Origin of the sequence: Paenibacillus marchantiae (assembly GCF_028771845.1) — a bacterium.
Classification (GTDB): Bacteria; Bacillota; Bacilli; order Paenibacillales; family Paenibacillaceae; genus Paenibacillus; species Paenibacillus marchantiae.
This window is the reverse complement of record NZ_CP118270.1, coordinates 5708469-5823811: the sequence shown is the minus strand read 5'-3', so window position 1 is coordinate 5823811 and position 115343 is coordinate 5708469. Positions and strand designations below refer to the sequence as shown.

Below are 115343 nucleotides of genomic sequence, written 5' to 3'. Positions count from 1 at the left end.
TATCCGGTTACGCGGTTAACTTCATCAAACTGACACGTGAGCAACAACTTGATGTCATTAACCGGACCTTCCACGGTTCGATGTAACTTGGGCTTAACTCAACGGTTCAAAGGAGTAGAACCTCTATATTAAACGCACAGCGGATGCGATAAAGAAAGGAAGAGGCAGCATGGTTAATGGACATATTCATTCACTCGAAACTTTCGGGACGGTTGACGGCCCAGGCATCCGCTTCGTGCTTTTTATGCAGGGATGTCTGCTCAAATGCCAGTATTGTCACAATCCGGATACATGGGCACTGGATGGTGGCAGGGAAATGAGCGTGGAGGAGGTATTGGCTGAAATCGAGCCATACCTGTCCTACTATCGCAGTTCCGGCGGAGGGCTTACGGTATCCGGCGGAGAGCCAACATTACAGGCTCATTTTGTAGCCGAAGTTTTCAAAGAAGCAAAACGCCGCTGGGGATTGCATACTACGCTGGACAGCAACGGTTTCAATGAACCGGATCGAATTCATGATTTGTTAGATAACACGGACCTGGTTCTGTTGGATCTGAAGCACATCAATGATGAGAAACATATCAAGCTGACAGGCAAATCCAACGAGAGAACATTGCGCACCGCACAATGGTTATCGGACAATGGACGAAAAATGTGGATTCGCCACGTGTATGTGCCAGGGATTCACAATGAGGAAGAAGACTTGCTCAATCTGGGGCGGTTTATTGGAACGCTAAATGGAGTCGAGAAGTTCGAAATTCTGCCTTATCATCAGATGGGTATTTACAAATGGCAGGCGCTGGGGAAAGCCTATCCGCTCGATGGAGTTCCTTCTCCAAGTGATGAGGAAGTAGAGCATGCGTATCGTTTGATTGAACAAGGTCGTACGGAAACAGCGGGCATGACTTGCTCCAATAAGTAAACATTTATATACAGATCTTCCAACCAAGCAGTCTTTGCGAACATGTTTCGCAGGGGCTGTTTTTTTGCTGTTATCAATTGTAAATGCAAGATTATTTGTCCAGTGAAGGATTTTATCCCTCCATTGATGAATTGTCATCCTTACGATGTAAGCTACAACTTTTTATAATCAGAGTGTAAAGCCAAATGCTCAATATCTTGAGGGGGGTCATACGAATGAAAAAAGGAATGACATTACTGCTTTCATTATTGCTTATCACATCATGGACATTGGCAGGTTGTTCGAGCTCAACTAACGAACCACAACAGGGAGCAGGCAATACACCTGCGGAGCCAAGCAAGGAACCAGTTGAGATGCTTCTCCGTCACACTCAGGTGGGTGCCGACAAACAAAAAAGGCTGGCCATTCTGCAGGACGTTGTGGCCAAAGTGGAGAGCGAAGTACCCAACCTGACCTTTACACTGGACGGAGTTGAATCCGATGTAAACCGTAAGGAGAAACTTCGTGGTGAGATGGCAGCAGGCAATCCGCCGGATATCTTCGAATTGTTCGGTAGTCCAGACTCCAAAGTATATGCTAAAGAAGGCATGTTGTTGGATCTCACGCCGATCTTGCAAGAGCTGGGCATTCAGGACCAATTTTCATCGCTTGAACCATTCACCTATGAAGGCAAAGTGTATGGACTGCCTATTGGGGGATCGGGTGAAGGATTCTTCTACAATAAAGAGTATTTTACGCAAAAAGGTTGGAAAGCGCCTTCAACAATGGCTGAGCTGGATAATATGCTCGCTGAGATCAAGGCTGATGGCAAGGTGCCACTTGCTTCTGCTTCCAAAGCAGGCTGGGTTCCACTCATGTTAACGAACCATCTGTGGTCCCGTTACGCTGGACCTGATATTACGGCGAAGTTTGCTACAGGCGAAGCCAAGTGGACTGATCCAGGCGTTGTCGCAGGATTCGCGAAGCATAAGGAATGGGTGGATAAAGGTTACTTCAAAAAAGGCGAGCTTGGTTATGAATATGCTGAATATACAACTCAATTTACGAGCGGTGAAGCGATTCTGATGTATGACGGAACGTGGAAATCGTCTGTATTCAAGGAAGGACAGAGCGGGGAGTCGCTCATTGGCAAAGTTGGTTTCTTCAATATGCCTCCGGTAGAGAACGGTGTAGGAGATCAGACAGCCCTGATGCGTGATGTCAATAATGGATACGGTTTCTCTGCAGCGGCTGCGGATGACCCGCAGAAGTTGGCGGCTGTTAAAGCCTTTATCAAAAACTTCTACAACGAAGATATGCAAGTACGTGGGCTCGTAGAAGACGGTGTGTTACCAGCGATGAAACTGGATGAAAAAGTGCTGACTGACAGCATCACCGACGATTTAATGAAAGAAATCGTAGCTGTTCTGAATGCATCGCAGACTTCTTTCCCGGCGTTTGATGCACTCGTTCAAGCTGATGTTACGACAGAGATCGGCAACCTGCAAATTCAGAAGCTGGTTGGTGGACAGACTACGCCAGAGAAAATGGCCGAAGAATTGCAAAAGGTTCAGGAAGAGGCTAATGCTTCAGTAGAATAAGCGATCTATCAAGCAAAGAAACGTACCTGCTAACACCATGCTGGTTTACCCCGGTTGGAACACTGCCGGGGTAAAACCCTTGGTCCTATCTAAAGAATTACACTGCTGAGGAATCTGCTCTATATATGAGCATAAGAAGTTGAAGTCACTGAAGGAGGTAGATCATGAATACTTCACTCCGCAGCCCGCTGATCTATACGTTGTTTGTGTTGCCGGCACTGATCTTGTTTATCATGTTTTTCCTGTATCCTATCGGCAGTTCACTCTATTACAGTCTGACCAGTTGGAACGGTGTATCCGCAGAGCCGCGTTTTGTGGGACTGTCCAACTATGCAAAAGCATTGACAGATGAACGTTTTTGGATTTCAACTCGCAATAACGGTTTCTTTATCGCATTTTCTGTTTTGATCCAGGTGCCTCTCATTGTTCTGTTTTCCCTGCTCATTGCGAATGTAAAGAAATTGAAGGGATTGTACAAAACAGCCGTCTTTTTGCCGTCCATTATGTCAACGGCAGTCATCGGTATTCTGTGGGGATTCATCTATGAGCCTAACATCGGCCTGTTGAATCAGTTACTTGAAACCGTAGGTATTTCGCCGGTCTATTGGCTATCCGATAATCGGTTCGCAATGATATCCATTCTCGTAACCAATGCTTGGCAGTGGACGGGATTCTATATTGTCATGGTTTTGGCGGCCATTCTGGCTATTCCCAAGGATCTGGATGAAGCGGCAGCCATCGATGGAGCAACAGCCGTACAAAGAGCATTCAAAATTACATTGCCACTTATCAGACCTATCATTTCCGTCGTCATCATGTTATCCATTGCCGGGGCGATGAAAGCAGCTGACATTGTTCTGGTTATGACCAAAGGTGGACCTGCAGGCTCTACCGAAGTGCTTGCCACGTATATGATCAAATACGCGATTACCAATTTTAAATACGGTTATGGCAATACGATTGCGGTTCTGATCTTTGCTCTGACGCTTGTGCTCACCGCGGTATATCAGTTGCTGGTGGCGAGACGCAACGAAAGGGTGGAATATTGATGGTAAAGAACATAAAAGGCAGTATACCTCATGTTTTGTTGATGTTGTATCTACTTGCGATTCTGTTTCCCTTTTTATTCGTAATCTTTTCTTCATTCAAGCAGGATAACAACGAAATTGCACTGAATCCGTTCGGTCTGCCCTCCACTTGGGTGTTTAATAACTACGTAGAGGCTTGGGTAAATGCCAAGATTGGTACGTATTTCTGGAACAGTATGTACATTTCGGTCTTGTCCTCAGTCGGAACGATTGTGCTTGGTGCCATGTTTGCTTTTGCTATAACGCGGATGAGACACCGCAAATGGAGCATGTTACTGTACAGTCTCATTCTGGCGGGCATGCTGATTCCAAACAATGCGCTCATGCTGCCGATTTATTTGCTTGTCCGCAAGCTCGGCATTTTGGATACTCATTTGGCGCTGATCATTCCTTATGTTGCGAATGCAATTCCGTTCACGATTATTATTTTGGCTGCTTTTATGCGGTCGCTCCCTGGAGAAATTGAGGAAGCCGCGGTTATGGATGGGTTGAGGGCTCCGGGTATCTTTGCTAGAATAGTGATACCCCTTACAGTTCCAGCCATTGTTACGGTGTTTATCGTGAATTTCCTCGGCAACTGGAACGAATTTTTACTCGCCAACTATTTCTTATCCACCGATAAACTGCGTACACTGCCTGTCGGCATGGTCCAGTTTCGTGATCAGTATCAAATGAACTATGCCCAGATGTCAGCAGGCATTGTATACAGTGTTGTACCGGTTGTTGTAATCTACGCCATATTGCAGGAGAAAATCATTGAAGGCGTAACAGCAGGTAGTGTTAAAGGTTAATTAACGATGCGTTATATAGGGAGAACGGGAAATGAACTTGCGGATGAAGCTGGCCATGGCATTTCTGTTGCTCATCATTGTACCGATGTGCACGCTTGGAATCGGCATGTTCTTGGTCACATCACATACGATTGAGAAAAAATACAATCAGCAGTCTGAATATGCACTCCAGGCGATTAGCTATAATATCGAGAATGTTTTTCAGCAGATCAACAATGTCACGGACAATGGCATTGCCACTTCGGTATTCCAGATGGCTTTGAACGCCAAAGATCCGAGCAAACAGGATCTTGGAATCGGTAATCAATTGTCGCTGAATGCCAGCCAGCGTAATTTCCGTTCCCTTTTATACAACTACCCGTTCATTAGTTATGCCTTCTTGTATGATTTGCGTTCGCGTTCGTCTCAGGATAACCAGATAGTTTCTATATTTACGAAAGAAAATTTTCAAGCTCTTCCTTTTCAACAATTTAAAGTTCATCCAATATTCAAAGAAATCCAGGAACTCAACGGCGTGCCCAAATGGCTGGCCCCTCTGGAATATCCTGAACTGACGGGCGTAGAGCCTGTCTTTACTCAGATTCGGTTAGTCAAGGAACTCAGTTATTTTCAGAATATTGGGGTCCTTGTCGTTCAGATTAAAAAAGGGGAGATGGACCGCATCTTCCGCCATTTGCAAGTAAGTGATCCTGCACAGGAAACTTCGTTCCTACTGATCAACGAAGAGGGTCTGATCGTATATGATCCTTCCGGACGTTACAGTGGAGAGAAGATGGAGAATCTGGGTGTGCGATCTGGAATTTACGGACCGGGGTTTAGCAGCACCAGAGCAGTGTTCGATGGCAGTGAAAGCATCATTTCACAATATCATCTGAAAAACTATAACTGGAGCCTGGTCAGTGTCGCTTCATGGGAAGCATTATCGGCAGAGACGAATGTGTTCGCAGGCTGGTCGATTATTATCATTCTGCTGTGTCTGCTTGCTGCGATGGTTTTCAATGTGTTCTTCATGAACCGGATTACCGGCAATATTGCGGTACTCGTGCGCTTCATGAGGCGTGTAGATGACGGGGATTTTAATGCCCGGGTCGAAGGAAGTGGCTTTGACGAGATGCAATTACTCGCCCAAGGGTTCAATGAATTGCTGGATCGGATCGGAGGTCTGTTCCGACGTGTGCGTGCTGAGCAGGAACAGAAGGCCAAGGCAGAACTGCGTGTGCTTCAAGCCCAGATCAAACCTCATTTTCTATTTAATACGCTGGAATCCATTAACGGACTAGCCATGAGGGGAGAAGGGCGTAAAGTAAGTGAAATGGTGACACGTCTTGGCAATATGCTGCGCATCAGTATTCAGGATCAGGAGGAGATTTCGCTCAGTGAGGAGTTAAGGCACTTGCAGAGTTATCTTGAGATCCAGCATTACAGGTTCAGTGATTTGTTCCGGTATGAGATCGATATTCCATCTCATCTGTACACCTCATCTATGCTCAAACTTACCCTCCAACCTCTTGTGGAAAATAGTATTCAGCACGGGTTCGAGGGAATTGAATATCAGGGTGTACTTCGGATCAGTGCATTTGTGGAACGGAATAACCTGGTGCTGCGAGTTGAGGATAATGGGATCGGTATTCCCCAGGAAATGTTGGCCCGATTCGAATATATGGCAGAAGACCCACCTGAATACATCATGGCTGAGGGAACGAAGCCACTGTCTTCAATGGCAGAGCGTCGAGGGCTGGGTTTAAGAAGTGTTGCAGATCGGATAAGGATTCAATATGGGGCCGGATACGGGGTGTTTATATGTTCATCAACGGGACATGGCACCATCATTCAATGTATTATTCCACAATATGAGCAGGGGGAAGATGAATGAATCTAACCGCGTTGCTGGTTGACGATGAGCTGCCGATTTTGGAGAATTTGAGTTTTATTTTGCCATGGGAAGACATGGGCATTGAAATTGTGGGTACGGCTAGAAGTGGGTCAGAAGCACTGGACAAAGTTGCAGAATGCCACCCTGACATCATGTTATGTGATATTCGTATGCCCTCCATGGATGGTCTGGAACTGATTCGAATATTACGGGAACAAGGTGAAACTTGTGAGATTATTTTGCTGACAGGATATCAGCAGTTCGAGTATGCCCGTACGGCCATCCGTTACAATGTCCATGAATACATATGCAAGCCAATCGATTACCTGGATCTGGAACATAAATTGCGTGAGCTTGCTAGTCAGATTCAGAAGAAACGGTTGGAAGTGGAGGCTGAACGTCACCGCAAATCGGAGATGGAAGTATGGGTAAAGCACAAACATATCATTGACCTGATGCGAAAAGAGGAAGATTCGTTATTTTCTTTTCCTCCTTCTTCCCCTGAACAACATGCATCCTCGTTACGGTATATCCTGCTACTTATCGATGTTTCGGGGTATTTTAAGCATTCGATCGGATGGTCTGGGACCCGGCACCAAAGCTGGCATGGAATGATCCGTTCTAGGCTTAGGGAAATTACAGACCGGATCTGTGAAGGAACTCTGCTGATTTCTGCCCGTAAGGGAGAATGGTGTATGTTGGTGGAGGCATCAGATGAATGGAGACTGCGGGTAGATGCATTGGCTCAACAGGTTCAGATGGAATTAGATGCGACATTTGAGGCCGGTTCAGGTATGAAGACAAGGGTCATTCAGGATGTTATGTCTGTGAAACTGGATGATCAGATGGCTGAGCGATACCGGCACTGTCAGCGTTTGCTGATCATGAATGACTCTAATCAGCGCAGCGATGTGCTGGAACAAGAATCTGCTGAGCATTCCATCATGTCAACCAAAGAACCTTCCAGAAGGGCAACGATGTGGATTACAAAAGAGGATTTGGACTTGATTACCCGCTGGATCAGACAGGGAAATAAACAGGGATTGATTGACCTGCTCGTTATGCTCAAACATCGGATGAGCGAGCATAAGAGTGCGCTGGAGGGCGTAGCCGAAAACAGCCTGCGTTTTCTGCTTGTACATATGCTTCGTGAATTGCGCGAAGTACATGTCATGGCTGAACAAGACGAAATGCATTTCTGGAGTGCATTGCATTCAGCAACCTCCATCAAGGAATTAATCGAATTGGCTGAGGCACTTGCTTATGTTTGTCATGATAAGAAAAGCGTACCTCGCCCTTCTGTTTCTGAGCTGATCAGTTCTGCGTGCGAGTATATGAACGCCAGACTGGAATGTGATCTGGGTATTGATGAGGTAGCTGATTGGCTGGGCATCAGTCCGGGTTACTTTTGTCAGCTTTTCAAAAACCAGATGGGCGTAACCTTTGTTGAATATATGACCCATAAGCGGATGGAGAGCGCAGCCTTATTATTAAGTACAACGGAATGGAGTATTACAGCCATTGGAGAAGCAACGGGGTATAAGGAGCGGCGATATTTCTCCAAAGTGTTCAATAAACATTTTCACATGAAACCATCAGAATTCAGGTCAAACCAAAGAGCAGGTTCATAATGGGGAGGAAAGCATGCGTATGAATTCGATCGATCAGCTTTCGTTGGAACAGCGGGTAGGACAGATGTTTATGTGTGGATTCCATGGACAGCATGCGGATGAACAGGTCAATCGACTGATCCGTGATTATCATGTCGGAGGCGTCATTTATTTCAGACGGAATGTTGAAAGTGTAGACCAAATCAATCGACTGTCTGCCGACTTGCAAGCAATTGCCGCTGAAGCCGGGGATTTACCTCTGATGATCTCCGTGGATCAGGAGGGCGGGATGGTGGCGCGGATTGATAAAGAGGGAGTGACCCAGGTACCTGGAAACATGGCGCTTGGAGCAACGGGTAATCCGGACTATACCCTTGAATGCGCACAGATTCTAGGTCAAGAGTTAAAAAGCATCGGTATCGATATGAACCTCGCCCCAGTATTGGATGTGAATAATAACGTTCTTAACCCGGTCATCGGTGTGCGCTCCTATGGCGAGAATGCGGAGAGCGTAGCTTCCCACGGTGCAGCAGCCATCAAAGGATATCAATCCCGAGGCGTTGCTGCAACAGCCAAACATTTTCCCGGACATGGAGATACAGCGGTGGATTCACATCTCGGTATGGTCACTGTACCTCATGAACGTAACAGGCTGGATCAGGTGGAACTTCTGCCGTTTCATCGCGCTATTGAGGCCGGAGTGGATGCCATCATGACTGCTCACGTCATCTTCCCGGCGATTGAACCGGAGCCGATTCCAGCTACATTGTCCCGTAAAGTGTTGACGGGGCTGTTACGCGAGGAAATGGGCTTTGACGGCATTATTATTACAGACTGTCTGGAAATGCATGCGATATCCAAGCCATATGGTGTGGCCGAAGCAGCCATTCGTGCTGTGGAGGCAGGTGCTGATCTAATTCTGGTCAGTCACACACTGCAAGATCAAATCTCTGCTGTGGAAGCTGTTGTGGAAGCCGTTCGTACTGGACGAGTGGATGAAGCCACCATTAACCAGGCATTGGAACGTATTATTTCATGGAAGGCAGCGCGTTGTGGTCAGTGGGAGCATACGTTTGTCTCCATGGAAAAGGATGATGCTGTATCGGATGGATCTGATGAGGATGGGATCATGTTCTCAACAAAAGAGAAAGATGAATCATCAAGATCGTTGGCCTCCATCGAATCCACGTTGGATGAGATTGCCTCCAATAGCATTACTGTGGTTCAGAATGATGGGTTGCTTCCCTTAGACCCTGAGAAGAATGTCTATGTCATCTGGCCTGAAGTTGTGCAACGGACAGAAGTGGATGAACCATGGTCTCACACAGATTCACTTGGCGTGGCGTTATCGCAGCTTAGAGCCGGAGTTCGGGAGCACAAAATAACGACACAGCCGTCTTATGATGAAGCGGACGAGATACTGAAGAATGTGACGGAGGAAGATCAAATCATCGTATGTACTTACACTTCCGCAGGCCATCTTCCGAAAGGGCAACATCATTTGGTTCAAAAACTTAGTGAAAAGTACTCCCTGATTGTAGTTGCTCTGCGTAATCCATATGATCTATTGGAGATTCCGACGCCGGGAAGTTATATATGTACGTACGAGAACACTCCTGCAGTGGTTCGTGCTTTGTCTCTCGTCTTAACAGGTGAATTGCAGCCAACAGGACGCTTGCCTGTCAGTTTGCGTTAGCAAATTCTAAATCTCTAAATCTCTCTGTGGCATGGTGCTTATTCAACCATGTCTTGGAGGGATTTTTTTATTGTGATTTGCGGCAGATTTTAATACAGATTGCACTCCAAGTCGAACGTGTAATAGATAACTATTTTCATAGTATTTTCGCTCTATTAAATGTTTACAATTCTTATCAAATATTTTTAGCAACTTTTCCCGGTAGTAAGCGTCTAATAGTATGACTTTTTGAGGGGGATATTTATAAAATGGGAGCAGAAGGAGCCAAAGACAAAGAATGAATTTGAAGAAGAAATTATCCATACTTACCGCTTTAGCTGTATTCCAAGCGTTTGCAGCGATTCCAGCGAATGCACTAGCAGCCGATCAAAGTGATACAACAACAACAAATACAGCCAATGTTAAATCCGTGGAGGTTGTGAAGAAAGAACAAACGATCGCGGAATCGGATGTAAAGTCCGGGTCAGATTCAAAACAGTCTGATAATAATGCAGTCGAAGGAACAAACCCGGTAACAGATGAACCTACAGGTACAGATGTTACTCCGGTTGACCCTAATACAGACCCTGCTGATGAAGAGGATGCAGGCGAGGAAACAACAGTTCCAACGGCTCCAGTTGAAGTTGAGCAACCATCTACAAGCGGTCAATCTATAGCCGGAAGTAAGGGCGGAGATCTGACACTTTATATGAACAGCAACAAAATGGTGCAAGACGGCAAAACATATCTTGCCGGACAGCCGATGGCTGTTAAAAATGGAGTATCTTATGTAGCGATCCGCGCACTGGTTGATCGGGTTGGTTATGAAGTGAAATATGACAATACAACCAAAGAAACCATTATTATTAGCGGCGAAGATGAACTTCGCTTCAAAACGAATAGTAGCGTTTACACCGTTAACGGTGAATCGAGAACGATGAAAGGCCCTGCCTATCAACAAAAAAATACGTTCATGGTGCCACTGACGTCGATTACTCAGGCACTTAACATTACTTATAAAGTTAATCAGTCTGCCAAGACTGTTATACTGAACCTGAATTCCAAACCGGTAGCCAGCTTCACGGTACAAAAAGAGATTTTTGCAGGAGACACGGTAACATACAACACTAAATCGAGCTCTCCCAAGGGACTGGACATCGTGGATGAGCGTTGGACTGGCCGTCAGGATTCGTTTGACCAACCAGGTACATATACGGTAACGTATGCTGTCCAGGATTCGAGCGGACAATGGAGTGACCCGTACGCTGTAAAGATTCAGGTACAAAAACTAAATCTCCCTCCTGTAGCGATGTTTACGACAGACAAGGAAGAGTACAAAATGGGTGAAAAGATCACGTATATTGATCAAAGCACCGATGATGAAAATGCCATTGTGAAAACTGAATGGGAAAACAATGCTCTGGCATTCTTTGTTCCGGGACCTAAGAGTGTAACAATTACCGTTACGGACAAACATGGTGCTAGTAACAGCTATACCAAGACGGTTAACATCACAGGTGAAACGCTGTACACCATGTCTGATTTTAATCAGTTGTTTACACCAGTAGGTGAGAAGTTCAGCTTCGATGGTAGTGGGGTACCATCGATGGAGAAAATACCTTTCACTTATTACGACGAGCCAAGTTTGCTGATTCGTAGTAACAGCCCGGAAACCGTTAATACAGAAGGTATTGTTTATAAGGAATCTTCCTTTGGACAAACACGTTTCATGATTCACCATGTAAACAACACAGGTAAAAGCGTGAAAATGTATGTTGTTGCGACAAACAACAATGCGTATACAGCATCCATTGAACAGCAAAACATGGGTTTTGCAGGTCCATCACCAATAGCAACTGCGGCAGGTAAACTGTCCATTGATCGCTGGTTCAAGTCCATACAGAACGGTACAGGACAAAAGAAAGTGTACATCCAGCCTGGAGAGAGCAAGCTAATTCTGACCGATTTGAGTGTTCTTCCTATGAAACAGGGTCAAGTCATCTCCTTGTACTCGGATGTCTTCAGCGATTATGAACTGGATTACAACGTTATCATGATTGAAGAAAGCAAAGATCCGATGGCTGTATGGTCCACACTGCCTGTTCTGGATCGTGACGGTGTGCATAACCGGGGAACATACCCGAATGCAACCCGTATCATTACGTATGACCAAGAAGTAGGTTCGAAGCCTGCTCGTTTGCCGCTGGGGGATAATGCAAGTGACCCGAATTTGGTCGGGACAGATCCAATGGCGTACACAGATGCTTCCAACGCGGGTAACTTTGGCGTGCTGTACAAAATCACACTGAACAATGTGGCTCCACGCACATTGATCTCGTTCAACCCACGTGGTGGTAAATACTCGGGTGTAGCGCTCGTTAATGGAGAACTTGTTCAGATTTCGAACGGCAAATCCGTAAGCGCACCAAATGAACAAAGTGTACTCTATCGTACAGGTTCCTATGGTCAAAGTGTAACGATTCTGTTCTCCGCAGCACCGGGAAGTAATTTGCCGGTTAACCTGCTGTTCACACCTCTTCCGACAGAGAAGTAATTGTTTCACCTTTCACCAGGAACGGACGGTTTGGAGTGAAAGCTTATATGCTATAAATCCTGTCACCCCAAAAGTCGCCCGAAGGATTAAACATCTGAACCGTCAGAAAAGGACTCCATGTTCATGGGGTCCTTTTTAATTTTGACTGAAGCAGCGGCGGGCTCAGGTTCGTTCGTTGACTATGAACTTCATTTAAGGCATTATTAGTAGTATATAAATCAAGCATAAGTATCAGCATTTGCATAATTTGATTCCACAGGCTCACGGGTACAATACCTAGACGAATCAAACCATTTCGAACTAAGTATTGCTGAAAGGAATTCGCTCTTTGGATTTATGCAGAATGCTCGAATGACAGGAGGTGCATTAGATCATGCTGTCGACAGAACAGATTATTACTACCATGTCCTCGCAGGGGCTCCGCATTACGGATCAGCGGAAGACACTGGCCCGGTTATTTGCTGAATCCCCTGGGTATTTGACACCCAAGGACGTCTATGAATATATGGGTAAGACTTACAGCGGACTGAGTTTTGACACGGTGTACCGGAATTTGCGTGTCATGCAAGAATTGGGTGTGCTGGAGCAGGTCATCTTTGAAGATGGGGTGAAGTTCAGAGCACATTGTAGCGAGGATCACCATCACCATCATATGATTTGTTTGAAATGCCAGAAGACATATCCAATCGTTTTTTGCCCAATGCAGCTTGCAGATGCGCCTGAGCAATTCCAAGTTGTCGATCATAAATTTGAAGTTTTCGGGTACTGTAAGGACTGTGCCGAACATATGCCAGCCAAAGTGTCATCCGGACATCAGCACACTCACGGGAAGCACTGACGATGAAGTTATCTCGCAGACTGGTTCAGGCTCCCATTCGGGTGTATCGCAGCTATATCTCTCCATTGAAGCCGCCAACATGTCGTTTCTATCCTACTTGCTCGGCTTACGCGATGGAGGCGATTGAGGTGCACGGTGCGTTCAAAGGATCGCTGCTTGCGGCAAAACGTATTGCGAAATGCCATCCGTTTCATCCAGGCGGAGTGGATCTGGTACCACCGAAGGCTGAAAAGTCTGTCATGGTATCCGATTAACGATCTAATGGTCGTTTTTTGCCGGTTTGAGTTGATTTAAGATTGCTGTCCACTTGACAAAGGAGGCAGTATTTCAGTATATTTTTGGTATAATGATTTCCAGTGAAGGGATAAGTACAGACACACCGCCAGTGCAGAGAGCCGGATGAGCTGAGAACCGGTCTGGGAGGAGGATGGAATATGGTCCCGGAGGAACCTCTTTCGAGCGTGCAGACGTTGATTAGAACGGCTGTCGTAAGGCTGAGGCGTGATCCAGCGTTAATGGGCGGTCGAAGGACCGGCAGAGCCTGTGGTTTGTGAAAAGCACGGGGAATTTGGGTGGTAACACGTGAGAGCAACTCTCGTCCCATACAGGGACGGGAGTTTTTTGTGTTCTTTTTTAGACAAATGCAATGAAAAAGCACGACTATATGAAGGAGGAGAAGTCATCTATGGCTGATCAAAAAACATTTTATCTGACAACACCGATTTATTATCCGAGTGACAAACTGCATATCGGGCACGCGTACACGACTGTGGCGGGTGATGCCATGGTTCGATACAAACGTCTGCGTGGTTATGCTGCTCACTATCTGACAGGAACCGATGAACATGGGCAGAAGATTGAGCGCAAGGCACAAGAGAAAGGGCAGTCACCGCAGGCTTTTATAGACGACATCGTTGTTGGCATCAAGGATCTGTGGAACAAACTGGACATTTCCAATGACGACTTCATTCGTACGACGGAAGAGCGCCACAAAACAGTGGTTCAGGATATCTTTGACCGTTTGTTGAAACAAGGGGATATCTACAAGGGTGAGTACGAAGGCTGGTACAGTATCCCGGATGAGACCTATTACACGGAAACCCAGCTGGTTGATGTGGAGAAGAATGACAAAGGCGAGATTATCTCCGCTAAAAGTCCGGATAGCGGGCATCCGGTGGAGCTGGTAAAAGAAGAATCCTACTTCTTCCGGATGAGTAAGTATGCTGATCGTTTGCTGAAATATTACGAAGAGAATCCGGGTTTTATTCAGCCGGAGTCCCGCAAAAATGAAATGATCAACAACTTCATCAAGCCAGGTCTGGAAGACTTGGCCGTATCTCGGACTACTTTCGAATGGGGCGTCAAAGTTAAAGGCGATCCGAAACACGTTGTATACGTATGGATTGATGCGTTGTCTAACTATATTACAGCTCTGGGCTATGGATCATCCGACGAATCGCTTTACAACAAATTCTGGCCTGCGGACGTGCATCTGGTAGGGAAAGAAATTGTTCGATTCCATACGATTTACTGGCCGATTATGCTGATGGCGTTGGACCTACCTTTACCGAAGAAAGTATTCGCTCACGGTTGGCTGTTGATGAAAGACGGCAAAATGTCCAAATCAAAGGGTAATGTCGTTGACCCGGTAACCTTGATTGACCGTTATGGTCTGGATGCACTGCGTTATTACCTGCTCCGTGAAGTTCCATTTGGTTCAGATGGTACATTTACTCCAGAAAGCTTTGTAGAACGTGTGAACTCCGACCTGGCAAATGACCTTGGAAACCTGTTGAACCGTACGGTAGCCATGGTGGACAAATATTTCGAAGGCAAAGCCCCTGAGTTTACTTCTGGTGTGACCGAATTTGATGCATCTCTTGAAGAAGCGGGTCTTGCTGCTGTGGAGAAAGTGGAGCAGGCAATGGAAAATCTGCAATTTTCCGTAGCGTTGACAGCGATCAGTCAGTTTGTTAGCCGCAGTAACAAATACATTGACGAGACTCAGCCTTGGGCTCTGGCTCGTGATGAAGCGAAACGCAACGAACTGGCATCGGTAATGTCGCATCTGATTGAAAGCTTGCGGATTGCTTCCATCCTCTTGCAACCGTTCCTAACACGTGCTCCGCGCAAAATCTGGGAACAACTCGGCATTCAGGAAGGTGAACTGACGACTTGGGATTCAGCGAAGCAATGGGGCGTTATTCCGGCTGGCAACGCTTTGCAGAAGGGTGATCCGATCTTCCCACGTCTGGACTCTGAACAGGAGATTGCTTATATTGCTGAAGCGATGACTGGAGGCAAAAAAGCTGAAGCGCAGCCTGAGGCAGCTCAAGCTGATGCTGGAGGCTCTTCTGAAGCCGCTCAACCCGTCTCAGCACCAGAAGGCAAAGAAGAGATCGGTATTGATGATTTCGCCAAAGTGGAATTGCGTGTCGCTCAAGTTATTGCCTGTGAACCGGTCAAGAAAGCCGATAAATTGCTGAAATTGCAGCTGGATCTGGGCTATGAGCAACGTCAGGTTGTATCGGGAATCGCGAAGTTTTATTCACCTGAAGATATGGTTGGACGCAAAGTCATCTGTGTTACGAACCTCAAGCCTGTGAAATTGCGCGGTGAACTGTCCCAGGGCATGATCCTGGCAGCATCCCATGGCGACCAGCTTACACTGGCAACGGTACCGGATAATATGCCTAATGGCGCACAAGTGAAATAGGACTTTGACCGTGTAACCAAGGATTTGATTTATATAGTTGTAATAGAAGGTGGCTCGATGAGAATCGGGTCACTTTTTATTTTGGGATGAAATCGGATCTGATGCGAAGAAAACAAGCATATACTGTTATGAACTCCGTGCTCAAGGAAAGAATGAATAGGACAGAGCGGCTTGACAAGTTCGAGCAGGTTACCTATAATTCTTTCAGTAATGTTTACGATTAAGAGATGCGGAGTGAATACTAGTGAAACTTTATAATGGAAGAAATCTAGACCAGGTAAACCAGACTCTAGCGACAGGTAGAAGAAGGCATATAAAATTGTTGCTAAGCGGTCTGCTTGTTCTTAGTTTACTCATATTGTCGGCATGCGGTCAGAATAATTCGGAGAGTGCCAAGCTGGTGGAAGGCAAAGTGAATGTGATTACGAGCTTCTATCCTGTCTATGCGTTTACTTCGACAATTGGTGGGGAAGATGCAAATGTCATTAATTTGCTGCCAACAGGTGTTGAACCACATGACTGGACGCCGAAGAGTCAAGATATTGTGAATACATCCAAAGCGCAGTTGTTTCTATACAATGGTGCAGGTCTGGAAGGATGGGTACCCAACTTCCTGAAGTCACTGAATAGCGATACCAAGGTGAAGTCAGTTGCAGTAAGTGAAGGGGTTACTCTATTGACTGCTGAAGGTGATGATGGACACGGTCATGGTGAAGAACAGGTGGATGAACATAGCGACGAACATGCAGATGAAGCTAACGCAGAGGACATTGCGAACCATCATGTGGACCCTCATACGTGGGTAAGTCCAAAATCGGCAATGGTAATGGCTGAGAATATTAAAAACAGCCTGGTTGAAGTAGACCCTGCACATAAAGAAGGATATGAACAACGCTACGAAGAGCTGCGGACCAAGCTGGAAACGTTGGATCAGCACTTTACGGATGAATTGTCCAACGTACCCAATAAGGAAATTGTCGTATCACACCAAGCCTTTGGGTATCTTGCACGTGATTATGGGTTGACCCAGCATGCTATTATGGGACTTTCTCCAGATGCGGAACCCACAGGTCAAGATATTGTGAAGTTGGCCAAGTTGGTGAAGGATGAAGGGATTAAATACATTTTCTTCGAAGAGCTGGTATCTGATAAACTGGCGAAAACCCTCGCCAATGAAGCGGGTGTAGAGACAATGGTCCTGAATCCGGTAGAAGGTTTAACCAAAGAACAGGCTACCAACGGGGATGATTATTTCACCCTGATGGAGAAAAATTTGCAAAATCTGCTGATCGCATTAAAATAAGATAGACTGAAGGATTCGTTTGCAATCCTTATATATAATGAAGGGCGGCTTTGCCATGCAGCAAATCATGCCATTGTGTCATGATCCAATTATAGAGATCGATAAATTATCATTTTCCTACGGCGACCAGCGAGTGATCGAAGATCTCGATTTTATGGTCCAGGAAAGGGATTTTGTCGGTATTATCGGTTCAAACGGGGCGGGCAAAACGACATTGCTGCGAATGCTGGTTGGACTCTTGCCTCCAGCTGAGGGAGATATCAAGCTATTCGGACAGTCGATCCGCCGATTCAAGGATTGGGAACGGATTGGTTATGTTCCGCAGAAGAATGCATTTAACCCATTGTTCCCTGCAACGGTACGGGAAGTCGTAATGTCTGGATTATACAACAACAAGAATATGTTCCGGCGTATGTCTCGTAAATGTCAGCAGCAGTGCACAGATGCTATGCAAGTGATGCGGATTGAGGATTTGGCGAACAAACGGATCGGACAACTGTCCGGTGGACAGCAACAGCGTGTGTTTTTGGCACGGGCGCTTATTAATCACCCTGATCTGCTGATTCTGGATGAACCGACGGTAGGTATCGATGCCGAATCCCAGGCCAGCTTTTTTGAACTCATTACCCATATGCATGAACATCACCGGATGACATTCCTGATGGTTTCACATGATATGGACCGGATGGAGAGTTATCTCGGTTCCAAAGCTGCGGTGACGAACGGAAAAATTCATTTCCATGTCCGTCATTCCCATGAGGTGGAAGATTGTGCCGAGACTAATTTGCAGCATACCACCACCCAGGTACGTTAGACGCGAGTGCAACCAGATTAGAGCAAGGCCGAAGGAGTCGTGTGTGTTTTGGAAATTTTAATGAGTGATTTTTTTCAGCGGGCGCTGGCGGGGGGATTGCTGATCGGCATCACCGCTCCGTTGATCGGATTGTTTTTGGTGCTGCGCCGTTTATCCATGATCGGGGATACCCTGTCTCATGTGACTATTGCCGGGGTTGCACTCGGATTCCTGATTGAAGTGTATCCGATTGCTGTGGGGCTTATTTTCGCCGTGCTCGCATCATTTGCAATAGAGAAACTGCGTAAGGCGTACAAGAGTTACGCCGAGTTATCGATCGCGATCATCATGTCCGGTGGAGTAGCGCTGGCTTCGTTGTTCTTCACGCTGGGCAAAGGTTATAATACAGATGTTATGAGTTACCTGTTCGGCAGTATTTATACACTGGACTCCACGGATTTGAAGCTGGTTGGTGTGGTAACGTTGATCGTGGTCGTCGTTGTAGCACTGTTACATAAGGAGTTTTTCCTACTCAGCTTTGAAGAGGATGCCGCAGCGGTTACCGGATTGCCTGTGAAATTGCTTAACATGCTGATTACGGTGATGACAGCCCTAGTCATTAGTACGGCGATCAAAATCGTGGGCGCATTGCTGGTATCGGCATTGCTTACCATTCCGGTAGCTGTAAGCTTGCTGATGGCACGAAGTTTCAAATCGGCGATTATATTATCCGTGGTCATTGGCGAAATTGCCGTGGTCATTGGACTGGTTGTGGCCGGGATCTGGAACCTTGCACCAGGAGCAACAATTGTACTTTTGCTTATCATGATGCTGATTCTTACGATGATTGGAAAAAAAGGGTTCCGAGCCTGAGTCTGAACGTGAGCAAGTGAGCCCCCAGGGAAGGGAGATATCCGCTTCATGCCTGATGTTAATGTGTGGCTGGCTTTTGTAGCAGGATTAGCTTCGTTTATATCGCCATGCTGTCTTCCGCTGTATCCATCGTATCTTTCCTATATTACGGGGATGACGGTACAACGGTTGAAGGATGAGCGCAATCAGCGTGAAGTTCGCTTCAAGACATTGACTCATACGCTGGCGTTTATTTTGGGCTTCTCGGCTGTGTTTTATTCGCTCGGACTGGGAGCCGGATTGTTTGGCCAATTTTTCAATGATAACCGTGATCTCATTCGTCAATTATCCGCGATCTTGATTATGTTAATGGGTTTGTTTTTGCTTGGTTTGTTCAAACCTCAGTTTCTGATGAAAGAGCGTAAGATGGACATGAAATGGAAACCAGCGGGTTACTTGGGCTCCTTTATTTTTGGTATTGGTTTTTCGGCAGGTTGGTCGCCTTGTATTGGACCAATTTTGACTGCCATCATCGCGATGGCTGCGAGCGAACCAACAACCTGGTTGGCTTTGATTACGGGATACACAGCTGGATTTGCGTTACCGTTCTTCATTCTGGCTTTTTTCATCGGTTCTACACGATGGATCTTGCGTTATTCCAATATCATGATGAAAGCCGGGGGCGCATTAATGTTGTTCCTCGGGGTGCTGTTATTTACGGATCAGATGACGAAAATTACGATCTGGCTACAGCAAATTACACCAGACTGGATGATTATCTAGCGCAGCAACGAGGGTGTTTGTTTTACTCGAAGGTTATTTTAAATAAGAACAAAGCAGGCTACATGGAAACCAGAACGATTCTGGACTCATGTAACCTGCTTTTTTAATCAATAGCTCTTAATAAAAGTGTCTGGTCAACGCTTAGGTGAAGTAATCAATATTGGCCAGTGGGAAATGCTCAAAAATGCGCTCGGTAATAAACTCGCGCAAGGCATCCTGCTGATCATCCTTATACACATATTTGTACTGGCCCCAGCGGCCCCATTTCATTTTCCGCTTTTCGATATCCATCTCCAGCTTGGTTTTGGGGTATCGCTTCTCAATGGTGGCTTTTGCCGTTTTGGTAAAACGGTGCTGGATCATCTCAAAGGTTAGATCCTTGGTCGCTTCTTCGGGAAGTGTATCGGCAAGTTTTTGTAAAAGCTCGCTATATCCTTCTTCCCATCCGTCGTACCACATAATTGGGGCAATAATGAATCCGAGCGGATATCCCGCATGAGCTATTTTACCTGCGGCTTCAATTCGCTCTTCAAACCGTGAGGTGGCTGGTTCAAAATTTTTGATTACATAATCGGAATTTACGCTAAATCGGATACGAGTGTGTCCGTTATGCTTGATGTTTAATAAAGGATCAACATGATGGTATTTGGTCACAAAGCGAAGTCGCCCGTGTTCCTCATCCGCCATAAAACGAATTAGGTCACCAAGATTTCCCGTTATATGCTCCAGACCTACGGGATCAGATGTACAGGCTGCTTCAAAACGGGTAAGTTCAGGTGCGCGCTCCTCAATGTATCCCTTGGCGGCCTGAATGATTTCTTCGGTGTTTACATAGACACGGACATAGGGCTTGGCCCCAAGAGTCGTTTGAAGATAACAATAATGACAGTGGCCCATACAGCCTGTTGAGATGGGAATGGCATATTCGGCCGAAGGCTTCGATTGGTCAAACTTGAGTGTTTTACGCACACCGACGACAAGGGTACGCTTCGCCATTCGGTACTTTTCCTGTTCCGTTTCACCAGGGAGATTGGTAATTCGATTATGGGATGTCGTCATCTGATATGGGATATCCCTGGAAGTAACCCATTCCATAATTCGTTTACCTTTCTCATATTCCAGCGCACCGGGTTCAAAATACACCAAATCGGGAATAAAGGGTTTAGTGCCTTTTGCTTTGCGAACGGGTGGATGCGCTACACTTGTACTCACGAAATCACTCCTTTCAATACGGAACCTTGCTTAGTTTGCCTCGTTTCGGGATAAGTCACCCTTACCAATACTTGCGTAATGGTGAAGGAAATCGAGCCCTGAGGAGTGTTTTATGGACTGTAAATAGTGAATGAATTGTGCAGGACTTGCCAATGCGTATTGATAACATGTATCATTATAAGATAGTGACCAGGCAAGAATATTGCCGGTCAGAGAGAAGAGAGGGAAGCAGATGCCAACGCCCAGTATGGAAGATTATTTGGAGCGTATATACAAATTAATTGATGAAAAGGGCTATGCTCGTGTGTCTGATATAGCTGAAGGTTTGGAAGTACATCCTTCATCGGTGACGAAGATGATCCAAAAGCTGGACAAAGACGAGTACCTGATCTATGAGAAGTACCGCGGGCTGGTGCTTACGCCAAAAGGCAAAAAGATGGGCAAACGGTTGATGGAGCGCCATCATCTGCTTGAACAATTTTTGACGACGATTGGTGTTCAGGAAGAAAATATTTACCAGGATGTTGAAGGAATTGAACACCATTTGAGTTGGGATTCCATTACCTGCATCGAATCTTTGGTTGAATATTTCCGCCAGGATGAGAATCGACTGCGTGATCTTAAAAGTATTCAGGATGTCATGAGCAATACAGAATCTTAAGGTTTTAAAGCCAGAATCACCTGAAAAATTACAATGAATATCTATTCAAAATCAGAGGATGCACCTGCCGCTAAAACGGTTGGAAGCGTCCTTTTGCTTTTTTTTGACCAAAATTTGGCGTTTATTCGCAACTTAACAATCATTAGGAGCGTCTATTAAACTAGCAGAATTTGCCGCGAATTTATAATTATTTTGGAGGATTGCACTGATGAAGCTTCGTAAAGGATTGATCCTGCTGCTCATTTTTGTTCTGGGTTTACAAACATCAGGACTGACGGCGCAGGCAGCTAGTCAAAAGGAAATTGTTATTTATTTGGATGGTCAGCGTTTGGAGTCGGATGTATCACCTTACATTTTGCCCAAAGTAAATGTAACGATGGTCCCTCTGCGTGTTATTAGCGAAGGACTGGGTGCATCTGTACTTTGGTCACAGGCTACCCGCACAGTTACAATCAAGAAGTCCGATTCAGTCATTACGATGACAAGTGGACGCCAGCAGGCAACGGTGGATAGTACCGTGGTTGATCTTGATGCATCAGTAGAACTGAAACAAGGCCGCGTCATGGTACCGATTCGATTTGTCAGTGAGAACTTGGGAATCCAGGTCACCTGGAACCAGTCTGAGCAGACGATTAATCTGGCCACAGGCAATGCTCCCAATCCTACTCCAGTGACACCAGCAGAGCCTGGAGGCACGGGAACTACGCCAAATACGGATGAGATGCGAGGAGCCTGGATTTCGACTGTAAATGGAGACTGGCCTTCATCTAGTGCCAAAGGGAATGTAGAAAAACAAAAGTTGGAGTTCATTCAGCAGCTTGATACGTTGAAGGATATGGGGATCAATGCCGTATTTGTTCAAGTGCGAGCCAATGGGGATGCGATCTATCCATCAGGTCTTGTACCGTGGAATAGCGTGCTGACAGGTTCACAGGGGAAAGATCCCGGGTATGATCCACTTGCATTTATGATCGAGGAAGCTCACAAGCGTGGTCTTGAGTTCCATGCTTGGTTCAACCCGTTCCGGGCTACTAACTCCGCAACGACAACCGGTCTTGCTGCCAATCATGTATCCAAGCTTCACCCGGACTGGATTGTTAACGCATCAGGCAAACTGTATATTAATCCAGGCATTCCGGAAGCGAGACAGCATATTATTGATTCCATCATGGAAGTGGTTAATCAGTATGATGTTGATGGCGTACATTTGGATGATTACTTCTATCCTTCCAATGTAACGTTTAATGATGATGCGGCTTTCAAAGCTTACAACACATTGAATACGAGTGACCGTGCAGAATGGCGCCGGGACAACATCAATGAATTCGTCAAGCAGCTCGGAGAGAGCATCCACAAGATGAAAGCTGGCGTTCAATATGGCATTAGCCCATTTGGCGTATGGCGTAACAAATCGGTTGATATGACAGGTTCTGACACAAAAGCCGGAGTAACCGCTTATGACAGCATGAATGCAGATGTGCGGACTTGGATCAAGCAGGAGTGGATTGACTATGTTGCACCCCAAGTGTACTGGAGCATGACACTAAGTGCAGCACGATATGACAAGGTGGTTGACTGGTGGGCCAATGAAGTGGCAAATACCGATGTGAAATTGTATATTGGTCACTCTCCTTATAAGCTGGGCACACCGGAAATCGGGTGGCAGACATCCCAGGAGATTATTGATCAGCTTATATATAATGAGAAATATGATACGGTGAAAGGGGATATTTTCTTCAGCTCACAGTACCTGACGAAAAATCCGCTCGGACTGATCGCCAAATTAAAAGCCTATTATGGACTGTAAAACATTTTAACGTAATATGACCAACCCCTGTTCTCATACAGTGGCAGTAGTAGCATGGACTGCCTGGAGAACGGGGGTTTTATTGTGTTGATTAATGGAGTATTTGAAGGTGGCGGCGTAAAGGGAATTTCGCTTGCCGGCGCCGTAAAGGGTGCAGAAGATCACGGTGTTGAATTCAATCGCGTAGCGGGCACGTCCTCGGGTTCCATCGTAGCTGCTTTGCTGGCGGCTGGCTATTCGGCGGAAGAGATGAAAGGCATTATCGAGAATACGCCGTTTGCTTCGTTACTGCGACGTTCCCCCATATTTGATACCAAGTGGATCGGACCCGCAGCGAGGCTATTTTTGAAGAAAGGGCTATATTCTGGGGAAGCGCTGGAATGCTGGATAGGGGATATGCTGAAAAAAAAGGGAGTTCGGACGTTTGCTGATCTGCCTCCAGGTAAGTTGCTAATCATTGCATCCGACATTTCCAACGGCACTATTTTGGTGCTTCCAGACGATATCAAACGATTCGGAATTGATCCTTCCAAACTGGAAGTAGCCAAGGCTGTACGTATGAGCTGCAGTATCCCCTATTTCTTCGACCCGGTTGCCATTCGCAGATCCCCGATCCTGTCCAAAGGATTACGTTTTGCGGACCAGTTTGTTTACATCGTCGATGGAGCATTGCTGAGCAATTTTCCGCTCTGGCTGTTTGATGGAGAGCGTACAGAACGTGGAGGAGATCTCATCCCTGTAGTCGGTTTTAAAATGGTTGGCAAAACCGAAGGAGAGCCAGCTAGAATCAGAGGACCTCTAAGTATGCTTCAGGCATTGGTTGAAACGATGCTAACTGCTCATGATGAGCGATATATCGAACAGGTTAATCGATTCCGTACTGTGAAAATTCCTACCCTTGGGATTAAACCGACAGAATTTCACCTTTCTGTACAGGACAGTACAGCATTATATCAATCTGGGGTCACCGCCGGTACTGAATTTTTCAGTGGATGGAATACCAAGATATATGGTGAGCAGCTGGACAAACAAAGACGAGAACTGAGAAAAAAACAAGCGGAAACACCACCGCTGACTCCTGTATAAAAATGAAAAAGCAATTCTCCGCATGTTTGGAGAATTGCTTTTCTGTGTGTTTCGCCGATATCAGCGCTTTAGTGATACTTAGGTACGTCTTCATCACTTTTACCCTTTTGACCCTGAATCACTTGGAAAGGATAATCCTTGCGTTTTTTGGAAGAACCGCTACTTTTTCGGGCACCAGACTGTGCATTAACTTTAGCCATGGTTTTAGCCGATGGTTTAATCTTCGGTGATGATGTCTTGCGTGCCCAACGGCGGGGCGGATATTTATAGAGCAGGAACACAACTCCGAACACGACGAGGGGGATGATAATTTGGGATAAACCTCCACTTCCCAGCCTAGTCAAGATTCCAATAGCAGCGAGTGCGATGAACGTCCAAAATATGATTGCCTGCTTCTTCATATCATTCACCCTTTCACAGGATCAAGTGTTGCAACAGGAACTTCCGACGTAGCCGATACGTTTGCGAGTTTGGCATCCAATTCACGCATACGGTTAAACGAAGCGATGGATACTTCTACCTGTTCATTCGTTGGCTCTTTAGTTGTTAGCAATTGCAGCCACAGCCCCGGATATCCGAGATAACGAAGTACAGGGATATCACGTACCGAGTTGGTCATCTTCAACAATTCGAATGAAATACCGAGTACTACTGGCAACAACAGCAACCGCTGACCCATACGTTCCCAAAGGTTATCGTATGTGAAGAGCGAGTACAAAAATATGCCGATAATGACAGTCAACATAATAAAACTGCTTCCGCAACGATAATGCAGACGGCTATACTTCTGCACATTCTCTGGTGTAAGCTCTTCTCCGGCTTCATGAGCACTAATGACTTTATGTTCTGCACCATGGTATTGGAACAGACGTTTAATCATCGGTGTCTGGGAGATCAGCCAAAGATAGGCAAGCAACAGAATCAGCTTAATTCCGCCTTCCAGTAAATTATGCAAAAACTGATTGTCGAATGCATTTTTGAACAGAAAATTCTCAATAACAACCGGCAACAATGTAAGCACAATTTTACCAAAGAGGAACGAAAGGATAGCTACTGCGGTAACGCCGATAATCATGCTAAGGCTCCAACCTGAGCCTTCTTTTTCTTTTTGCTTTGCTTTTTCTTTTTGCTTTGCTTTTTCTTTTTGCTTTGCTTTTTCTTCTGGTTCCAGTTCATCATCAGCATATGCGTCAGCAGAATAATTGAGATGTTTGCTTCCTTTGACGCTCGAATCTATAATGCTGACAATCCCGCGCAGTAGTGGAATCCGCCGCAATTTCATGACCCAGGACTTGTCTTGCTTGGGAACTTCCAGATACGTAATTTCGCCGTCTTTTCTTCGCACAGCTGTAACGTTGACATGTTTACCGCCGAACATTACGCCCTCAATGACAGCTTGCCCCCCGTAGCTGACAGGCTTGGATTGTTGAGGCAAATTATTCACCTTCCTATTCTGTTCTATACCTTCATGGTCGAAGGCAGTTTAATAACCCTATTGTATCGAATTTTGAGAGCAATTTCTAGTTTACGAGTCGATCTAAGGGCGATGTTGTTAACTTTGTCCTGATTTGTACATACTACCCGGTAGAGTTAGGACGAAAATGGAGATTTATTCGCAGTTTTGCAAACTGAACGTGAAGGAGAATATCGATGACAGAGCATACGAGTGAACGCACATCCCATAAGGAAAATCAGCGTGCTGACAAAGGAGAGCAGAAGGACCGGGGTAGACGTCCTACCCAGCGACAAGACCAGGCACATTATTTTACCAAGCCGTTCCCTTTTGCAGTGGAGCTAGGTTTTTTCGCAGGTTTTATCTGGGGAGGTTTGCATTGGCTGTTCTATCTGCTTCATTTTACGATTGTGCCATTGGGATTTTTGGCTGAACCGTTTTTTAAACATAATTTTATCTATACTGCAGCAGGGCATTTGACCGGCTGGCTGTTTTTTATTGTCTTTTCGGTTCTCGCTTCCCTGATTTACTCGTTCACTTTGAAAAAATGGGAAGGCCCGCTTCCAGGCATGGGTTACGGGATTTTTTGGTGGCTCATTATCTTTGTCCTAGTAGGTCCAAAACTGGATATGGTGAAGCCCTTAAACCGTTTAACATGGGATTCAATCATTACAGAAATTTGTTTCTTTTTGCTGTGGGGACTGTTTATTGGCTACACAGTAGCCATGGAGTTCACCGATGAACGGAAACGTGAGCCAGAGCAAGCGGGAGCATAGCCGCAAAAAAGCTTCTCAATCCGGCAATGGCTGTGTTAAAATAGCAGATGGTTATTTGCAGAAAGGGTGGAGCAGCTATGAAACGGATTGTTGTAATCAATGGCCCGAACCTGAACATGCTCGGAGTACGTGAACCCGGCATCTATGGAACGCTTAGTCTGAAGGATATTGAGGATAAAATTCGCAGACAGGCGGAGGAGCTGGGCGTCTCCATCGCTTTTTATCAATCCAATCACGAAGGGGACATCATTGATCGAATTCATGCAGCGATGGGCGATGCAGACGGAATCATGCTGAATGCCGGAGCGCTGACCCATTACAGCTATGCTGTGCGTGATGCCATCAATGCCGTAAAAGTTCCTACAGTAGAAGTACATCTATCCAATATTCATGCACGCGAAGCGTTCAGACATCATTCAGTAATTGCTGCCGAAACAATCGGACAGATTGCCGGATTTGGCGAAGTAAGCTACGAACTGGGGCTGCTGGCTCTTGTGCGTCATCTGAACAAACAAACCTGAGCCGGGGACCCGGGAATGTGAGAGAAAGAAGGGTTACCGATGGAAAACAAACGAGTAAATAAGTTGCGTGAGGCCATGCATGAACATGAACTCACGGCTATGCTGATTACAAATCCGATTAACCGTCGTTACATGACGGGCTTTACAGGTTCAGCAGGATATGTGCTGATTACGGAACAGGAAGCTTATTTGCTTACCGATTTCCGTTACATGACACAGGCGCCGCAACAAGCCAAAGGATTCACCGTTGTGGAACATGGACCCAAACCGTTGGAATCCGTACGTGAGTTGCTTGCATCGGCGAATATCAAACAGGTTGGCTTTGAGCAGGATCATGTCACTTATGGCACACATACTGCTTATGCTGAAGCACTTCAGTCTATTGAATTGAAAGCTGTATCCGGTATAGTGGAGCAACTTCGCATGTTCAAGGACGAAGATGAGATCGCTGTAATGCAAAGAGCTGCGGATCTGGCAGATGCAACATTCAGTCACGTTTTGCAATTTGCAAAACCGGGTATGACTGAACGTGAAGTGGATTTGGAGATGGAGTTTTTCATGCGCAAACATGGAGCAACTTCCTCTTCGTTCGATACCATTGTGGCATCGGGTGAACGTTCTGCTATGCCTCACGGTGTAGCAAGTGGCAAAGTCATCGGACAAAATGAGTTAATTACATTTGACTTTGGTGCGCTTTTGGATGGATACTGTTCAGATCTGACACGTACCATCGCAACGGGCACACCTGTACCTGAACTGCGTAAAATTTACGATATCGTACTGGAAGCCCAGTTACATACGCTGGCGAACCTGAAACCGGGCATGACCGGACGGGAAGCAGATGCATTGGCACGTGATATCATTGCAGGGCACGGATACGGAGAGCAATTCGGACACAGCACGGGTCACGGTCTGGGTATGGAAGTCCATGAGGCTCCTCGTTTGTCCAAGCTTAGCGACGATGTATTGAAACCGGGCATGGTGGTAACCGTTGAACCGGGTATCTACATTGACGGCCTTGGCGGCGTGCGTATCGAGGATGACGTGGTGATTACCGAGACAGGTATTCACATTTTGACGAATTCGGACAAGAAGTTCACCGTAATTGGCTAAATTACAGCCAACGGTGATATAAGACGATTTTTAATTTATGCTTTTGAATGAAGTAAACATGGAATTATACAATAACGAAGAGGGCAGAAAAAACCTGAAGAAGCGAAGCGCTCGCCTTTATCCCCGGATTTCTCCCTATTAGGATAGGGATTAAAAGAAATCTGGGGATAACAGCGATCGGAAGGTTGTTCTGCCATCGTAGTGGTCTGTGTAATATGACAGTTTGACTTGTTCAAACTTAAATTAACCCATCGTCTTATATCACCTACTTTTCAACCATATCAGGAGGGATTTTTTGTGATTTCAGTAAACGATTTTAAAACAGGCTTGACCGTACAAGTGGACAACGACATTTTCACTGTAATTGATTTCCAACATGTTAAACCAGGTAAAGGCGCTGCCTTCGTACGTTCCAAACTGAAAAACCTGCGCAACGGTAACACCGTTGAGAAAACATTCCGTGCAGGTGAAACCATTGGCCGTGCCATCATCGAAAACCGTGGCGTTTCCTACCTGTATGCAAGTGGTACAGAGCACACGTTCATGGACAACGAAACATATGATCAGTTCACGCTGACAAGTGATCAGTTGGAATGGGAATTGAACTTCCTCAAAGAAAACATGAACGTAAAAATCGTTAGCTACCAAGGTGAAATCCTCGGAATTGACTTGCCTACAAGCGTTGAGTTGAAAGTTATCGAGACAGAGCCAAGCGTAAAAGGTAACACAGCACAAGGTGCTACTAAAAACGCAAAAGTTGAAACAGGCTTGAATGTACAAGTGCCACTGTTCATCAACGAAGGCGATGTTCTGCTGATCGATACTCGTGAAGGTAAATACTCTTCCCGTGCGTAACGTTCACATGGTGTAAGCTAAATAATGCGTTAATTCAACCCTTTGCCATTTCTATGGCAAAGGGTTTTTTCGAAAAAAGATTAGCCTATCAGACGCTTTCGTAATATACTGGGTTAAAGTCATTTTTCGGAGAGAATAATGACGGTGGACATCAATTATGCATACTGCACAAGGTAGGGAGTGGATTTGCGTTGTCATTGTACGTCATGAAATTTGGGGGCAGCTCGGTCGGAGACACAGAGCGCATGAAGCGTGTAGCCGGACGTGTTGTAGAAAAAGCGGATGAAGGACATCAGTGTGTAGTCGTGGTTTCGGCCATGGGGGATACCACGGATGATCTGATTGATCAGGCGAAACAGCTGAACAGTGAACTGCCTGCACGTGAGATGGATATGCTTTTGACTACGGGAGAACAGATCTCGATTTCATTGTTATCCATGGCGATTCAGGCGCTGGGACGCAAAGCCATCTCATTTACAGGCTGGCAAGCGGGATTCCGGACAGAGGCGGTACACGGCAAAGCGCGGATTAACGATATTCATCCGGAACGGGTGAATCAGGCGTTGGCAGAAGGCAACATTGTAATCGTTGCTGGCTTCCAGGGAATGACGGAAGAAGGCGAGATTACGACGCTTGGCCGCGGCGGGTCTGATACAACGGCAGTAGCCTTGGCAGCAGCCATCAAGGCTGACGCTTGCGAGATTTACACGGATGTAGACGGGATCTATTCCACCGATCCGCGTATCGTGAAGGTTGCACGCAAGCTTAAGGAAATTTCGTACGACGAGATGCTGGAACTGGCCAATCTGGGAGCAGCGGTATTGCATCCGCGTGCAGTTGAATACGCAAAGCATTCCGGTGTGCCTTTGATTGTAAGATCCAGCTTTAACCATAATGAAGGAACGGTTGTGAAGGAGGAAGCAACAATGGAACAAGGCGTGGTAGTTAGTGGAATTGCCTATGACAAAAATGTGGCTCGCATCAGTATTCTGGGTGTACCAGACGTACCGGGGGTTCTCGCTGAAGTATTTGGTGCCCTTGCATCAGAACAGCTGGATGTTGACATTATCGTTCAGAGCGGTGTGATGGACGGTAAAGCAGACTTCTCGTTCTCTGTTGCGCTGACTGATCGGGAGAACGCACTGCGTGTCATTGAAGCACTTCATAGCCGCCTGCCTTACCGTGAAGTTACTTCCGAAGAAAACCTTGTTAAAGTCTCGATCGTTGGTGCAGGCATGGTTAGCCATCCGGGTGTTGCTGCGAAGATGTTCAAAGTCATCTCGGGCGAAGGCGTCAGCATTAAGATGGTCAGCACTTCCGAAATCAAGGTATCTTGTGTAATTGATGGAGAGAAGCTTCATGACGTAATCAAGGCGCTGCATACAGCATATGATTTGGATACGGCTGAGCAGGCCGTAATTGGCGGACCGCAAGTTCGCAGATAAAAAGCGGAAATTGTTAAGACACACCAAAGGTGTACTGTGTATTCCCATTCGGGATCGCAGTACACCTTTTTAGATTGTTCACAGCAATTTAAACAGCGGTTCCTTACGCGTTCCTCTGAATGGTTGCATCCGGTTCCCTTCACCCATCTCCGGAACGCAGTCCAGCAAGTTCAATTGGGTACAATACGTTACGTCATGCATCCTCCCTAACCTCTCCAGTCTTCGGCCACCAGCGGATACTCTAACCAGATCGGGTAATTTGTCCTCGGCATGAGTGGCAGCCTGATGGAGCGCCAGGCCCAGATCGTTCAGCATAATTGGGAAAGGGGATTGTCGGTATAGCTCCTCGATAATGCTGCCTGCACATAAACCATCTTCCAGCGCGAACTCATCCTGATCCCCGGCGCATAACAATAAGATATCCCGGCGCAGCTCGCACAGAACAGCCGCCACAGCTTTCACATTAAGGAATGAGCCTGCAAACACATGTCTAGCCTTGGATGCCTTAATCAGGGCGCGTGTTCCATCTGTTGTTGTCAGAATAATGGTTTTACCCGCAATATTCGGAGTCATATATTCATAGGGGGAATTGCCCACCTCGAATCCTGTGATTTTTTTATCAAAACGCTCCCCGCCACGAATGGCATCCTTCATGTTCAATTGTTTCGCTTGAGGAACAGTTTCTACAGCAATGACGTCTGCTGCATCGTATGCCAGTGCCGTAACAATCGTACTGGTTGTTCGCAATACATCGATTACAACCACACATCGTCCTGCAATATCCATTCTTCGAACTTCATTCACATTGCCTACCACATCGACTCGCACTCCCTACAACTCCTTTCTATATTTGAGGATAGTTGTTTCTGTCCTTTTTTATCCCGAAATGAATATCACCTGTCTGCAAGCACTATATGCACTTGGATCTAGACGGGTGCCTAGAACTGGAACAGTTGGCTGATCTATGATTTTTAACTCTCATCCCTATTTTGAAGAAAATGATAGATTTCAGCGTCATAAAATCAATGTACACACATAAACTTGAGATATGAACAAGCACCAGGAACGCAACAAAACCGAATTCAAGGTTGGAGGGGCCTATTCATGATGGTGAACTGGAAGGATATCTTTCCGGAACCGATTCGAACCATTCTGGGAAGAATGCCGCCCGCTTTATTAGATAAAGTGGAGGAAGTACGTATCCGTGAAGGAAGACCGCTGGAAATCAATGCAGGAGACACCTATCACTTCCTCACACCCCAGGGCAGTCCGACTTCGAAGCCTGATGAAGCCTATATTCCCTTAAAAGAGGTAACACACAGGCTGCTGGATCTGATCAGCAATCATTCGCTTTATACATTGGAAGAGGAACTGCGTAAAGGGTTCATCACCATTCCTGGCGGGCATCGAATCGGACTGGCTGGCCGGACGGTGTTAAGTGGAGGCCGCGTAGAATACTTGCGCGACATTAATGGATTTAATGTCAGGGTAGCCAGAGAGATTCACGGAGTCGCTGATCGCATTCTGCCTTATCTGCTGGACATGAAAAGTGGACAGGTCATGCACACCTTAATTCTTTCACCTCCGCAGCAAGGCAAGACCACATTACTGAGGGATCTGGCAAGACAGATTAGTAGTGGAACCAAACTTACGGGTGTCAATGAACTTGTTCAGGGCATACGTCCACGTCTAAAGGTTGGCATCGTTGATGAGCGGTCCGAAATCGCTGGAAGTTACAAGGGCGTACCTGGATTTGATGTGGGACCTCGCACCGATGTCATGGACGGTTGTCCAAAGGCTGAGGGAATGATGATGATGCTTCGCTCCATGTCTCCCGATGTCCTGATCGTGGACGAGATAGGCCGACCGGAAGATGCGGAGGCGGTGATGGAAGCACTTCACGCAGGCGTATCTGTCATCGCTACTGCGCATGGTCGTGATCTGGCTGAGCTTTCTTCCAGACCTGCGCTGAGAACCCTGATCGTCGAGCAGATGTTCCAACGCTATGTACAGCTGCAACGGACGAGCCGGGGCATGACCTTTCGATTGGCCGATGGCAAAATGCGTGGTCTCCAGCAGACAGAAGTGGGAGGTGAGGCCTTTGGTTAACATGCTCGGTGCAGTCATCATTCTGCTGGCCAGTACCCTCGCCGGATTCTACAAGGCAAGGCAGTATGCCTTGAGGCCAAGACAACTGCGAGAGTTAATCGCGGCTCTCCAGCGGTTGATGACAGAGATTAACTACGGGCTGACCCCGTTACCTGATGCCATGGGAAAAATGGGAGCCCAGACAAAAGAGCCTGTTCGGACGCTGTTTCTCCACGCAGCCAGGCAAATGGAACCACCTCATGGACATACTGCTCGTGAGAGTCTTCAGTCTGGTATAGAAGAGGCGTGGGGAAGATCAGCCATGAAGGCGGACGAGCGGGAAGTCATGCTGCAATTGAGCTTCAGCCTTGGCACAAGCGATCGTCAGGATCAGACCAAGCACATCTCGTTAGCCATTCAGCAACTTATGCATGAGGAATCCCGTGCCCAAGCCGATCAAATGAAATATGAACGAATGTGCCGCAGTCTCGGGATGCTTGTCGGAGCGTTAATCGTCATTCTGATCTTCTGAAATAGCCGGGATAGTGAGGTGCCAAGGTCATGAATTTAGAAGTGAACGCAATCTTTCAAATTGCGGGCATCGGAATCATCATTGCAATGATTCATACGGTGCTGAAACAAATGGGAAAGGAAGATATGGCTCACTGGGTGACCGTGATCGGATTTGTCGTTGTATTGTTCATGGTGGTCCGAATGCTGGACAGCCTGCTGCAAGAGATCAAATCGATATTTCTTTTTCAATGAAAACGGTCATGAAGCCGGGATGGTGGTGACCTGTGGAAATTATCCAAGTTGTAGGTCTGGCGCTCATCGCAACGGTTCTCATTCTAGTTATCAAAGAACAGAAGCCCATGTTCGCTTTTCTGATTGCTGCTGCCACAGGCATCGTGATCTTCATGCTACTGATTGGCAAGATTGGCGCGGTGATCGAAGTGTTGAAACGGCTTGCCGAGAATTCAGGCATGGAGAGCATTTATCTGAAAACTGTACTGAAAATTATAGGCATAGCGTACATTGCTGAATTCGGAGCACAGATTGTCAGGGATGCAGGCCAGGAGAGCATTGCTTCCAAGATTGAACTTGCTGGCAAGGTGCTGATCCTTGTACTCGCGATACCGATCATCAGCATTATTATCGAAACCGTCATGAAGCTGATGCCGGTGTAGAGGGAGGCGTGCGGACTTCATATGAAAATGATGCATCACAAGCCGCAGTGGCGCCTTACCTTCGTGCTGACGCTGTGTTTTCTGTTTGGAATCATGGGACAGGTATTCGCCGGTTCTCCCTCGGGAGAGTGGATGCAGCAGCAGGCTGACCAGCTTCCCAAGGATCAGGTGGAAAAATATTGGGACCAACTCATGCAACAATACGGTGGTTTTTTCCCGGAAGGAAAAACGCCTTCCTTTATGGATATGTTAATGCCTGGCAATGAAGGGTTCAGCCTGAAATCGGTGTTTATAGCGATTGGGACCTTCATGCTGCATGAGATTTTATATAACGGCAAACTTCTGGTCACGATTGTGATGCTGAGTGTGCTGAGTATGATTTTGGAGACGTTACAGACCGCTTTTGAGAAAAACAATATTAGCAAAATCGCGTACTCCATCTGTTACATGGTCATTATTATCATCGCCATAAACAGCTTCAGTGTTGCGATTGGATACGCCAAGGATGCCATAGCGAGCATGATCAACTTTATGATGGCCATGGTGCCCCTGTTGTTTACACTGCTGGCTTCAATGGGAAATGTCATTACCGTTTCTGTGACCCATCCGCTTATCATTTTCATGATTCATCTGGTTGGTACATTGATTCATATGCTGGTGTTCCCATTACTCTTTTTCTCAGCCGTATTACATCTCGTCAGTTCCTTGTCCGACAAGTACAAGCTTACACAGCTGGCAGACCTGTTACGGAACATTAGTGTGGCTCTACTCGGAATACTGCTCACGATGTTCCTGGGCGTAATTTCGGTGCAGGGGGCATCGGGCTCCGTGGCAGATGGTGTCAGTCTGAAAGCAGCGAAGTACATCGCAGGCAACTTTGTCCCCATTGTCGGCAGAACGTTTGCGGATGCAACGGACACAGTTATCACAGCGTCACTGCTGGTGAAAAATGCAATCGGACTAACGGGTGTCATCATCATCTTGTTTTTATGCGCGTTTCCTGCACTTAAAATTCTGACGCTAGCCCTGATCTACAACATAACTGGCGCGATCATGCAACCGCTAGGGGATACGCCGATTGTAGGATGTCTGCAGGCGATAGGTAAAAGCATGATTTACGTATTTGCGGCACTAGCAGCCGTCGGACTGATGTTTTTTCTGGCAATCACAATCTTGCTAACCGCAGGCAATCTGACCGTCATGATGAGATGAGGGGATGCTCGAGAGAAAGGGGCTGGAAGGATGGGGTGGCTGAGCAGCTGGCTCCGGGAATTGATCATGATCGTTCTGCTGGCGACTTTCGTGGATATGCTGTTGCCCAATCGATCCATGGAACGCTATGTCAAGCTTGTGCTGAGCCTTCTTATCCTGCTGACCCTGTTATCGCCCATAACGAAGCTCTTGAAAAGTGATCCGGTTGGCGAGCTTAAGCGAGCGATGACCGCCATGGATTCGCCATCGGATGGAAATGTAACACTTGAACAGATTTTGGCTCAGGGCAAGCGGCTGCAATCCAATGAACAGGAACAATCCCTGCAATGGACAGCCAAAGAACTGGCTAACGTAATGAAAGGGCAAATTGAAGAAACAACCGGGGAGAGAGTGCAGTCTGTCGAGGTAAAGCTCGCCATGGATACAAGCCAGCCGGAGACGGATTTGGCCTCTTCGGTGGAACTTCCAGTGATCCAGTATGTTTTGGTGGAGATGTCGGGTGAGACAGCAGCCGGGAAAGTCAACTCCAATACATCTCAACAGGAAGCGGGGGCAGCTACAAAACCGATATTCGGCTCTGACCCGGAATCCGAAGCCACTGAATCACCTCCAGTAAAGGAGCCAATCGAGATTGGTCAGATTGAGGTCCCGGAAGTACAGATCGAAGTGGAAAGTGGCAGCAATCGTGAAAGTAGCGTGGGCAATGGTAACTCTGACGAGCCGCAAAATGGACAGGAAGCTGACTCCACACCTGTGTCGGGTGAGTTGGGAGAGACAAACTCTCAGCAAGGACAGACGTCCTCCCGATCTGAACGAGCGGTACAAATTATTACGCTGTTGACAGAGAAGTGGGATATTGATGCAAACAAAGTACAGGTGAAAGAAAAGAAAAGTGCTTCGGCGCTGTAAGAAGGAGGGTATCCGATGAGGCAATGGCTCAAAAAGATGGAAAGCTGGTTCGGCGGAGGAGAAGGTGGGCAACGGCGTAGTCAAACCTTTCGCTGGCTGATTATTCTTGGTTTGATCGGAGTCGGAATTATGCTGTTCAACTCTTTCGTCAATGTCAAAAAGATTGATTCCGAAAATATCGGTCGCGAGCCTCCTGATCCGGCTACATCCATGGCATCCATACAGACGGATCCGACGGATCAGAATCCATTTCAGGCGATAGAGATCGCATTTGAGGACAAGATCAAGGGTGTGCTGGAAAATATCGTTGGAGTGGGAACTGTTGATGTGATGGTTACGGTGGATTCTACAGAGGAGCTTGTTGTACAGCGTAATGTGAAGGATTCGCAGCAGCTCACGGAAGAAACGGATGCAAGCGGGGGCAAGCGACATATGACGCAATATACCCGGGATGGTGAGATTATTACGTATGAAATATCAGGGGATCAGACACCGATTGTCACGAAAAAGCTCAAACCGCAGATCCGGGGCGTGCTTGTCGTTGCCAGAGGTGCAGAGAACAAGGTTGTGAAGGACCTGATTACAGATGCTGTGGAAAAAGGACTGAATGTTGCGGCCTACCGAATTTCGGTTGTTCCGCGCAAGCAGGATTAGTCCGGAACCATGAATCAAAAGATTTGATTGTCATAAGAATGAAGCCAATTCGAGGAGGAAGTTCTAATGAATAACAAACGTCAAACGGTATGGCTCGTATCCATGCTGAGTCTGATGGTCATTTTGTCCGCCTACTACCTGTTCACTGAAGATTCCGGTCCGGTTAATACGCCTGTAGCTGACAGCACGCAGGTGGATGGTATGAAGCAGGGAGAAGCGAAGGAAACGGCTGGAATCCTTGATCCAACAGAAGGTTTGGTTGTGAATGAAGTGGTGAATGGCGGCGAAGTTACAGGAACTGAAGGAGAGCAAGCGGCAACTGAATCTGTTGATAATCCTGCGGTTGTAGACGGTAAAGAAGCTGGAGACACCGAGAAATCACCAGCTGCGGAATCGGGAGAGAAACAAGGTGAAGCGGGTAAAGGCAGCGAGAAAGGGACAGACAAAGGCGCAGCAACCACTCCTGAGACAAATACCGGAACAGATGGCAGTGCGACGAAAACAGATGAGGACGTCCTCAAGGAGATGGAGGAGCAGAATACGGCGGCGTCCGCGAGCAGCCAGTTCCAGAACTACCAGTGGCAGCGTGAGGAAAGTAACAATCGCAAGTATGAAGAACTCATGACCGTTGCAGGCGATCTGAGCAAAACTCCAGAAGAAAATGCCAAAGCAACAGAGCAGCTTCGTACGCTGGAAGAAAAAGAAGCCAAAATCAATGGTATTGAAGAAACCCTGTCGCAGCAGTTTGCCAATGCCATCGTTCAAGAGGAATCCGACAAGTATAAAGTCGTTGTTCTCAGTGACAAATTGGATGTAAAACAGGCGGTTTCCATTGTGGATCTGGTTATGAAAGAACTGGCTGTATCCCAAAATAAAATCAGCGTGCAATACGTGACAGAACAGTAATCTAAAATATGGAAAAGTAGCCCCGAGAGCTGGATTAGATCTCGGGCTCTTTCCATTTTTAATGATTATGATATAATACATAAAGCCATATGACCGTCCTAGTGAGACTGGCATGATGCCGAAGGAGTGAATAATGGAAATGTTTAAATTGAGTGAGATCAAAGAGCTGATCAAACTGGTAGATGAAAGTTCCGTTCAAGAGTTGGAAATTGAAAACGAAGGATCACGGTTGTCGATTCGCAAACCGGGTAAAACCGAATATGTTCAGGCAGCTGCTATTCAACCGCAAATGATTGCTGCACCACAGGTGCAACCGGCTGCAGTTGTAGCTGAGGCTGCTCCGCAAGTCGATACTACAAGTCATTTACATAAAATTGTATCTCCGATGGTGGGTACTTTTTACAGAGCTTCCTCGCCGGAAGCAGGTCCTTTTGTAAGCGCTGGTGATAAAGTTGTTGAGAAAACAACGGTATGTATCATTGAGGCGATGAAGCTGATGAACGAGCTTGATGCTGACATCAAGGGAGAAATCGTTGAAGTGCTGGTTGAGAACGGACAGCTGGTTGAGTATGGACAACCCCTGTTCCTGGTGAAACCGGAATAACGGTTATAGCCGCATAACGGCAACTGCATGAGCTTCGAAGGAGGACAATAACGAAATGAAATTTCAAAAAATACTGATTGCGAACCGTGGCGAAATTGCGGTACGTATTATTCGTGCCTGTCGTGAAATCGGCATTTCGACGGTAGCAGTCTATTCGGAAGCGGATAAAGACTCCCTGCATGTTCGTCTTGCAGATGAAGCGTATTGTATCGGGCCTACACTTTCGAAAGACAGTTATCTAAACTTCACAAATCTGATGAGTGTAGCTACACTGACGGAATGTGATGCGATCCACCCAGGCTATGGATTCCTGGCAGAGAATGCTGATTTTGCAGAAATCTGTGGTTCCTGCAATATTACGTTCATCGGCCCTTCTCCGGAAGCCATTACCAAAATGGGTGATAAGGCTGTTGCCAAACAAACGATGAAGGATGCAGGTGTACCTGTAATTCCGGGATCCGACGGTTTGGTTGAAAATATGAATGAAGCCATTATGATTGCTAGAGATATTGGATATCCTGTCATTATCAAAGCTACTGCTGGTGGTGGAGGTAAAGGGATTCGTATTGCTGAAGATGAAGAGACGTTGATCAAACAAATTACAGCTGCCCAGCAGGAAGCACAGAAAGCTTTCGGCAATGCCGGAGTATATCTGGAGAAATTCCTGACAGGCATGAAGCACGTGGAGATTCAGATCATTGCAGACAAACATGGAAATGCAGTGCATCTGGGCGAGCGTGATTGTTCCGTTCAGCGTCGACGTCAAAAGCTCGTGGAAGAAGCACCTTGTCCTATCATCTCTGAAGAAGTGCGTACATTGATGGGAGATGCCGCAGTACGGGCAGCGCTTGCCGTGAATTACTCGGGAGCAGGTACACTTGAGTTCTTGCTCAGCCCTAACGGTGAATTCTATTTCATGGAAATGAATACACGTATTCAGGTAGAACACCCTGTAACGGAAATGGTTACAGGAGTGGATCTGATCCGCGAAATGATCTCGGTAGCTGAAGGCAATCCGCTTTCTTTCCGTCAGGAAGATGTTGTGATCAATGGCTGGTCCATTGAGTGCCGTATCAACGCAGAAGATCCAGACCGTAACTTTATGCCGTCACCAGGCAAAATTGGTTTCTATCTTGCACCAGGAGGACCGGGTGTACGTGTAGATAGTGCAGCTTATCCGGGCTACACGATCTCTCCTTATTACGACTCCATGATCGCTAAATTGATCGTATGGGGAGCAAACCGGGAAGAGGCCATCGCGAAGATGAAGCGTGCATTGGCTGAGTTTGCGATTGAAGGCATCTCCACAACGATTCCTTTTCATCAGAAATTGCTGGAGCATCCAACGTTCGTTCGGGGTGACTTTGATATCAAATTTCTTGAGGAAAATGAGATTTAAAAGGTATATTGGGCTTGTTTGTCATAATGTAGCCCAAATGATATAGTATGTAATAATAAGAGCGCATGTCTCCTGCAGAGGATAAGCCGCCGCACATACGCGGATGAAGGGTTGCAGGAGTTCCGGTAAAGCCGGACCGGAAGGGTTCTGAAGGCCAGATTGGCCTGAGTACCAGCGCCCTGACGGATGGCCGCAAACTTATTTCGCGAAAGGTGTGTTGAACAGTTATGAGTACACTGCCGACAGAATTTGAACGAACGGATATCGGTGAAATCCAGATCGCACCTGAAGTTATTGAAGTGATTGCTGGACTGGCTACAGTTGAAGTCAAAGGTGTTGCAGGCATGAGCGGCGGATTCGCTGGTGGATTTGCTGAATTGCTTGGTCGCAAAAACCTTTCCAAAGGCGTTAAGGTTGAAGTAGGTCAGCGTGAAGCTGCTGTGGATGTTTCCGTTATTATTGAATATGGTTACCGTCTGCCACAGGTGGCTACTGAAATTCAACAGAACGTGAAGCGCTCCATCGAGAACATGACAGGATTGAATGTGAATGAAGTTAATGTGCACATTCATGACGTTCAGTTCAAGAGCACCGAGAAAGTTGAAGAAATTGACCTGAACAGTCAGCGCGTAAAATAAAAGAAGACAGATTCCCCCGGCATCACTGCCGGGGGTTATCCCGTCTTGGACAGGTCTTCATAAAAAGCGGAAGCTTGCACCGGAGGATCATCCTTTTGCCAAAGGGCAGGTTAAGCCATGTTAGTGAGCAAGGGAGGCTGTGCAGTTCGTGGCTAAAATACTGGATCGGCTTCTGTTGTTTATATACAGCATAAGCGTTGGAGCAATATCGGCAGCAGTCATACTTCTTATCAGTGGTGTGCTGCCTTACGAATTGAATTACCAGCAGGAACAAAACGTCATTATTGCGGCGGTTGTTGCCGCAGCGATTTTGTTTATCCTGAGTTTGCGATTTTTCTACATCTCGGTTCGGCGTGATCGTGCTTCATTGCCGTCTGTAGATCAACGTACCGAGTATGGTGATGTGCAGATTTCGATGGAAACGATTGAAAATCTCTGTCTCAAAGCGACTTCCCGTTTCCGGGGAGTACGTGATGTCAAAGCTCGTATTCGTGTGGTTGAATCTGGACTGGAAATTATGATTCGCGCTGTAGTGGATGGCGAGACGCCAATCCCGACGCTGACAGCCGATCTGCAGAAGGCAATACATGATCATGTACATGAGATTACGGGTATCCCGGTTTCTTTTGTCACCGTGTATATTGCCAACGTTACCCAGTCGCCTAACTACAAGAGTCGAGTGGAATGAGGTGAGTTTCACTGATGCTGTGGAGAGAGATTTGGGATAGTCACAGAGGCCGAATTACCGGAATTGTCGGTGGCATCTTTTTTGGATTTCTTTATGTATGGATCGGTTTTTGGGATATGTTGTTCTTTGCACTCTTGGTGTTCATCGGTTATACGTTAGGCAGACGAAGCGACTCGAAGCTGGGCTCGTTCATTCCCTGGAGGGAATGGGGGCAATGGCTCGGCGATCGCTGGCGTCCCTTTAAGTGAGCCACCTGAACCCTGCAATATGTTTCTTCCGAAAATAGAGCTGTAGTTTAGGTTGCCCGTTTTTTGGAGGAAACGATTGCAGGTTTTTTTGTGAAAAGGGATAACAATATAATAAGATCTCTGATTCCATCAAAGATTTTATATTTTAAAATAAGCATGATGACGCTCCACAGGGAGCGCTGCAGGAGGCAGGACATGAAAAGACGTTTGGCAAGGGAAATTGCAGTACAAAGTCTGTATCAGATGGAAATGAATGAAGTGGGCGCAGCTGAAGCCGTGAATATGTTGATTAATGAAGCCGCAGAAGACAATGAAACCGAAGTGGTTATTCATGATGCAGATGTAATGCGTACCTACGTGACCGAAATGGTACAGGGCGCTTGGAACAATAAAGAAGCGATTGACGGATTACTGGTCGATTATTTGAAAGGCTGGCAGATTAGCCGTCTTTCACGTGTAGACCGCCAGATCCTACGGCTTTCAACGTATGAAATGGTGTTCCGTGATGATATTCCGGCAAAAGTATCCGTCAATGAAGCGATTGAATTGTCCAAGTATTTTGGTACAGATGAATCCGGTAAGTTCGTTAACGGCGTACTTGGGCGTATGATTCAGGAAGTCAGCACCATTAAAGCAAAACTGTCTTAATTTTGTGAGTCACTTAATTATATGTTCACATAAGGGAGAGAGAGTACAATGACAGCATCTATTATTAACGGTAAAGAAGTATCCCAAGAGATCCGCGCAAGCATGACGACAGAAGTAAAACAGCTTAGCGAACAGGGGGTAGTACCTGGTCTGGCTGTTGTGCTCGTCGGGGAAGATCCGGCATCCCAAGTATATGTGCGTAATAAAGAAAAAGCATGTCACGACCTCGGTTTCTATTCCGAAGTTCATCGTCTGGATGCAAGCACCTCCCAAGAGGATCTGCTCGCGCTGGTGGACAAGCTGAACAAACAGGAATCCATTAACGGAATTTTGGTTCAGCTCCCATTACCGAAGCATATCGAAGAGAAAGCGGTAATCGATGCGATCGCCGTGGACAAAGACGTGGATGGATTCCATCCGGTTAATGTGGGGAACCTCGTCATTGGTGACGATAGTCTGTTGCCATGCACCCCTGCGGGTGTGATCGAGCTGATCAAGCGTACCGGTCTTGAAATGTCAGGCAAACATGCCGTAGTCATCGGACGCAGCAACATTGTCGGCAAACCGGTATCCTTGCTGCTTCAACGTGAGAACGCAACGGTAACGATGTGTCATTCCCGTACAGCGAACATGAAAGAGATTACGCGTCAGGCAGATATTCTTGTGGTTGCTATCGGACGTGCAAACTTTGTGGATGCCGATTTCGTCAAACCGGGTGCCGTTGTAATCGATGTGGGGATGAACCGTCTGGATAACGGAAAACTGGCAGGAGATGTAGATTTCGAGAGCGTGAAGATGGTATCTGGCCCAATTACTCCGGTTCCTGGAGGCGTTGGCCCAATGACAATCACTATGTTAATGCAAAATACACTGATCGCGGCCAAACGCGCTCACGGATTGGCCTAGGTCGAATCTGTGGCAGATCAAAAGATCTATTCCATCAAAGACCTGAACCGATACATCCGGATGAAGCTAGAATCGGATCAGGTACTGTCGGATGTATGGCTGCGCGGAGAGATCTCCAATTTTACACATCACTCCAGCGGTCATATGTATTTTACATTGAAGGACAAGGACAGCCGAATTAAGTCCATTATGTTTGCTTCCCATAATCAACGATTGCCCTTTGTACCGAAGGAGGGTGCAAGGGTTATTGCTCGTGGTAATGTCTCGGTGTATGAGCGGGATGGACAATATCAATTCTACGCTACACACATGCAACCGGACGGTATTGGAAGTCTGTACTTGGCCTATGAGCAGTTGAAAAAAAAGCTGGAGGACGAGGGACTGTTCTCTACATCACGGAAAAGGCAGATTCCCCGTTTTCCACAGACGATTGGTGTGGTAACCTCACCTACAGGTGCAGCGGTAAGGGATATCATGATTACATTGCAACGCAGATATCCTTCTGCCCAAGTGATTCTGTATCCTGTACTCGTTCAAGGTAAAGGTGCAGCTCCTTCCATTGTGAAGGCCATCAATAACCTGAACCGAATGGGTGAAGCCGATGTGCTGATTGTCGGACGAGGCGGCGGATCACTGGAAGAGCTGTGGGCTTTCAATGAGGAGATCGTGGCAAGAGCGATTGTGGGTTCGGCCATTCCAGTGATATCAGCCGTTGGGCATGAAACGGATTTTACGATTGCCGATTTTGCTGCTGATCTACGTGCGGCAACACCTACGGCTGCTGCCGAACTGGCAGTACCCAATCGAGCTGAGCTGCTTGATCAGATCGCTCAGCGCCAGCGTCAGCTGCAGCACAGTTTACGTCAGCGTGCTGTTCATAATCGCGAGCGACTGGCCAGATTGCAACGCTCACCTGTGCTTGTGCATCCCAGACGTACCTTAATGCAGCATACGGAGCGACTGGATATGCTGCAACAACGTCTTCTGCGAACTGTAGATACACGTATGAAATGGACAACCGAGAAACAGGAACGTTTGCGTGCAGCGCTGCAGCGGTTCAATCCTCGTGAACAGGTGAATGCAGCAAGACGGGAGAATGCATCAGCCCGGCGTCAACTGGAGGTTGCAATCCGATCCATTGCGAGAGCGAAGCAGCAGCAGTGGAAATCATCTGTACGTCATTTGGATGCGCTTAGCCCGCTCAAAGTTATGTCACGCGGATACAGCCTTGTCTATGACGAACAGGAGCAACGATTGATCAAATCGATGAAGGATGTACAGCCTGGAGATTCGATAAAGATTAAATTAACAGACGGACAGTTGGACTGTCAGGTTTGGGGAATGAAGGAGGACGACAATACCCATGGCGAATGAACCGGAATTGAATTTTGAAGAGGCAATGGCGGCATTGGAAGACATCGTAGGTCAGCTTGAGCATGGTGATGTTCCACTGGAACAGGCCATCGATTTGTTTCAGCGCGGAATGAAACTTTCCCAACTTTGTGGTTTGAAGTTAGAACAAGTGGAACGTAAGATCGAGATGATCGTAGAAGAGGATGGGGAACTTCGCAAGAAACCGTTCGGCGCTGCCGTCGACGAAAGTGGTGAAGTCAATGAGTAATCGTCCTTCGTTTGAAACGTATCTTGAGGAAGTCACAGCTGAGGTGACGGGAGAGTTGCAGCAGACTCTTCCTGTTCACTGGGATGTGCCTCAGTCACTGGCTGACGCGATGCAGTATTCACTTATGGCCGGGGGCAAACGCCTTCGTCCACTTCTGGTCGTTGCTGCGGCGGAAGCCTTCGGTGCACAGCGTACAGCTGCATTGCCGGTAGCCTGCGCCGTGGAGATGGTTCATACGTATTCGTTGATCCACGATGACCTGCCTGCCATGGATAATGACGACTATCGCAGGGGAAAATTAACGAATCACAAAGTATTTGGTGAAGCGACAGCTATATTGGCTGGCGATGCACTTTTAACGCACGCTTTTTATAGTATTGTTCAGGCAGGTCGTCGCAGTGGTGTGTCAGCAGACGCATTGTTATCCATTGTGGAGGAATTGTCGGAATTGGCTGGCGCAAGAGGCATGGTTGGCGGACAAGTGGCTGATATGGAAGGCGAACAGGGCATGACAGATCTTGCCCAATTGCAATATATTCATCTGCACAAGACTGGAGATTTAATTGTGTTTTCTCTCATTGCGGGCGCACGTATTGGTGGTGCGACAGACGGACAGTTGGAGGCGCTGCGCGTATTTGGCAGAGATCTGGGGTTAGCTTTCCAAATTCAGGACGATATTCTCGACCTGACGGGTGACGAGCAGAAAATGGGCAAGAAGACACAAAGTGATGTGAATCAGCAAAAGGTTACATACCCTTATTTTATTGGTATGGATGCCTCTCTTCAAGAGGTGAAGTCCCTTACGCAATCTGCGAAAGATGCACTTGGCAGAGCGGAGTTACCTGACCCTTCGAGACTGATGGAGATTGCAGATTATCTGATGAGTCGAGATCATTAGTTTTGGTTGAGCGTCTCTGTTTCAAATCACCCAGAATCGTGTAATCAATTTAATGTGCTTTTTCTGGGCTTCATGAAGAGAGTCTGTTCCAAGTGGGTTTGGGAATACATATTGAGGAAGATCATACGAACCTTGCTGGCGAAAATGCTCGTTATCAGGAGTATAGTGCCGTAAATTATGATTCTTGTTCTTTTATGTTATAATGTTTTAATGTCATTTAATAAACTGTGTATATATGGATTACACCAAATCAAACAATCTAGGAAAGCGGGGAGATTCTCGTGCTGCTTCCACAAATTAAACAACCCAGTGATCTAAAGTCGATGTCTCAGGATGATCTCGTTCTTTTGTCGGCAGAGATCCGGCAGTTTCTGATTGAGAAGCTGTCCGTTACAGGGGGCCATCTCGCACCCAACTTAGGAGTGGTTGAGCTCACGGTAGCCCTGCATTACTGCTATAACAGTCCAGTGGACAAAATGATTTTCGATGTAGGGCATCAGGCTTATGTGCACAAAGTTCTAACGGGACGGATGGATCGCTTCGATACACTTCGTCAGCATAATGGCTTGTGTGGATTTGTTAAACGTAACGAGAGTGAACATGATGTATGGGAAGCGGGCCACAGCAGCACATCGTTATCTGCTGCGATGGGCATGGCGCTTGCCCGTGATCTTAAAGGTGAAGACAATCAGGTTATCGCGATGATCGGGGATGGAGCGCTTACAGGTGGTATGGCCTTTGAAGCTCTCAATCACATCGGTCATGAACAGAAAAAGCTAATGGTTATCCTCAATGATAATGAAATGTCCATTGCTCCGAATGTCGGGGCTATGCATAAATATTTGAGCAAAATTCGTTCGGATCGCCATTATCTGAAAGCCAAGGATGATGTGGAGGGAATGCTCAAAAAAATTCCTGCCATAGGGGATCGTTTGGCCAAATCGGCGAGCTGGATTAAAGATAGTGTCAAATACATGATGGTTCCAGGAGTTCTGTTCGAAGAGCTGGGCTTCACCTATTTGGGACCCATTGATGGACACGACATTCCGAAATTGATTGAAACGTTCAAACAGGCGGATAACGTCGATGGTCCTGTAATGGTTCATGTACTGACAACCAAAGGTAAAGGCTATCAGCCAGCTGAGGCCGATTCACACAAATGGCACGGAATTTCTCCGTACAAAATTGAATCAGGTCAAGTGCTTAAGGCTGTAGGCAAACCGATGTATACGGAAGTGTTCGGTAAAACGTTGATTGATCTTGCCAAGCAGGATAAACGAATTGTTGCGGTAACACCAGCCATGCCAACAGGTTCAGGTCTCATTCCTTTCAGTAAAGAATTCCCTGATCGCATGATTGACGTGGGTATTGCCGAACAGCATGCAGCAACCATGTGTGCAGCACTGGCAATGGAAGGGTTGAAGCCGGTATTTGCCGTCTATTCGACGTTTATGCAACGTGCTTATGATCAGATTGTACATGATATTTGTCGTCATAATGCCAATGTCATGTTCGCCATTGACCGTGCCGGATTTGTCGGTCCAGATGGTGAAACGCATCAAGGTGTGTACGATGTGGCGTTTATGCGTCATATTCCGAATATCGTTCTGATGATGCCTAAGGATGAGAATGAACTGCGCCATATGATGAAGACGGCGCTTGAATATAATGAAGGCCCGATTGCTTATCGTTATCCACGAAACAATGTTGTAGGCGTGCCCCTTGATGATGAACTCATTCCGATTCCAATCGGTACATGGGAACAGCTTCGTCCATCTGAAGGTTATGCTATCATCGCTTCGGGGTCAATGGTACAGCTTGCTGAAGAAGCTGCAGAGACGGTTAAAAGAGAAGGTATTACGGTTGGCGTAATAAACGCCCGCTTCCTTAAGCCGCTTGATGAGCAGATGCTGCGTGATCTAGCAGTTCGAGGCACGAAGTTAATTGTGCTTGAAGAAGCATCACAAGCAGGCAGTATGGGCAGTGCAGTTCTGGAGTTTTACGCAGAACAAGGACTGCATGATGTTCATGTACAGCTGATGGGCATTCCGGATCGATTCATTGAACATGGCAGTATTGAGGATCAAAGAGCTGAAGTGGGACTCACGGTCGAGAATGTGAGTTCGGAGCTGCGCAGTTTGGCAGCCCAATCTTCATATGGTATGTCCAGAACTCGGTTTCCTTCATAACTGGAACAATCAGAGAAACTGGAACACATTATTGATTAATTAGGATTACTACATGATAGGAGAAAGACATGTCACTCCCGAAAGAACGAATTGATGTTCTGCTGGTTGAGCAGGGATACTACGAAAGTCGTGAGAAGGCAAAAGCTGCAATCATGGCTGGACTGGTATATGCCAACAATGAGCGGATTGAAAAAGCGGGCATGAAGATTCCACGGGAAGCCGAACTTAAAGTAAAGGGTTCAGTACATCCCTATGTCGGTAGAGGCGGATTAAAGCTTGAAAAAGCGATCCGTCACTTCGATCTCGATATGAATGGACTTGTGATGCTTGATATCGGTTCATCCACTGGTGGATTTACTGATTGTGCCCTACAACATGGTGCATCTCATGTATATGCCATAGATGTAGGATATAACCAGCTGGATTGGTCACTCCGTAATGATGAACGGGTTACTGTAATGGAAAGAACCAATTTCCGTTATGTGACTCCCGCAGATCTTCATGGACCTGTGCCGAATTTTGCTAGTATTGATGTATCCTTTATTTCGCTGAGAATTATTTTGCCGCCGTTGCTGGCACTTCTAAAGCAACCGGCAGATATTGTGGCGTTAATTAAACCTCAGTTTGAAGCAGGCCGTGAGAAAGTCGGCAAGTCTGGCGTCGTTCGTGATACAAAGGTTCACAAGGACGTTTTGCAGACGATGCTTCGTTTCGCAAATGAGCTTGGATTAAAGCTAAAAGGTTTAACATTCTCGCCGATTACAGGCGGAGAAGGAAATATTGAATTTCTCGCTCACTGGCGTCTGGAAGAACCAGAGGCAACACAACAAGAGAACGTTCAGGCTTCACTTGATGCACTTGCAGATCAAGTTGCAAGGGAAGCTGCCCATACTTTTACAGGAAACTCATCATAGGATGGGTTTCTTTTCGCTGGAAAGGTGACATTCTAAAAGGAAATCGGTTGTCGAATCTCGAATATGTCTTCGAGGTGAGCGATGATGGATGGGCAATATGACACAATTGTTATTGGTGTACTTGCTGTCTGCTTAATTTTATGGCTGTTCTCTGGCTTTCGGAATTGGGTTAATCGTCCGATTCCAGTAAACTTGTCGGGTATGCAACTGAATTTAGAAATTCAGGATTCACCCGCAGTGGATCTGCTTGAAGCGGAAGGATATGAAGTCATCGGAGGTAAAATGAAAATTCCTTTAGCCTTTGAAGCGGATGAATCCGTTTATTTCAGCAGGCTGTTCATTGATTATGTAGCAGAGCGTGATGATGAGAGATATCTGGTGAAGACGTCCCGTCGCAGGCAACCTCTTGAACTTACTGGGCCATCCCTGCGAGACCGCTTCCTGTATTATTTATTGTTATATCCCAGCTGTGAAGGGTTGTTGTATGTGGACTTGGAGGAATCGGATATCAAGGTAATCAGGCTCATGGACTATCAAGAAGACGTGTACGATGGAGATGATCTGGACTAAGGGGAGTAATGAAACCTGAAAGTTGTTTATATAACGAATGAACGAATTGCAGGATGGCAAACGTTATGGAAATTAGAATTTGCCGTTTTATTGCAATACATTGAACTTTTAACTGGAGGCATGTATGAAAGGACAACGACACATTAAAATACGTGAAATCATTAGTCAAAACGAAATTGAAACCCAGGATGATCTGGTTGAAGCTTTGCGTAAATCCGGATTCCAGGTGACTCAAGCCACTGTATCACGGGATATTAAGGAGCTTCTTTTAATCAAGATTCCCATGGACGATGGACGATATAAGTATTCGCTACCTACAGACCAACGATATAATCCGATTCAGAAACTGAAACGTGCTCTTGTGGACAACTTCTTACACATTGATCATACAAACAATCTGGTTGTAATGAAGTGTTTGCCTGGCACAGCTAACTCCATTGCTGCCTTGCTCGATAATATTGAGTGGACGGAAGTGATGGGGACCATCTGTGGAGATGATACCATACTCATCATTTGCCGGACGGAAAGTAACAGCGTGACCGTAATCGAGCGGATTATGGGTTATATTTCCTAGAATATAATGGTTCAAAAACATAATTTCTGAGTGAGTCATCCGGAGGTGTTTTTGCAGATGTTAGTTACATTATCGATTCGTAATTTGGCTGTTGTAGAAGAAGTTGATGTTGTTTTCCACCCGGGATTCCATGTCTTGTCTGGTGAAACAGGAGCGGGTAAATCGATCATTATTGATGCCTTGGGTCTGATTGCTGGTGGACGAAGCTCTGCCGATCTGATCCGTTATGGATGTGAGAAGGCCGAGATGGAGGCTCTGTTTGAAATGGAGCCAAGCCATCCGGTATGGGTAACGTTAGAGAAGCTTGGCATCCATTGTGAACCGGAGGAGCATCTGGTGATTCGCCGGGAACTGAATACCCAAGGCAAAAGTACATCTCGTATTAACGGCCAATTGGTCAATTTAACGATGCTCCGTGAAGTCGGAGAAAAATTAATTAATATTCATGGACAGCATGAACATCAAAGTTTGTTGCGCGCAGAAAGTCATCTGGGGCTTCTGGATACATACGGGGCAGCAATCATCGGTCCAGTCAAGACGGAATATCAAGAACGCTACAGTAAATTTATTACGGCGGAAAAAGAACTGCGTGCACTTCAGGAATCCAGTCAACGTGCGTATCAATTGCTGGACATGTACCGTTTTCAACTTGAAGAGATTGCAGCTGCTTCTCTAACGCAGGGTGAGGATGAATTACTCGGAGAAGAACGGGTCAAACTATCCCATAGTGAGAAAATGATGGACAGTGTTGCTGGTGCATATGATCTGCTTAGCGGTCAACGTGGGTTAGAAGCTGTAAGTATCGCGCTGTCACGAATTGAAGATATATCAGGATATGATAGCAAAGGCTTGCAGCCTATTGTTGAACAGCTCCAGTCAGCATTTTATCAGTTGGAAGACGCGACGTTTCAGTTGCGTGATTATCGGGAGAAGATCGAATTTAACCCGGGTAGATTGGAAGAAGTGGAACAGCGACTGAATCTGATTTCTGGCCTCAGACGGAAATACGGTGACAGTGTGGAACTTATTTTGAATTATTATGAACAAATTAGCCATGAAACCGACCAGTTGGAGAACAAGGATGAACGTTTGGAGAAGCTGCGTAATGAACGTGACAAATTGCTCAAATTAGTCATGGAGTCTGCGGAGGAACTCAGCCGGGTTCGTAAACAATGTGCAGAGGAACTTGCAGCGCAGGTGGAAAGTGAACTGAAGGATTTGCAGATGGAGAGAACGACGTTACGAGTTCAAATTACTCCTTTTGAAGATGCAAAAGGGATCGAATGGAATGGGCGTCGCATTCGCCTTACGCGTCAGGGTGCAGATAATGCGGAATTCCTGATCTCTCCGAATCCAGGTGAGCCTTTACGTCCGCTCGGCAAGATTGCTTCCGGTGGTGAGTTGTCCCGAATGATGCTGGCGATGAAGAGTATTTTCGCACGTCATGACCGGATTCCGGTGTTGATCTTTGACGAGGTGGATACAGGTGTGAGCGGAAGAGCAGCACAATCCATAGCGGAGAAATTATACCGTCTGTCCTCCACTTGCCAAGTTTTCTCTATTACTCACTTGCCACAGGTCGCTTGTATGGCCGATCATCAGTATCTCATCGAAAAGCATGTGTATGACGGACGCACGATGACACAAGTGGAATCGCTGTCAGACGAAGGCAGAGTGAAGGAATTGGCACGTATGCTCGGCGGTGTGGAAATTACAGAAAAAACTCTGCATCATGCACAGGAAATGCTGAATTTGGCGGAAGCCAAAAAAGGGTGAAACGAGCGGCTGGCGTAATGATTGACAGTAATAAAAGCCTGGGGGCGAGGTTATCTTATAGGTACGCAATTGGCGACCACCTTTCGTCAAGCGAAAGAAGCAAAGGGAGTGTGACAGCCATTGAATTCCCCCCTCAGGAAGAAATTGCTAGGTCTTTTATTTGCCTTCTTTCTATGTGTGATCAGCCAGGCCATTCAGCCTGTGCAAAGTTATGCTTCATTGCCTGATGAACTTCAGGTATTTGCAGGCAGGCAGGCTGACGTTCATCTCGCTGTACCGGCTGCTTCAAGCGCTGTTGTGGATCGTCCTGACATCGTCGGTTTTGATGGAAAGGAAACTGCAGTTCACGTAACGAAGCAACAACCTTTGCATCTTCATCCCCAACAAACGGGACATGCCAAATTAACGTTGAAGTTGTGGGGAAAAATTCCGGTAAAAACAGTTAACGTAAATGTGATTCCGGATTTGCGTGTAGTACCCGGGGGACAAACCATTGGCGTCAAAGTAAAATCTGCAGGTATTCTGGTTGTAGGGCACCATCTGGTCCGTTCTGGACAAGATGAACGTGTATCCCCTGGAGAATCAGCAGGCATCAAGCTTGGAGATCTGATTACCCATATGGACGGTAAACGCCTTGATGGTGTATCGGGTGTAGCTGAAGCTGTTGAGCTTGCAGGCAAGAGCAAAAAAGGAATTGATGTCGTTTTAAAACGAGGTAAAGAAACGGTTAAAACCCGTTTGACACCGGCTTATGACGCGGAAGACAAAGCCTGGAGGCTTGGCTTGTACATTCGTGACTCCGCCGCAGGTGTAGGAACATTAACCTTCTATGCTCCAGATCAAGGCGTATATGGCGCTCTAGGACATGTCATCACGGATATGAACACGCAGACCTCCATCGTTGTCGGTAGTGGTCAGATTGTTCAGTCCAATGTAACGTCAATCTCTAAGAGTGAATCCGGTGATCCGGGTGAAAAACGAGCTCATTTCCTGAAAGAAAGCAAAATTTTGGGCAATATTGAACGTAATACGGCTTTTGGTATCTTTGGTAAAATGTCCGGAAATCCTGAACATAGTTTGTATTCAAAAGGAATTCCTGTTGCTTTCTCCCATGAAGTAAAAGAAGGTCCTGCAGAAATTCTCACAGTTGTTGAGGGTCAGCAGGTGGAGCGTTTCTCGATTGATATTGTTCACGTAGCAGACCAATCCGAACCGGCGACCAAAGGTCTGGTGCTTCGAATCACAGATCCGAAGCTGCTGGATAAGACCGGAGGCATTGTACAAGGCATGAGTGGTAGCCCCATTGTGCAAAATGGTAAACTTATCGGTGCCGTGACCCATGTGTTTGTCAATGATCCGAAATCAGGTTATGGCTGCTTCATTGAGTGGATGTTACAAGATGCAGGAGTCATGATGAAAAAGGATAATGCAAAAAACCTTAAGGCGGGATAACCTCCTTAAGGTTTTTTTGTCGAATGGAAACATATAATATCGGATAATGAAATAAATTATTTATTATATAGCAATGAGAAAAAAAAATAAAGAAAAATAATTTTCGACAGAAGGAATTTCCTCCCCTGTGTCGAAAATTTAACCTGTAAGGAAATGTACGAAACGATGTTTAAATTAAAGGAGGATACCGTTTTGCAAAAAATTGAGGTATTGCTGGCCGATGATAATCGTGAATTTACGAATTTGCTTGCCGAATATATATCCGAACAGGAAGACATGGAAGTAACCGGAATTGCTTACAATGGAGAAGAAGTGCTGCAGTTGCTGGAGCAGACTCGCGATGTACCGGATGTACTTATTCTGGATATTATTATGCCTCACCTGGATGGACTGGGTGTACTGGAGCGTCTGCGCAACCTGAATCTGTCTCCACAGCCCAAAGTCATTATGCTTACGGCTTTCGGACAAGAGAATATCACGCAGCGTGCCGTGCAACTCGGAGCTTCTTATTACATCCTGAAACCATTTGACATGGAAGTACTCGCGAATCGTGTACGTCAACTGGTTGGCACGCAAACCACGATCTCCACAGGCGGTGGTGGCGGTTCATCGATGTTTATGAACAAGTCCAACGTGGTGCCGATGGGTAAGCACAAAAATTTGGATGCAAGCATTACGTCCATCATACATGAAATCGGCGTTCCTGCGCATATTAAAGGATATCAGTATTTACGCGAAGCCATCACTATGGTGTATAACAATATCGAAATTTTGGGTGCTATCACGAAAACCTTGTACCCAGCGATTGCCGAAAAGTTCAAAACAACGCCGTCTCGCGTCGAACGAGCCATTCGTCATGCTATCGAAGTGGCTTGGACACGTGGTAACATCGACAGCATCAGCCACCTGTTTGGTTATACCATCAATATCAGCAAGTCGAAACCGACGAACTCCGAGTTCATCGCGATGGTCGCTGACAAGCTTAGAATTGAGAATAAGGTGTCCTGAAAGGATCAGGAATGATATATAATAATTCTTGATTACTTATGTATTGAGCAGATTGAAATTTATGATTTAACATAAATAATGAAACCTAAAAAACCGTTACAATCGGGCTTAAATAGCCTTTTTGTAACGGTTTTTTATACATGTAGGAGGCGTTTACAACCTCTACTCTTGTTATAATGAAATAAATTTTAATGCTTTAAAAGAAGTGCAAAGGAGATGGATCTACTGAATAAAACTGAAATTTCACAACTAATCTTTTCTAAGTATCTCGAAGCAGGTAATTTGGTGAGTTATTTTGGTCAAGAAATAGTTCATATTGATAATTTAAAAAAATATTCAGATGAGCAATGGTTAAGTAAGAGTGAAGAAGTACTAACTTTTGATTTTGATGGCTGGTCAGCCAATGTAACTTTTACTAAAAACGGTTCTTATCATAGTGACAGCTTAGATTTCTTCTTTTCTACAAATGATGCTAATAAGTATACTATTGGACTTTATGAAGATCTGCAGCGCTTCATTCTTAGCAGTGGAATAAATGTGAACCAGTTTGTTTCCGACAATGAGCTCGTAATTTTGTTCAAGAACGCAGCCAGTGCTCATTATTTGTTGCAGAATGATCGTTATGTGCTTCGAAAGCTGTCGGGAGCTTTTTTAGATTATGCTCAGACATATGCCTACTATAAAAAAATATATGGTGAATCAACATCCATTTTTTAATATGGTCTGAAACTACATATCACCTCTGTCACCTGTTCAAACCCGAATGTCGAGCGATGTAAAGGAAGGGGCAGGGGATTCATTTGATTGAGTCTCTTGAATTTTTCCTAGGTCTTTATCATTCTGCGTACCATTGGAAATCTTCGATTTATTTTCAGCCTTATTTCCCTCAACAACTTCCTGATTTTCCTTTTCCACAGAGGATGAAGGTGTAGGAGACGAAACGGATTCTTTTGGTTCAGGCTGATGTATCTCTTTCATCAACTCTCCAATCTTCTGACCTACTTTGCTCATTTGGGAGCTGATGTCCTGCACGATTTCTCTTTTTTTCTGGAATACCGTACGTTCAGCATTTTCAAGCATCATCGATTTGCCAGCATCATTGCCAGCATTAATCTCCAGAACCAGTCGGTCAAACTTGGTTTCACCTTCAATGGTTTGTATGGAGCTGTTCATGCGATCTCGCAAACCGACCAGTTTACCTAACTGATCGTAAGTCTGACTGTGCTTAATTAGATGGTCCATGGATGGGGGTTGAGCTTCGTCATTGCGCTGGGGCTGTTGTTCTTTGGTCTTCTCAGGCTGTTTTAATTTGTTCTTTTCCTCCATTTCCTCTGCTTTGATCTGGGCGATCTGCGTGTCGATTTGCGTAATGGAGCTCGTTAATGATTTGATTCGTGCTGCTTTGGTTTTAGTGTCCAGTTCATCATTGGATTTTACAGCTTGTACTTCTTCATTAAGCCTAACCTTCTGCTGCATAAGTCCCTGAATTTCCTTATCTCTACTGGAGACTTGGCTCCCGGGGGTGAAGCTGCTTTTGGAGGCAGGTGAAATTGAATTCATGGTCTTTTCCCCTTCTTCGTTATATCGTGGATCTACTTACATATATCGGATGTTACGAGAAGCAAATGAAGATACGCTGGTAATAAGTTCTTTTCACTTGTGTGTTGCTTACTTGCGAATAATGATTGATAATGGTTATCAATGAGTGAAGGACTGTTTAGTCAATCTATTTAGACGGAGTTGGGTTAATGAAATGTGGAATAATTATTACATACTCTGGAACTATGCTGCTGTGAGTATTGCGGATATACGTTATATGGAGTTAGGGCCAACCGAGGAGCTAACATATAAATTTCCTGCGAGCACGTTTGTATTCACCATCCAGGGTAAAGCCTATGTGACCATAAACGACCAGAAGCATGAAGTGAGTCGTTTTTATGTTCTTCATGGTGGAAAAGGGAGCGTGCTGCATATTGAAGCTGGACAATCTGGATTAAACCTGTTTTACCTTATGTACAAATCAAGCTTGCCAAGTGGAGGAAGAACCGATTTGGGCAACATGATGGAGCACATGAATCCATTTCAGCTAACCTATGGTTTTGCCCCTGAGTCACCTGTTGTGCTGTATGAGCAAGTAAAACAGATACACGCTTTATGGAATCAAAAGAACCCCATACATCATTTTCAGGCAAAAAGTCTTTTTTATCCTTTTGTAGAGCAAGTATCAGCACAAATTCCTCATGCTGCAACTCGTTATTCCATTACGAATCAGGTCAGCAAAGTCATCAAAATTGTGGAATCCTCTTATGCTGAGCCCCTAACATTGCATGTTTTGGCGGAGAAGGTCGGCAGCAGTCCCAGAAGTCTGTCCCGCAAGTTCAAGCAGGCCACGGGTTATAGTCCAATCGACTATTTGATTCAGTTCCGTTTGTTCAAGGCCAAGGAGATGCTGCTGCATACCGACGCTACATTGGATGAGATTGCGGCAGGCATCGGTTATCCGGACGGATATTATCTAGGGCGTATGTTCAAAAAACATACAGGTGTTTCTCCGCTTCAGTTTAAGGAGAAAACATCGGGCACCTTAAAATGGCCTGATCTGACATCGGCCCTGGCGCGAAATGACATTTCCAGTGGAAGAGCTGGAAGGTATGTTTATAACGATGATGATAATCATTATCAATATAAACACGGAGGGTCATTGTACATGAATAGACAGACAAGAACGGGAATGCTGCTTAGTATTTTATTAAGTCTTACTTTACTGCTGAGTGCCTGCTCGCCAGGGGCAACTAGTAATTCTGGGGGAGAAACAGCCGGAAGCAAAGGGACTTCGAGTGTTACCAGCACAGTAACGGCTGATAGCCAATCGAACAATTCCGAGCCTCGGATCATCTCGACGGTTAAGGGAGATATCACGGTCCCGTCTGAACCCAAGCGAATTGTGGTGGATTTATATTTAGGAAGCCTGATTGCTTTGGGAATCAAGCCAGTCGGTACACCGGAAATGAACTTGAAGAACCCCTATTTTATCAAATCACTTGAGGGAGTAGAGAATATTGGTGAATACGAAACTATTTCTCTTGAAAAGGTGTTGGAACTTCAACCAGATCTGATTGTCACAGGTGATCCTGATTTGTTTGATTCTTTTAGCAAAATTGCGCCTACGCTTGTTGTTCCTTATGGAGAGTTGAAAAATACCCATGAAGAGATCGCTTATTTCGGTAAAGCGTTGAACAAAGAAAAAGAGGCTGAGTCATGGTTGGACGACTACGACGGACGAATTGCGGATGCCAAGAAGCGTGTAAGTGAAGCAATCGACGCAGATGCAGAAGTATCCGTTATGCAATTTTACGATAAAGGACCGTTAGCCTTTGGTGATAATTTTGGGCGTGGAGGTCAAGCTGTGTACAGTGCTCTCGGATTGAATCCTCCGGCAGACAAAAAAGAGATATTAATGAAAGATCAGCTTGTTGAAGTCTCGTCCGAATCCATACCCGAATTTTCCGGTGATTACATTATTCTTACGGCAGACAACCTGACTGTAGAGGAATTGAAATCCAAGCCAGTATGGAGTTCGCTTGATGCCGTCAAGAATGATCGTGTGTTTATCTGGAGTCCGGATCGTTCATGGTACTTTGACCCTATTGCAACGTTGGATCAGACCGAGGAATTGGCAGCTTGGTTCACGAAGACAGCGGATCAAAAGTAAATCTTTCGAATCATTGGTTGATGAAATTGAATCCTGGTCAAAATTCAGTTGATAATGAAAATTATTATCATCTATAATGAAGGAATAATAGTGAACCACTATAAAGCTTCGGTTAGAGGATGGTTTGCAGAATAATGACCTGCACAAGGTCTTGTTCCTGGTGAGACTGGGATTGGAGAGTAATCGATGCAATTAAACGAACAGATGCAAAGCTGGAATCACGCGGCTGTTAAAATTCTGGATATACGCCGGATCGCCATGGAGGTAGGGGAGATACAGGAGTCCTATTTGCTTCCGGCAAACGCTTTTATATACAGCATTCGGGGTGCAGCTCAACTTAAATTGGATGGGAAAACACACGAAGCACAGCGATTCTGTATTCTGCATGGTGGTAAAGGATCATCACTGGATATTCGGGTGAGCGAAAAGTTTGAATATTACTTGTTGTTCTACCGGGCATTCCTTGCGTTCCCAACTCATCGTAAAACATGGCGGTTGTCACAACCTCCTCAGATTGCTCCGTTCTCTTTGCAATATGGATTTACGCCGAGCAATCCTCTTGCTATATTGCGCTATTTTGGAGAACTGGAGAAAGCGTGGGATCAGGCGAGCAGACTGGACTTGCTACAAGTAAAAAGTTTGTTCTACCAATTTATTTATGAGCTGTTGTTTCAATTGGCAGAGCAGGAAGTCAGAACAGTGCTTCCAGACCCTATTGAGCAAACACTTCGCTACATCCAGGAGCATTATAGGGAACAGGTGACTCTGGATTTTCTGGCTGAACAATTCAACTACAGCTCCCGTCATTTATCTATGCAATTTAAAAGGAAGACAGGACACAGTCCGATTGATTATCTCATTCAAACGAGACTGACCAAGGCCCGGAATCTGCTTGTGCGATCCGATGCAACCCTGCGCGAAATCGCGGCAGAAGTGGGTTACACGGATGTGTATTATTTCAGCCGTATTTTCAAAAAACATGTGGGCCTGTCCCCCACACTCTATCAGCGGAAAATAAGAGACCAGACCCTTGCAGAGGATCGTCCATTACAATTCTCCGAATCGTCCATTGGCTGGAGATGGAAGCGAGGATATATTGATTATGAGAATCATTATCAATATATAGACGGAGGGTCTACATCAATGAAAAGAAGAAAAACAAGCTCCAGCATGATTTTGGTTGCACTTTTAAGCATCACAATGCTTTTATCGGCATGCTCCGCTGGCTCTACAACAACAACAGTTACGGGGGAAGGCACGAATACGAACTCATCTACGAGCACAGCCGCATCTTCATCATCAGATTCAGGTAGTCAAACGAACAACGAAAATGGAACACGCACGGTCTCCACGGTTAAAGGTGATGTTGTTGTCCCGGCAAATCCTAAACGGGTGGTTGTACTTTATCTTCAAGGAGATGTTGTAGCGCTTGGAATTAAGCCTATTGCGACGTCTGACGTATTTGATGGGGCTGCATATAAGAATGAGCTTGAAGGGGTAAATTCACTAGGCACCTGGTTCGAACCAAACCCTGAGGCTGTCATTGATCTGGACCCGGATTTGATCATTGTTCCTTCAGAAGAGACTTACACGCTATTAAAAGATATTGCACCAACTGTGTATGTCCCATATGAGAAATTGACAACGGAAGAAAGACTTCATAGTATCGCTAGCATTTTCGGAAAAGAACAGGAAGCAGACGTTTTAATCGACAATCTTAACAGTAAAGTTGAAGAGAGCAAGAAAAAACTTGCTGATGCAGGCATACTGGACAAAACGGCCTCCATCGTCGAGGGTGGGCTGAAAGAGATGGTCATTGTAGAAAGTAAGCAATACGGCCGAGGATCTCAGGCTATATATGAGTACTTGGAAATGAAAGCACCTGAAGCGGTCCAGAAAAAAATTGACGTCGTTTCCGACGCGGCAGGTTCGACCTTGTCCATGGAAGTTCTTCCTGAGTATATGGGAGACTACGTGTTTCGTTCGGTATATGAAGGGGCAGATAACCTTAACGATAATCCAATTTGGAATAGCATACCCGCTATCAAAGAAGGCCGTTTAATCGAGATTGATTTTGATTTCTTCTATTACTCGGATATCTATTCCATCAACAAGCAAATCGATTTCGTTGTCGAGCATCTACTGGCAGCTCCCAAAGTTAAGTAATCAACAAATAAATAACCGATGGTAGTTTTGTATAAGAAATGTTTGAATTTTAGCCATTGTAATTTGATAAGTTTCCCATTAGACTAGGAAAAGAGTGATAATGAGAATCGATATCAAATAGTCGAGCGCTTTGGATCGAACTGATGGAGGTAACTACATGGATCAGCATTTGGAATTATATGATGTAACAATTATCGGCGGTGGACCTGCCGGCATGTATTCTGCATTTTACAGTGGGATGCGTGATATGAAGACCAAGTTGATTGAGGCGCGGGATAAATTGGGTGGTCGCATGCTCTTTTATCCAGAAAAAATGATCTGGGACGTTGGCGGCGTCACCCCGATTCTGTGTGAAAATTTGATTAAACAGCTGGAAGAACAGGCTAGAACATTTGAGCCAACGATTGTGTTTGAACAGCAAATTGAAGGATTTGAGCGTCAGCCTGATGGCACGATTCTGCTGACATCGAATACAGGAGAACAACACTGGACACGTACCGTCATATTGGCGATCGGGTATGGTATATATAAAATGGCCAAGCTGGAGCTTGAAGGAGCTGACCGTTATGAGGTTACCAATCTTCACTATACAGTACAGGAGCTGGAGCCTTTCCGTGGTAAACGGGTACTGATCTCTGGTGGAGGTGACTCCGCGGTGGATTGGGCCAATGAGCTTGAAGCACTGGCAGAGCAAGTGACGGTTGTGCATCGTCGTGACCGCTTTGGTGGATTGGAGCGAAATGTACTTAGGATGAGAGAATCCTCAGTGGATATTCGTACACCATACGCCGTTGATACCCTACATAGTCAAAGTGGGGAGATCATCGAACAAGTGACGATATCCCATGTTGAAACTGGTGAGAGTGAAGTCCTTGATGTGGATGCGATTATCGTCAACCACGGCATGAAGAGTGACTTTGGCCCGCTCCGGGATTGGGGACTTGATCTTGGTGAATGGCATGTCAAAACAACAGAGAAGCTGCAAACGAATATTCCAGGTGTCTTCGCTGCAGGAGACTTTGTAGATTATGGAAGTAAACTGTATCTGATTGCTGGTACATTTACGGATGCAGCCCTCGCGGTGAACAGTGCAAAACTGTATATGGACCCTGAGGCGGAGAAAGTTGCCTATGTGTCTTCCCATAACAGCCGGTTCAAGGAAAAAAATAAAGAACTTGGTGTTGTGGAAGAATAGAATCAAACGAAGTAGTTCTGGCTAATGCCAGAACTGCTTTTTTTTGTTTCCATTTTCGGTATGAACCTCCACGAACTGCACAACATAGAACAGGCACCGGAATTGAACATACATCATCAACTGTCTATAATGAGCCTTAGAAGTTAGGAATAACAGCAAGAAACGTCAAACAGATTAGAGTGGAGTGCACAATATGGAAAAAAAATTTCAACGTATATCCACATTCATTCATCGGTGGTTCAAAGGCCGTGAGAAAAAACGCATCAAATGGTCGGAAGTCTATCTCGCTGTTGCTGGAAAAATGCATCGACTACTGGTGGAAGGCCGGCGCGCACGTTCAGCGTCCAGAAGGCTGCATCAGGATTTGCCTATTACCGCTTTGGGCCAAATGAAGCTGGAGCCAGGAGATATTTTATATACGCCAAGTTCGGAATCGACTTATTACGCCGGGCACATGGGGATTATTGGACTCGACGGTAAAGTGTATCACGTACACCCTTATGGGCCCGTGTTTGCCGATTCCTTGGATTGGTACATCACTCGCTTTTATGAAGGGGATCGTTTCATTGTATTTCGTTCCCGTCTGAATCAGGCTGGTGTGAAGGCAGCGCAGTGGGTACAGGATCATTACAAGCAGGTAAAATTCTATCGATTGCAGACGAATCTGCGCAGCATTGAACGAAACTATTGTTCCAAATTTATATATCAGGCGTACCAATTTACAACTGGACTTGATCTGTGGAGTCGCAAGTTTGTGAAGCTGAATCAGGGATATATCTATCCGTTTCGAATTGAGCGCTCATCCGCGCTTGAGGTTCTTGGAACGTTTTATAAATAAGGCAAGTTAACCGACGGAAGTTTCTTTCTCATACAAGAGGATGGGGCAGGTTCTGTCGGTTTTTTTTGTATGCGTAGAGATCAAAAACAGGAAAAAGGCTCAAAACGTCGAATAGATTATGAGATAGGCATGCACAACTTGGAATCGTATACATAACCAATGCAGGATCAATTTTTGCCCAAGCATAAGCAATTCACCCCTTAGAAGGCAAACAAGGAAGAGAGAGAAAGAGATGAAATGGCTGAACTTTGTGCGCAGGTTCAAATCAAACTCAAACGTAGTAAACCTATCCGATTACACTCCCAGGAAGGAAAGGAGGCAATATTGTTCCATCTGTAGTAAAAAAGTGAAGTCCATCGTGTATTATGCGACTTCCCAGGGAAATGTTGCAGGTGTATGCAGTTCTTGTAAATCAGTGGCGGAACATCGAGGAATGTTACCCATTTAATAAGGAAGAGATACGCTCAGGAAATAACATTGCTTTGATTTATGAGCGTTTTTGTAGTACATTAGCAAATGTATTCGAAGGAGGATTCTAATGTACTCAGGTAGACAAGACGATACTTTATACATCATGACCTACACCTTAAACAGCGGTATCAAGGGTACGGTTCCACTGTCAAATAAGCAGATTATTGAGTGGCTGGATTGCTACAGAAATGAGAAGCGCTTCGTGACCGAAATCGGCAAGGAGTTTTTTGGATTGAATGCAGGATTGGTAGCAGATTTTAAAGTTCAGAATCATTTATCGGATTATCAGCAGACAATTATGCCTACACAGCAGCAGGATAACATGGAACGTTTGTCCAGCGCATATAAATCAACCGAGTTATTAATGAAGATTGATTGTAAATGTGGCACGGCATATGTTACGGAGTCTCCATATAAGCGCACCAAATGGTACTGCACCAAGTGCAAAGAGATTGTATTTTTGGATGCAAAAAAAGGAATGGTAGAAACGTCGCGTGGCGACGCTTACTACATGACCAACAAATATTTTGTTTCCCGGGACTAGCGGGAGATGACGAATGGGAAGCATCGCTGTGAGGCGGTGCTTTTTTGTGTGCAAAGAAAGAGCAAATGACCGAGTTAAGCAGAGGTATATTAAGGGTATGCTGGTAAAAAGGAGTTATAATAAAAAAAGCCCTCGGGGGCTTTTTTTGAAATCTCAGGAAACCTGTAGCAGTAGATACCGCCGATCAGAACCTATAGATTAATCATGGAAAAGCTGATTCAGCTCAGCATTCAACTTTGTGAGGAGGAATGAAGCAGCAGCGACAGCGCGGCTCGTAAGCTTCTGAATCGCCAATCATGACGACAGGACCAAGCGTTACAGGCTCTCCATTAACGATACGCTGGGTGAAAGCCGCATCCGGGCTTCCGCATACGGCACAGAATGCCGACAGTTTCTCAATATCATCCGCCATAGCGAGCAAACCGCCTACATATCCAAATTCCTTGCCACGGTAATCCATATTCAGTCCATCCACAATGACGTGTTTGCCACAGTAGGCTAGCTCGGAGACCAGTTCCATGATGGCACTGCTGAAGAATTGTACTTCATCAAATGCAACAACATCAGCATCTTTGGTCTGAGTCAGGATCATCTCTACGGATTCCGGGGTCAATTGCCGGGGAATGGAATGGGCAGGCAGACGATAGCCGATTCGGCTAACAATCTCGTCTTGGGCAAACCGATCATCTTCGGCAGGTTTGTAAGCAACGACCTTTTTACGGCCAAATTGAATTAATTTCTGACAACGGCGAATGAGTTCACCGGATTTTTCACTAAACATAGGTCCTGTAATTACGGTAATTCGTCCTGTTTGCACAGTTCTGCTACTCCTCTCACATACGGGATTCAACAAAAAAAAGCGACCATTACAGAGTACCACAAAATCTTTAGTAAGAGCCAGAACTAATCTGAGCAGCTTTGTGTTACTATATGGATTGTTAAGCTGTTGGTTACGGCAGTGTAATACATAAGCCAGGAGCGATTGAAAAGAGGTGTTAACGATGAGTGAAGCATTATCCGAATTACAAGAGCGATATGAACATTTGAAAGGACAGTCAGTCCTTGACGAAGCTGCGCAGGCGTTGTTTGCAGACTTGTTCGCTGAAGCGGAGCGGCTGCAAGCCAGTAATCTGACGTTGCGCAGAACGATTCTGAAGTCCTCTTCCAAAGAGTCGCGTATGTCTACCAAGCTGCGGGATGCATTATACGAATAACCCGGAGACTACTCCGGGTTCTCTTCTGTCTGCAATTTGCGGGGAAATAGAATACCTGCTGTAATTCTGGCAATCATGGCGAAGGTGAGGCCGATACCTGCGAACATATAGATGACTGTAAAAGCCTTGCCGAATCCGGTCGATGGTACAAAATCCGGATGCCCCACCGTCGTTAGAGTTACTGCGCAGAAATAGAGGGCATCAATCCAGTGCAGACCTTCAACGCGAGTATAGAATAACGTGCCCGAGAGAAGTGTCGCCGCAGTTAATACAAACAGAGCCAGGAACTTCTGGTCCTTGAAGGCATGGAAAATGCCTTTAAGCAATCTTTTTAGCGTAATGATAAACGAGACCATCTTGAACCATCCTGTCTATAGAAGAGTGGGCATTGTGCATATTCAAGATGCTAACATTGAATTTATGCAAAATACCTGTTTGAATAAATAAGCATTATACCTGAACAAGTAACGCATATAAAGGCAGATGTAAGGTTGGGATGTTGAAATGTTGCGGAGCCAGAAAAAATGACAAAAAGCCCGGACTCAGGAAGTCGTACCGGGCGTCTCTGCTTTGTCGGCTGAGGGTGCGCTTTTTGAACGAAAACGGGGTCCTACATAATTACGCTTGCGGTCACGGAACAGAATCCAACCTCCCAGAAAACTCATGCCTGCGGCGAACAGGACAAGTCCTCCACCAAAGGAGAGCCATTGAAATCCTGGTGAGATCTGCTCGTTCCCATGCTCGGCATAATACAGGAAAAGGGCGTCCTTCATCATTAGAAAACCTTTCATTGCCATTAACCCGGGAATGACCAGAACAATAATCGCCACAAATCGTGCAAAGACCAGTCTAGTATTCATCACCATTAAACTCCTTCTGCCTGAGGTTGACGTAAAATAAAGGTTGCGCTTACAGGTCATACCTGATTCCATCATAGCTTGGTTTTCAGAAGCTGTCCATGCGTTTCAGGGTCAAATTTTGAGTTGACTGCTCAAGGGGAGTACAATGGAATATAGATAACGTCTATGAAAAAGAGAATCATTCGAATCATCATCTTACAAATATATTGAAATTGTATTGAAATTATATGGATAGAGGAGAACATTTAAGATGCCAATTACATGTGATGTTGCCATTCTTGGAGGAGGAACGGGAGGGTACGTTGCTGCCATCCGTGCCGCACAGTTAGGAAAACAGGTTGTTATTATCGAGAAGGATAAGCTGGGGGGCACTTGTCTGCATCGTGGCTGTATTCCGAGCAAGGCATTGCTGCGAAGTGCGGAAGTGTACGCTGAGATACAAGAAAGCGAAATGTATGGGATTGAAACAGCTGGAGCAACACTTGTATTTCCGAAGGTTCAGGCGCGCAAGGATGCAATTGTGGAGCAGCTTCATCAAGGTGTGCAGTATTTAATGAAAAAAAATAAAATTCAGGTCGTACACGCCAAAGGGCGCGTGATCGGACCTTCCATTTTCTCCCCTCAGAGCGGTGCAGTGGCTGTCGAGTTTGAAGATGGCGAGATGGATACAGTTGTGCCAACCAACCTCATTATTGCTACCGGATCTCGCCCACGGGTGCTGCCAGGTCTTGAGCCAGATGGCCGGTACATCATGAGCAGTGATGAGGCTTTGCGAATGGACGAATTACCAGCATCCCTGATCATTGTTGGTGGTGGGGTGATTGGCCTCGAATGGGCCTCGATGCTGAATGATTTTGGCGTTGAAATTACAGTTGTTGAAGCCGCTGCTCATGTATTGCCAGCAGAGGATGAAGATGTAGCCAAGGAAATGCAGAGATTGCTTGGGAAACGTGGTGTTCGCTTCCTAACAGGCGCTAGCGTTCTGACAGAGACATATAGCATACAGGAAGACGGTATTCAGATTGATGTCAAGCTGGGGGATGAGAAGCAAGAGACTCTGAAAGCGGACAAGATGCTGGTGTCGGTTGGTCGTCAGGCCAATGTCGAAAATATCGGACTCGAAAATACGGATATCAAACTCGAACGCGGATTTATTGCTGTGAATCAACATCTGCAAACGGGTGAGGGACATATTTATGCAATCGGCGATGTCATCGGCGGATTGCAGCTGGCGCATGCAGCGAGTCATGAAGGCATTTTGGCAGTGAATCATCTGGCGGGTGAAACGGTACATGCCGTCGAATCACATCGAATCCCGCGCTGTGTCTATACTCGTCCGGAAGCAGCGAGTATCGGATTTACGGAGCGCGAGGCCAAAGAGCGTGGTTATGAAGTGAAGACAGGCAAGTTTCCGTTCCAGGCGATTGGAAAATCTTTGGTTCATGGAAGTCGGGATGGATTCGTGAAGGTAATCGCGGATGCCAAGACGAATGATATATTGGGAGTACATATGATCGGTACCCATGTGACGGAACTGATCGCAGAGGCCTCTTTGGCTCAGATGCTGGATGCGACACCTTGGGAAGTGGGACAGACGATCCATCCTCACCCAACATTATCAGAAATCATGGGTGAAGCCATGTTGGCAGTTGACGGAAAATCGATTGGAATGTAAGCCGGACAGGCTTATGAGAAAGGTCCTTTCCTTTTTTGGGCAAATGGGATTATAATAAGGTTAAGCCAAGTCTTAGTACCAGGTTATAAGATCGGGTAGTAAGACGGGCAAAGGCTCTGATTAAAAGGAGGTACCTCATATGAGTTCAAAAGGTACTGCAGACGCGGTCCATCGGCATGAACAGCTGGGACTTAGCGATGGTGAAGTATTGGATATGTACAAATACATGCTGCTCGCACGCAAGTTTGACGAGCGTTGCTTGCTCTTACAGCGGGCCGGCAAAATTAACTTTCACGTATCCGGTGTAGGACAGGAAGCTGCGCAAGTAGGCGCTGCATTCGGTCTGGACCGGGATCACGATTATTATTTACCGTATTACCGCGATTATGGCTTTGTACTGGCAGTTGGCATGACTCCACGTGAGCTGATGCTGTCTGCTTTTGCGAAGGCGGAAGATCCGAATAGTGGAGGACGGCAAATGCCGGGTCACTTCGGTCACAAAAAGCTGCGCATTGTAACGGGCTCCAGTCCGGTTACGACACAGGTTCCGCACGCTGTAGGGTTTGCACTGGCTGCCAAAATGAAGAAGCAAGAATTCGTTTCTTTTGTAACTTTTGGTGAAGGGTCAAGCAACCAGGGAGATTTCCACGAAGGTGCCAATTTCGCAGGTGTTCATAAACTTCCTGTGATTATTATGTGTGAGAACAATCAGTATGCCATCTCGGTGCCAATTCACAAGCAGCTGAGTGGTAAAATATCAGATCGTGCACTTGGGTACGGGTTCCCCGGACTTCGTGTAGATGGAAACGATGCGCTGGAAGTATACGGTGCAGTCAAAGAAGCTCGTCGCCGCGCAATCGCTGGTGAAGGACCTACACTTATTGAAGCGATGATGTATCGGTTGTCTCCACACTCCACTTCCGACAATGATCTGGCATACCGGACCAAGGAAGAGGTTGAAGAGAACTGGAAGAAGGACGGCGTGCTTCGCATGAAGAACTATCTGATCGATTGCGGCATCTGGGATGAAGCCCGGGATGCGGATCTGGCTTCCCAGCTTGCGCTGGAAATGAAAGAAGCGACTGAATACGCAGACAACGCGCCATATCCGAAACCTGAGGACACTCTGACGCACGTTTATGCGGACAGCGAAGAAGGGGGACGGTAAGTATGGCGGTTATGGAATATATTGATGCAATCCGTCTCGCGATGAAAGAAGAGATGGAGCGGGATGAAAATGTCTTTATCCTTGGTGAAGATGTCGGGGTTAAAGGCGGTGTGTTCACTACAACCAAAGGATTGCAGGATCAGTTCGGCGAAATGCGTGTCATGGACACACCATTGTCCGAATCAGCCATTGCAGGTGTAGCTATTGGCGCTGCGATGTACGGTATGAAACCTATTGCCGAGATGCAATATTCGGATTTTATGTTGCCTGCAACAAATCAGATTATTAGTGAAGCGGCCAAAATTCGCTATCGCTCCAACAATGACTGGAGTTGCCCGATTGTTATTCGTGCGCCGATTGGCGGCGGTATTTTTGGTGGGCTGTATCACTCCCAATGTCCGGAATCGATCTTTTTTGGCACACCAGGTCTGAAAATTATAGCTCCTTACTCGGCATACGATGCGAAGGGACTGCTCAAAGCAGCTATTCGCGACCCGGACCCGGTTCTCTTTTTTGAAAACAAAAAATGCTACAAGCTGATTAAGGAAGATGTGCCAGAGGATGATTACATCGTTCCAATCGGTAAAGCCAACGTGCTTCGCGAAGGAGCAGATATTACGGTTATCGGTTATAGCCAGCCACTTCATTTTGTCATGCAGGCTGCTGAGGAGCTGGAGCGTGAAGAAGGCATTACTGCCCATGTACTGGATTTGCGTACATTGCAGCCACTTGATCGCGAAGCCATCATTGCATCCGCTCGTCTGACAGGCAAAGTGCTGATTGTGCATGAAGATAATAAAACCGGTGGTGTAGGAGCGGAAGTTGCGGCTATCATCAGTGAAGAATGTCTGTTCGAACTAGACGCGCCGATTCAGCGTCTCTGCGGACCGGATGTACCGGCAATGCCGATTAGCCCAACATTGGAGAAATTCTATATGCTGAGCAAGGATAAAGCCAAGGAAGCGATGCGTACGCTCGCCGAGTATTAATTCGTGTAGTGAGATAGTTTAAAAGCAAAGTTTGGAGTGATATAACCAATGAGTATGAAATGGATCGAGGTCATTATGCCGCAGCTGGCGGAATCGCTGGTCTCGGCTACCATTGCCAAATGGTTGAAAAAACCGGGTGACCGGATTGAACAATACGAACCGATCTGTGAAGTGATTACGGATAAAGTCAACGCAGAGATTCCATCAACCGTTGATGGAATTATGGGTGATCTGTTGGTCGAAGAAGGTACGACCATTGCGGTTGGCGAAGCCATCTGCCGCATGCAGGTAGCTGCTTCTGATGAAGAAGCAGCAGAGCAAGTAACGCATGCTTCGCAGCAACAGAATGGTGATCATGTTCATGCACAACAAAGTGCGAACTACGTACCTGCTGCTGGTGCAGCGAGTACAACAGGGCACGATCCCAATCAGCCGATGCGTAACCGCTATTCTCCTGCGGTTCAATCCCTTGCAGCTGAACATGGTCTCAACTTGCAGAGCATTCAGGGCACAGGAGCAGGTGGTCGGATTACACGTAAGGATGTACTGGCAGTGATTGCACAGGGGGGAAACGCGGGCGCAGCGTCTGCACAGTCTTCTACTTTAGCAGGACAGCAGGTCTCTTCGGGAGTACCTTCAGGTTCTCCTTTCAGCGGATTGAATCGGGGGAATGCAGACTTGGGCGCATCTGCGGGAGAAACCGTTCCAGCAGCCGACGCAGGCGTTCCTGTAAGACATTCCGGCATACATCTGACCGAAAGTCCGAAAATTCCCCAAATCGAAGTAGAGGGTGGCGGACAGGGAAGATCCGAATACTTTATCGACGTTACTCCAGTTCGTAATGCCATTGCTCGTAATATGCGTCAAAGCGTATCGGAAATCCCTCACGCGTGGACGATGATTGAAGTGGACGTGACGAATCTGGTGATGCTGCGCAACAAACTCAAGGATGAGTTCAAGCGCAAAGAAGGCATCAACCTGACGTACTTGTCCTTCATGATGAAGGGGGTCGTTAATGCGATTAAAGACTACCCGATCATGAACTCCGTCTGGGCTGTTGACAAAATTATTGTCAAACGGGATATCAACCTGTCGATGGCAGTGGGTACAGAAGACTCTGTACTGACACCGGTAATTAAACATGCGGATCAGCGCAACATCGCTGGCCTGGCTCGTGAAATTGATGAGCTGGCACGTAAAACACGTGAAGGCACTCTGAAGCTGGACCATATGCAGGGCGGTACGTTCACGGTTAACAATACGGGGTCATTTGGTTCGATTCTGTCGCAACCTATTATTAACTACCCGCAGGCGGCGATTCTTACCTTTGAGTCGATCGTTAAGAAACCTGTGGTCATCAATGACATGATTGCTGTCCGTTCCATGGCGAACCTCTGTCTTTCCCTGGATCATCGTATTCTGGATGGGGTCATCAGCGGACGTTTCCTGCAACGTGTAAAAGAGAATCTTGAAGGGTACACCATGGAATCGAAAGTGTATTAAGAGAGAGCAAGTGCATCATTTCAATGAATTACTAATGATGCCAAGCCCTGAATAGATGGATAATGGGAAAGTGTATGTGCCATTGGCCGTGCACTTTTCCCGTTTTCTTCAATAGAATGCTCATCATCATACAATGAACATTGAAACAGAAGGGTGTGGGGGAATCATGAGCAAGCCGCTGGATGTGGTATACATACCGATGCTTGATTATGAAGAGGCTTGGAACCGCCAGAAAGCGATTGTGCAGCAACTGGATGAGGGAGAAGGAGCAGAACAGATGCTGTTGCTCCAGCATCCGCCGACGTATACGATCGGTTCACAGAATCACCCGGAGCACCTGCTTCTCAGTGAAGACGAACTGCGGGAGCAAGGCATCTCCTTGTTTCAAATTGACCGCGGCGGTGATATTACTTATCATGGCCCTGGCCAGTTGGTAGGTTACCCGTTACTTGTTCTTGGACGGGATGAAGCCTTGGATTTACATGGCTATTTACGTCGCCTAGAGCAGATGATTATTGATTACCTGGCTGATCAGGGTATTGAATCAGGGCGTAAAGAGGCTTACACCGGTGTATGGATCGGAGATTTGAAAATTGCCGCCATCGGCGTAAAGTTCAATCGGTGTAAACATCGGCGCGGCTTCGTGACGAGTCATGGATTTGCTTTTAATATCACCTCCGGCATTCAGCACGCAGGCTTTCAGGGGATTGTTCCTTGCGGGATTGAGCAGTATGGTGTGACCTCGTTGGAGGATATTACAGGGAAGACCTACAATGTGGAGAAGGTTGCGCAGGATATCGTTCCATACTTTAACCGGATTTTCCCGTATGAGATTACCTGGATTACAGAAAAAGAAGCCCTTCCCCGTCTGTAAATCAGACAGTCAAAAGGCTTCGGGTTTCTATCCGAACAATAAAGGTTCGAGCGCAATGAAAAGGGTGGACCCAATCATGGCGAGCAGCATGAGATAAATAATGATGCGGAACCATTTCTTTTTTTGCATGATGAGAGAACTCCTTTCAACAAATAAATAAACAGACCATAGTAATTGTATTGTACCGTATCGAAGAAAGGTAGGAAAGTCCTATGATAAAACAGCAGCGTGTTATTGATCAATTTATGGAATTGGTGCAGATTGACAGTGAAACAACCCATGAACAGAATATATCAAAAGTGTTAAAAGAACAGTTTACTCAGCTGGGCCTCAGCGTGTATGAGGACGACACCATGGAGAAAACCGGACATGGCGCTGGTAATCTCGTGATTACCTGGGAAGCCGAGGGTGCGGAAGAAGCTACGCCCATCTTTTTCACATGTCATATGGATACCGTAACGCCTGGACAGGGAATTAAACCTGAGCTGGGTGAAGACGGCTGGATTCGCAGTGACGGCACGACAATTCTGGGTGCAGATGACAAGGCAGGGATTGCTGCTCTGTTTGAAGCGATTCGAGCTATTCAAGAGAATAACCTTCCACATGGAAAAATTCAATTTGTGATTACCGTAGGTGAAGAGTCGGGTCTGGTTGGTGCACGTGCAATGAATCCGAAGGATATTGAAGCCGAGTTCGGTTATGCCCTGGATTCCAACGGAGCTGTGGGTACAATCTGTGTGGCTGCTCCGGCCAGAGCGGAAATTCAGATGAAGATCTATGGGAAATCCGCACATGCGGGCGTGAATCCGGAAGACGGCATCAGTGCCATCCAAGTGGCGGCCAAAGCAATTGCAGCGATGAAGCTGGGACGAATTGATGATGAGACTACGGCGAACATCGGCAAATTTCAGGGCGGATCAGCACTGAACGTCGTTTGCGATTTTGTGCAGATTGAGGCTGAGGCACGCAGTATTGTGCAGGAGAAGGTAGAACTTCAAGTGGCCCAGATGCGTGAAGCACTGGAAACGACATGCCGCAAATATGGTGCAACCGCTGAGTTCCGCAGTGAGATCCTGTATCCTGCATTTGGCTTCCATGATGAACACGAGGTTGTTCAGCTTGCACAGCGTGCCATTCGGAGCCTGGGGCTGGAAACTAGCACGTTTGCATCCGGTGGTGGTAGTGATGCCAACATCTTCAATGGGTTCAACATACCCACGGTCAACCTGGCTGTAGGCTATGAGGACATCCATACGACGAAAGAACGCATCCGTGCCGAGGATATTGTGAAACTATCTGAAGTGGTTGTGGCTATTATTCAGGAAACGGCTGCAAATAAAAAGTAATCCAAAGAGACTGAGGGTGAAACTCCCCGTGCTTCAACTAAGAAGTCCGAATCCGGTACAAACCGAGTTCGGACTTTTTGGCAAAACCATGTTATATTTCATGGGTATTGCAGACCAAGAACAGTATCATTTACGTCCAGCGAGCATATCGATTAATTTGGCATCTGGACCCCACTCACGCACCCATTGTTTGAGTATGAGCTGGACTTGTCTGGCTTGTCCGACCACGTGTACGGATTGCGGTGTTAAATAACTGTTCATTGGTTGTCCCCCTGATTCGCTATATTTGTTTGAAATCGCTATAAGCTCACCATATGCCAAAAAACAGAGGTTTATACGTATAAAGAGAACCAAAATTCGAAGAAGTGGAGTTGAAGAACAGATGAACCCAACCAATCATAAGCATTCTGTCAATCCAAAACTTGACGAAGAGACGATATCGACAAAGCCCATCTTCGAGGGCAAAGTCATTTCTCTTCAGGTCGACACGGTCAAGCTGCCTAACGGTCAGACTGCTACACGTGAGATCATCCGTCACCCTGGAGCAGTAGCTGTCCTCGCTCTGAATGGCGATCGTATGCTGGTCGTTGATCAGTATCGTCAGGCCATGGGACGTACGGAAGTTGAGATTCCGGCAGGCAAACTGGACCCGGGAGAAGAACCTGAAGTGGCAGCAGCGCGTGAATTGCGCGAAGAGACTGGTTATGTAGCTAAATCATTGCGGCATCTGCGTTCGTTTTATACTTCGCCAGGATTCGCGGATGAGATCATCCATCTGTACATCGCCGAGGAACTCGAAGCAGGAGACATGGCTTTGGACGAAGATGAATTTCTTGAAGTGTCCGAGATTACAATTGAAGAGGCTTATCAGTTGATGGATCAGAATCGCATCAGTGATGCCAAAACGATGATGGCTGTGTATGCATGGGATCTTTACAGAACAACAGGACGGTTTTAATGATGAATGAGCATCAGGCAGCGTCTGCAGGGTGGGAACCTTGTTATGCAGACCTCCATATTCACATTGGACGAACTTCGCGCGGTGAGGCTATTAAAATCAGTGGCAGCCGTGATCTGACATTCGAGAACATTGCTAGAGAAGCCTCGGATCGCAAAGGAATCCATCTACTCGGTGTCATTGATTGTCACTCTCCGGTTGTACAGATGGACATCGAACAGTTGCTTGAGAACGGCACGATGTCCGAGCTTGAGGGAGGGGGCATTGCGTATCAGGACACAACCATCCTGCTGGGTACGGAATTGGAGCTGCGCGAGCCAGGGATGCGGGAGTTCCATATGCTGGCCTACTTCCGTGATCTGAAAACCATGAAGTCCTTCACGGACTGGATGAAACGTTATATGAAAAATGTAAACCTGAGCTCACAGCGGGTGTATGTACCCGCGCTTGAGATGCAGGCCGAGATAAAGGCGCGTGGCGGGCTTATTGTGCCAGCGCATGCGTTTACCCCGCATAAAGGCATATATGGCAGCACAGCCTCTCGTATGGCTGATGTGCTGGATACTAGCCTGATCGATGCGGTTGAGCTTGGACTAAGCTCTGATTCATCCATGGCCAGTTATATTCGGGAACTGGATCAGGTTCCCTTTCTGACCAATTCGGATGCTCATTCTCTGGGTAAGATTGGACGAGAGTACAACGAGTTGCAACTCGCGAAGCCTTCTTTTGACGAATTCAGCATGGCACTTAAAGGACAGGCAGGCAGAAGCATTACAGCCAACTACGGTTTGGATCCGAGACTTGGCAAATACCACCGTACCTACTGTGCCTCCTGTGGGAGCATTATGGACGAGCATGCGATGTCGGCAGAACGCTGTCCACACTGTGGCAGTGTGAAGCTTGTGCAGGGTGTACTGGATCGTATACTGGCAATCGCTGACCGAGAAAGTCCGCATGTTCCAGCAAACCGACCTGCTTATCACTATCAGGTACCGTTGGAATTCATCCCGGGTTTGGGGAAAGCCAAACTGCGCCAGCTGCTGGACCGCTTTGGTACGGAAATGAACGTATTACATCGTACAAGCGAGGATGAACTTGCAGAGGTTGTTGGACCGGTTCTCGCAGGTCTTATCGTTGCAGCGCGGGATGGTCAACTCGAATTGTCATCTGGTGGTGGGGGCACTTACGGAAAGGTGTCCAGCAAGGAAAGATCAGAGTAGATCAGTTTGCGGTATGCGAATAAAGTGAGTTAGCATCATTTGGTGCGGGAATGGCATTTTGTCATGGAGAAGAAATCTGATTCTGGACAAGAAGTCATACGTGTGCATTCCGGTTCATAAGAATGACTATGAGGATTTCACTCGACATCCTTGCAGCATGATAACCGGAAAGGGGACTCGTACCTGTATGCGTTCTGCCTACTTCACATTCAAAGGCCAAACCTCTTTATATGTATTCGTGGCTGTCTTGTTTCTGGTGGGTGTCATTTTTGGCGCCCTGATGGTTAATGCCCTATCCCTTGAACAGCGCCAGGATCTGGAGGGATACCTCGGTAACTTCTTCATGACGGTACAGCACAGCGGACAGGTGACTGAGACCGGAACCTATTGGGACATTGCTATGCTTCATCTAAAGTGGGTTGGCCTGATCTTCATTCTGGGTTTATCGGTCATCGGCCTGCCGGGCATATTGGTTCTAGATTTTCTGAAAGGGGTGCTCATTGGTTTTACAGTGGGTTACCTTGTCGGACAGTATTCATGGAAAGGGCTGTTATTTGCCCTGGTTTCCGTTGCGCCTCATAATTTATTCGTGATTCCGGTACTGCTCATTTGCAGTGTGTCAGCCATGACCTTTTCCTTATATATTATTCGGAACCGTGTTCTGATGCAGCGGACGCCAGGCCGTCAGAGGCCTTTTGCTTCATATATGGTGTTAACTCTCGTTATGGCAGCACTGCTGTTAGGGGTTGCGTCATTTGAAACATGGGTTACACCTGCGATGATGCGCTGGGTCACACCGATGCTACTACCCGCTTAGCTTTGCGCGTGATAGTGTAAAATGTTGACTTTAATTATGTACTCCCCCTATAATGAAAGAAGTGGGTTAAGTTGCAGTGTGCAGTGATTTCCTAGGGGGAGGGAGAAAATGGAAGCACGGATCGATAAAATTAAGCAGCAACTACAGTCCCAAGGATATAAATTAACGCCCCAGCGGGAAGCCACCTTAAGAGTACTTCTTGAGAATGAAGAAGATCATCTGAGCGCAGAAGACGTATTCATGCTCGTGAAAGAAAAGGCTCCCGAAATCGGTCTCGCAACCGTGTACCGTACCCTCGAACTGCTGAGTGAGCTGCATGTTGTAGAGAAAATCAACTTCGGCGACGGTGTAGCGCGTTATGATCTACGCGGAGATACATCCAAGCATCACCATCATCACTTAATCTGTGTTCAATGCGGAAGTATGGATGAAATACGTGAAGACTGGCTTGGACCGCTTGAAGAGCGACTGGAGCGGGAATTTAACTTTTCGGTAGTAGATCACCGACTGGATTTCCATGGGATTTGTTACCGTTGCAAAGCTAAAAATGACCAGAAGCCCAAAGATGAAGAATAACATAGCATATCTTCAAGCTCTCACCGGCGGTTTTGACGGGAGAGCTTTTTTGGTCCAGTGTGTGATGTGAGGTTTACCCTGAATGTCATATTCCTGTGTTCGTTAACATACCCTGATTCTAGACGAGTCGGATTCGAACCAGAAAGGGGTACAACCCATGATTATATCGCTGCGGAAAGGGCTCCGTTTTATTCGATTTATCGTATTTTTTGCTGCATTAGTTTATCTGTTCTATCATGTCCTGGATTTGTTCAACGGATGGATCTCACCTGTGGACCAATATCAGATGCCAACAGGAAATGCGGTTAAAGTATTTCAGGAAACGGTTTGGCCAAGTAACGGGGAAGGACGTCCTACAATGGCAGAGCGTCTCCGTTTATTCTATTGGTACGGAGAGTAGCTGGACAGCCAGGGATGCAAATACGGAAGCAGGTTGCCCGTGTGGCAGTCCTGTCAGATGAGGAGCGTTGTGCATGAAGCAGACGATACACGCCTATGCCTTATACTTGGAAGAGGATAAAGGGATGTCGAGCAGCACGCTGGAATCGTATCTTCGGGACGTGGACAAGTTCATCGAATTTGCGGATAAAGAATACGGTATCCGGGAAGCGGAGCAGGTGCGCCGGACGCATGTTATCCTGTTTGTAGGTCAGCAGAAACAGGCAGGACGTGCGAATGCAACCATTGCCCGCAGCGTTGTATCCCTGCGCTCCTATTTTCATTTTTTGATGCGGCGTGGTGACATATTGCAGGACCCTACGTTTGATGTGGAGGCTCCAAAAGCAGACAAGACACCACCGCAGGTGTTAACCATCCAAGAGATCGAATTGCTGCTCGCGTCCCCCGATACCCGTTCACCGCAAGGGGTACGTGACCGGGCCATGCTGGAGTTATTATATGCGACAGGCATTCGTGTATCTGAACTGATTGCACTGGATGTGCGGGACGTACAGCCAGGCATGCGCTTTATCCGCTGTGGAGGTGCCGGTAAAGAACGAATTTTGCCAATCGGTGCGCCTGCAGCAGAGTGGGCAAGTGTTTATGTGAACGAGTACCGTAACCTGCTAATCAAAAATGAGACGGACGAGCAGGCTCTCTTTGTCAACGTATCCGGTAGACGATTAACCCGGCAAGGCTTCTGGAAGCTGCTCAAAAAAGCAGCGATGGATGCAGGAATCTCGGGTGAAATCACACCACATACGCTGCGTCATTCCTTTGCTGCTCACCTGATTGCCAGTGGGGCAGATACCCGTGCGGTACAGGACATGCTCGGTCATGTGGAGCAGCCTGGGCAACAGTATGGGCATCATGGTCGCAAAACGATGAAAGAGATATATGAATCTCATCATCCGCGGGCCAAATAGTTTGTACTTGGATACAAATTTGCAAAAAAATGCGGAACAATAGTCCGATTTAGGATAAAATAAATTGAACACATTTAAACGCCGTTATACATAAGCGAATGCATCATTTCAGCGTGTAGTTTCCATTGATGTCATTTGCGGATACAGACGGATCGTTTCAACTCAAGGGGGAACATCTTATGACAGCATTAAACCAACAGATGATTTTGGAAGCGGCATCTTACATCCAAAGCAAAAGTTCCATTAAACCGGAAGTCGGTTTGATTTTAGGTTCAGGACTTGGCATTTTGGCAGAATTAATTGAAGATGGCGTAAGCATCGCCTATCAGGATATTCCGCATTTTCCGGTGTCCACAGTAGAGGGACATGAGGGCGAATTGCTGGTGGGAACCATCAAAGGCCGTCCGGTCGTTATGATGAAAGGTCGTTTCCACATGTACGAAGGATATGGTCCGGAACTGACTGCCTTCCCGGTACGTGTTATGAAAGAACTGGGCGTAACTTCGCTGCTCGTAACGAACGCTGCAGGTGGCGTGAATACCTCTTATGAGGCGGGTGACCTGATGCTGATCTCGGATCATCTGAATCTCACAGGCAAGAATCCATTAATCGGACCGAATGACTCCGCACTGGGTGTGCGCTTCCCGGATCTGTCCGAAGCGTACAGCCGCCGTCTGCGTGCGCTGGCGAAGGATACAGCCGCGTCACAAGGTTTTGATGTACGTGAAGGTGTATACGCAGGTATGCTTGGTCCAAACTACGAGACACCAGCTGAGATCGTGATGCTGCGTACGCTGGGTGCGGATGCTGTCGGCATGTCTACCGTTTCTGAAGTCATCGTGGCACGCCACGCCGGCATAGAAGTACTCGGTATCTCCTGTATCAGCAACATGGCTGCCGGCATTCTGGACCAGCCGTTGTCGCATGATGAGGTTATGGAGACGACAGAACGTGTTCGTGAATCGTTCCTGGCCCTTGTGCTGGCTGTTATTCCACAAATGTAACTGATCAATAAGAAGAGGCGATCTACCCTAATGTGATTCATTGGGGCAGATTGTCTTTTTTTTATTTCCTTAACGGGCAAGCTTTCTCATCCATTGAGTGTCAGGCTCGTTTTTTGTGTTTCAAACGAATTACATAAAAAGTTCGGGAAATCATTCTTCACATGGAATAATTTACTTCAATCGGGCCGACAATGATTAGCAGTACATGCATGGAACATGCAGTAAGCAAGTCATTTGAGGAGGTAACCCTAGTGAAGAAACGAATAATGGCATCGTTCATGACCCTTTGTATCCTGCTGCCCCTGATGGCATCAACCGCGCTGGCTGAAGAAACTCCCAAAGCAGCGGGGGGAACCGATTTGGCCCCGTCGGCACGCTCCGCCATTTTGATGGATGCTGATACGGGCACGGTCATTTTTGAAAAAAACAGTCATGATCAGCTGCCTCCGGCGAGCATTACGAAGATTATGACCATGCTGCTCACCATTGAAGCGGTCGACTCTGGCAAGCTGAAGCTGACGGATAAAGTGAGAACGAGTGAATATGCCGCATCCATGGGTGGATCACAGATTTTTCTGGAACCTGGGGAAGAGATGACTGTAGACGATATGTTAAAAGGTATTGCTATGGCTTCCGGTAATGATGCCTCTGTAGCGATGGCTGAGAAAATTGCCGGTTCGGAGGAAGCCTTTGTACAACTGATGAATGAGCGGGCGAAGGAACTCGGAATGAAGGATACTCATTTTTCCAACTGTAACGGCCTGCCGGTCGATAACCATTATTCTTCGGCCCATGACATTGCGGTCATGAGCCGTGAACTGCTGAAGCATCCGGGGATTACGAAATATACCGGTGCATACCAGGACTACCTTCGTAAAGATAGCGAGAAGCCATTCTGGCTGGTGAATACGAACAAGTTGGTTCGTTTCTACTCCGGTGCCGATGGGTTGAAAACAGGATACACTTCCGAAGCCAAGTTTTGTCTCTCGGCTACAGCGATGAAGGATGGGCTTCGTACGGTCGCGGTAGTACTCGGAGAACCCAATACCAAAACACGGAACAGTGAAGTTTCCTCGATGTTTGACTATGCTTTTGGGCAATACACGATGAAAGCCCTGTACAAGTCAGGAGATCTGCTGGGAAGTCTGAAAATTGAAAAAGGTGAAGTAGCCGAATTGCCGCTGAATGCAACACAAAATTATAGTGTTCTGATGCGCAAAGGTGTGAAATCGGATGAGATCCGTCATGAATTGCTGATGGCAAAAGAAGTGAAAGCTCCGGTCAAAGCAGGTCAGAGTGTAGGTAAACTAGTCGTCTACCAGGGCAATGAAGTCATCAAGGAGTTCGACATTCAGGCTCCGCAGGGTGTGGACAAGGCTGGCTGGTGGAAGCTGTTCAAACGCACAACCTCCAAACTGTTCGATTAAACGGCGATTTATGCAGGATGCGTGCATCCTTTGAACGTATTTTGTAGTTAATTAGGGGTTTTCTTCTAGTTTTGTCGGGGGGCAGGAAAAGCCTTCGGGAACGTAGAAATCCTTGTTCAAGACAGGGAGGAGAGTGAGCAAACGTGAACTTGCATGTGGAAATGGAACATCACCGCGGGATTCTGATTGTGCGATTATCCGGGGAGCTGGATCACCATACAGCTGACATGGTACGGATGCAGATGGATGAAGCTATCCAGCGCAGACAATGCGAGCATTTGGTACTTAGCCTGAAAGATCTGCAATTCATGGATAGTTCGGGTCTGGGTGTCATTTTGGGTAGATACAAGCTCATTAAGAATAAAGGCGGCAAGATGGTTGTCTGTGATGTCAATCCGCCAGTGTATCGTTTGCTGGAAATGTCAGGTTTGTTCAAGATTATGCCGATTTACGAAAATGAGGGAACTGCTCTCTCGGGTCTGGAGGTCGTCTCATGAATGAAGGAACGGGGACAAATTTCATGAATCTGCAATTCGCGGCCAAGTCGGAGAACGAATCGTTCGCACGGGTGACGGTTGCTGCCTTCATCTCCCAGCTTGATCCTACGATGGACGAGCTTAGCGATCTGAAGACGGTCATTTCGGAAGCCGTAACGAACAGCATCATCCACGGATACAACAACAATGCGGAAGGTGTCGTGTCCATTCAAGCCGAGATTCGGGATGACATGATTACCATCATTGTGGAAGACCGTGGTGAAGGCATCGAAGATCTTGAACTTGCCAAACAGCCGCTGTATACGTCCAAACCCGAACTTGAGCGCTCGGGCATGGGCTTCACCATTATGGAAAACTTCATGGATGAATTCGAAGTCAGCAGTGAGCCCGGCAGAGGCACCTCCATCAAGATGAAGAAAAGGATTGAATCCAAGAAAGCATTGTATAATTAGGGGTTGGTAGTCTTATGGATGCTGAAGTGAAACAGTCTTCACAGACCTATTTGGACGATGCCGAGGTCAAACGGCTGATTGCGCTCAGTCAGTCGGGTGACCATGTCGCACGGGATACGCTGGTGAACTGCAACATCAGACTCGTCTGGTCCGTCGTACAACGTTTTATGAACAGGGGATATGAGCCGGAAGATCTGTTCCAGATTGGTTGTATCGGGCTGCTCAAATCGGTGGATAAATTCGATCTCAGTTATGATGTGAAATTCTCCACCTATGCAGTTCCGATGATTATCGGAGAAATTCAGCGCTTCCTGCGGGATGACGGCACGCTTAAGGTCAGTCGTTCGCTCAAGGAAATGGCGAATAAAGTCCGCAAAAAAAGGGATGAACTCTCCAAACACCTCGACCGTCTTCCAACGATTAAGGAAGTAGCCGCGGAGTTGGGGGTAACCCCAGAGGAAGTTGTATTTGCTCAGGAAGCCAACAAACCGCCGACCTCCATACATGAGACGGTGTTTGAGAATGACGGCGATCCGATTACACTAATGGACCAGATTGCCGATGAGTCTCAGGAACGGTGGTTTGACAAACTTGCGCTAAACGAAGCGATTGGCGGTCTCAGCGAAAGGGAACGGCTGATTGTATACCTCCGGTATTACCGGGATCAGACCCAGTCCGAGGTCGCTAGCAGGCTGGGTATATCCCAGGTGCAGGTGTCGAGACTGGAGAAAAAAATACTTCAATCCATCCGCGACCAGATCGCACAGTGATTTTGGATTGCTGACAACAATATGGGTGTTAAACCACCAATATACGACAACTAACAACCTTCTATCGCGCATTAATATGCGAAGAAGGTTATTTGTCGTTGACCTGAATGGGTTTGGGGCGATTCGACTGCAACAATAATATCAATCCAATGATACATGCGGTCCCCAGCCATTGAAATAACCCAAAGGGTTCATGCAACCAGATAACAGTGGTGCCAACGGCAGCAAGCGGCTCCGCGCTTCCCATAAGACTTGTTTCTTTGGCTGTCAGGCTTTTTAAACTTTCGATATAGAACCAGAATGCAATCATCGTCCCTAAAATAATGGTAAAGGCCAAATATCCGTAGGTTTCCAAACGCAAGCTGGCAAAGTCCATTTTCCATGGTGGGTGGATAAGACTTAGTACAGCGCCTCCGATAATCATTGCCCAGCCTACCACAACGAGTGAATCAAACTTTTCAATCCGTTTCACGGCGTAGAGGGTATAGAAGGCAGCGGCAACTCCGGATAACAACCCCCACAATACTGCGGGTAAAGGCACAGACAATTGGGAGAGAGAACCATTGGTCAGCAGGAGAAAACACCCGCTCAGAGCCAGAATCGCTGATGCAACATCCTTTCTGGTTAGAGCAGCCTGTTTTCGCCAGATCATATAGACCATGATCATGACTGGTGACAGATATTGAAGTAGTGTCGCCACTGCGGAGTTGCCATGTTGAATAGAAGCCATGTACGTATATTGAACAGCGAGCATCCCGAATAATCCGAAAATGATTAGCTGCAAGGCTGTTTTTTTCTGCTTCCACATATCGAAAATTTGCGAGCGCCTTGTTGTAAAGGATTGAACCGTCAGAAGCAGTATACCCGCAATCAGCAGTCGAACCGTTACAAACCAGTTGACTTCAATTCCGTATTGTTGAAACAGTTTTTGTGAAACTGTTCCGCCAATGCCCCAGCATATCGCACCTGTAAGAACGAAGAATAGGCCTGATTTTCTAGATCTTTGAATAGATATTTTCATGAATAGCACCCTCACCTTAAATATAAGAATAGTGCTATATTAAAACGAAATAGGCTATAATAATATCAATATCGCACAGATAAATATCATTATATTGAGATGAGAGAATATGCTTAAGATAGAATTTGGAATTGATAAAAACGGGAGGGAACTGACGGAGCATCGTACAGTTACATTGCCTGTGGCGTGTTATGAAACCACAATTGTACGCAATGTTCACGGGCATATTCCTTTGCATTGGCATGATGAATTGCAGTTTGTCTTGGTTGTCCAGGGCGAAGCTCTTTTTTATGTGAATGATCAAAAGATCGTTTTGCCGCAAGGCGACGGGCTGTTTATCAACAGTGGTTGTATGCACATGGCAGAGCAACGGTGTAAGCAGGATAATTGTATTTATCTTTGTCTAAATGTATCCCCGCATTTTGTTGTGCCATCCGAGTTATATTTGAAGTATGTTCATCCTTATATCTCAGCAACCAATTTACCTTATCTTCATATCAAAAGGGAAATTTCATGGGGAGCTCAAGTCCTCGACGCCATCCGGCATGTTAAAAAGGATTTGGATGAGCAGCCTCCATTTTACGAAATGAATGTGGCTTCAAGCCTTTTGATGATATGGAAACATCTGATTACAAGTGGATACGCGCTGGAATATGATCCATCCGAAATCATCAGAAGCAGGCGAATGAAGGATATGGTCGAATGGATTCACCTGCACTTCGCCGAACCAATCCAATTGGAGGACATTGCGAGGGCGGGTCAGTTAAGTCGCTCGGAGACCTGCCGTTATTTCAAGCGAATGTTGAAGACAACACCCATGCAGTATGTTATTGATTATCGAATTCAAAAAAGTGTGGAGTTGTTGCAACTCCAAGAACGCAGCATTACCGAGATTGCTTATGAAGTTGGTTTTAATAGCACGAGTTATTTTATCAATCAGTTTCGTAAAGCCATGCAAATCACCCCGTTAAAGTTCAGAAGAGAAGTGGAGTTGAGAATTAAGGAGGGGATTGAACATTGAACAAAAAAATGAAAGTATTGTTATCCGTGCTGCTGATAATCACGGCTTTTGTTTTTGTTTATATGCGTTATTTCCACCCGTTCCCCAAAGATATTGAAGTAATCCAAATCACTCCTTCTTCAGATATAACCTCTTCACAGGAAGTCCTGACAACGATGCGTAAGGCTTTCCCAAAGATACCTGATCAGACAATCCATAAGGTTTTCTCTTCTCAATAAGTCGCTATATTAGCGGCTTTTTTTGTTTTTGTGCATTAGTCATAAAAGAAATGTAATAGAGAAAAGGCTGTAATTAAGCCAGCTATTAAATCTCCTACTACCGCCTCCATGCACATTTATTGCAACCCTTTGGAAAAAAGGGACCCAAGCAGCGGAGGGATGGAATCGGACAAAGGAGCGAAGCGTTCGCCTAAAAGCTTTCTGAAAGAAAGCTACTTCGAAAGTATACACTGTCTCCAAATTTCTAACATTTAGAAATAAATCAAAAGAATTTGGAGACAACAGCGATCGGAAGGTTGGTCTGCAGCTGGAGTGCCTGCGTGTAGTCCCTTACTAACCTGAGAGCAACAGCGACCGATGGCCGATCCATCCCGAAGCGCCCGCAGGGTCCAACTAACCTTTTTCCAACCATAATGTAATAAATTTGCACATTCTTCAAATACTAACCTAAATTACGCAGTAAAGGAGTGTTCCGGATGTCCCTGACACCCACTCCAACGGTCTATGTTCGTTTGCGCAGCCGTATTCGCATCCAAAGAGGCCGAAGTGTCAAGCTTGGAGATGTAGCTCACTTGCTCACCTCTCCCGAAGAACAGGAAGGAAGGCTGCTTGAGCTTGAATTGCTGCGCCCCGGACCGGAGGACGGCAATCTGATCCTCATTGATATATTGCAGATCATCCCCCAGATCCGTCGTGCCTTGCCAGATGTCACCGTTGAATTAATCGGATCGGGTCATACGCTTGTTGAGGTGGTTGTAGGAAGTGGCAAGCCTTCCAAATCTCTGTTCATCCTGGTGTGGCTGCTGCTTTTCTTTGGATCAGCATTGACCATTATGAATTTTCATGCGGACGTAAACATGCAGGAAGTCCAGATTCGAATTGTAGAGATGATTACGGGCCGCCGGGATGAGCATCCGTATCTGTTTCAGGTGGCGTATTCTCTCGGGATCGGGTTTGGTATGGCTGTGTTCTTCAATCATTTATTCAAGAAAAAGTGGAATGAAGAACCTACCCCTTTGGAAGTGGAAATGTTCCTATATCAGCAAAATGTAGACAAGTATGTAGTGATTGAAGAAACCGAACGTATGCATGAAGAGGAACGCAGGGAGATGAATGCGGATGAGCGTTCTTAACGGAGCAATCAGCATTGTGCTGGGCATTGCGGGGGGAATCGCTGTAGGAAGCGGTGTGATTGCGCTTATTCTCGTGCTTGATATGATCCCCAGACTAGCTCAGCTTACGCGATCCTATGACAAAACCCATTGGTATGAAGGGGCCTTGATTGGAGGTTCGCTGCTCGGTACCGTTGCGGATTTTTGGCACTGGAAGGTGCATGGAGTGCTGTTGCTGAGCCCGATCATCGGACTGTTTTGCGGTGTGTTCATCGGTCTGCTTGCTGCGGCACTGACTGAAGTGCTGAATGTACTGCCAGTGCTGGCAAAACGACTGGGCATGAAATCGTATTTGTTTGGATTGTTGCTTGCTATGATTTTGGGGAAGATGACAGGTTCCCTGTTTGACTTTTTTGTATACCAGCGTTAAAACGTTAGTCCTAAGGAGGATGAGAAATGGACGTAAGATCGGACAACGACGGGCATGAATCCAGCGAAGCAACATCCGAAGAGAAGATGCATAAATCTCCTTATGAGATTCAGGAGGAAGAAGAAAAGAAGGCTTACGAAAAGAAGAAGCAAAATGAAATGTCTGACAGTATCGAGGAATCGGTAGAATATTGGCAGGAAAACGACGATATATCCCCTCGCATGAGTGATAACAAATATACGCTTCAGCAAGTGTTGGGACTTGGAGAGTCCTTTGATGTGAATATGAGGGAAATGGTCTTGGGTGGCAAACATGTTGGATTGTTGCTACTGACTGGGTTTGCAAAGGATGAGATTCTGCTTGAAGTGCTAAAAAGGCTAACCTATCTTACACCGGAGCAAGTGTCCGGACATGCGCTGAAGTCGTATTTCGAATGTTACATTCCTCATATTCAAGTTGAGCGAGTGGAGAAAATGAGCGCCGTCATCAACAAGGTCCTCACTGGCATGAGTGCCATGTTTGTCGAAGGGGATCGTTCCGTTATTATTATGGATACCCGCAGCTATCCGGTACGTTCCCCAGAGGAACCTTCGCTGGAGAGAGTGGTGCGGGGTTCAAGAGACGGATTCACGGAGACACTTCTGACCAACGTGGCGTTAGTGCGCCGAAGAATACGGGACCCAGGATTAAAATTTGAAATTATGCAGGTTGGACGCAGATCGCAAACGGATGTCTGTGTTGTATATATTGACGATATCGTGGACAAGGTTCAGGTGGATTCCGTTCGTGAAAAAATCAAACGAGTAAATATCGACGGCATCCCTGCTGCCGATAAACAGCTTGAAGAAGCGATTATTAACAAGGGTTGGCACCCGTATCCGTTGGTTCGTTATTCGGAACGACCGGATGTGACAGCATCTCATTTGATGGACGGAAGGGTGGTTGTTTTTGTAGATACTTCACCCAGTGTGATGATTCTGCCCACGACCTTTTTTGACCTGTGTGAGCATGCGGAAGAGAACAGACAGACCGCCTTTATGGGAACCTATCTGCGCTGGGTACGATTTGGGGGTATTCTGATTTCGCTTTTCCTGTTGCCGCTATGGCTGTTGATGGTTATTGACCCTGCCATTAAGCCAGCAGGAATGGAGTTCATCGGTCCTCATGAAAATGCCCAGCTCCCGCTGATTCTGCAGTTCCTGCTTATTGAATTCGGAGTGGATTTATTACGGATGGCAGCAGTCCATACCCCGACGCCACTCGCTTCGGCCATGGGTTTGATTGCGGCCATTTTAGTCGGGGATATCGCCGTAAAAACAGGATATTTTGTCAATGAAGTGGTACTTTACATGGCGATTGCCGCGATTGGTATGTTTGCAACACCCAGTTATGAGCTTGGTTTGGCTAATCGATTGGTCAGATTGTTTTTGCTCGTTGCTGTGGCGATATTCAAGGTTCCCGGATTCGTTGTCGGGACGACGTTCATTATCGTGGCGCTCACTTTGCATCGCTCCTACAACTCTTCTTATCTCTGGCCGTTCATACCGTTTAATGCAAAGGCTTTGGGTAACTTTTTGTTCCGTTTGCCGCTGTTGGAAAATAAAAAACGTCCTTCGATCAACAAAACGCGTGACAATACCAAAATGGACAGTGATCCAGACGGGGAACTGCAAAAAAGTAAAAAACACAAATGATCTGCCGAAAAATCCATTCTTCTCATTTTCTAATTTGATATACTGGTGTAAAATCATTGGAATAACAGCTGTTCCAGTATATAAAAAAGTGAGGAATGCAGATTATGTATTTACATGGTACAAGTAAAATAAATGCACAGGGACATCTGGAAATTGGTGGAGTCGATACAACCGACTTGAAAGAACAATTTGGAACTCCCCTGTATGTTGTGGACGAGCAATTGGTTCGTGAGCGCTGCAGAGAGTATATGGAAGCGTTCCGTGCTTCAGGCCTGGGTTTCCAGGTTGCTTATGCAAGTAAAGCATTCTGCGTAATGGCGATGTGTGCCCTTGCTGCGGAAGAAGGACTTTCCTTGGATGTTGTATCCGACGGTGAATTGTTCACGGCACTTCAAGCCGGTTTCCCGGCAGAACGCATTCATTTCCACGGTAACAACAAAACGCTGGAAGAGATCGAAATGGCGCTTGATGCAGAGATTGGCTGCTTCGTTGTGGATAACTTCAATGAACTGCACTTGCTGCAAGCTGTAGCCGCAGACAAAAATCGCAAAGTTAACATTTTGCTTCGTGTGACGCCTGGTGTTGAAGCGCATACGCATGAATATATCTCGACAGGACAAACGGATTCCAAATTTGGATTCGATATCGGGAACGGAACGGCATTTGAAGCCATTGAATTGGCTTCCAAGCAGTCAAATCTGGTATTGCTCGGTGTGCATTCACACATCGGATCCCAAATTTTCGAAGTTGAAGGCTTCCAAATGGCAGTTCAACGCGTTGCTGAGTTTGCAGCAGATGTGTATGAGCGTCTTAACGTGGCATTCAAAGTGGTTAATCTGGGCGGTGGCTTCGGTATCCGCTATATCGATGGAGATACACCGCTTGAAGTTTCACAATACGTGAAAGCCATCACGGATGCGGTGAAAAATCATTTTGCTCAAATCGGCTATGCCGTGCCTGAGATCTGGGTTGAACCAGGCCGCAGCATCGTAGGGGAAGCGGGAACTACGCTCTACACTGTTGGAACAAGCAAAGATATTCCAGGAGTTCGTAAATACGTAGCTGTTGATGGTGGAATGACAGACAATCCACGTCCAGCGCTGTATGAGTCCAAATATGAGGCTGTATTGGCAAACCGTGCAAATGAGGCTGCTCAGGAAACGGTATCTGTTGCTGGTAAATGTTGTGAGAGCGGCGATATGCTGATCTGGGATCTGGACCTGCCTAAAGTGCAAAGCGGCGATCTACTCGCAGTAGCTTGCACAGGCGCATACAACTACTCGATGGCAAGCAATTACAACCGGATTCGTCGTCCGGCAGTTGTGTTTGTCAAAGACGGTCAAGGGGATGTAGTGGTACGCCGTGAGACGTATCAGGACATCATCCAGAATGATCTCGTACCTGAGCGTATTGCAAAACAGCCAGTTACCCGTTAATTAAAGAACAAATAGTGGAGCACTATATGAAGAAGACAAAAAAGGACACTCCTTTTTTGTCTTCTTTTGCATCTTTAGGGCTGGATTTTGAAAAAAACTTGCTTATTATTTTGCGATCAATCCATTTTCAGTGTACACTAAGAAAAGTGCTATAAAGCTTGGCCCAGGGTCATGCGTTCTGGCACCATTAACGATGGTCAATACGAAAGGAGTCATTTACATATGGCGAAACAAGCGAAAATCAAAATGGCAAACGGCGGAGAAGTTATAATCGATTTGTTCGATCAAGAAGCTCCAAACACAGTAGCAAACTTTGAGAAACTGGCTAACTCCGGTTTCTACAACGGTCTTGTATTCCACCGTGTTATTCCGGGCTTTGTAGCTCAAGGTGGATGCCCTAACGGTTCCGGTGCAGGCGGCCCAGGTTACACAATTAACTGTGAAATCAACCCGAACAAACATGAGCGTGGAACTTTGGCTATGGCTCATGCAGGCCGTAACACAGGCGGAAGCCAGTTCTACATCTGCTACCAACCGCAACCACATTTGGATGGACAACATACTGTATTTGGTAAAGTAACCAAAGGTATGGAATTCGTGGACGCTTTCGAAGGTCGCGACAAAATGGAAACAGTTGAAGTAGTAGAAGCTTAATCAATAAACGTATGTAAACCGTTTCGCAATTAGCGAAGCGGTTTTTGTTTACACTTAAGCTTATTAAAAGTTAGTATGTGACAAAAAGGAACAAAAAACAATTGATTTTTTGACGTTAAAGTGCTAACATCCAATTAATAACGCAACGAATCCTTCAGGGCAGGGTGTAATTCCCTACCGGCGGTGATGCAGTATGTGAGGATATCTATCCAGCATTGATGCAAAGTCCGTGACCCGTCTGCCTGTGGCAGATGGCTGATCTGGTGTAATTCCAGAACCGACAGTATAGTCTGGATGGGAGAAGGAGAGGGTGCAGTCCTTAGGGGCCGCATTCCGCAGGAGTGTTGCTGTACAGTTTTTGACGAATTCATTTCCTGTGCAGGGAGAAATCCGGTTACTTCCGGAAATCTTCATACATATGCCACATCATAGAAGCTCTTTACCTGTAATTGAAGTTCATTAAGGTATGTGTCTGCTTTCACTTGCCTGAAATGAAGTTTTGGGCGATGTGTTGTTGGCAATGTATCAATAGTACTGCTGGTGACACATGTCTCTCATCATCCCCATCGAACGGTTTGTTCGACGGGGATTTTTTATTGGATATGGAACATGCCTCTCTGTTGGAAGGGAGGTCTATAACTTAAGATTTTAACCGTGGGGTGAACGGACTTGGAAATGATTAATGATGAATTTTATATGGCGCTAGCACTGGATATGGCAGAACGGGCACAAGGACAGACCGGAATCAATCCGGTAGTCGGTTGTGTCGTGGTAAAAGAAGGACGTATCGTGGGCCTCGGAAGTCATCTCAAACGGGGAACGGGTCATGCAGAGGTTCATGCACTGAACATGGCGGGTAGTGATGCCGAAGGCAGTACAGTGTACGTTACGCTCGAACCCTGTAGTCATTATGGCAAGACTCCACCATGCAGCGAACGTCTCATTCATGAGAAAGTGAAACGTGTCGTTGTATGCTGCGAAGATCCGAATCCGCAAGTATCCGGCAGAGGAATCAGCATGCTGCGTCAACAAGGGATCGAAGTTGAAGTTGGAGTGCTGCGTGAGCGCGGAAGACGGATGAACGAGAAATTTATCAAATACATTACAACAGGACTCCCCTTTGTAACTTTGAAGACGGCCTCTACACTGGATGGCAAAATTGCTACGCGTAGCGGTGACAGCAAATGGATCTCTAACGAGTCTGCTCGCGAGATTGTACACGCGCTTCGCCATCGCCATCAAGGAATTATGGTTGGTGTGGAAACGGTCATTGCAGACAATCCCGAACTGACAACTCGCTTGCAAGTGGAAGGGATCAGCCCAGTACGAATCGTGGTCGATTCCAAGCTACGTCTGCCTGTAGGCGCCAAAATGGTCAAGGATGGCCTTGCACCTACCTGGGTACTTACAACAGATGAGGCGAGCCCTGAAGCGGCTGAGCGGCTGGAAGCCTATGGGGTGGAGATTATACGTTGTGGTCCAGGACCACGTGTTGATCTACTGAGTGCACTCAGCAAGCTCGGTGAGCGTGAGATTGGTTCAATTCTGCTTGAAGGCGGTGGAACATTGAATGGGTCCATGCTGGAAGCGCGGTTGGTAGATCGACTGCTCATGTTCATTGCTCCGAAAATTGTCGGAGGATACGAAACACCAGGCAGTTTCCGCTTTGAGGGTGTAGAGCGCATGAGTCAGGCGATTCAATTACATCAGCTGGAAATTGAGCAAGTTGGAGATAATATCAGCATTGGCGGAATTCCGGTTTGGCCTGAATAAATGAATTAACGATAATGAAATAAATAAAGGAGGCGGTAGCATGTTTACCGGTTTGGTGGAAGAAGTCGGTCAGATGCGGCGGATAGGTCGGAAAGGCGAAGCGATGGTCCTGAATATCGGAGCTTCCGCCATCATGAACGACTTAAAGATTGGCGATAGTGTAGCTGTAAACGGGGTATGCTTAACTGCGACAACTCTGGAGGGTGGCGGATTTACTGCCGATGTGATGCCCGAGACATATCGACATACCAATCTTAGTCAATTGCAATCCGGCAGCAAAGTTAATCTGGAGCGAGCCATGCTGTCAGGTGGACGTTTTGGCGGGCATATCGTTCAGGGCCATGTCGATGGCACTGGGGTCATTGGCAGCATTACACGTGACCAGAATGCAATTGTTTTCGAGATCAAACCTGACGATATGCAGCTGTTCAAATATCTGATACCCAAAGGGTCTGTAACCCTGGACGGAATTAGTCTGACCGTTGTGCATACTTCACAGACCGCATTCACTGTATCCATTATTCCACATACCATTGGTGAGACCGTATTAAATGTGAAAAAGACGGGAGATACCATCAATATTGAGTGTGATATTTTGGGCAAATATGTGGATCATCTGCTGCACTATGGTAAGGGACATCAGGAGACCGGTGCGGGCAAGCCGCGAAGTATCAGTGAGGATTTCCTGGCTAATCACGGCTTTGCTTAACAAATCGTAATTGATAAACTACAAATATAAATTGAAATGGAAACTGGAGGGGGACCTATGTTAGAGAAATCCATTCTGAATTCTATTGAGGAAGCCATCTACGATCTCATGCAGGGTAAACCGGTTATTGTGGTGGATGATGAGGATCGGGAGAATGAAGGCGACTTTATCGCTTTGGCGGAAAAGGCTACACCTGAAGTGATCAATTTCATGATTACCGAAGGCAGAGGTTTGGTGTGTGTTCCCATTACGCAGCAACGTGCCGATGAACTCAACCTAAAGCCTATGGTTCAGCAAAATACAGACTTTCATGGGACGGCTTTCACCGTCTCTGTAGATCATAAAGATACCACAACGGGCATCTCGGCTCATGAACGCTCCATTACAGTCAAGGGTCTAATTGATCCCGAAGCGAAAAGCGGAGATTTCCGCAAGCCGGGCCATATGTTCCCACTCATCGCCAAAGATGGCGGTGTGCTAAGACGCGCGGGACATACGGAAGCAGCTGTAGACCTCGCCATTATGTGCGGTTCTTATCCGGCAGGTGTAATCTGTGAAGTGATCAAGGAAGATGGCACGATGGCCAGACTTCCAGATCTGCAGGAGATTGCCCGCAAGCATGATCTGAAGCTGATCAGTATTCAGGACATGATTCGGTACCGGAATGAGAAGGAACAGTTGGTTAAACGCGAAGTAGCTGTACGTATGCCAACAGACTTTGGTGAATTCCAGGCGGTGGCATACACAAATGCAGTGGACAACAAGGAGCATGTCGCTTTGGTTAAAGGCGAAATTGACGGATCGAAGCCTGTATTGGTCCGCGTACACTCCGAATGTCTCACAGGGGATGTATTCCATTCTCATCGATGCGACTGTGGTCCACAATTTGATGCAGCATTGAAACAGATCCATGACGAAGGCAACGGCGTCCTGCTCTATATGAGACAGGAAGGACGAGGCATTGGACTGATCAACAAGCTGAAAGCCTACAAACTGCAAGAGGAAGGTCTGGACACCGTGGATGCCAATCTGAAGCTTGGGTTTGCTGCCGATCTTCGAGATTACGGCATTGGTGCCCAAATTCTCAAAGATCTAGGGGTTCGTCAAATTCGGTTGTTAACCAACAATCCACGCAAAATTAAAGGACTTGAAGGGTACGGACTTGAAGTGGTGGAACGTGTTGCCATTCAGATGGAAGAGAACGAGGACAATACGGTCTACTTGCACACGAAGCAGGCGAAGCTCGGCCATATGCTAAAGTTCGACGATATCGAGCAGAATGAAGAAAAAAACTGAGTAGTTTTTCTGAGGTTAAACAGGGTGAACTAGTTTCCAAAGATCAGCTGCGTACATCATATAATACAATTAGGGAGATGACTTGAATGCCACACTTTTTTGAAGGACATTTGGTATCAGAAGGATTAAAATATGGAGTGGTTGTAGGACGTTTTAACGAGTTCATTACAAGCAAATTGCTCAGTGGAGCACTGGATGCGTTCAAACGTCATGGTGTACAAGATGATGAAGTGGATGTAGCGTGGGTTCCAGGAGCGTTTGAAATCCCGTTGATTGCCCAAAAAATGGCTGAAAGTGGAAAATATGATGCTGTCATTACGCTGGGGACGGTTATCCGTGGTTCAACAACACATTATGATTATGTGTGCAATGAGATGGCTAAGGGTGTAGCCGCAATTAACCTGAAAACAGGCGTACCTACAATCTTCGGCTTGGTTACAACAGAGAATATTGAACAGGCCATTGAGCGTGCTGGAACAAAGGCAGGAAACAAAGGCTGGGATTCAGCTACTGCCGCTATTGAAATGGCGAACTTGACGAAACAGCTAAAATAGTGCTTATTTAATATAGTGCCCTGCTCAGCGCAGACGAAAACGGGAGACCGGATTCGGCGGCTTAGCGGGGGTTTTTATTTTTCTGGCGGGAGGATTCGTCTAGTGACGGTAGTTACATACAAACTGGAGACTTTTGAAGGGCCTTTGGATCTGCTGCTTCATCTGATCGATAAGGCAGAGATTCATATCCAGGATATTCCCATCAGCGATATTACCGATCAATATATGGCGTATCTGCATTCGATGCAGGAGCTGGAGCTGGATATTACGAGTGAATTTCTGGTAATGGCGGCAACACTTCTGTCGATCAAGAGCAAGTTATTACTGCCCAAACCACCGGTAATCGAGGACTTTGAGGATTATGCATATATGGAAGATGAAGATTATGATCCACGTGCAGAACTGATTGCGCGTCTGATTGAATACCGCAAATACAAGGGAATTGCGCGTCACTTGCACGAACGGGAGTGGGAACGCAGCCTTATTTTCTCCAAAGAGCCCGAGGATTTGCGGCCGTATATGCCTGTAGAAGCACAATCGAATCCGGTCGAGGGTTTGCATACCTCGGATCTGATTGCGGCTTTCCAGAAGGCGCTGCGCAAGGCGGAGAAGCGGACAACTGTAACTCGGATCCATCGGGATGAAATCTCGGTTAAGGATCGTATTCGCGATGTCATCGGTGCGTTGGAAAGTATGGGACCGGGAGGCAGGCTGTTATTCTCCAAGTTGCTGGATAACCAAATTTATCGGCACGAGATTGTCGTAACTTTTCTGGCGGTGCTGGAACTGATGAAGATGAAGCAGATCGTCTGTTATCAGGAGCGGATGTTTGAGGATATCGTTATGGAGTGGAGAGGGGAAACAAAGAATCATGGATTTTCCGAAATTGAAATCGATTATTGAAGGCCTGCTGTTTTTGTCCGGAGAAGAAGGTCTGAGCATCAAACAAATCGCCGAAATCGTAGATCAGCGAACCGAACTGGTGTCGGATGCGATTGAGGAAATGATCGCTGAATTTGCCAAGCAGGGACGAGGCGTACAAATTCTTAAAATTGCAGGGGTAGTCCAACTGGGTACCTTGCCGGAACATGCGGCCTATTTTGAGAAATTGGCTTATTCACCTGCACGTACCTCTTTATCCCAGGCGGCGTTGGAGACGCTCGCTATTGTGGCGTACCGTCAGCCTATCACACGGGTAGAGATTGAGGAGATCCGTGGGGTGAAATCCGAACGTGCCATTCATACACTTGTGAACAAGGATCTCATTCAGGAAGTGGGACGGGCTGAGGCAATTGGACGCCCAATTCTATATGGCACTACCAAGTCTTTCCTGGATTACTTTGGTTTGGCTTCGCTCAAAGATCTGCCGGAGCCAGGGTTGTTTGAAGATTCCGAGAACCTGGAGGAAGAAACACAGCTGCTTTTTGAAAAGTTGGATGTGCAGCATGTGGACCTGGACCTGGATAGTGCAAATCTCGAAGATGATGCAAATGCAAACGATATTAATAACGAAGATGATCCTTCGCACTCATAACTTTGCAGTCTGGATCGATCCAAAACCGGTTGCCCTTTCGGGGTGCCGGTTTTTTTGGCGTGGTATGTGGAATGGAGTGCAAGGTAGTCGTTCAAAGATTAAATGGAATTTTCAGGTCAGACGTGAATTTTTTCCTATATAGAGTGTCATACTAGACGAGAAAAGAATTGAGGGCTTGGAGGTAAGGCCTGTGTGGATTTGGCTTGGAGGAATCGGCTTGTTGATCGCACTGCTTCTTGTCGCAGTCCTCATCTCGTATGTTCATGTGCATTTTACATTCAGGAAACACAATCATGATGATTATGCCAAGATTACGGTTCGTCTGTTATATGGCATTGTGCGTATTAACTATGAAATTCCTAGTATTGTCTTTCGTAATATGAAGGAAGGTTTTCTGGTGAAGACGGAGCAGCGAATGAATCATTCGAGGGGGGAAGCCCAGAGCAGCGAGCGTGTTAACAAACGTAAAGTCAAAAAATGGGCTAAGGATGTAAAAATCATGCTCAGGGCAACGGAAGCATTAAAGCTCTGGATCAAGCAAACACTCACTCGTGTACATATGACTCATTTGTCCTGGTCCACTCGCATTGGCGTCGGCGATGCAGCATATACGGCTGTTCTCATAGGTTGGGTGTGGAGTATCAAGTCGATCATCATTGGATACCTCTCTTATCAAATCCGTTTTGAACAAACGCCAAAGTTACAAGTTGTGCCGGTGTGGGAAGACGAGATGGAGTTCCAAACCGAGCTGGATTGGAAACTAAAGATCCGGATTTCAGCAGTCATGATCGCAGGACTTACGCTCTTAACCCGAGTGCTTCAAGTAGAGGGAGGATGGCGGATGTGGTTCAAACTCTTACAAGAACAACGGCGCAGACGCAAGCTGAAGCTGAAGAAACAACACAGTAAATCGCAAATTTAAGTGTATGTACTGTCCCTGTGTTATACGCCTTTCATTTAAAATGATTGCGGGGTGGCGGGGGTGGAACTATGCGTCTTGGCTGGGTCTACTCGGTAGTTAAGAAGAAACCGAGTATGAGAAAATTTCCTATAGTTTGCTTGCAACTGCCGGATTTTATTTTGCCCAGTCAGCGGTTTGTAGTATTGAGGTTTAGTTAAATGGCTGGCTTACATAAGTCCCTTCAAGTTTGGGGATGATATGGTTAGATCAAACCTAGCTTAAATTGAAACTGGAGGGAATTGAAATGTCAGATCATCCAATTCAAGGCTTAATGGAAACCGCAATGGAAAATATCAAGGCCATGGTGGATGTCAATACAATCGTGGGCGATGCGGTCGAAACACCTGATGGTACCGTAATTTTGCCGATCAGTAAAGTGGGATTTGGATTCGCTGCGGGTGGCAGTGATTTTCATGTAAATGATGGAAACAGCAAAGGTGGAAGCGGCGGGAGCAGCGGAAGTAGTACCACTGAACATGCCAGCTCCGCATCGGTTGCCTCACCATTTGGAGGCGGAAGCGGGGGGGCGTATCCATTCGTCCTATCGCGTTCCTGGTAGTTGGCAAACAGGGCGTACACATCGTGCCGCTTGACAACTCAACGCATCTGTTCGAGAAATTGATCGATTCCACACCTTATGTGATGGATAGAATCCAGGACATGTTCCGCAATCGTAATACAGCACAACCGGCAGAGTCCGGCATTCCTGTCACACCTGATCCTTCTACGTACAGCTAAATAATGATTCGGTTAAGATCCCTTCCGCAGCATGTGCGAGAGGGATTTTTGCTGTTTTCTAACACTGGGACATACTTCGGGTTGTCCAGACATAAGCTAGTACAAGATTCCAAGTGACCCGGAGGAATGAATCGATGCGAAAATTAATGAAATTTATGGCATGTATGCTTGTACCTTTGTTTCTGTTTCCCTCATTTGGGCTTGCTGAAGCCCAGGGAACCATCCCCGGCCCCTCAAACCATGCGCAAAGCGCTGCTCTCATTGATGTAACATCGGGCCGAATATTGTACAGCAAAGATGGGGATAAGGAACTGAGAATTGCCAGCTTGACCAAAATCATGACGGCAATTGTTGCGATTGAACACGGTAAACTGGATGACAAAGTAAAGGTAACTTCTTCGGCTTTTGCCAAAGAAGGGTCGTCCATCTATCTCAAGCTGGGTGAAGAAATGACACTTGAAAACATGCTATATGGGCTGATGCTGCGATCAGGCAACGATGCGGCCTCGGCGATTGCTGAACATGTCGGTGGATCTGAAGAAGGCTTTGTCCTGTTAATGAACAAAAAGGCAGAGCAAATTGGTCTGACCCATTCCCATTTTATGAATCCCCATGGACTTGACGCAGACGGTCATTACTCCACCGCCAATGATCTTGCACGCTTAACTGCGTATGCGCTCAAGAATCAGGTGTTCAAACGTATTGTAGCTACGGAGAACAAGTCGGCTCCAAATCCGAATGAGAGCTGGGAGTACTCCTGGCAAAACAAAAATAAAATGCTGCGGTTGTACGAGGGGGCCGATGGCGTAAAGACCGGATATACCAAAAAGGCGTTCCGTTGTCTGGTTAGCTCTGCTACACGCAATGGGCAACAGCTTGCTGCGGTAACCCTGAACGATGGCGACGATTGGAATGACCATGCACGTATGCTGGATTTCGGTTTTGAAAACTTCCCTTTGGTGGAAATTGCAATAAAAGAACAGCCTGTACAAAACACGGATGTGGTCACAGGTCGCGGGTTCACCTATCCTCTAGCGAAGAGTGAGACGTCCTCATTGACGAAAAAGCTGATTTTACTCGATAACCGGGTACAAGAGAGTACAGGGGGAGATGCAAAAACGACAGATCCTACTTTTGGACTGGCTGGCCGAATTGATATGCAGCTTGAAGGGAAACTTGTGGGTTCAATTCCTGTGTATCGCAAAGGAAGTTATATTCCGCCAGAGCCGAAGACAGAGGATGCAGCTCTGGGGGGGGATCGGTGAAATTTCTACCTGGGCTTCCGCATGGCGCGCAGTATTAAGCCATTTGTTATCTCCATAATGAGGGGAGGGTTATCCTTTGATCAATTTAATCTGGCTTCTCATGATCGTAACCGGATTTGCTTTTGCAGCAGCACAAGGCAAAATTGAAGTCGTTACGCAGGCGGCTTTTGATGGAGCAGCAACCGGAGTAACGGTATGTTTTGGGCTGATCAGTGTGCTCGTGTTTTGGATGGGTATGATGAAAATGGCTGAGGATGCCGGGCTGCTGGGACGAATCGCGAAGCTGCTGGGTCCGGTTGTTGGCTTTTTGTTCCCGGATGTTCCGCGGAATCATCCAGCCATGGGCTATATTTTATCTAACATGAGTGCCAATCTGCTCGGCCTCGGTAATGCGGCAACCCCAATGGGTATCAAAGCCATGCAGCAACTGCAAGAGCTGAATCCGGATAAACAAACGGCTTCCCCTGCCATGTGTACTTTGCTGGCTCTGAATACAGCGAGTATCACCATTATTCCGACAACCCTGATAGCCATTCGACTTAATTATCATTCCGCGAATGCCACGGAAATTGTAGGTACCACGCTAATGGCAACCATTATTGCGACATTTGCAGCCATTGTAGCCGATCGCTGGTACCGAAATAGGGCACTTCACAGGCCGCCGCGTGTACATAAAAGTGACAATCCCGGTATGAAAGGATGAGCAACGTTGTTAACCTTCATCAACTGGATTTCCGTCTGGGCCATTCCGGTTATCATCGCGTTTGTTCCATTATATGCGTTTACCAAAAAGGTCCCGGTCTACGAATCTTTTGTTGATGGGGCCAAAGATGGCTTCTCTACGGCAATTAGCATTATTCCCCATCTGGTAGGTATGATGGTAGCGATCAGTGTATTCCGTGCTTCCGGTGCATTGGATTATGTGATCAGCCTATTCGCACCACTTGTATCCTGGATGGGGGTTCCGGGAGAAGTATTGCCACTCGGTATTTTGCGTCCTTTAACTGGGACAGGCTCGCTTGCCTTTACAACTGACCTAATTAAAACCTATGGCCCTGACTCGATGATTGGCCGCATGGCTTCCACGATTCAAGGCAGTACGGATACAACCCTATATGTATTGACAGTTTATTTTGGAGCCGTAGGCATTCGTAATGGTCGCTATGCGCTCAAAGTTGGGTTGTTTTCCGATGTAGTTGGTTTCATTGCAGCCTTGGTCATTTGTTTGATTGTATTTGGTTAAAAATATGCCCTCTCCTTCCGATATACGAATTATGCTAGAATGATAGCGGAGGAGAGTGAGAATCATGCAAAAGAGTTGGAAACGAATGCTCCGCTTTGGAATGTCAGGCATGCTTGCCATTGCGTTGCTTGCAGGACAGACGGGGTTGGCTGCGGCTCAAGCCGTTAATACGATTCATTTTACGGGATACTTCGATAAACAACTACGTGCTCAGTTGGCCGTTACAGCGGATTCTTTTCCAGTTGTGAACGTACGTCTGGTCAAACAGGATGAACCCGATTCAGTATATTATGATGTAGGTACATCCATACTGATCTCCAAGGATGAGGTGCTAACCAATTATCATGTCGTTCAGGATTATGCTGAACTGTCTGATGGGGATGAAGGCACACTTACTGTAGCAAGCCCAGGTCATCTGGACAAGCCGGTTAAAGCCAAAATCATTAAAACAGATCCGGTGACAGATATGGCATTGCTGAAGCTGGACAAAGAAATCGACGCACAACCGGTGACGTTTGCAAATGCCAAAGATAATCAAATTGTCTATACCATCGGATTTCCTAAAAATTCCGCCGGGGAACTCGTGCTGTTGGACGAAGATTTCCCTTCAACTTACAATACAATCGCCAAGAGCCGAGTATTTAATTCACAAGATTCAGATGTTCCAGGAAAGAAAGGCATTGGCAGTATCGTAAAATCAGTAGCACAAGGCAATTCAGGTGGCCCTGTTCTGGACCAGAACAATCGGGTTATTGGCATGATGACCTTTGTATACGGCGGACGTACTTATTATATTACTTCCAAAACATTGCAATCCTTCATTAAAGAAAGTGCAACCCCTGCGAAAAAACAGGTCGTTGTTGCTGGTAAAGTAGCCAATTAAACTTATTCATGTTGTAGTGGTTACATATGGTTGAAATTGAACGGCTCACCTTAACGCTCCTGTCGCATACCGGCAGTGAGAGGGTGAGCTTTTTTGGTCTAAATTCATAGCTAAATGCAGCTTAAAAGGTGTTTACAATCCTTGTGTTAACAAAATCGATGGATTATCCTTGTGATTTCCGGCCTTGATGGGTATCATTAGTGTGAGGTGACATGACAAACATGGAAAGATTACAAAAAATTATCGCACAGGCAGGCATTGCATCCCGCCGCAAGAGCGAGGAACTGATCCTGTCCGGCAAAGTAGAAGTTAACGGGGAGGTCGTAACCGAACTGGGTACGAAAGCGAACCCCGAAGAGGATATGATTACGGTTAATGGTAAACCGATCCGCAGTGAAAAGAAAGTGTACATGATGTTGAACAAACCGAAGGGTGTTATCACAAGTGCTTCAGACCCTGAAGGTCGGAAAATTGTATCCGACTATCTTAAAGGTGTCAAGGAACGGGTATACCCAGTGGGTCGTCTGGATTATGACACAGAAGGATTGCTCATTCTAACCAACGATGGCGAGTTTGCGCATTTGTTGACGCATCCTAAGCATCACGTACCCAAAACGTATCATGCAACCGTTAAAGGTGTTCCACATGGTTCGGCTCTGGAGAAATTAAAGACAGGCATTATGCTGGACGATGGTATGACAGCTCCGGCAGAGATTGAGTACAAAGATGTGGATACCGCAGCAAATGAATCTGTTATCTCTATTACGATTTACGAAGGGCGTAACCGTCAGGTTAGACGTATGTTCGAAGCGATTAACCATCCGGTAACACGTCTGAAACGGATTTCGTTTGGTGGTATTTTGCTTCAAAACCTGAAACGGGGACTCACACGCAATCTAACCAAAGAAGAAGTCAACAACCTGATTACGCTCGCAAAATCAGAACCCGCCAAAAAAATGAAAAAAAGGTAATGTGAGGACACATAATTTTCATAAAAGCGCCGCAGTTTTGTGACGAAATTCGCTATAATTGTTCATAGGATGTTCACAGTTGTCCAAGACCGTTATATGCGAATGCTAGTCACTCAAGCTTTTTGCATAAATCCCCGGAGCGACTTTCAATCAGCAAGAGTTAGATCGAAATGGTGTTATTCGTCTAATTCTTGTACCGGGGAGCGTTTAAATTTAAATTATGCAAAAAGCTGACTTAAAAGGGGAGCAGCACATGGGGAAATCAAGAAGAGCGGTGCAAATCGTCATTTTGTTATTGATCCTGGTGTTGGGCGGATATGCGATTACTACATCGGTATCCGGCTCGAATGGCAAGCCAAAAGAAGGAGACAAAGCTCCTTCTTTTGAACTGCTGGGCCTGGATGGACAAGTTCATACGTCTGAGGAATACAAAGGCAAAGCCATGGTAATCAACTTCTGGGGAACATGGTGTGAGCCTTGTGTCAAAGAGATGCCTGCGCTACAAGCGCAAGCGGACAAATGGAAGGACCAGGGTGTGCAATTTGTTGGTATCAATGTTGGGGAAGACCAGATGACCGTGGAAAATTTTGTTCGACAGGTGGGCGTTACGTTTCCGATTATGCTCGACCGTGACAAAAACTCGATCCGGGATTTTGGCATTTCGCCGATGCCAACGACATTTTTTGTCTCCGACACGGGTAAAATCTCCACCATTCATATCGGTCAACTTGATTTGGACACACTTGACGCTCAAATTTCACAACTGGCGAAACAGCCCTGACAGGAGGTCTAGTCGTGTTCCAAAATACGAAATGTGAGTGCGGACACCAGAATCCGGTGGGCACTGTGCTGTGTGAAGCCTGTGGCAAGCCGCTGCTGGAGGCCGAGGTCAAATCGGATGAAGTATTGGAAATGCGTTATGATGGCATGGCGCGTCGTTCGCAGCGTACCAATCCCAAAATCATTGACCGCATATGGAACTTTTTCTCATCGGTCAAAATTGCTGTTTACATGATTGTGTTTACACTTGTAGGTTCCATGCTGGGCACAATCTATCCACAAGAAAGTACATTTCTGAATATTGATCCATCCGTATATTACAAGGACACATACGGTCAGTTGGGTCATATCTATTATCTGCTGGGTCTGTCCCATACATACGAATCCTGGTGGTTTATTTTGTTACTGGTACTGATCGGCGCTTCATTGGTCATATGCAGTCTAGACCGGGTACTTCCACTATATAAAGCGCTGAATAAACAGAAAATACGCAAACACATGCAGTTTCTTACACGCCAGCGACTGGTGTATCAAGGTTCCATAGCTGAGGCATCAGAAGACTGGATTAAGAAAGCGGTTACGCCGCTTAAAAAGAAAGGTTATCGCGTGCATACCGAGGGTACTGCATTGCTGGCTGAGAAACATCGATTCAGTCGCTGGGGGCCATATGTTATCCATATCGGATTGATTATCTTCCTGCTCGCAGTACTTGCTCGAGGACTTCCCGGGCTGAATCTGGATGAGCATGTTGCTTTTCCCCAAGGGGAAATCAAAAAAATACCGAATACCTCCATGTATTTGAAGAATGAACAGTTTAATGTTGAATTTTACAATGAAGATGAGGTTCCAGAACAGTTCCGTAATTTGAACAAAACCGTTCCAAAACTATTTGAAACCAAAGTGGTATTGTACGAATGTACGGCAGATTGCTCGGATCCTTCGAAAAAACCTCAATTGACCGAGGTGGACCGACATGATGTTCGAGTGAACCATCCACTGAATTACCACGGATTAAAAGCATATCAATTTGATTATGATCTGACACCAACGATTCGTTCGGTAACGCCTGATTTGGTCAATGCCCAGACGGGTGAGAAGTATGGAGCAATCCAAATTGCTATGGTGGATACGCAGCGAACGTTTGAAGCTGGACCCTATAGTCTGAGTGTTAAAGAAAAATATATGGATTTTGGGCTGGATGAAAATGGAGAGCCCAAATCAAAGTCCCCTTCACCTAATGCGCCTGCCTTTCTATTTAACATCAAGGGACCCGATTTACCTGCAGAGGGCATGCAGTACTTGTATTTTGCGAAGCAGATCGATAAACAGCGTTTTCAACAGGACGCAATTAACAAACAGCTGAATGGAGGAGAAATTCCTTTGCAGCTAGAGGTCGATAGCATGGATAAGGTGGACATCATTCAGTCCGTGAGTTACCTCAATATCCGTATTGATAAGGCCATGCCTTTCGTATGGGTTGGGGCAGGCATCGTTATGTTGGGTCTGGTTATGGGCTTTTACTGGCACCACCGACGTATTTGGATTCGGATTGATGATGGACAACTCACCCTAGGTGGCCATACGAACAAAAACTGGTTTGGATTTAGGCGCGAGGTTGCAGCTGTGTTAAAACATATGAATGTGGAAGTGGATGAGAAGTCGTTGGATAACGGGGGGAACCAAACATGAGTTTATTGGATTTCAGCAGCGACGCATTTATCGTATCTTTTTTTCTATATTGTGCTGCATTTATGTTATATGGCGTTGCCGTCATGGGAAAGAAATGGAGTAATCGTGACCCGCAAGCTCATGTAGAACGATGGGGGAAACGAGCCTTTATTGCATCAACTGTTGCACTAGCTGCACATCTCATCTTCTTTGGTACACGCTGGGCTGGAGCAGGCCATATACCAGTAAGTAATATGTATGAGTTTATGAGTTTTCTTTCCATGATGATTATGGTGGCATTTATTGTAGTTTACGCCATCTATCGCAAATCGTTGCTGGGACTGTTTGCATTGCCACTAACCATCATTATTATGGCATATGCAGCCGTATTTCCTCAGGAAGTACAGCCGCTGATCCCTGCTTTACAATCGATATGGCTCAAGATCCACGTGACGTTGGCAGCTCTTGGCGAGGCATTCTTTGCCGTAGGCTTTGCGGCGGGATTCATGTACTTGTTACGCACAGTCGATTTCAGTGGCAAGGATAAGTCATCCAGACGCCAGCGCGGGTGGGTTGAGTTTACATTAATCACTATCGTCGTTGTCGTTGGGTTTATCGGGTCGGTATTTGCTTTCCGTGCATCCGGATATGAGGCGGTTTTTGTTCAGAAAATCGCTAGCATTGACACAGAGGTACAGGAAAATAGTACAATAGAGAAAGTGATTTATCGCATGCCTCCTATTTTTGCGCCTTATAATAGCGAAGTGGAGAGCATAAAACCGTTTCTTGGCATGAAGGAACCATTGCTTGAGACACCTTCCTGGATGAACGGAGTTAATGCTGGACGTAAACTGAATACGGTAGTCTGGTCTTTGATTGTAGGGTTGATCTTATATGGACTTATTCGTTTAATTGTAAGAAGACCGCTTGGACAAGCTCTGCAACCGATGCTGGATGGCATTGATGCCGATGATCTCGATGAGATTAGTTATCGGGCAATTGCTATCGGATTTCCTATATTTACATTGGGAGCATTAATTTTCGCTATGATCTGGGCCCAGATTGCCTGGAGCCGCTTCTGGGGATGGGACCCCAAAGAGGTGTGGGCTTTGATAACATGGTTATATTATAGTGTGTACCTGCATTTGCGTTTGTCCAGAGGCTGGCAGGGCCGCAAGTCTGCATGGCTTGCAGTACTTGGGTTTTTGGTCGTTATGTTTACGCTCGTTGGTGTGAATTTGATCATTGCCGGGTTACATTCTTACGCAGGGGCAGACTAGGATAGGTAGTTTCGTAAAGTTCCCGAGAGAAATCCATGAAACACATACGTGAGCCCCTACGTCCAATGGGGCATTCAAATATTGTTCGCCAGATCGAACATAATAGAAGTGATGAGGAGTTATTGCAAAGGGGCTGGAGTGGAATGGCTGAACATGAGAACCGTATACTCGTCGTGGATGACGAGGAAAGAATCCGACGGCTTTTGAAAATGTATCTCGAAAAAGAAGGTTATGAAATCGATGAAGCAGAGGATGGGGAAACTGCGTTGCGAAAAGCAACTGCAGGTGACTATGGTCTGATTTTGCTTGATGTGATGTTGCCGGGCATGGACGGCGTTGAAGTATGTACCCGTTTGCGTCAGGTAAAATCAACTCCGGTTTTGATGCTTACTGCAAAAGGCGAAGAAATTAACCGCGTTCAGGGCTTTGAAGTCGGAGCAGATGACTATGTCGTTAAACCGTTCAGTCCACGTGAAGTGATTTACCGAGTGAAAGCGATTCTGCGTCGTTCTTCTGCGACAGCGTATCTGTCCAAGGAGAGTAATTCAAGCAACAATATCGTATTTCCTCATTTGGTCATCGAACATGATGCTCACCGCGTAACCGCGGGTGGGGAAGAGATCAGTCTAACACCGAAAGAATATGAACTGTTGCATTATCTCGCGACATCTCCAGATAAAGTTTTCTCCAGAGAAGAGCTGCTGAAGGATGTATGGAACTATGAATTCTTTGGTGATCTTCGTACTGTGGATACGCATGTGAAGCGTCTTCGCGAGAAGTTAAACAAGGTTTCGCCAGAATCAGCGGCGATGATTACGACGGTGTGGGGTGTGGGTTATAAACTGGAAGTACCGAAGTAGTTTTAGTTTCTGGAGATCGCTGGTCGGGAAGTTATGGATTACGATTATTTGCCTTGTGGGCTGTGTACTCATAGCATTGGGTCTTTTTTTGCTGCCGTATATTGATACGAATTTTGCGGAGTCTGAGTCGAGAGATATCAAACGTTTGTTCACGTATGTTTGTATTATCGGTTTCAGCTTGACGACCTTTTTTGCGCTGTTTCTTTTCACGAAAATTACGCAGCCGATGCAGCAGTTAATTCAGGCAGCCAATGCGATTCGGAAAGGAAATTACGGTACGCGTCTCTCCCTTGTAACTAGTGATGAGATTGGGGAATTAGGTAATACATTTAACCATATGGCTGCACAGCTGGAAGATAACATTCGCAACCTTAACCATGAAAAAGAACATCTGGCGAGCGTGCTCCGAAGCATGACCGATGCCGTAGTGACATTCGATGGTGAGGGGAAAGTTATTTTAACAAACCCACCTGGAGAGAAAATCATGCAGGCTTGGTGTGATTTGGACTGGGCACAAATGGGCGAGGGACAGGATTCGGAGAATGCTGTGAGTTCTTCACGAGAGGTGCCGGAACCACTCGTTCCTTTATTCAAAATGGTGATGGAACAAGGTGGCGATCAGAACTCTAACGTTCATGTGCAGCAGGGTGTCTGGTCTGTTCAGATGGCGCCTTTGTATGCAGATAGTGTCGTACGGGGGGCTGTTGCTGTGCTTCGTGACGTAACGGAGGAAGTACGACTTGAGAAGATGCGCCGTGATTTTGTCGCCAACGTATCTCATGAAATACGTACTCCGCTATCCATGATGCAAGGGTATAGTGAAGCTCTTTTGGATGGAATGGCGGCTTCTCCAGAAGAAAGTGAAGAATTAATTCAAGTGATTCATGATGAGTCTTTACGTATGGGCAGGTTGGTTAAAGATCTGCTTGATCTTGCGCGAATGGAAGCGGGTCATACGGATATGGCTGTGAAGGAAGTGGATCTGGTTGAACTATTGGAGCGTGTATATAGAAAGTTCTCGGTACGTTCCAAAGAACAGGATATCCATCTTCGGTTTGAATGCAAACAGACTTCGATTGAACTTCACCAGGCTGACGAGGATCGGCTTGAACAGGTATTTACAAATTTGCTGGATAATGCGTTTCGGCATACTCCCTCAGGCAAAAATGTTGTCATATCGGCAGAGCTGTTAACCGATATCCGGACACCTGTAGCTAAAGTGACTGTAAAAGATGAAGGTGTAGGCATTCCGTCTTCCGATCTGCCATTCATCTTTGAACGATTCTACAAAGCAGATAAGGCTCGTGTTCGAGGTGAAAGTGTCGGTACAGGACTGGGGCTCGCAATTGTAAAAAATATTGTGGATGCCCATCACGGTACCATTATCGTTAATAGTGTACTTGGTGAAGGAACAGAGTTTATTTTACAATTTCCCGTGGATTCTTCGAAATAGCCCGATTTCATACAAAAAGTGCGAAAGCACCCTCATGCTGAGGGTGCTTTTTTGTTGAACAGTACCGTTTAATCTTGTTCAACGTGGAACAGTATGTTCACTTTTTTTGCATCAAAAAATGTGTCCAAGATAATTTTGCCTCTTATGATACATAAGCTTGAAAAGCGAAGAAGTTAAAGGAGGAGTGGATTAGGCATGTCTGATGAAAGAAAAAGGGTGAATATTAAAGCTTTCATAGAAGGAAGATCGTTTCGAGCGGGATCACCGTTTATTCCAATAACATCGAGTGAAGTGGAGCAGTTTGAGTCCATTTTGAAAGCATTGGCAGTGACTATTCCTGCAGCTGTTAGTCAGCCTACAGCGTCTAATATTCTCGCATTGCAAAACAGTTTACGGAGTTTGCTCACCTTTGTTAATACCTCTGGTTTTCGAGCTGGGGTGAAAGCTGAGTTACAATCCGTTCTGGAATTAACCATAGCAGGTTCTGAAGTTGTACCTGTAGCCGTTATCAATCTGGCTGGCAACTTGCAAAACTTGCTTGATGATTTATTAAGTGTAACGTTGCTTCTGGAAGTTCCGCCTGCGGAAAAAGATAAATTGGTCGGTTTGATCCGCTCCATATCCGTATCATTGACTCGTGCTACCAGTTCATTTGGAACATCGGGAACTCCAGGTCCTCCAGGTCCCCCGGGAGTTCCAGGGGTTCCGGGTGTTCCCGGAGTGCCAGGTCCAGCCGGGCCAGGAGGCTCAGTAGGACCAGTAGGTCCGGTAGGTCCTCTAGGTCCTCTAGGACCCCAAGGCGTACCAGGTCCGCAGGGGGCTCCTGGAGTTGGATTGAATGATATTTCCGTTTTTGATCCAGCTCAGGCACCTGGCTATGTGCAAGGTGAAGTGGTTTCGTATAACGGCAGTCTTTATGTTGTTAACGTGAATGGTCCTACCGGAGTACCGGGAAGTTCTCCAGACTACACGTTGTTTTTGTCAGGCGGAACGACTGGAGCAACAGGGGCAGGCTTAACAGGCTCTATTCCATTCGATCCGGCGCTCGCACCAGGTTATCCGGCAGGACAAATTGTAACGTTTGGCGGTAGTACCTATATTACTAATGTGGCATCGCCAACGGGAACACCGGGTAGTTCACCGGATTATACTTTGCTGGCATCGGCCGGAGCTACTGGGGCTACTGGGACAACAGGAGTGGGACTCGGTGGTTCTGTTCCGTTTGATCCCGCAGTAGCACCTACGTATCCAGCGGGTCAGGTCGTAACATTTGACGGCAGCACTTATATTACAAATGTGGCATCGCCAACGGGAACTCCCGGTACTTCACCGGACTATACACTCTTGGCAGGTGCAGGACCTACTGGGGTTACGGGAGCCACAGGAGTAGGTTTAAGTGGAATATTAGCGTTTGATCCAGCGGTAGCACCAACCTATCCAGCGGGTCAAATAGTGACATTTGACGGTAGTACCTATATTACTAATGTAGCTTCACCAACTGGAACCCCAGGTACATCACCAGACTACACATTGCTTGCTGGCGCAGGAGCCACCGGAGCAACCGGAGCAACAGGCGTGGGCTTGAATGGAGCAGTTCCGTTTAACCCAGCAGTGGCACCAACATACCCGGCCGGTCAAGTTGTAACTTTTGATGGCAGCACCTATATTACAAATGTGGCATCACCAACGGGAACGCCAGGTACATCCCCTGACTATACATTGATTGCAGGCGCAGGCCCTACAGGGCCAACGGGTGTAACGGGAGCAACTGGAGTAGGTTTGAGTGGGATTGTACCGTTCGATCCGGCGGTAGCACCAACGTATCCAGCGGGTCAAGTGGTGACGTTTGACGGCAGTACGTACATTGCTAATGTCGCGTCGCCAACGGGAACGCCGGGAACTTCACCAGACTACACCTTGCTTGCAGGTGCAGGTGCTACAGGTGCAACCGGAGCAACAGGTGTGGGTTTGAATGGAGCAGTTCCGTTTGACCCAGCAGTTGCCCCAACGTATCCGGCAGGACAGGTCGTGACATTTAACGGCAGTACGTATATTACAAATGTGGCATCGCCAACGGGAACGCCAGGAACTTCCCCGGACTATACATTAATTGCAGGTGCAGGCTCTACAGGGCCAACGGGTGTAACAGGAGCAACTGGAGTAGGTTTGAGTGGGATTGTACCGTTTGATCCGGCGGTAGCACCAACGTATCCAGCGGGTCAAGTGTTGACGTTTGATGGCAGCACGTATATTGCAAATGTGGCATCACCAACAGGCACTCCAGGAACGTCCCCGGATTACACATTGTTGGCTGGCGCGGGAGCCACGGGTGCGACAGGGGCAACCGGAGTTGGTGTAACGGGCGCAACGGGAGATACCGGTGCAACGGGAGCCACAGGCGCAGGCTTGACGGGTGTTGTTCCATTCGATCCAGCAGTAGCGCCAACGTATCCAGCCGGTCAGGTGGTGACGTTTGACGGCAGTACGTATATTGCAAATGTGGCATCGCCAACAGGAACACCAGGAACGTCCCCGGATTATACGTTGTTGGCTGGCGCGGGGGCCACGGGTGCGACAGGGGCAACCGGAGTTGGTGTAACTGGAAGTAACGGAGCCACCGGAGACACAGGAGTTACCGGCGTCACTGGAGATACAGGAGTTACCGGTGCCACGGGTGTCAGTGTAACGGGAAGTACAGGAGCAACGGGGGATACGGGTGTAACCGGAGCCACCGGCGTTACCGGCGATACAGGAGCAGCGGGTGTAACTGGAGCCACGGGTGTCAGTGTAACGGGAAGTACCGGAGCGACAGGCGATACGGGAGTAACGGGTGTCACTGGGGTTACTGGCGATACAGGAGCAGCGGGTGTAACTGGAGCCACGGGTGTCAGTGTAACGGGAAGTACTGGAGCGACAGGCGATACGGGTGTAACGGGTGTCACTGGGGTTACTGGCGATACAGGAGCAGCGGGTGTAACTGGAGCCACGGGTGTCAGTGTAACGGGAAGTACCGGAGCGACAGGCGATACGGGAGTAACGGGTGTCACTGGGGTTACTGGCGATACAGGAGCAGCGGGTGTAACTGGAGCCACGGGTGTCAGTGTAACGGGAAGTACCGGAGCGACAGGCGATACGGGTGTAACGGGTGTCACTGGCGTTACCGGCGATACAGGAGCAGCGGGTGTAACTGGAGCCACGGGTGTCAGTGTAACGGGAAGTACAGGAGCAACGGGGGATACGGGTGTAACCGGAGCCACCGGCGTTACCGGCGATACAGGAGCAGCGGGTGTAACTGGAGCCACGGGTGTCAGTGTAACGGGAAGTACCGGAGCGACAGGCGATACGGGTGTAACGGGTGTCACTGGGGTTACCGGCGATACAGGAGCAGCGGGTGTAACTGGAGCCACGGGTGTCAGTGTAACGGGAAGTACTGGAGCGACAGGCGATACGGGTGTAACGGGTGTCACTGGGGTTACCGGCGATACAGGAGCAGCGGGTGTAACTGGAGCCACGGGTGTCAGTGTAACGGGAAGTACAGGAGCGACAGGCGATACGGGTGCAACGGGTGTCACTGGGGTTACCGGCGATACAGGAGCAGCGGGTGTAACTGGAGCCACGGGTGTCAGTGTAACGGGAAGTACAGGAGCGACAGGCGATACGGGTGCAACGGGTGTCACTGGGGTTACCGGCGATACAGGAGCAGCGGGTGTAACTGGAGCCACGGGTGTCAGTGTAACGGGAAGTACCGGAGCGACAGGTGATACGGGTGTAACGGGAGTCACTGGGGTTACCGGCGTCACCGGTGCCACGGGTGTTAGTGTCACTGGTGCAACAGGGGCCACCGGAGTAACGGGATTAACGGGTGCAACCGGAATAACTGGAAGCACCGGGGTTACAGGAATAACAGGTGCCACAGGAGTCGGTCTCACTGGAGTAACGGGTGCAACAGGAATCGGAGTCACTGGTGCAACAGGGTCCACCGGAATAACGGGAGTCACCGGAGCGACGGGATTAACAGGTGCCACAGGAGTCGGTGTCACTGGATCAACAGGAGCTACCGGAATCACGGGTGCAACGGGCGTTGCAATTGGAATCACCGGAGCCACGGGTGTGACGGGAATTACAGGGACTACGGGAGCAAGCGGAACAACTGGGGTTACCGGGGCAACAGGGGTTAGTGTAACCGGAGGTACGGGCGCAACTGGAGTTACTGGAGCAAGCGGGGCAACAGGAGCTACCGGAGCAACAGGAGCCAGTGTAACTGGAAGCACAGGATCGACAGGAGTTACTGGAGCTACTGGAGCAACGGGTGCCACTGGAGTGAGCGTCACAGGAGCAACAGGCGTGACAGGAGTCACCGGGGGTACAGGTGCAACGGGTGCAACCGGAGCCACAGGAACTTCTGTAACATCTAACTCGGCTTACGGTGAGAACACAAGTGGAACCATCGTTGTTATTTTGGGTGGAACACTAATTCCACTGCCGAATAACCAAAATATTGGCACTGGCATAACCATTAATGGAACGAATGACACCTTCACTCTTGCCAATGCAGGGCGTTACTATATCTCTTACAAAATAAATCTTACAGCTGCACTTGCTATTCAATCCCGTATTTTACTTAACGGAACAGCAATTCCGGCGAGTGTAGTTTCACCATTACTTTCCCTCAGTCAGTTGCAGTCTGACTTTATTGTGACGGTAACTGCTGGATCAACAATCCAGTTCCAATTATTTGGGCTTGTTGGTACAGCTGTCCTCTCTCCACCAGGCGCTACATTAAACATTATTCAATTAGCTTAATGCATGAATTACGCTAGTCAAAAGGAATTTTGAGTTTATAAAAAGAGACGAACCTGATAAAGGTTCGCCTCTTTTTGTCTTATAATTGATTAGTCCGTCAATTAATTCAATACAATTTCAACGGCTGTATTGATTTCCTGAAGAGCTGCAAGCTGTACAAGCACATCTTTTGGAACTTCCTTATCTACAGTCAGAATCATGATAGCTGCCCCACCAATGATTTTACGTCCGACCTGCATGGAGGCGATGTTAACTTCGTTCTCTCCAAGCAAAGTTCCAACACGTCCGATAATACCCGGTTTATCATTATGCGAAATCAGAATTTGGTGACTTTCTGGAGCGATATCCACTGGGAATTTGTCCAGACGCACGATCCGCTCTCCATAACCTGCAAGCAGTGTGCCCGCAACACGACGCTCCTCGGCATCCTGAGTCGTCACGAGTGTGACGGTAATCAGATTTGTAAATCCTTTAGTGGCCGATGTTTGGCTAACCACTACGTTGAGATCCCGCACTTTAGCTAAATGCATGGAGTTGACAATATTGGCTTCTCCGCCTAAATGTCTTGCCAGAATACCTTTTACAATGTAGCGAGTCAAAGGAGAAGTATCCACTTCCGACAGATCTCCAGCGTAGTCGATCCGAATTTCCTGAACCGCATTTTGAGTGATCTGAGCTGCAAAGCTACCCAGTGTTTCACCCAGTTTAAAGTACGGCTGCAGTTTGTTCATTACAGTTGGGGCTACTGCAGGCATGTTAACTGCGTTTTTGAACGGTTCATTGCGCAGAATATGCAGGACTTGCTCGGATACGTCGATCGCTACATTTTCTTGTGCTTCTACTGTCGATGCACCAAGATGAGGCGTCACAATAATGCTAGGATGATTCAGGAATGGGTGATCAGCAGCCGGTGGTTCGCTCTCGAATACGTCGAATGCTGCACCAGCAACAATACCTTCATCAATTGCTTCTACAAGTGCCATTTCATCAACGACTCCGCCACGGGCACAGTTGATAATACGCATACCTTTTTTCATCACTTCAAATTGTGGGCGGGAAATCATATGGCGTGTCTCAGGTGTTAATGGTGTGTGAACGGTCATGAAGTCGGCATTACGAATGATGTCATCCACACTAGCCAGCTTAACCTGAAGTTTCTCTGCGCGATCTTGAGTGAGGAACGGGTCATAAGCTAGAATATCCATTCCGAATGCTTTGGCACGTTTAGCTACTTCGCTACCGATCCGTCCCATACCGAGCACACCCAGCGTTTTATTTCTTAACTCCACACCCAGGAAGGTTTTACGATCCCAAGTACCTTGAATGGTTTTGGCATATGCCTGAGGAATATGTCGTGCCAGTGCCATCATCATGGCAAATGTATGCTCACATGTCGTAATCGTGTTACCGTCAGGGGCGTTAATAACAATGATACCGCGTTGGGTAGCAGCTTCCAAATCAATGTTATCTACACCTACGCCAGCACGTCCGATGACTTTAAGGTTTGTACCTGCTGTCATAATACGATCCGTTACACGGGTCTGACTTCGAACTAGAAGGGCATCATAATTGCCGATAATTGCAACAAGCTCATCTTCGCTAAGACCTGTTTTCTTCTCAACTACAACATCATTTGCATCCACCAGTTGCTGGATTCCCAGATCACTAATGGGGTCCGACACTAACACTTTGTACATGGTTTCTTCCTCCTTAGGTATGTGTATCTATATCGTCAAGGTCTCACCTCACGAAAGAGGCATTCCTTAAAACCATTGAAACTCTTCCTTCCAACAACGCGGTGTCGCAGCAGAGGAGGAGGGTGTAGCAAATAGGGCGATTTCCACGTCTGTACTCTAAAAATAAATCAAAAAACTCTCAATCCACATACTGCTTGCGCAATAAGGGACGAGAGTTGTCGTGGTACCACCCTAATTCACCGCCGTTTCGCAACGACAGTCTTAGCGGTCAATGAAGACCGAAGAGGATAACGGGTCTAAACCGATTGCACCTACTCCAATTTCAATGCAATAACTCAGGAGCGCTCAAGATCATCTGCCTGCCACCGATTTACACCATCCATCGGCTCTCTGTAAGACAAAGCAACGTCTTTTTTCCATCATCGTGTTTAACGTGACTAATTTTTTCATAATGTATCATGGCTGACATGAGCATGTCAATAGGCTTAAATGTTTTAATTCGATTTACTAATGTGATTTTCTTCAGTGGAGGAGAAGGCGTATAGATATAAAAAATTGACTTCCTTGATCGCTCGAAATAGCTCGATTACAAGCTGTTTTGTGAATCGGATTTTAACACATTAATGAACTAATTCAATGGATATGGCTTCGCTGAAAAACCGGGACTTGGGGCAGGCCTTGAACCTATTTGGTTTTTTGGCTATCATTTAGTATACTATCCGATTGGACAACGAATTTGTTATCCATCAAATATAAGTCAAGAGGACAGACACAGGCGATGAAAAAATTAAAGTTTCCCAAGTTCAAGATTCAGAAGGCTGAACCACAGCAACTTACCGAGCGTTTGCTTCTGATCAATCTATACTTTACACAAGGGTTAACTTTGATCATTGGGGTTGTATGGATTTTATTGCAGAAGAGAAATCTTTTTGATGTACTTGCTTGGCCTGATAGTTACCAGTTTATTTGGTGGGGGCTTGGTCTTGCTGGCATTATGCTTGTTATGGACTTGGTTCTTTCTTATGTTATTCCTCAAGAAAGCATGGATGATGGCGGCATTAACGAGATGCTGTTCCGCAAGCGTCCAATCTGGCACATTGTATGCATAGCAGCCATCGTTGCTGTTTGTGAAGAATTGCTATTTCGTGGAGCCATACAACATGCGTTAGGTCCTTACTGGACAAGTATTTTATTTGCGGTTATCCATATACGCTATTTGCGGCATTGGATTCCAACTGGTTGGGTATTTGTTTCGAGCTATGGATTGGGTTGGATTTATATGCAATCCGGCACATTATGGGCGCCTATACTATGTCATTTTATTATTGATTTGGTGTCTGGATTAGCGATACGTTTTCGGAGGGGATCATGAATCAGCAATTAAGTAGAATGAAGACATACGGCAGTCAGCGCCATCGTCACTCGGATAAGACAGAGACATCTGAGCGGCCTGAAGCTTCTCAAGTAAATCTGGTTGTTGAACCAGCTGCTGCCTCAGAGGTGGGAGGACTCACACCCATTACCTCGGTCTCCATACCAAGATCACAACGCAAGTCTTATACATCATCGCTGGAAAGTCCGGTTCTTCCCCGGCGGGCACCAGCACGTGCCAACAAAGCAGAAAAGCCATCAGAAGAAGAATCCGTTTCCGAAGCGGGAACACTTCCTACGCGGACTGAGCTTCATCCATCTCGCCGTTTACGTCTCAGTAAGCGATTTGTTAACTCGCTCATATTTATATTTGTTTTGCTCACAATTAGTCTGGTTTGGTGGGGGATAAAAGGAGCGCCTTCTTTGGATACTTTCCTTCCATGGCCATGGTAATACTGGCATGGTTCGTTGCCGTTATTTTGGCCGGGATTGCCTTGCTGGTTCATATGTGGCGTGAGGCGCATCTTCATCACATCGTTTCAGAAGAGGTTGAAGTTCCGAATTTGCCCTCTTCTTTTGATGGCAGCAAAATCCTGTATTTATCTGATATCCATAAACGCAAGCTGAAAAAGAATGATCTGGAACATCTTCGCAATCAGGTGGACTGGGTTATTATTGGGGGAGATGTGGCGGAAAAAGGAATTTCATGGCCCATTGTCAGACATAATATGAGCTTGTTGTCTTATATTGCCCCTGTTTTTACAGTCTATGGGAACCATGATAAAAGAGCAGGAACTGTGCATCTCGAACGTATATTCCGAGATACGGGCGTTCAACTCTTACAGGATTCTACCACTTACCTTCGTAAAGGCAGAAGCAAAC

113 protein-coding genes, 1 pseudogene, 1 riboswitch and 1 other annotated feature (2 of these 116 cut by a window edge) are annotated in these 115343 nt (G+C 46.5%); of the genes and pseudogenes, 102 read left to right on the top strand and 12 right to left on the bottom strand.

The genetic code is table 11. The annotated features are described in order from the left end of the window. The 16 genes from pflB to PTQ21_RS26170 form a co-directional block, all read left to right on the top strand. A protein-coding gene (gene pflB, locus PTQ21_RS26245; protein ID WP_079694129.1) for a formate C-acetyltransferase crosses the window boundary here: on the top strand, window positions 1–86 show its end. It extends 2173 nt beyond the left edge of the window; only the last 86 of its 2259 coding nucleotides appear in the window; its start codon lies beyond the left edge, outside the window; it ends in the stop codon at window positions 84–86. 83 nt (window positions 87–169) lie between these two features. Further along, window positions 170–922, top strand: a complete 753-nt coding sequence (pflA, locus tag PTQ21_RS26240) for a pyruvate formate-lyase-activating protein (protein ID WP_274567690.1) — start codon at window positions 170–172, stop codon at window positions 920–922. 215 nt (window positions 923–1137) lie between these two features. Further along, window positions 1138–2502: an extracellular solute-binding protein gene (locus PTQ21_RS26235; RefSeq protein WP_063565670.1), complete on the top strand. Its 1365-nt coding sequence runs from the start codon at window positions 1138–1140 to the stop codon at window positions 2500–2502. A 164-nt stretch (window positions 2503–2666) separates the two neighbouring features. Beyond that, window positions 2667–3551 carry a carbohydrate ABC transporter permease gene (locus PTQ21_RS26230; protein WP_063565671.1) on the top strand — a complete coding sequence of 295 codons (885 nt, stop codon included), beginning with the start codon at window positions 2667–2669 and terminating at the stop codon, window positions 3549–3551. Continuing rightward, window positions 3551–4381: a carbohydrate ABC transporter permease gene (locus PTQ21_RS26225; RefSeq protein ID WP_063565672.1), complete on the top strand. Its 831-nt coding sequence runs from the start codon at window positions 3551–3553 to the stop codon at window positions 4379–4381. The genes PTQ21_RS26230 and PTQ21_RS26225 overlap by 1 nt, the downstream gene beginning before the upstream one ends. A 31-nt stretch (window positions 4382–4412) precedes the next feature. Continuing rightward, window positions 4413–6254 (top strand): cache domain-containing sensor histidine kinase, encoded by a 1842-nt coding sequence (locus PTQ21_RS26220; protein WP_274567688.1) that lies wholly within the window; start codon window positions 4413–4415, stop codon window positions 6252–6254. Next, window positions 6251–7885: a response regulator gene (locus tag PTQ21_RS26215; RefSeq protein WP_274567687.1), complete on the top strand. Its 1635-nt coding sequence runs from the start codon at window positions 6251–6253 to the stop codon at window positions 7883–7885. Before PTQ21_RS26220 ends, PTQ21_RS26215 begins: the two co-directional genes overlap by 4 nt. Before the next feature lie 13 nt (window positions 7886–7898). Continuing rightward, window positions 7899–9560 carry a beta-N-acetylhexosaminidase gene (gene nagZ, locus PTQ21_RS26210; RefSeq protein WP_090951533.1) on the top strand — a complete coding sequence of 554 codons (1662 nt, stop codon included), beginning with the start codon at window positions 7899–7901 and terminating at the stop codon, window positions 9558–9560. 277 nt (window positions 9561–9837) lie between these two features. Beyond that, a complete protein-coding gene (locus PTQ21_RS26205; protein WP_274567685.1) occupies window positions 9838–12093 on the top strand; it encodes a stalk domain-containing protein in 2256 nt (751 codons plus the stop codon). Between the two features lie 373 nt (window positions 12094–12466). After that, the gene (locus PTQ21_RS26200) at window positions 12467–12931 is read left to right on the top strand and encodes a Fur family transcriptional regulator (RefSeq protein ID WP_064636708.1); all 465 of its coding nucleotides are present in this window, start codon (window positions 12467–12469) and stop codon (window positions 12929–12931) included. Window positions 12932–12933: 2 nt separating this feature from the next. Beyond that, complete coding sequence (gene yidD, locus PTQ21_RS26195; protein ID WP_024631022.1) at window positions 12934–13185, top strand: membrane protein insertion efficiency factor YidD; 252 nt, start codon at window positions 12934–12936, stop codon at window positions 13183–13185. 431 nt (window positions 13186–13616) lie between these two features. Further along, window positions 13617–15647 carry a methionine--tRNA ligase gene (gene metG, locus PTQ21_RS26190; protein ID WP_274567681.1) on the top strand — a complete coding sequence of 677 codons (2031 nt, stop codon included), beginning with the start codon at window positions 13617–13619 and terminating at the stop codon, window positions 15645–15647. A 313-nt stretch (window positions 15648–15960) separates the two neighbouring features. Then, window positions 15961–16950 (top strand): metal ABC transporter solute-binding protein, Zn/Mn family, encoded by a 990-nt coding sequence (locus PTQ21_RS26185; RefSeq protein ID WP_064636712.1) that lies wholly within the window; start codon window positions 15961–15963, stop codon window positions 16948–16950. Window positions 16951–17005: 55 nt separating this feature from the next. After that, window positions 17006–17764, top strand: coding sequence for a metal ABC transporter ATP-binding protein (locus PTQ21_RS26180; protein WP_072735310.1), 759 nt, complete (start codon window positions 17006–17008; stop codon window positions 17762–17764). 48 nt (window positions 17765–17812) lie between these two features. Further along, the gene (locus tag PTQ21_RS26175; protein ID WP_063565681.1) at window positions 17813–18616 is read left to right on the top strand and encodes a metal ABC transporter permease; all 804 of its coding nucleotides are present in this window, start codon (window positions 17813–17815) and stop codon (window positions 18614–18616) included. 48 nt (window positions 18617–18664) lie between these two features. Continuing rightward, complete coding sequence (locus PTQ21_RS26170) at window positions 18665–19378, top strand: cytochrome c biogenesis CcdA family protein (RefSeq protein WP_024631017.1); 714 nt, start codon at window positions 18665–18667, stop codon at window positions 19376–19378. Between the two features lie 141 nt (window positions 19379–19519). Here PTQ21_RS26170 and splB read toward each other — a convergent pair whose 3' ends face one another. Then, complete coding sequence (splB, locus tag PTQ21_RS26165; protein WP_063565682.1) at window positions 19520–20590, bottom strand: spore photoproduct lyase; 1071 nt, start codon at window positions 20588–20590, stop codon at window positions 19520–19522. 232 nt (window positions 20591–20822) lie between these two features. Here splB and mntR point away from each other — a divergent pair, with 232 nt between their 5' ends. The 3 genes from mntR (at window position 20823) to PTQ21_RS26150 (ending at window position 24144) form a co-directional block, all read left to right on the top strand. Then, a complete protein-coding gene (gene mntR / locus PTQ21_RS26160; protein ID WP_063565683.1) occupies window positions 20823–21251 on the top strand; it encodes a transcriptional regulator MntR in 429 nt (142 codons plus the stop codon). Between the two features lie 208 nt (window positions 21252–21459). Then, window positions 21460–23058 carry a family 10 glycosylhydrolase gene (locus tag PTQ21_RS26155; RefSeq protein ID WP_274567680.1) on the top strand — a complete coding sequence of 533 codons (1599 nt, stop codon included), beginning with the start codon at window positions 21460–21462 and terminating at the stop codon, window positions 23056–23058. A gap of 84 nt (window positions 23059–23142) precedes the next feature. Next, entirely contained in the window at window positions 23143–24144 is a 1002-nt protein-coding gene (locus PTQ21_RS26150) for a patatin-like phospholipase family protein (RefSeq protein ID WP_090810697.1), read from the top strand. A gap of 68 nt (window positions 24145–24212) precedes the next feature. Here PTQ21_RS26150 and PTQ21_RS26145 read toward each other — a convergent pair whose 3' ends face one another. Next, window positions 24213–24545 (bottom strand): hypothetical protein, encoded by a 333-nt coding sequence (locus PTQ21_RS26145; protein WP_063565686.1) that lies wholly within the window; start codon window positions 24543–24545, stop codon window positions 24213–24215. A gap of 5 nt (window positions 24546–24550) precedes the next feature. Continuing rightward, on the bottom strand, window positions 24551–25579 hold the full coding sequence (locus PTQ21_RS26140; RefSeq protein ID WP_274567679.1) for a DUF1385 domain-containing protein: 1029 nt from the start codon (window positions 25577–25579) through the stop codon (window positions 24551–24553). 215 nt (window positions 25580–25794) lie between these two features. Here PTQ21_RS26140 and PTQ21_RS26135 point away from each other — a divergent pair, with 215 nt between their 5' ends. The 5 genes from PTQ21_RS26135 (at window position 25795) to PTQ21_RS26115 (ending at window position 30307) form a co-directional block, all read left to right on the top strand. Next, window positions 25795–26373: a YqhR family membrane protein gene (locus PTQ21_RS26135; protein ID WP_274567677.1), complete on the top strand. Its 579-nt coding sequence runs from the start codon at window positions 25795–25797 to the stop codon at window positions 26371–26373. A gap of 77 nt (window positions 26374–26450) precedes the next feature. Then, window positions 26451–26894: a type II 3-dehydroquinate dehydratase gene (aroQ, locus tag PTQ21_RS26130; RefSeq protein WP_063565689.1), complete on the top strand. Its 444-nt coding sequence runs from the start codon at window positions 26451–26453 to the stop codon at window positions 26892–26894. Between the two features lie 39 nt (window positions 26895–26933). Further along, window positions 26934–28007: a M24 family metallopeptidase gene (locus tag PTQ21_RS26125; protein WP_063565690.1), complete on the top strand. Its 1074-nt coding sequence runs from the start codon at window positions 26934–26936 to the stop codon at window positions 28005–28007. Window positions 28008–28304: 297 nt separating this feature from the next. Next, complete coding sequence (efp, locus tag PTQ21_RS26120; protein ID WP_053784402.1) at window positions 28305–28862, top strand: elongation factor P; 558 nt, start codon at window positions 28305–28307, stop codon at window positions 28860–28862. A 191-nt stretch (window positions 28863–29053) separates the two neighbouring features. Beyond that, complete coding sequence (locus PTQ21_RS26115; protein ID WP_063565691.1) at window positions 29054–30307, top strand: aspartate kinase; 1254 nt, start codon at window positions 29054–29056, stop codon at window positions 30305–30307. 78 nt (window positions 30308–30385) lie between these two features. Here PTQ21_RS26115 and PTQ21_RS26110 read toward each other — a convergent pair whose 3' ends face one another. Beyond that, window positions 30386–31135, bottom strand: coding sequence for a 2-phosphosulfolactate phosphatase (locus PTQ21_RS26110; protein ID WP_079694118.1), 750 nt, complete (start codon window positions 31133–31135; stop codon window positions 30386–30388). 276 nt (window positions 31136–31411) lie between these two features. On the opposite strand from PTQ21_RS26110, the gene spoIIIAA reads away from it, so the two are divergent. The 26 genes from spoIIIAA (at window position 31412) to PTQ21_RS25980 (ending at window position 54113) form a co-directional block, all read left to right on the top strand. After that, a complete protein-coding gene (gene spoIIIAA, locus PTQ21_RS26105) occupies window positions 31412–32416 on the top strand; it encodes a stage III sporulation protein AA (RefSeq protein ID WP_063565693.1) in 1005 nt (334 codons plus the stop codon). Further along, entirely contained in the window at window positions 32409–32927 is a 519-nt protein-coding gene (gene spoIIIAB, locus PTQ21_RS26100) for a stage III sporulation protein SpoIIIAB (protein WP_063565694.1), read from the top strand. The genes spoIIIAA and spoIIIAB overlap by 8 nt, the downstream gene beginning before the upstream one ends. A 29-nt stretch (window positions 32928–32956) precedes the next feature. Continuing rightward, entirely contained in the window at window positions 32957–33160 is a 204-nt protein-coding gene (gene spoIIIAC / locus PTQ21_RS26095) for a stage III sporulation protein AC (RefSeq protein WP_017687585.1), read from the top strand. A gap of 32 nt (window positions 33161–33192) precedes the next feature. Beyond that, window positions 33193–33582, top strand: a complete 390-nt coding sequence (spoIIIAD, locus tag PTQ21_RS26090; RefSeq protein ID WP_017687586.1) for a stage III sporulation protein AD — start codon at window positions 33193–33195, stop codon at window positions 33580–33582. A gap of 21 nt (window positions 33583–33603) precedes the next feature. Continuing rightward, a complete protein-coding gene (spoIIIAE, locus tag PTQ21_RS26085) occupies window positions 33604–34794 on the top strand; it encodes a stage III sporulation protein AE (protein WP_063565695.1) in 1191 nt (396 codons plus the stop codon). 30 nt (window positions 34795–34824) lie between these two features. Further along, the gene (gene spoIIIAF, locus PTQ21_RS26080; protein ID WP_274567669.1) at window positions 34825–35703 is read left to right on the top strand and encodes a stage III sporulation protein AF; all 879 of its coding nucleotides are present in this window, start codon (window positions 34825–34827) and stop codon (window positions 35701–35703) included. Between the two features lie 15 nt (window positions 35704–35718). Next, entirely contained in the window at window positions 35719–36357 is a 639-nt protein-coding gene (spoIIIAG, locus tag PTQ21_RS26075) for a stage III sporulation protein AG (RefSeq protein WP_063565697.1), read from the top strand. A 66-nt stretch (window positions 36358–36423) separates the two neighbouring features. Further along, the gene (locus PTQ21_RS26070; RefSeq protein ID WP_274567668.1) at window positions 36424–37263 is read left to right on the top strand and encodes a SpoIIIAH-like family protein; all 840 of its coding nucleotides are present in this window, start codon (window positions 36424–36426) and stop codon (window positions 37261–37263) included. A 139-nt stretch (window positions 37264–37402) separates the two neighbouring features. After that, the gene (gene accB, locus PTQ21_RS26065; protein WP_063565765.1) at window positions 37403–37867 is read left to right on the top strand and encodes an acetyl-CoA carboxylase biotin carboxyl carrier protein; all 465 of its coding nucleotides are present in this window, start codon (window positions 37403–37405) and stop codon (window positions 37865–37867) included. A 55-nt stretch (window positions 37868–37922) separates the two neighbouring features. Then, a complete protein-coding gene (accC, locus tag PTQ21_RS26060) occupies window positions 37923–39266 on the top strand; it encodes an acetyl-CoA carboxylase biotin carboxylase subunit (RefSeq protein ID WP_063565699.1) in 1344 nt (447 codons plus the stop codon). Window positions 39267–39493: 227 nt separating this feature from the next. After that, window positions 39494–39904, top strand: coding sequence for an Asp23/Gls24 family envelope stress response protein (locus PTQ21_RS26055; RefSeq protein WP_024630996.1), 411 nt, complete (start codon window positions 39494–39496; stop codon window positions 39902–39904). 148 nt (window positions 39905–40052) lie between these two features. Further along, the gene (gene amaP, locus PTQ21_RS26050; RefSeq protein WP_064636741.1) at window positions 40053–40592 is read left to right on the top strand and encodes an alkaline shock response membrane anchor protein AmaP; all 540 of its coding nucleotides are present in this window, start codon (window positions 40053–40055) and stop codon (window positions 40590–40592) included. 14 nt (window positions 40593–40606) lie between these two features. Next, the gene (locus tag PTQ21_RS26045; RefSeq protein ID WP_053784412.1) at window positions 40607–40840 is read left to right on the top strand and encodes a DUF2273 domain-containing protein; all 234 of its coding nucleotides are present in this window, start codon (window positions 40607–40609) and stop codon (window positions 40838–40840) included. A 195-nt stretch (window positions 40841–41035) separates the two neighbouring features. After that, on the top strand, window positions 41036–41488 hold the full coding sequence (gene nusB / locus PTQ21_RS26040; protein WP_063565701.1) for a transcription antitermination factor NusB: 453 nt from the start codon (window positions 41036–41038) through the stop codon (window positions 41486–41488). A 48-nt stretch (window positions 41489–41536) separates the two neighbouring features. Then, a complete protein-coding gene (gene folD, locus PTQ21_RS26035; protein WP_063565702.1) occupies window positions 41537–42394 on the top strand; it encodes a bifunctional methylenetetrahydrofolate dehydrogenase/methenyltetrahydrofolate cyclohydrolase FolD in 858 nt (285 codons plus the stop codon). Between the two features lie 60 nt (window positions 42395–42454). Beyond that, the gene (xseA, locus tag PTQ21_RS26030) at window positions 42455–43768 is read left to right on the top strand and encodes an exodeoxyribonuclease VII large subunit (RefSeq protein ID WP_063565766.1); all 1314 of its coding nucleotides are present in this window, start codon (window positions 42455–42457) and stop codon (window positions 43766–43768) included. Continuing rightward, entirely contained in the window at window positions 43758–44015 is a 258-nt protein-coding gene (gene xseB, locus PTQ21_RS26025) for an exodeoxyribonuclease VII small subunit (protein WP_063565703.1), read from the top strand. The genes xseA and xseB overlap by 11 nt, the downstream gene beginning before the upstream one ends. Beyond that, window positions 44008–44913: a polyprenyl synthetase family protein gene (locus PTQ21_RS26020; protein WP_063565704.1), complete on the top strand. Its 906-nt coding sequence runs from the start codon at window positions 44008–44010 to the stop codon at window positions 44911–44913. Before xseB ends, PTQ21_RS26020 begins: the two co-directional genes overlap by 8 nt. Window positions 44914–45194: 281 nt before the next feature. Then, window positions 45195–47102, top strand: a complete 1908-nt coding sequence (gene dxs, locus PTQ21_RS26015) for a 1-deoxy-D-xylulose-5-phosphate synthase (protein ID WP_072735303.1) — start codon at window positions 45195–45197, stop codon at window positions 47100–47102. A gap of 68 nt (window positions 47103–47170) precedes the next feature. Beyond that, complete coding sequence (locus PTQ21_RS26010; RefSeq protein ID WP_072735302.1) at window positions 47171–48016, top strand: TlyA family RNA methyltransferase; 846 nt, start codon at window positions 47171–47173, stop codon at window positions 48014–48016. A 201-nt stretch (window positions 48017–48217) separates the two neighbouring features. Continuing rightward, window positions 48218–48586 carry a hypothetical protein gene (locus PTQ21_RS26005; protein ID WP_274567665.1) on the top strand — a complete coding sequence of 123 codons (369 nt, stop codon included), beginning with the start codon at window positions 48218–48220 and terminating at the stop codon, window positions 48584–48586. Between the two features lie 124 nt (window positions 48587–48710). Next, window positions 48711–49160: a transcriptional regulator AhrC/ArgR gene (ahrC, locus tag PTQ21_RS26000; RefSeq protein WP_063565708.1), complete on the top strand. Its 450-nt coding sequence runs from the start codon at window positions 48711–48713 to the stop codon at window positions 49158–49160. Between the two features lie 57 nt (window positions 49161–49217). Continuing rightward, window positions 49218–50936, top strand: coding sequence for a DNA repair protein RecN (recN, locus tag PTQ21_RS25995; RefSeq protein WP_064636757.1), 1719 nt, complete (start codon window positions 49218–49220; stop codon window positions 50934–50936). 120 nt (window positions 50937–51056) lie between these two features. Continuing rightward, entirely contained in the window at window positions 51057–52388 is a 1332-nt protein-coding gene (gene spoIVB / locus PTQ21_RS25990) for a SpoIVB peptidase (protein WP_063565710.1), read from the top strand. 192 nt (window positions 52389–52580) lie between these two features. Beyond that, window positions 52581–53396 carry a sporulation transcription factor Spo0A gene (gene spo0A / locus PTQ21_RS25985; RefSeq protein WP_063565711.1) on the top strand — a complete coding sequence of 272 codons (816 nt, stop codon included), beginning with the start codon at window positions 52581–52583 and terminating at the stop codon, window positions 53394–53396. Between the two features lie 216 nt (window positions 53397–53612). Beyond that, window positions 53613–54113 (top strand): hypothetical protein, encoded by a 501-nt coding sequence (locus PTQ21_RS25980; RefSeq protein WP_063565712.1) that lies wholly within the window; start codon window positions 53613–53615, stop codon window positions 54111–54113. 36 nt (window positions 54114–54149) lie between these two features. Here the strand turns inward: PTQ21_RS25980 and PTQ21_RS25975 are convergent, their stop codons facing one another. Continuing rightward, complete coding sequence (locus tag PTQ21_RS25975; protein WP_274567663.1) at window positions 54150–54956, bottom strand: FlxA-like family protein; 807 nt, start codon at window positions 54954–54956, stop codon at window positions 54150–54152. 193 nt (window positions 54957–55149) lie between these two features. On the opposite strand from PTQ21_RS25975, the gene PTQ21_RS25970 reads away from it, so the two are divergent. The 5 genes from PTQ21_RS25970 to PTQ21_RS25950 all read left to right on the top strand — a co-directional run bounded on the left by PTQ21_RS25970 (window position 55150) and on the right by PTQ21_RS25950 (window position 62322). Further along, the gene (locus PTQ21_RS25970) at window positions 55150–57108 is read left to right on the top strand and encodes an AraC family transcriptional regulator (protein ID WP_274567662.1); all 1959 of its coding nucleotides are present in this window, start codon (window positions 55150–55152) and stop codon (window positions 57106–57108) included. A 186-nt stretch (window positions 57109–57294) separates the two neighbouring features. Continuing rightward, window positions 57295–59274 (top strand): AraC family transcriptional regulator, encoded by a 1980-nt coding sequence (locus PTQ21_RS25965; protein ID WP_269055890.1) that lies wholly within the window; start codon window positions 57295–57297, stop codon window positions 59272–59274. A 157-nt stretch (window positions 59275–59431) separates the two neighbouring features. Continuing rightward, the gene (locus PTQ21_RS25960; RefSeq protein ID WP_079694105.1) at window positions 59432–60469 is read left to right on the top strand and encodes an NAD(P)/FAD-dependent oxidoreductase; all 1038 of its coding nucleotides are present in this window, start codon (window positions 59432–59434) and stop codon (window positions 60467–60469) included. A 193-nt stretch (window positions 60470–60662) separates the two neighbouring features. Further along, window positions 60663–61307, top strand: coding sequence for a hypothetical protein (locus PTQ21_RS25955; protein WP_269055892.1), 645 nt, complete (start codon window positions 60663–60665; stop codon window positions 61305–61307). Window positions 61308–61845: 538 nt separating this feature from the next. Continuing rightward, entirely contained in the window at window positions 61846–62322 is a 477-nt protein-coding gene (locus PTQ21_RS25950) for a hypothetical protein (protein ID WP_024630975.1), read from the top strand. A 223-nt stretch (window positions 62323–62545) separates the two neighbouring features. Here PTQ21_RS25950 and PTQ21_RS25945 read toward each other — a convergent pair whose 3' ends face one another. Beyond that, window positions 62546–63139, bottom strand: a complete 594-nt coding sequence (locus PTQ21_RS25945) for a thymidine kinase (protein WP_024630974.1) — start codon at window positions 63137–63139, stop codon at window positions 62546–62548. A 184-nt stretch (window positions 63140–63323) separates the two neighbouring features. On the opposite strand from PTQ21_RS25945, the gene PTQ21_RS25940 reads away from it, so the two are divergent. Then, window positions 63324–63536: a hypothetical protein gene (locus PTQ21_RS25940; RefSeq protein WP_063565718.1), complete on the top strand. Its 213-nt coding sequence runs from the start codon at window positions 63324–63326 to the stop codon at window positions 63534–63536. A gap of 8 nt (window positions 63537–63544) precedes the next feature. Here the strand turns inward: PTQ21_RS25940 and PTQ21_RS25935 are convergent, their stop codons facing one another. Together PTQ21_RS25935 and PTQ21_RS25930 are read right to left on the bottom strand one after the other, a co-directional pair. Beyond that, window positions 63545–63892, bottom strand: a complete 348-nt coding sequence (locus PTQ21_RS25935) for a potassium channel family protein (RefSeq protein ID WP_024630972.1) — start codon at window positions 63890–63892, stop codon at window positions 63545–63547. Between the two features lie 186 nt (window positions 63893–64078). Continuing rightward, complete coding sequence (locus PTQ21_RS25930; protein WP_063565720.1) at window positions 64079–64402, bottom strand: DUF2627 domain-containing protein; 324 nt, start codon at window positions 64400–64402, stop codon at window positions 64079–64081. Between the two features lie 244 nt (window positions 64403–64646). Here PTQ21_RS25930 and lpdA point away from each other — a divergent pair, with 244 nt between their 5' ends. The 5 genes from lpdA to lipB all read left to right on the top strand — a co-directional run bounded on the left by lpdA (window position 64647) and on the right by lipB (window position 70605). Next, complete coding sequence (gene lpdA, locus PTQ21_RS25925; RefSeq protein ID WP_063565721.1) at window positions 64647–66071, top strand: dihydrolipoyl dehydrogenase; 1425 nt, start codon at window positions 64647–64649, stop codon at window positions 66069–66071. Between the two features lie 139 nt (window positions 66072–66210). Next, window positions 66211–67239, top strand: coding sequence for a thiamine pyrophosphate-dependent dehydrogenase E1 component subunit alpha (locus tag PTQ21_RS25920; RefSeq protein ID WP_063565722.1), 1029 nt, complete (start codon window positions 66211–66213; stop codon window positions 67237–67239). Window positions 67240–67241: 2 nt separating this feature from the next. Then, window positions 67242–68228, top strand: a complete 987-nt coding sequence (locus PTQ21_RS25915; RefSeq protein WP_024630968.1) for an alpha-ketoacid dehydrogenase subunit beta — start codon at window positions 67242–67244, stop codon at window positions 68226–68228. 48 nt (window positions 68229–68276) lie between these two features. Beyond that, window positions 68277–69731 carry a dihydrolipoamide acetyltransferase family protein gene (locus PTQ21_RS25910; protein ID WP_274567657.1) on the top strand — a complete coding sequence of 485 codons (1455 nt, stop codon included), beginning with the start codon at window positions 68277–68279 and terminating at the stop codon, window positions 69729–69731. Window positions 69732–69897: 166 nt separating this feature from the next. After that, window positions 69898–70605, top strand: coding sequence for a lipoyl(octanoyl) transferase LipB (lipB, locus tag PTQ21_RS25905; protein ID WP_063565724.1), 708 nt, complete (start codon window positions 69898–69900; stop codon window positions 70603–70605). 27 nt (window positions 70606–70632) lie between these two features. On the opposite strand, the gene prli42 is transcribed toward lipB, so the two are convergent. Then, the gene (gene prli42, locus PTQ21_RS25900) at window positions 70633–70734 is read right to left on the bottom strand and encodes a stressosome-associated protein Prli42 (RefSeq protein ID WP_090810668.1); all 102 of its coding nucleotides are present in this window, start codon (window positions 70732–70734) and stop codon (window positions 70633–70635) included. 83 nt (window positions 70735–70817) lie between these two features. On the opposite strand from prli42, the gene PTQ21_RS25895 reads away from it, so the two are divergent. Further along, the gene (locus PTQ21_RS25895) at window positions 70818–71951 is read left to right on the top strand and encodes a tripeptidase T (RefSeq protein WP_269055978.1); all 1134 of its coding nucleotides are present in this window, start codon (window positions 70818–70820) and stop codon (window positions 71949–71951) included. Between the two features lie 126 nt (window positions 71952–72077). On the opposite strand, the gene PTQ21_RS25890 is transcribed toward PTQ21_RS25895, so the two are convergent. Next, window positions 72078–72212 carry a Z-ring formation inhibitor MciZ gene (locus PTQ21_RS25890; protein WP_090810664.1) on the bottom strand — a complete coding sequence of 45 codons (135 nt, stop codon included), beginning with the start codon at window positions 72210–72212 and terminating at the stop codon, window positions 72078–72080. Between the two features lie 121 nt (window positions 72213–72333). Here PTQ21_RS25890 and PTQ21_RS25885 point away from each other — a divergent pair, with 121 nt between their 5' ends. The 11 genes from PTQ21_RS25885 (at window position 72334) to sigF (ending at window position 81036) form a co-directional block, all read left to right on the top strand. Continuing rightward, window positions 72334–72909 (top strand): NUDIX domain-containing protein, encoded by a 576-nt coding sequence (locus tag PTQ21_RS25885; protein WP_274567649.1) that lies wholly within the window; start codon window positions 72334–72336, stop codon window positions 72907–72909. After that, on the top strand, window positions 72909–74129 hold the full coding sequence (locus PTQ21_RS25880) for an endonuclease Q family protein (RefSeq protein ID WP_274567648.1): 1221 nt from the start codon (window positions 72909–72911) through the stop codon (window positions 74127–74129). Before PTQ21_RS25885 ends, PTQ21_RS25880 begins: the two co-directional genes overlap by 1 nt. Before the next feature lie 187 nt (window positions 74130–74316). Then, the gene (gene spoIIM / locus PTQ21_RS25875) at window positions 74317–74946 is read left to right on the top strand and encodes a stage II sporulation protein M (protein WP_063565728.1); all 630 of its coding nucleotides are present in this window, start codon (window positions 74317–74319) and stop codon (window positions 74944–74946) included. 108 nt (window positions 74947–75054) lie between these two features. After that, window positions 75055–75522, top strand: a complete 468-nt coding sequence (gene fur / locus PTQ21_RS25870; RefSeq protein WP_063565729.1) for a ferric iron uptake transcriptional regulator — start codon at window positions 75055–75057, stop codon at window positions 75520–75522. A gap of 157 nt (window positions 75523–75679) precedes the next feature. Then, window positions 75680–75922, top strand: coding sequence for a DUF4227 family protein (locus tag PTQ21_RS25865; protein ID WP_063565730.1), 243 nt, complete (start codon window positions 75680–75682; stop codon window positions 75920–75922). Window positions 75923–75995: 73 nt separating this feature from the next. Further along, window positions 75996–76886: a tyrosine recombinase gene (locus tag PTQ21_RS25860; protein ID WP_064636791.1), complete on the top strand. Its 891-nt coding sequence runs from the start codon at window positions 75996–75998 to the stop codon at window positions 76884–76886. A 179-nt stretch (window positions 76887–77065) separates the two neighbouring features. Further along, window positions 77066–77890, top strand: coding sequence for a purine-nucleoside phosphorylase (locus PTQ21_RS25855; protein ID WP_063565732.1), 825 nt, complete (start codon window positions 77066–77068; stop codon window positions 77888–77890). Window positions 77891–78195: 305 nt separating this feature from the next. Continuing rightward, the gene (locus tag PTQ21_RS25850) at window positions 78196–79317 is read left to right on the top strand and encodes a D-alanyl-D-alanine carboxypeptidase family protein (protein ID WP_274570572.1); all 1122 of its coding nucleotides are present in this window, start codon (window positions 78196–78198) and stop codon (window positions 79315–79317) included. A 143-nt stretch (window positions 79318–79460) separates the two neighbouring features. Beyond that, a complete protein-coding gene (gene spoIIAA, locus PTQ21_RS25845; RefSeq protein WP_036663380.1) occupies window positions 79461–79814 on the top strand; it encodes an anti-sigma F factor antagonist in 354 nt (117 codons plus the stop codon). Continuing rightward, complete coding sequence (gene spoIIAB, locus PTQ21_RS25840) at window positions 79811–80266, top strand: anti-sigma F factor (RefSeq protein WP_053784445.1); 456 nt, start codon at window positions 79811–79813, stop codon at window positions 80264–80266. The genes spoIIAA and spoIIAB overlap by 4 nt, the downstream gene beginning before the upstream one ends. A gap of 14 nt (window positions 80267–80280) precedes the next feature. Then, entirely contained in the window at window positions 80281–81036 is a 756-nt protein-coding gene (gene sigF, locus PTQ21_RS25835; RefSeq protein ID WP_024630954.1) for an RNA polymerase sporulation sigma factor SigF, read from the top strand. 88 nt (window positions 81037–81124) lie between these two features. Here sigF and PTQ21_RS25830 read toward each other — a convergent pair whose 3' ends face one another. Beyond that, window positions 81125–82057, bottom strand: a complete 933-nt coding sequence (locus PTQ21_RS25830) for an EamA family transporter (RefSeq protein ID WP_274567636.1) — start codon at window positions 82055–82057, stop codon at window positions 81125–81127. Window positions 82058–82166: 109 nt separating this feature from the next. On the opposite strand from PTQ21_RS25830, the gene PTQ21_RS25825 reads away from it, so the two are divergent. From PTQ21_RS25825 to PTQ21_RS25700, 26 genes and pseudogenes are all read left to right on the top strand, one after another. Then, window positions 82167–83078, top strand: a complete 912-nt coding sequence (locus PTQ21_RS25825; protein ID WP_274567633.1) for an AraC family transcriptional regulator — start codon at window positions 82167–82169, stop codon at window positions 83076–83078. Continuing rightward, window positions 83075–83296: a hypothetical protein gene (locus PTQ21_RS25820; protein ID WP_274567631.1), complete on the top strand. Its 222-nt coding sequence runs from the start codon at window positions 83075–83077 to the stop codon at window positions 83294–83296. The genes PTQ21_RS25825 and PTQ21_RS25820 overlap by 4 nt, the downstream gene beginning before the upstream one ends. 476 nt (window positions 83297–83772) lie before the next feature. Beyond that, complete coding sequence (locus PTQ21_RS25815; RefSeq protein WP_274567630.1) at window positions 83773–84429, top strand: stage V sporulation protein AA; 657 nt, start codon at window positions 83773–83775, stop codon at window positions 84427–84429. Beyond that, complete coding sequence (locus PTQ21_RS25810) at window positions 84410–84838, top strand: stage V sporulation protein AB (RefSeq protein ID WP_175480740.1); 429 nt, start codon at window positions 84410–84412, stop codon at window positions 84836–84838. Before PTQ21_RS25815 ends, PTQ21_RS25810 begins: the two co-directional genes overlap by 20 nt. Window positions 84839–84924: 86 nt before the next feature. After that, window positions 84925–86532: a spore germination protein gene (locus tag PTQ21_RS25805; RefSeq protein ID WP_063565767.1), complete on the top strand. Its 1608-nt coding sequence runs from the start codon at window positions 84925–84927 to the stop codon at window positions 86530–86532. A gap of 104 nt (window positions 86533–86636) precedes the next feature. Further along, window positions 86637–87968 carry a diaminopimelate decarboxylase gene (lysA, locus tag PTQ21_RS25800; RefSeq protein WP_063565739.1) on the top strand — a complete coding sequence of 444 codons (1332 nt, stop codon included), beginning with the start codon at window positions 86637–86639 and terminating at the stop codon, window positions 87966–87968. Between the two features lie 222 nt (window positions 87969–88190). Further along, a complete protein-coding gene (locus PTQ21_RS25795) occupies window positions 88191–88622 on the top strand; it encodes a peptidylprolyl isomerase (protein WP_072735284.1) in 432 nt (143 codons plus the stop codon). Between the two features lie 146 nt (window positions 88623–88768). Then, a riboswitch (FMN riboswitch) is annotated at window positions 88769–88932 on the top strand. A 359-nt stretch (window positions 88933–89291) separates the two neighbouring features. Further along, window positions 89292–90395 (top strand): bifunctional diaminohydroxyphosphoribosylaminopyrimidine deaminase/5-amino-6-(5-phosphoribosylamino)uracil reductase RibD, encoded by a 1104-nt coding sequence (gene ribD, locus PTQ21_RS25790; RefSeq protein WP_063565740.1) that lies wholly within the window; start codon window positions 89292–89294, stop codon window positions 90393–90395. A 40-nt stretch (window positions 90396–90435) separates the two neighbouring features. Then, on the top strand, window positions 90436–91104 hold the full coding sequence (gene ribE / locus PTQ21_RS25785) for a riboflavin synthase (protein ID WP_274567625.1): 669 nt from the start codon (window positions 90436–90438) through the stop codon (window positions 91102–91104). A 57-nt stretch (window positions 91105–91161) separates the two neighbouring features. After that, window positions 91162–92400 carry a bifunctional 3,4-dihydroxy-2-butanone-4-phosphate synthase/GTP cyclohydrolase II gene (locus PTQ21_RS25780; RefSeq protein WP_072735283.1) on the top strand — a complete coding sequence of 413 codons (1239 nt, stop codon included), beginning with the start codon at window positions 91162–91164 and terminating at the stop codon, window positions 92398–92400. 86 nt (window positions 92401–92486) lie between these two features. Further along, complete coding sequence (ribH, locus tag PTQ21_RS25775; protein WP_063565743.1) at window positions 92487–92954, top strand: 6,7-dimethyl-8-ribityllumazine synthase; 468 nt, start codon at window positions 92487–92489, stop codon at window positions 92952–92954. Between the two features lie 102 nt (window positions 92955–93056). Then, window positions 93057–93857 (top strand): segregation and condensation protein A, encoded by an 801-nt coding sequence (locus tag PTQ21_RS25770; protein WP_063565744.1) that lies wholly within the window; start codon window positions 93057–93059, stop codon window positions 93855–93857. Further along, window positions 93826–94488 (top strand): SMC-Scp complex subunit ScpB, encoded by a 663-nt coding sequence (gene scpB, locus PTQ21_RS25765; protein ID WP_064636808.1) that lies wholly within the window; start codon window positions 93826–93828, stop codon window positions 94486–94488. The genes PTQ21_RS25770 and scpB overlap by 32 nt, the downstream gene beginning before the upstream one ends. Window positions 94489–94678: 190 nt before the next feature. After that, complete coding sequence (locus PTQ21_RS25760) at window positions 94679–95410, top strand: DUF2953 domain-containing protein (protein WP_063565746.1); 732 nt, start codon at window positions 94679–94681, stop codon at window positions 95408–95410. 283 nt (window positions 95411–95693) lie between these two features. Then, window positions 95694–96187: pseudogene (ytfJ, locus tag PTQ21_RS25755) on the top strand (GerW family sporulation protein). Between the two features lie 134 nt (window positions 96188–96321). Beyond that, window positions 96322–97452 (top strand): D-alanyl-D-alanine carboxypeptidase family protein, encoded by a 1131-nt coding sequence (locus tag PTQ21_RS25750; protein WP_274567621.1) that lies wholly within the window; start codon window positions 96322–96324, stop codon window positions 97450–97452. A gap of 76 nt (window positions 97453–97528) precedes the next feature. Next, window positions 97529–98155 carry a nucleoside recognition domain-containing protein gene (locus tag PTQ21_RS25745; RefSeq protein WP_063568316.1) on the top strand — a complete coding sequence of 209 codons (627 nt, stop codon included), beginning with the start codon at window positions 97529–97531 and terminating at the stop codon, window positions 98153–98155. A 6-nt stretch (window positions 98156–98161) separates the two neighbouring features. Then, the gene (locus PTQ21_RS25740) at window positions 98162–98695 is read left to right on the top strand and encodes a spore maturation protein (RefSeq protein ID WP_062324415.1); all 534 of its coding nucleotides are present in this window, start codon (window positions 98162–98164) and stop codon (window positions 98693–98695) included. A gap of 64 nt (window positions 98696–98759) precedes the next feature. Beyond that, the gene (locus tag PTQ21_RS25735) at window positions 98760–99578 is read left to right on the top strand and encodes a S1 family peptidase (RefSeq protein WP_064636817.1); all 819 of its coding nucleotides are present in this window, start codon (window positions 98760–98762) and stop codon (window positions 99576–99578) included. Window positions 99579–99799: 221 nt separating this feature from the next. Continuing rightward, the gene (locus PTQ21_RS25730) at window positions 99800–100549 is read left to right on the top strand and encodes a pseudouridine synthase (protein WP_063568319.1); all 750 of its coding nucleotides are present in this window, start codon (window positions 99800–99802) and stop codon (window positions 100547–100549) included. A gap of 253 nt (window positions 100550–100802) precedes the next feature. Then, window positions 100803–101330, top strand: coding sequence for a redoxin domain-containing protein (locus tag PTQ21_RS25725; RefSeq protein ID WP_063568320.1), 528 nt, complete (start codon window positions 100803–100805; stop codon window positions 101328–101330). A 14-nt stretch (window positions 101331–101344) separates the two neighbouring features. Beyond that, window positions 101345–103018: a cytochrome c biogenesis protein ResB gene (gene resB, locus PTQ21_RS25720; protein ID WP_274567616.1), complete on the top strand. Its 1674-nt coding sequence runs from the start codon at window positions 101345–101347 to the stop codon at window positions 103016–103018. Then, complete coding sequence (gene ccsA, locus PTQ21_RS25715) at window positions 103015–104277, top strand: cytochrome c biogenesis protein CcsA (RefSeq protein ID WP_063568322.1); 1263 nt, start codon at window positions 103015–103017, stop codon at window positions 104275–104277. Before resB ends, ccsA begins: the two co-directional genes overlap by 4 nt. Window positions 104278–104420: 143 nt before the next feature. Continuing rightward, the gene (locus PTQ21_RS25710; protein ID WP_017687664.1) at window positions 104421–105137 is read left to right on the top strand and encodes a response regulator transcription factor; all 717 of its coding nucleotides are present in this window, start codon (window positions 104421–104423) and stop codon (window positions 105135–105137) included. Next, a complete protein-coding gene (locus tag PTQ21_RS25705) occupies window positions 105106–106590 on the top strand; it encodes an ATP-binding protein (RefSeq protein ID WP_274567610.1) in 1485 nt (494 codons plus the stop codon). Before PTQ21_RS25710 ends, PTQ21_RS25705 begins: the two co-directional genes overlap by 32 nt. 195 nt (window positions 106591–106785) lie before the next feature. Continuing rightward, window positions 106786–111393, top strand: coding sequence for a BclA C-terminal domain-containing protein (locus tag PTQ21_RS25700; RefSeq protein WP_274567607.1), 4608 nt, complete (start codon window positions 106786–106788; stop codon window positions 111391–111393). Between the two features lie 101 nt (window positions 111394–111494). Here PTQ21_RS25700 and serA read toward each other — a convergent pair whose 3' ends face one another. Beyond that, window positions 111495–113090 carry a phosphoglycerate dehydrogenase gene (gene serA / locus PTQ21_RS25695; RefSeq protein ID WP_064636824.1) on the bottom strand — a complete coding sequence of 532 codons (1596 nt, stop codon included), beginning with the start codon at window positions 113088–113090 and terminating at the stop codon, window positions 111495–111497. Window positions 113091–113291: 201 nt separating this feature from the next. Continuing rightward, window positions 113292–113522 (bottom strand) — a binding site (T-box leader). A gap of 346 nt (window positions 113523–113868) precedes the next feature. Here serA and PTQ21_RS25690 point away from each other — a divergent pair. The 3 genes in view from PTQ21_RS25690 to PTQ21_RS25680 are tightly spaced (each overlapping or abutting the next) and all read left to right on the top strand, a layout consistent with a single transcriptional unit that may run on beyond the window. After that, window positions 113869–114462, top strand: a complete 594-nt coding sequence (locus tag PTQ21_RS25690; protein ID WP_064636826.1) for a CPBP family intramembrane glutamic endopeptidase — start codon at window positions 113869–113871, stop codon at window positions 114460–114462. Next, on the top strand, window positions 114459–114914 hold the full coding sequence (locus tag PTQ21_RS25685) for a hypothetical protein (protein WP_063566744.1): 456 nt from the start codon (window positions 114459–114461) through the stop codon (window positions 114912–114914). The genes PTQ21_RS25690 and PTQ21_RS25685 overlap by 4 nt, the downstream gene beginning before the upstream one ends. Further along, on the top strand, window positions 114902–115343 hold the 5' portion of the coding sequence (locus tag PTQ21_RS25680) for a metallophosphoesterase (RefSeq protein WP_090807405.1). It continues 383 nt past the right edge of the window; 442 of the gene's 825 nt are visible here — the first part of the coding sequence; the start codon lies at window positions 114902–114904; its stop codon lies off the right edge, out of view. Before PTQ21_RS25685 ends, PTQ21_RS25680 begins: the two co-directional genes overlap by 13 nt.

What these genes read in the sequence shown, in the direction of transcription:
- pflA (WP_274567690.1), top strand. Translation starts at nt 170, where the DNA reads ATGGTTAATGGACATATTCATTCACTCGAAACTTTCGGGACGGTTGAC.
- PTQ21_RS26235 (WP_063565670.1), top strand. Translation starts at nt 1,138, where the DNA reads ATGAAAAAAGGAATGACATTACTGCTTTCATTATTGCTTATCACATCA.
- PTQ21_RS26230 (WP_063565671.1), top strand. Translation starts at nt 2,667, where the DNA reads ATGAATACTTCACTCCGCAGCCCGCTGATCTATACGTTGTTTGTGTTG.
- PTQ21_RS26225 (WP_063565672.1), top strand. Translation starts at nt 3,551, where the DNA reads ATGGTAAAGAACATAAAAGGCAGTATACCTCATGTTTTGTTGATGTTG.
- PTQ21_RS26220 (WP_274567688.1), top strand. Translation starts at nt 4,413, where the DNA reads ATGAACTTGCGGATGAAGCTGGCCATGGCATTTCTGTTGCTCATCATT.
- PTQ21_RS26215 (WP_274567687.1), top strand. Translation starts at nt 6,251, where the DNA reads ATGAATCTAACCGCGTTGCTGGTTGACGATGAGCTGCCGATTTTGGAG.
- nagZ (WP_090951533.1), top strand. Translation starts at nt 7,899, where the DNA reads ATGCGTATGAATTCGATCGATCAGCTTTCGTTGGAACAGCGGGTAGGA.
- PTQ21_RS26205 (WP_274567685.1), top strand. Translation starts at nt 9,838, where the DNA reads ATGAATTTGAAGAAGAAATTATCCATACTTACCGCTTTAGCTGTATTC.
- PTQ21_RS26200 (WP_064636708.1), top strand. Translation starts at nt 12,467, where the DNA reads ATGCTGTCGACAGAACAGATTATTACTACCATGTCCTCGCAGGGGCTC.
- yidD (WP_024631022.1), top strand. Translation starts at nt 12,934, where the DNA reads ATGAAGTTATCTCGCAGACTGGTTCAGGCTCCCATTCGGGTGTATCGC.
- metG (WP_274567681.1), top strand. Translation starts at nt 13,617, where the DNA reads ATGGCTGATCAAAAAACATTTTATCTGACAACACCGATTTATTATCCG.
- PTQ21_RS26180 (WP_072735310.1), top strand. Translation starts at nt 17,006, where the DNA reads ATGCAGCAAATCATGCCATTGTGTCATGATCCAATTATAGAGATCGAT.
- PTQ21_RS26170 (WP_024631017.1), top strand. Translation starts at nt 18,665, where the DNA reads ATGCCTGATGTTAATGTGTGGCTGGCTTTTGTAGCAGGATTAGCTTCG.
- mntR (WP_063565683.1), top strand. Translation starts at nt 20,823, where the DNA reads ATGCCAACGCCCAGTATGGAAGATTATTTGGAGCGTATATACAAATTA.
- PTQ21_RS26155 (WP_274567680.1), top strand. Translation starts at nt 21,460, where the DNA reads ATGAAGCTTCGTAAAGGATTGATCCTGCTGCTCATTTTTGTTCTGGGT.
- PTQ21_RS26145 (WP_063565686.1), bottom strand. Translation starts at nt 24,545, where the DNA reads ATGAAGAAGCAGGCAATCATATTTTGGACGTTCATCGCACTCGCTGCT.
- PTQ21_RS26135 (WP_274567677.1), top strand. Translation starts at nt 25,795, where the DNA reads ATGACAGAGCATACGAGTGAACGCACATCCCATAAGGAAAATCAGCGT.
- aroQ (WP_063565689.1), top strand. Translation starts at nt 26,451, where the DNA reads ATGAAACGGATTGTTGTAATCAATGGCCCGAACCTGAACATGCTCGGA.
- PTQ21_RS26125 (WP_063565690.1), top strand. Translation starts at nt 26,934, where the DNA reads ATGGAAAACAAACGAGTAAATAAGTTGCGTGAGGCCATGCATGAACAT.
- spoIIIAA (WP_063565693.1), top strand. Translation starts at nt 31,412, where the DNA reads ATGATGGTGAACTGGAAGGATATCTTTCCGGAACCGATTCGAACCATT.
- spoIIIAC (WP_017687585.1), top strand. Translation starts at nt 32,957, where the DNA reads ATGAATTTAGAAGTGAACGCAATCTTTCAAATTGCGGGCATCGGAATC.
- spoIIIAE (WP_063565695.1), top strand. Translation starts at nt 33,604, where the DNA reads ATGAAAATGATGCATCACAAGCCGCAGTGGCGCCTTACCTTCGTGCTG.
- spoIIIAF (WP_274567669.1), top strand. Translation starts at nt 34,825, where the DNA reads ATGGGGTGGCTGAGCAGCTGGCTCCGGGAATTGATCATGATCGTTCTG.
- spoIIIAG (WP_063565697.1), top strand. Translation starts at nt 35,719, where the DNA reads ATGAGGCAATGGCTCAAAAAGATGGAAAGCTGGTTCGGCGGAGGAGAA.
- PTQ21_RS26070 (WP_274567668.1), top strand. Translation starts at nt 36,424, where the DNA reads ATGAATAACAAACGTCAAACGGTATGGCTCGTATCCATGCTGAGTCTG.
- accB (WP_063565765.1), top strand. Translation starts at nt 37,403, where the DNA reads ATGTTTAAATTGAGTGAGATCAAAGAGCTGATCAAACTGGTAGATGAA.
- accC (WP_063565699.1), top strand. Translation starts at nt 37,923, where the DNA reads ATGAAATTTCAAAAAATACTGATTGCGAACCGTGGCGAAATTGCGGTA.
- PTQ21_RS26055 (WP_024630996.1), top strand. Translation starts at nt 39,494, where the DNA reads ATGAGTACACTGCCGACAGAATTTGAACGAACGGATATCGGTGAAATC.
- PTQ21_RS26045 (WP_053784412.1), top strand. Translation starts at nt 40,607, where the DNA reads ATGCTGTGGAGAGAGATTTGGGATAGTCACAGAGGCCGAATTACCGGA.
- nusB (WP_063565701.1), top strand. Translation starts at nt 41,036, where the DNA reads ATGAAAAGACGTTTGGCAAGGGAAATTGCAGTACAAAGTCTGTATCAG.
- folD (WP_063565702.1), top strand. Translation starts at nt 41,537, where the DNA reads ATGACAGCATCTATTATTAACGGTAAAGAAGTATCCCAAGAGATCCGC.
- xseA (WP_063565766.1), top strand. Translation starts at nt 42,455, where the DNA reads ATGAAGCTAGAATCGGATCAGGTACTGTCGGATGTATGGCTGCGCGGA.
- xseB (WP_063565703.1), top strand. Translation starts at nt 43,758, where the DNA reads ATGGCGAATGAACCGGAATTGAATTTTGAAGAGGCAATGGCGGCATTG.
- PTQ21_RS26020 (WP_063565704.1), top strand. Translation starts at nt 44,008, where the DNA reads ATGAGTAATCGTCCTTCGTTTGAAACGTATCTTGAGGAAGTCACAGCT.
- PTQ21_RS26010 (WP_072735302.1), top strand. Translation starts at nt 47,171, where the DNA reads ATGTCACTCCCGAAAGAACGAATTGATGTTCTGCTGGTTGAGCAGGGA.
- PTQ21_RS26005 (WP_274567665.1), top strand. Translation starts at nt 48,218, where the DNA reads ATGCAACTGAATTTAGAAATTCAGGATTCACCCGCAGTGGATCTGCTT.
- ahrC (WP_063565708.1), top strand. Translation starts at nt 48,711, where the DNA reads ATGAAAGGACAACGACACATTAAAATACGTGAAATCATTAGTCAAAAC.
- recN (WP_064636757.1), top strand. Translation starts at nt 49,218, where the DNA reads ATGTTAGTTACATTATCGATTCGTAATTTGGCTGTTGTAGAAGAAGTT.
- PTQ21_RS25980 (WP_063565712.1), top strand. Translation starts at nt 53,613, where the DNA reads ATGGATCTACTGAATAAAACTGAAATTTCACAACTAATCTTTTCTAAG.
- PTQ21_RS25975 (WP_274567663.1), bottom strand. Translation starts at nt 54,956, where the DNA reads ATGAATTCAATTTCACCTGCCTCCAAAAGCAGCTTCACCCCCGGGAGC.
- PTQ21_RS25970 (WP_274567662.1), top strand. Translation starts at nt 55,150, where the DNA reads ATGTGGAATAATTATTACATACTCTGGAACTATGCTGCTGTGAGTATT.
- PTQ21_RS25965 (WP_269055890.1), top strand. Translation starts at nt 57,295, where the DNA reads ATGCAATTAAACGAACAGATGCAAAGCTGGAATCACGCGGCTGTTAAA.
- PTQ21_RS25960 (WP_079694105.1), top strand. Translation starts at nt 59,432, where the DNA reads ATGGATCAGCATTTGGAATTATATGATGTAACAATTATCGGCGGTGGA.
- PTQ21_RS25955 (WP_269055892.1), top strand. Translation starts at nt 60,663, where the DNA reads ATGGAAAAAAAATTTCAACGTATATCCACATTCATTCATCGGTGGTTC.
- PTQ21_RS25950 (WP_024630975.1), top strand. Translation starts at nt 61,846, where the DNA reads ATGTACTCAGGTAGACAAGACGATACTTTATACATCATGACCTACACC.
- PTQ21_RS25940 (WP_063565718.1), top strand. Translation starts at nt 63,324, where the DNA reads ATGAGTGAAGCATTATCCGAATTACAAGAGCGATATGAACATTTGAAA.
- PTQ21_RS25935 (WP_024630972.1), bottom strand. Translation starts at nt 63,892, where the DNA reads ATGGTCTCGTTTATCATTACGCTAAAAAGATTGCTTAAAGGCATTTTC.
- PTQ21_RS25930 (WP_063565720.1), bottom strand. Translation starts at nt 64,402, where the DNA reads ATGGTGATGAATACTAGACTGGTCTTTGCACGATTTGTGGCGATTATT.
- lpdA (WP_063565721.1), top strand. Translation starts at nt 64,647, where the DNA reads ATGCCAATTACATGTGATGTTGCCATTCTTGGAGGAGGAACGGGAGGG.
- PTQ21_RS25920 (WP_063565722.1), top strand. Translation starts at nt 66,211, where the DNA reads ATGAGTTCAAAAGGTACTGCAGACGCGGTCCATCGGCATGAACAGCTG.
- PTQ21_RS25915 (WP_024630968.1), top strand. Translation starts at nt 67,242, where the DNA reads ATGGCGGTTATGGAATATATTGATGCAATCCGTCTCGCGATGAAAGAA.
- PTQ21_RS25910 (WP_274567657.1), top strand. Translation starts at nt 68,277, where the DNA reads ATGAGTATGAAATGGATCGAGGTCATTATGCCGCAGCTGGCGGAATCG.
- lipB (WP_063565724.1), top strand. Translation starts at nt 69,898, where the DNA reads ATGAGCAAGCCGCTGGATGTGGTATACATACCGATGCTTGATTATGAA.
- prli42 (WP_090810668.1), bottom strand. Translation starts at nt 70,734, where the DNA reads ATGCAAAAAAAGAAATGGTTCCGCATCATTATTTATCTCATGCTGCTC.
- PTQ21_RS25895 (WP_269055978.1), top strand. Translation starts at nt 70,818, where the DNA reads ATGATAAAACAGCAGCGTGTTATTGATCAATTTATGGAATTGGTGCAG.
- PTQ21_RS25890 (WP_090810664.1), bottom strand. Translation starts at nt 72,212, where the DNA reads ATGAACAGTTATTTAACACCGCAATCCGTACACGTGGTCGGACAAGCC.
- PTQ21_RS25885 (WP_274567649.1), top strand. Translation starts at nt 72,334, where the DNA reads ATGAACCCAACCAATCATAAGCATTCTGTCAATCCAAAACTTGACGAA.
- PTQ21_RS25880 (WP_274567648.1), top strand. Translation starts at nt 72,909, where the DNA reads ATGATGAATGAGCATCAGGCAGCGTCTGCAGGGTGGGAACCTTGTTAT.
- spoIIM (WP_063565728.1), top strand. Translation starts at nt 74,317, where the DNA reads ATGCGTTCTGCCTACTTCACATTCAAAGGCCAAACCTCTTTATATGTA.
- fur (WP_063565729.1), top strand. Translation starts at nt 75,055, where the DNA reads ATGGAAGCACGGATCGATAAAATTAAGCAGCAACTACAGTCCCAAGGA.
- PTQ21_RS25865 (WP_063565730.1), top strand. Translation starts at nt 75,680, where the DNA reads ATGATTATATCGCTGCGGAAAGGGCTCCGTTTTATTCGATTTATCGTA.
- PTQ21_RS25860 (WP_064636791.1), top strand. Translation starts at nt 75,996, where the DNA reads ATGAAGCAGACGATACACGCCTATGCCTTATACTTGGAAGAGGATAAA.
- PTQ21_RS25855 (WP_063565732.1), top strand. Translation starts at nt 77,066, where the DNA reads ATGACAGCATTAAACCAACAGATGATTTTGGAAGCGGCATCTTACATC.
- PTQ21_RS25850 (WP_274570572.1), top strand. Translation starts at nt 78,196, where the DNA reads ATGGCATCAACCGCGCTGGCTGAAGAAACTCCCAAAGCAGCGGGGGGA.
- spoIIAB (WP_053784445.1), top strand. Translation starts at nt 79,811, where the DNA reads ATGAATGAAGGAACGGGGACAAATTTCATGAATCTGCAATTCGCGGCC.
- sigF (WP_024630954.1), top strand. Translation starts at nt 80,281, where the DNA reads ATGGATGCTGAAGTGAAACAGTCTTCACAGACCTATTTGGACGATGCC.
- PTQ21_RS25830 (WP_274567636.1), bottom strand. Translation starts at nt 82,057, where the DNA reads ATGAAAATATCTATTCAAAGATCTAGAAAATCAGGCCTATTCTTCGTT.
- PTQ21_RS25825 (WP_274567633.1), top strand. Translation starts at nt 82,167, where the DNA reads ATGCTTAAGATAGAATTTGGAATTGATAAAAACGGGAGGGAACTGACG.
- PTQ21_RS25815 (WP_274567630.1), top strand. Translation starts at nt 83,773, where the DNA reads ATGTCCCTGACACCCACTCCAACGGTCTATGTTCGTTTGCGCAGCCGT.
- PTQ21_RS25810 (WP_175480740.1), top strand. Translation starts at nt 84,410, where the DNA reads ATGCGGATGAGCGTTCTTAACGGAGCAATCAGCATTGTGCTGGGCATT.
- PTQ21_RS25805 (WP_063565767.1), top strand. Translation starts at nt 84,925, where the DNA reads ATGCATAAATCTCCTTATGAGATTCAGGAGGAAGAAGAAAAGAAGGCT.
- lysA (WP_063565739.1), top strand. Translation starts at nt 86,637, where the DNA reads ATGTATTTACATGGTACAAGTAAAATAAATGCACAGGGACATCTGGAA.
- PTQ21_RS25795 (WP_072735284.1), top strand. Translation starts at nt 88,191, where the DNA reads ATGGCGAAACAAGCGAAAATCAAAATGGCAAACGGCGGAGAAGTTATA.
- ribE (WP_274567625.1), top strand. Translation starts at nt 90,436, where the DNA reads ATGTTTACCGGTTTGGTGGAAGAAGTCGGTCAGATGCGGCGGATAGGT.
- PTQ21_RS25780 (WP_072735283.1), top strand. Translation starts at nt 91,162, where the DNA reads ATGTTAGAGAAATCCATTCTGAATTCTATTGAGGAAGCCATCTACGAT.
- ribH (WP_063565743.1), top strand. Translation starts at nt 92,487, where the DNA reads ATGCCACACTTTTTTGAAGGACATTTGGTATCAGAAGGATTAAAATAT.
- scpB (WP_064636808.1), top strand. Translation starts at nt 93,826, where the DNA reads ATGGATTTTCCGAAATTGAAATCGATTATTGAAGGCCTGCTGTTTTTG.
- PTQ21_RS25750 (WP_274567621.1), top strand. Translation starts at nt 96,322, where the DNA reads ATGCGAAAATTAATGAAATTTATGGCATGTATGCTTGTACCTTTGTTT.
- PTQ21_RS25735 (WP_064636817.1), top strand. Translation starts at nt 98,760, where the DNA reads ATGCAAAAGAGTTGGAAACGAATGCTCCGCTTTGGAATGTCAGGCATG.
- PTQ21_RS25730 (WP_063568319.1), top strand. Translation starts at nt 99,800, where the DNA reads ATGGAAAGATTACAAAAAATTATCGCACAGGCAGGCATTGCATCCCGC.
- PTQ21_RS25725 (WP_063568320.1), top strand. Translation starts at nt 100,803, where the DNA reads ATGGGGAAATCAAGAAGAGCGGTGCAAATCGTCATTTTGTTATTGATC.
- ccsA (WP_063568322.1), top strand. Translation starts at nt 103,015, where the DNA reads ATGAGTTTATTGGATTTCAGCAGCGACGCATTTATCGTATCTTTTTTT.
- PTQ21_RS25710 (WP_017687664.1), top strand. Translation starts at nt 104,421, where the DNA reads ATGGCTGAACATGAGAACCGTATACTCGTCGTGGATGACGAGGAAAGA.
- PTQ21_RS25700 (WP_274567607.1), top strand. Translation starts at nt 106,786, where the DNA reads ATGTCTGATGAAAGAAAAAGGGTGAATATTAAAGCTTTCATAGAAGGA.
- serA (WP_064636824.1), bottom strand. Translation starts at nt 113,090, where the DNA reads ATGTACAAAGTGTTAGTGTCGGACCCCATTAGTGATCTGGGAATCCAG.
- PTQ21_RS25690 (WP_064636826.1), top strand. Translation starts at nt 113,869, where the DNA reads ATGAAAAAATTAAAGTTTCCCAAGTTCAAGATTCAGAAGGCTGAACCA.
- PTQ21_RS25685 (WP_063566744.1), top strand. Translation starts at nt 114,459, where the DNA reads ATGAATCAGCAATTAAGTAGAATGAAGACATACGGCAGTCAGCGCCAT.